At 43.2% G+C, this 115019-nt stretch carries 125 protein-coding genes and 1 pseudogene (2 of these 126 running past the window's edge); 20 read left to right on the top strand and 106 right to left on the bottom strand.

The genetic code is table 11. The features are described 5' to 3' along the window. The 29 genes from IGI82_RS01430 to thiD all read right to left on the bottom strand — a co-directional run. Positions 1-414 carry the start of a DNA-directed RNA polymerase subunit alpha gene (locus IGI82_RS01430; protein ID WP_008376367.1) on the bottom strand. Its footprint begins 525 nt before the window's first position, so only the first 414 of its 939 coding nucleotides appear in the window; the start codon lies at positions 412-414; its stop codon lies off the left edge, out of view. A gap of 79 nt (positions 415-493) precedes the next feature. Then, positions 494-883, bottom strand: coding sequence for a 30S ribosomal protein S11 (gene rpsK, locus IGI82_RS01425; protein ID WP_005227104.1), 390 nt, complete (start codon positions 881-883; stop codon positions 494-496). A 27-nt stretch (positions 884-910) separates the two neighbouring features. Further along, on the bottom strand, positions 911-1276 hold the full coding sequence (gene rpsM, locus IGI82_RS01420) for a 30S ribosomal protein S13 (protein WP_005227102.1): 366 nt from the start codon (positions 1274-1276) through the stop codon (positions 911-913). Positions 1277-1293: 17 nt separating this feature from the next. Continuing rightward, positions 1294-1410 (bottom strand): 50S ribosomal protein L36, encoded by a 117-nt coding sequence (gene rpmJ / locus IGI82_RS01415; RefSeq protein ID WP_002288710.1) that lies wholly within the window; start codon positions 1408-1410, stop codon positions 1294-1296. Positions 1411-1442: 32 nt separating this feature from the next. Next, entirely contained in the window at positions 1443-1661 is a 219-nt protein-coding gene (infA, locus tag IGI82_RS01410) for a translation initiation factor IF-1 (RefSeq protein ID WP_002288695.1), read from the bottom strand. A gap of 188 nt (positions 1662-1849) precedes the next feature. After that, positions 1850-2494: an adenylate kinase gene (locus IGI82_RS01405; RefSeq protein ID WP_005227100.1), complete on the bottom strand. Its 645-nt coding sequence runs from the start codon at positions 2492-2494 to the stop codon at positions 1850-1852. Between the two features lie 60 nt (positions 2495-2554). Continuing rightward, positions 2555-3850 carry a preprotein translocase subunit SecY gene (gene secY / locus IGI82_RS01400; protein WP_005227099.1) on the bottom strand — a complete coding sequence of 432 codons (1296 nt, stop codon included), beginning with the start codon at positions 3848-3850 and terminating at the stop codon, positions 2555-2557. Beyond that, on the bottom strand, positions 3850-4290 hold the full coding sequence (gene rplO, locus IGI82_RS01395; RefSeq protein ID WP_003128016.1) for a 50S ribosomal protein L15: 441 nt from the start codon (positions 4288-4290) through the stop codon (positions 3850-3852). Before rplO ends, secY begins: the two co-directional genes overlap by 1 nt. Positions 4291-4330: 40 nt before the next feature. Continuing rightward, positions 4331-4510: a 50S ribosomal protein L30 gene (gene rpmD, locus IGI82_RS01390; RefSeq protein WP_003128015.1), complete on the bottom strand. Its 180-nt coding sequence runs from the start codon at positions 4508-4510 to the stop codon at positions 4331-4333. Positions 4511-4523: 13 nt separating this feature from the next. After that, positions 4524-5024: a 30S ribosomal protein S5 gene (rpsE, locus tag IGI82_RS01385; RefSeq protein ID WP_003128014.1), complete on the bottom strand. Its 501-nt coding sequence runs from the start codon at positions 5022-5024 to the stop codon at positions 4524-4526. A gap of 20 nt (positions 5025-5044) precedes the next feature. Continuing rightward, positions 5045-5401, bottom strand: a complete 357-nt coding sequence (gene rplR / locus IGI82_RS01380; RefSeq protein WP_005227097.1) for a 50S ribosomal protein L18 — start codon at positions 5399-5401, stop codon at positions 5045-5047. A gap of 57 nt (positions 5402-5458) precedes the next feature. Next, complete coding sequence (rplF, locus tag IGI82_RS01375) at positions 5459-5995, bottom strand: 50S ribosomal protein L6 (protein WP_005227095.1); 537 nt, start codon at positions 5993-5995, stop codon at positions 5459-5461. Between the two features lie 31 nt (positions 5996-6026). Further along, positions 6027-6425, bottom strand: coding sequence for a 30S ribosomal protein S8 (gene rpsH / locus IGI82_RS01370; RefSeq protein ID WP_005227093.1), 399 nt, complete (start codon positions 6423-6425; stop codon positions 6027-6029). Between the two features lie 32 nt (positions 6426-6457). After that, entirely contained in the window at positions 6458-6643 is a 186-nt protein-coding gene (locus IGI82_RS01365; RefSeq protein ID WP_003128010.1) for a type Z 30S ribosomal protein S14, read from the bottom strand. An 18-nt stretch (positions 6644-6661) separates the two neighbouring features. Next, positions 6662-7201 (bottom strand): 50S ribosomal protein L5, encoded by a 540-nt coding sequence (rplE, locus tag IGI82_RS01360; RefSeq protein WP_005227088.1) that lies wholly within the window; start codon positions 7199-7201, stop codon positions 6662-6664. Positions 7202-7228: 27 nt separating this feature from the next. After that, entirely contained in the window at positions 7229-7540 is a 312-nt protein-coding gene (rplX, locus tag IGI82_RS01355; RefSeq protein WP_003128007.1) for a 50S ribosomal protein L24, read from the bottom strand. A gap of 35 nt (positions 7541-7575) precedes the next feature. Continuing rightward, on the bottom strand, positions 7576-7944 hold the full coding sequence (gene rplN / locus IGI82_RS01350) for a 50S ribosomal protein L14 (RefSeq protein ID WP_003128006.1): 369 nt from the start codon (positions 7942-7944) through the stop codon (positions 7576-7578). A 60-nt stretch (positions 7945-8004) separates the two neighbouring features. Next, positions 8005-8271, bottom strand: a complete 267-nt coding sequence (gene rpsQ, locus IGI82_RS01345; protein ID WP_003128005.1) for a 30S ribosomal protein S17 — start codon at positions 8269-8271, stop codon at positions 8005-8007. A 24-nt stretch (positions 8272-8295) separates the two neighbouring features. Further along, the gene (rpmC, locus tag IGI82_RS01340; RefSeq protein ID WP_002288664.1) at positions 8296-8484 is read right to left on the bottom strand and encodes a 50S ribosomal protein L29; all 189 of its coding nucleotides are present in this window, start codon (positions 8482-8484) and stop codon (positions 8296-8298) included. Beyond that, entirely contained in the window at positions 8474-8908 is a 435-nt protein-coding gene (gene rplP / locus IGI82_RS01335) for a 50S ribosomal protein L16 (RefSeq protein ID WP_005226918.1), read from the bottom strand. Before rplP ends, rpmC begins: the two co-directional genes overlap by 11 nt. A gap of 2 nt (positions 8909-8910) precedes the next feature. Continuing rightward, the gene (gene rpsC, locus IGI82_RS01330; protein ID WP_005226916.1) at positions 8911-9567 is read right to left on the bottom strand and encodes a 30S ribosomal protein S3; all 657 of its coding nucleotides are present in this window, start codon (positions 9565-9567) and stop codon (positions 8911-8913) included. Between the two features lie 13 nt (positions 9568-9580). After that, entirely contained in the window at positions 9581-9928 is a 348-nt protein-coding gene (rplV, locus tag IGI82_RS01325; protein WP_003127973.1) for a 50S ribosomal protein L22, read from the bottom strand. A gap of 23 nt (positions 9929-9951) precedes the next feature. Next, on the bottom strand, positions 9952-10230 hold the full coding sequence (rpsS, locus tag IGI82_RS01320; RefSeq protein WP_005226914.1) for a 30S ribosomal protein S19: 279 nt from the start codon (positions 10228-10230) through the stop codon (positions 9952-9954). Positions 10231-10272: 42 nt separating this feature from the next. Then, positions 10273-11106: a 50S ribosomal protein L2 gene (gene rplB / locus IGI82_RS01315; protein ID WP_005226912.1), complete on the bottom strand. Its 834-nt coding sequence runs from the start codon at positions 11104-11106 to the stop codon at positions 10273-10275. A 39-nt stretch (positions 11107-11145) separates the two neighbouring features. Then, the gene (locus IGI82_RS01310; protein ID WP_005226911.1) at positions 11146-11439 is read right to left on the bottom strand and encodes a 50S ribosomal protein L23; all 294 of its coding nucleotides are present in this window, start codon (positions 11437-11439) and stop codon (positions 11146-11148) included. Then, positions 11439-12062: a 50S ribosomal protein L4 gene (gene rplD / locus IGI82_RS01305; RefSeq protein ID WP_005226910.1), complete on the bottom strand. Its 624-nt coding sequence runs from the start codon at positions 12060-12062 to the stop codon at positions 11439-11441. The genes IGI82_RS01310 and rplD overlap by 1 nt, the downstream gene beginning before the upstream one ends. Before the next feature lie 29 nt (positions 12063-12091). Continuing rightward, the gene (gene rplC / locus IGI82_RS01300; protein WP_003127967.1) at positions 12092-12721 is read right to left on the bottom strand and encodes a 50S ribosomal protein L3; all 630 of its coding nucleotides are present in this window, start codon (positions 12719-12721) and stop codon (positions 12092-12094) included. A 22-nt stretch (positions 12722-12743) separates the two neighbouring features. Beyond that, positions 12744-13052 carry a 30S ribosomal protein S10 gene (gene rpsJ / locus IGI82_RS01295; protein WP_003127966.1) on the bottom strand — a complete coding sequence of 103 codons (309 nt, stop codon included), beginning with the start codon at positions 13050-13052 and terminating at the stop codon, positions 12744-12746. Between the two features lie 341 nt (positions 13053-13393). After that, a complete protein-coding gene (gene thiD / locus IGI82_RS01290) occupies positions 13394-14224 on the bottom strand; it encodes a bifunctional hydroxymethylpyrimidine kinase/phosphomethylpyrimidine kinase (RefSeq protein ID WP_438841726.1) in 831 nt (276 codons plus the stop codon). Positions 14225-14331: 107 nt separating this feature from the next. On the opposite strand from thiD, the gene IGI82_RS01285 reads away from it, so the two are divergent. Next, entirely contained in the window at positions 14332-15777 is a 1446-nt protein-coding gene (locus IGI82_RS01285; protein WP_438841725.1) for a PLP-dependent aminotransferase family protein, read from the top strand. Next, positions 15761-16486 carry a nitroreductase family protein gene (locus tag IGI82_RS01280; protein WP_015508810.1) on the top strand — a complete coding sequence of 242 codons (726 nt, stop codon included), beginning with the start codon at positions 15761-15763 and terminating at the stop codon, positions 16484-16486. Before IGI82_RS01285 ends, IGI82_RS01280 begins: the two co-directional genes overlap by 17 nt. Before the next feature lie 127 nt (positions 16487-16613). Here the strand turns inward: IGI82_RS01280 and tuf are convergent, their stop codons facing one another. The 4 genes from tuf to rpsL all read right to left on the bottom strand — a co-directional run bounded on the left by tuf (position 16614) and on the right by rpsL (position 21069). Next, complete coding sequence (tuf, locus tag IGI82_RS01275) at positions 16614-17801, bottom strand: elongation factor Tu (RefSeq protein ID WP_005226902.1); 1188 nt, start codon at positions 17799-17801, stop codon at positions 16614-16616. 148 nt (positions 17802-17949) lie between these two features. Then, entirely contained in the window at positions 17950-20034 is a 2085-nt protein-coding gene (gene fusA / locus IGI82_RS01270; protein ID WP_005226900.1) for an elongation factor G, read from the bottom strand. Positions 20035-20114: 80 nt separating this feature from the next. Further along, on the bottom strand, positions 20115-20585 hold the full coding sequence (rpsG, locus tag IGI82_RS01265) for a 30S ribosomal protein S7 (protein ID WP_003127957.1): 471 nt from the start codon (positions 20583-20585) through the stop codon (positions 20115-20117). 70 nt (positions 20586-20655) lie between these two features. Next, positions 20656-21069, bottom strand: a complete 414-nt coding sequence (rpsL, locus tag IGI82_RS01260; RefSeq protein WP_003127956.1) for a 30S ribosomal protein S12 — start codon at positions 21067-21069, stop codon at positions 20656-20658. A gap of 304 nt (positions 21070-21373) precedes the next feature. Between rpsL and rpiA the strand changes: the two genes are divergently transcribed. The 4 genes from rpiA to IGI82_RS01240 all read left to right on the top strand — a co-directional run bounded on the left by rpiA (position 21374) and on the right by IGI82_RS01240 (position 24410). Next, positions 21374-22048, top strand: coding sequence for a ribose-5-phosphate isomerase RpiA (gene rpiA, locus IGI82_RS01255; protein ID WP_010748612.1), 675 nt, complete (start codon positions 21374-21376; stop codon positions 22046-22048). A gap of 150 nt (positions 22049-22198) precedes the next feature. After that, positions 22199-22780 carry a recombinase family protein gene (locus IGI82_RS01250; RefSeq protein ID WP_005226873.1) on the top strand — a complete coding sequence of 194 codons (582 nt, stop codon included), beginning with the start codon at positions 22199-22201 and terminating at the stop codon, positions 22778-22780. A 194-nt stretch (positions 22781-22974) separates the two neighbouring features. Continuing rightward, positions 22975-23661, top strand: coding sequence for a 2,3-diphosphoglycerate-dependent phosphoglycerate mutase (gene gpmA / locus IGI82_RS01245; protein ID WP_005226871.1), 687 nt, complete (start codon positions 22975-22977; stop codon positions 23659-23661). Positions 23662-23762: 101 nt separating this feature from the next. Beyond that, positions 23763-24410 carry an SGNH/GDSL hydrolase family protein gene (locus IGI82_RS01240; protein ID WP_438841724.1) on the top strand — a complete coding sequence of 216 codons (648 nt, stop codon included), beginning with the start codon at positions 23763-23765 and terminating at the stop codon, positions 24408-24410. A 52-nt stretch (positions 24411-24462) separates the two neighbouring features. Here IGI82_RS01240 and IGI82_RS01235 read toward each other — a convergent pair whose 3' ends face one another. The 13 genes from IGI82_RS01235 to IGI82_RS01175 form a co-directional block, all read right to left on the bottom strand. Beyond that, positions 24463-25650, bottom strand: a complete 1188-nt coding sequence (locus IGI82_RS01235; RefSeq protein ID WP_438841723.1) for an iron-containing alcohol dehydrogenase — start codon at positions 25648-25650, stop codon at positions 24463-24465. 199 nt (positions 25651-25849) lie between these two features. Then, positions 25850-26554, bottom strand: coding sequence for a purine-nucleoside phosphorylase (gene deoD, locus IGI82_RS01230; protein ID WP_005226852.1), 705 nt, complete (start codon positions 26552-26554; stop codon positions 25850-25852). Between the two features lie 25 nt (positions 26555-26579). Then, positions 26580-27398 carry a purine-nucleoside phosphorylase gene (locus IGI82_RS01225; RefSeq protein ID WP_005226849.1) on the bottom strand — a complete coding sequence of 273 codons (819 nt, stop codon included), beginning with the start codon at positions 27396-27398 and terminating at the stop codon, positions 26580-26582. A 10-nt stretch (positions 27399-27408) separates the two neighbouring features. Then, positions 27409-28575, bottom strand: coding sequence for a phosphopentomutase (deoB, locus tag IGI82_RS01220; protein WP_438841722.1), 1167 nt, complete (start codon positions 28573-28575; stop codon positions 27409-27411). A gap of 194 nt (positions 28576-28769) precedes the next feature. Then, positions 28770-29723 carry an ABC transporter permease gene (locus IGI82_RS01215; protein ID WP_005232556.1) on the bottom strand — a complete coding sequence of 318 codons (954 nt, stop codon included), beginning with the start codon at positions 29721-29723 and terminating at the stop codon, positions 28770-28772. Beyond that, positions 29723-30874 (bottom strand): ABC transporter permease, encoded by a 1152-nt coding sequence (locus IGI82_RS01210; RefSeq protein WP_005226844.1) that lies wholly within the window; start codon positions 30872-30874, stop codon positions 29723-29725. The genes IGI82_RS01215 and IGI82_RS01210 overlap by 1 nt, the downstream gene beginning before the upstream one ends. Next, entirely contained in the window at positions 30867-32477 is a 1611-nt protein-coding gene (locus IGI82_RS01205) for an ABC transporter ATP-binding protein (RefSeq protein WP_005232559.1), read from the bottom strand. The genes IGI82_RS01210 and IGI82_RS01205 overlap by 8 nt, the downstream gene beginning before the upstream one ends. 136 nt (positions 32478-32613) lie before the next feature. After that, the gene (locus tag IGI82_RS01200) at positions 32614-33732 is read right to left on the bottom strand and encodes a BMP family lipoprotein (RefSeq protein WP_015508805.1); all 1119 of its coding nucleotides are present in this window, start codon (positions 33730-33732) and stop codon (positions 32614-32616) included. A gap of 63 nt (positions 33733-33795) precedes the next feature. Beyond that, positions 33796-34194, bottom strand: coding sequence for a cytidine deaminase (locus IGI82_RS01195; RefSeq protein WP_005226837.1), 399 nt, complete (start codon positions 34192-34194; stop codon positions 33796-33798). 54 nt (positions 34195-34248) lie between these two features. Further along, positions 34249-34911, bottom strand: coding sequence for a deoxyribose-phosphate aldolase (gene deoC / locus IGI82_RS01190; RefSeq protein WP_005226835.1), 663 nt, complete (start codon positions 34909-34911; stop codon positions 34249-34251). A 13-nt stretch (positions 34912-34924) separates the two neighbouring features. Then, positions 34925-36226, bottom strand: a complete 1302-nt coding sequence (locus IGI82_RS01185; RefSeq protein ID WP_005226834.1) for a pyrimidine-nucleoside phosphorylase — start codon at positions 36224-36226, stop codon at positions 34925-34927. Positions 36227-36349: 123 nt separating this feature from the next. After that, positions 36350-37369: a LacI family DNA-binding transcriptional regulator gene (locus tag IGI82_RS01180; protein WP_005226832.1), complete on the bottom strand. Its 1020-nt coding sequence runs from the start codon at positions 37367-37369 to the stop codon at positions 36350-36352. A gap of 251 nt (positions 37370-37620) precedes the next feature. Beyond that, positions 37621-38226, bottom strand: a complete 606-nt coding sequence (locus IGI82_RS01175; protein WP_008376416.1) for a class I SAM-dependent methyltransferase — start codon at positions 38224-38226, stop codon at positions 37621-37623. A gap of 346 nt (positions 38227-38572) precedes the next feature. Between IGI82_RS01175 and coaA the strand changes: the two genes are divergently transcribed. Then, a complete protein-coding gene (gene coaA, locus IGI82_RS01170; protein WP_005226828.1) occupies positions 38573-39496 on the top strand; it encodes a type I pantothenate kinase in 924 nt (307 codons plus the stop codon). Between the two features lie 80 nt (positions 39497-39576). Further along, positions 39577-41142 (top strand): glutamine-hydrolyzing GMP synthase, encoded by a 1566-nt coding sequence (gene guaA / locus IGI82_RS01165; RefSeq protein WP_008376418.1) that lies wholly within the window; start codon positions 39577-39579, stop codon positions 41140-41142. Between the two features lie 74 nt (positions 41143-41216). Here the strand turns inward: guaA and IGI82_RS01160 are convergent, their stop codons facing one another. The 14 genes and pseudogenes from IGI82_RS01160 to IGI82_RS01095 all read right to left on the bottom strand — a co-directional run bounded on the left by IGI82_RS01160 (position 41217) and on the right by IGI82_RS01095 (position 52264). Beyond that, entirely contained in the window at positions 41217-41513 is a 297-nt protein-coding gene (locus IGI82_RS01160; RefSeq protein ID WP_121260291.1) for a hypothetical protein, read from the bottom strand. Between the two features lie 115 nt (positions 41514-41628). Further along, a complete protein-coding gene (locus tag IGI82_RS01155) occupies positions 41629-42429 on the bottom strand; it encodes a metallophosphoesterase family protein (protein WP_087626773.1) in 801 nt (266 codons plus the stop codon). Between the two features lie 6 nt (positions 42430-42435). Further along, positions 42436-42876 (bottom strand): GTP pyrophosphokinase, encoded by a 441-nt coding sequence (locus IGI82_RS01150; RefSeq protein ID WP_438841721.1) that lies wholly within the window; start codon positions 42874-42876, stop codon positions 42436-42438. A gap of 366 nt (positions 42877-43242) precedes the next feature. Then, positions 43243-43428 (bottom strand): annotated as a pseudogene (locus IGI82_RS01145) (site-specific integrase); the annotation flags it as partial. Between the two features lie 14 nt (positions 43429-43442). Then, positions 43443-43655, bottom strand: a complete 213-nt coding sequence (locus tag IGI82_RS01140; protein ID WP_236596103.1) for a hypothetical protein — start codon at positions 43653-43655, stop codon at positions 43443-43445. A gap of 518 nt (positions 43656-44173) precedes the next feature. Continuing rightward, positions 44174-44650 carry a hypothetical protein gene (locus tag IGI82_RS01135; protein WP_060791603.1) on the bottom strand — a complete coding sequence of 159 codons (477 nt, stop codon included), beginning with the start codon at positions 44648-44650 and terminating at the stop codon, positions 44174-44176. A gap of 16 nt (positions 44651-44666) precedes the next feature. Then, positions 44667-45554 (bottom strand): hypothetical protein, encoded by an 888-nt coding sequence (locus IGI82_RS01130; protein WP_438841720.1) that lies wholly within the window; start codon positions 45552-45554, stop codon positions 44667-44669. Positions 45555-45573: 19 nt separating this feature from the next. Beyond that, positions 45574-45867, bottom strand: coding sequence for a hypothetical protein (locus tag IGI82_RS01125; protein WP_005226807.1), 294 nt, complete (start codon positions 45865-45867; stop codon positions 45574-45576). Between the two features lie 312 nt (positions 45868-46179). Continuing rightward, positions 46180-47091, bottom strand: coding sequence for an NERD domain-containing protein (locus IGI82_RS01120; RefSeq protein WP_438841719.1), 912 nt, complete (start codon positions 47089-47091; stop codon positions 46180-46182). A gap of 303 nt (positions 47092-47394) precedes the next feature. Next, complete coding sequence (locus IGI82_RS01115) at positions 47395-48183, bottom strand: hypothetical protein (RefSeq protein WP_438841718.1); 789 nt, start codon at positions 48181-48183, stop codon at positions 47395-47397. Positions 48184-48613: 430 nt separating this feature from the next. Further along, on the bottom strand, positions 48614-49225 hold the full coding sequence (locus IGI82_RS01110; RefSeq protein ID WP_438841717.1) for a class I SAM-dependent methyltransferase: 612 nt from the start codon (positions 49223-49225) through the stop codon (positions 48614-48616). A gap of 354 nt (positions 49226-49579) precedes the next feature. Next, positions 49580-50389 carry a PTS system mannose/fructose/sorbose family transporter subunit IID gene (locus IGI82_RS01105; RefSeq protein ID WP_005226799.1) on the bottom strand — a complete coding sequence of 270 codons (810 nt, stop codon included), beginning with the start codon at positions 50387-50389 and terminating at the stop codon, positions 49580-49582. Further along, positions 50373-51161, bottom strand: coding sequence for a PTS mannose/fructose/sorbose/N-acetylgalactosamine transporter subunit IIC (locus IGI82_RS01100; RefSeq protein ID WP_005226797.1), 789 nt, complete (start codon positions 51159-51161; stop codon positions 50373-50375). Before IGI82_RS01100 ends, IGI82_RS01105 begins: the two co-directional genes overlap by 17 nt. Positions 51162-51301: 140 nt before the next feature. Continuing rightward, a complete protein-coding gene (locus IGI82_RS01095) occupies positions 51302-52264 on the bottom strand; it encodes a PTS mannose/fructose/sorbose transporter subunit IIAB (protein ID WP_430601313.1) in 963 nt (320 codons plus the stop codon). Positions 52265-52454: 190 nt separating this feature from the next. Here IGI82_RS01095 and IGI82_RS01090 point away from each other — a divergent pair, with 190 nt between their 5' ends. Beyond that, positions 52455-53162, top strand: coding sequence for a GntR family transcriptional regulator (locus IGI82_RS01090; RefSeq protein ID WP_008376433.1), 708 nt, complete (start codon positions 52455-52457; stop codon positions 53160-53162). 24 nt (positions 53163-53186) lie between these two features. Here the strand turns inward: IGI82_RS01090 and IGI82_RS01085 are convergent, their stop codons facing one another. The 21 genes from IGI82_RS01085 to IGI82_RS00985 form a co-directional block, all read right to left on the bottom strand. Next, entirely contained in the window at positions 53187-54962 is a 1776-nt protein-coding gene (locus tag IGI82_RS01085) for a glycoside hydrolase family 35 protein (protein ID WP_438841716.1), read from the bottom strand. A 13-nt stretch (positions 54963-54975) separates the two neighbouring features. Continuing rightward, a complete protein-coding gene (locus IGI82_RS01080) occupies positions 54976-56139 on the bottom strand; it encodes a glycoside hydrolase family 88 protein (protein ID WP_438841715.1) in 1164 nt (387 codons plus the stop codon). Positions 56140-56288: 149 nt separating this feature from the next. Continuing rightward, a complete protein-coding gene (locus IGI82_RS01075; RefSeq protein WP_438841714.1) occupies positions 56289-57116 on the bottom strand; it encodes a DUF7402 domain-containing protein in 828 nt (275 codons plus the stop codon). Next, positions 57091-58857: a DUF2264 domain-containing protein gene (locus tag IGI82_RS01070; RefSeq protein ID WP_438841713.1), complete on the bottom strand. Its 1767-nt coding sequence runs from the start codon at positions 58855-58857 to the stop codon at positions 57091-57093. The genes IGI82_RS01075 and IGI82_RS01070 overlap by 26 nt, the downstream gene beginning before the upstream one ends. A gap of 417 nt (positions 58858-59274) precedes the next feature. Next, positions 59275-60270, bottom strand: a complete 996-nt coding sequence (gene lacD, locus IGI82_RS01065) for a tagatose-bisphosphate aldolase (RefSeq protein ID WP_438841712.1) — start codon at positions 60268-60270, stop codon at positions 59275-59277. Between the two features lie 185 nt (positions 60271-60455). Further along, complete coding sequence (locus IGI82_RS01060) at positions 60456-61625, bottom strand: SIS domain-containing protein (protein ID WP_271771425.1); 1170 nt, start codon at positions 61623-61625, stop codon at positions 60456-60458. A 179-nt stretch (positions 61626-61804) separates the two neighbouring features. After that, on the bottom strand, positions 61805-62539 hold the full coding sequence (locus IGI82_RS01055) for a GntR family transcriptional regulator (RefSeq protein WP_005226773.1): 735 nt from the start codon (positions 62537-62539) through the stop codon (positions 61805-61807). A 214-nt stretch (positions 62540-62753) separates the two neighbouring features. Further along, complete coding sequence (locus tag IGI82_RS01050; protein ID WP_271771427.1) at positions 62754-63782, bottom strand: PTS system mannose/fructose/sorbose family transporter subunit IID; 1029 nt, start codon at positions 63780-63782, stop codon at positions 62754-62756. Then, complete coding sequence (locus IGI82_RS01045) at positions 63772-64578, bottom strand: PTS mannose/fructose/sorbose/N-acetylgalactosamine transporter subunit IIC (RefSeq protein ID WP_005226770.1); 807 nt, start codon at positions 64576-64578, stop codon at positions 63772-63774. The genes IGI82_RS01050 and IGI82_RS01045 overlap by 11 nt, the downstream gene beginning before the upstream one ends. 26 nt (positions 64579-64604) lie before the next feature. Next, positions 64605-65087: a PTS N-acetylgalactosamine transporter subunit IIB gene (gene agaV, locus IGI82_RS01040; protein WP_438841711.1), complete on the bottom strand. Its 483-nt coding sequence runs from the start codon at positions 65085-65087 to the stop codon at positions 64605-64607. 19 nt (positions 65088-65106) lie between these two features. Beyond that, on the bottom strand, positions 65107-65382 hold the full coding sequence (yajC, locus tag IGI82_RS01035; protein WP_008376459.1) for a preprotein translocase subunit YajC: 276 nt from the start codon (positions 65380-65382) through the stop codon (positions 65107-65109). 2 nt (positions 65383-65384) lie between these two features. Beyond that, a complete protein-coding gene (locus tag IGI82_RS01030) occupies positions 65385-65816 on the bottom strand; it encodes a PTS sugar transporter subunit IIA (protein WP_413153927.1) in 432 nt (143 codons plus the stop codon). A 647-nt stretch (positions 65817-66463) separates the two neighbouring features. Then, positions 66464-67060 carry an alpha/beta hydrolase gene (locus tag IGI82_RS01025; protein ID WP_438841710.1) on the bottom strand — a complete coding sequence of 199 codons (597 nt, stop codon included), beginning with the start codon at positions 67058-67060 and terminating at the stop codon, positions 66464-66466. 13 nt (positions 67061-67073) lie between these two features. Then, complete coding sequence (locus IGI82_RS01020) at positions 67074-67682, bottom strand: flavin reductase family protein (protein WP_438841709.1); 609 nt, start codon at positions 67680-67682, stop codon at positions 67074-67076. 17 nt (positions 67683-67699) lie between these two features. Then, positions 67700-68593, bottom strand: a complete 894-nt coding sequence (locus tag IGI82_RS01015; protein ID WP_438841708.1) for a VOC family protein — start codon at positions 68591-68593, stop codon at positions 67700-67702. A gap of 13 nt (positions 68594-68606) precedes the next feature. Then, the gene (locus IGI82_RS01010; protein WP_015508789.1) at positions 68607-69569 is read right to left on the bottom strand and encodes a ring-cleaving dioxygenase; all 963 of its coding nucleotides are present in this window, start codon (positions 69567-69569) and stop codon (positions 68607-68609) included. Positions 69570-69579: 10 nt separating this feature from the next. Next, positions 69580-70008: a MarR family winged helix-turn-helix transcriptional regulator gene (locus tag IGI82_RS01005; RefSeq protein WP_438841707.1), complete on the bottom strand. Its 429-nt coding sequence runs from the start codon at positions 70006-70008 to the stop codon at positions 69580-69582. A gap of 298 nt (positions 70009-70306) precedes the next feature. Beyond that, complete coding sequence (locus tag IGI82_RS01000; protein WP_034859230.1) at positions 70307-71371, bottom strand: bifunctional transcriptional activator/DNA repair enzyme AdaA; 1065 nt, start codon at positions 71369-71371, stop codon at positions 70307-70309. A gap of 296 nt (positions 71372-71667) precedes the next feature. Continuing rightward, positions 71668-72180, bottom strand: coding sequence for a glycosyl-4,4'-diaponeurosporenoate acyltransferase (locus IGI82_RS00995; RefSeq protein ID WP_438841706.1), 513 nt, complete (start codon positions 72178-72180; stop codon positions 71668-71670). A 12-nt stretch (positions 72181-72192) separates the two neighbouring features. After that, complete coding sequence (locus IGI82_RS00990) at positions 72193-73299, bottom strand: glycosyltransferase (RefSeq protein ID WP_438841705.1); 1107 nt, start codon at positions 73297-73299, stop codon at positions 72193-72195. Positions 73300-73310: 11 nt separating this feature from the next. Beyond that, positions 73311-74798, bottom strand: a complete 1488-nt coding sequence (locus IGI82_RS00985; protein ID WP_438841704.1) for a phytoene desaturase family protein — start codon at positions 74796-74798, stop codon at positions 73311-73313. Positions 74799-75352: 554 nt separating this feature from the next. Between IGI82_RS00985 and IGI82_RS00980 the strand changes: the two genes are divergently transcribed. Next, complete coding sequence (locus IGI82_RS00980; protein ID WP_115231562.1) at positions 75353-75730, top strand: DUF7006 family protein; 378 nt, start codon at positions 75353-75355, stop codon at positions 75728-75730. A gap of 232 nt (positions 75731-75962) precedes the next feature. On the opposite strand, the gene IGI82_RS00975 is transcribed toward IGI82_RS00980, so the two are convergent. From IGI82_RS00975 to IGI82_RS00965, 3 genes are all read right to left on the bottom strand, one after another. Continuing rightward, on the bottom strand, positions 75963-77456 hold the full coding sequence (locus IGI82_RS00975; RefSeq protein ID WP_271771447.1) for a helix-turn-helix domain-containing protein: 1494 nt from the start codon (positions 77454-77456) through the stop codon (positions 75963-75965). A 290-nt stretch (positions 77457-77746) separates the two neighbouring features. Then, positions 77747-78151 (bottom strand): hypothetical protein, encoded by a 405-nt coding sequence (locus tag IGI82_RS00970; RefSeq protein WP_271771448.1) that lies wholly within the window; start codon positions 78149-78151, stop codon positions 77747-77749. 420 nt (positions 78152-78571) lie between these two features. Further along, positions 78572-80080: a peptidoglycan DD-metalloendopeptidase family protein gene (locus IGI82_RS00965; protein WP_438841703.1), complete on the bottom strand. Its 1509-nt coding sequence runs from the start codon at positions 80078-80080 to the stop codon at positions 78572-78574. Positions 80081-80673: 593 nt separating this feature from the next. Between IGI82_RS00965 and IGI82_RS00960 the strand changes: the two genes are divergently transcribed. Continuing rightward, entirely contained in the window at positions 80674-82167 is a 1494-nt protein-coding gene (locus tag IGI82_RS00960; protein WP_438841702.1) for a helix-turn-helix domain-containing protein, read from the top strand. A 183-nt stretch (positions 82168-82350) separates the two neighbouring features. Here the strand turns inward: IGI82_RS00960 and IGI82_RS00955 are convergent, their stop codons facing one another. From IGI82_RS00955 to IGI82_RS00935, 5 genes are all read right to left on the bottom strand, one after another. Beyond that, complete coding sequence (locus tag IGI82_RS00955) at positions 82351-82614, bottom strand: hypothetical protein (protein ID WP_005232670.1); 264 nt, start codon at positions 82612-82614, stop codon at positions 82351-82353. A 16-nt stretch (positions 82615-82630) separates the two neighbouring features. Then, positions 82631-84061, bottom strand: a complete 1431-nt coding sequence (locus IGI82_RS00950; protein WP_325844818.1) for a catalase — start codon at positions 84059-84061, stop codon at positions 82631-82633. 301 nt (positions 84062-84362) lie between these two features. Then, complete coding sequence (budA, locus tag IGI82_RS00945; protein WP_218212444.1) at positions 84363-85079, bottom strand: acetolactate decarboxylase; 717 nt, start codon at positions 85077-85079, stop codon at positions 84363-84365. Positions 85080-85097: 18 nt separating this feature from the next. Beyond that, positions 85098-86750 (bottom strand): acetolactate synthase AlsS, encoded by a 1653-nt coding sequence (alsS, locus tag IGI82_RS00940; protein WP_115231555.1) that lies wholly within the window; start codon positions 86748-86750, stop codon positions 85098-85100. Between the two features lie 254 nt (positions 86751-87004). After that, entirely contained in the window at positions 87005-87964 is a 960-nt protein-coding gene (locus IGI82_RS00935) for an alpha/beta hydrolase (protein WP_015508776.1), read from the bottom strand. A gap of 218 nt (positions 87965-88182) precedes the next feature. On the opposite strand from IGI82_RS00935, the gene IGI82_RS00930 reads away from it, so the two are divergent. Then, complete coding sequence (locus IGI82_RS00930) at positions 88183-89109, top strand: methyl-accepting chemotaxis protein (protein WP_081116133.1); 927 nt, start codon at positions 88183-88185, stop codon at positions 89107-89109. 100 nt (positions 89110-89209) lie between these two features. Here the strand turns inward: IGI82_RS00930 and IGI82_RS00925 are convergent, their stop codons facing one another. The 12 genes from IGI82_RS00925 to IGI82_RS00870 all read right to left on the bottom strand — a co-directional run bounded on the left by IGI82_RS00925 (position 89210) and on the right by IGI82_RS00870 (position 100699). Continuing rightward, positions 89210-89983, bottom strand: a complete 774-nt coding sequence (locus IGI82_RS00925; protein WP_413153938.1) for a hypothetical protein — start codon at positions 89981-89983, stop codon at positions 89210-89212. Positions 89984-89987: 4 nt separating this feature from the next. Then, positions 89988-91373 (bottom strand): hypothetical protein, encoded by a 1386-nt coding sequence (locus IGI82_RS00920; protein WP_438841701.1) that lies wholly within the window; start codon positions 91371-91373, stop codon positions 89988-89990. Between the two features lie 49 nt (positions 91374-91422). Further along, entirely contained in the window at positions 91423-92727 is a 1305-nt protein-coding gene (locus IGI82_RS00915) for a hypothetical protein (protein ID WP_438841700.1), read from the bottom strand. Positions 92728-93170: 443 nt separating this feature from the next. Continuing rightward, positions 93171-93671 (bottom strand): hypothetical protein, encoded by a 501-nt coding sequence (locus IGI82_RS00910; protein WP_438841699.1) that lies wholly within the window; start codon positions 93669-93671, stop codon positions 93171-93173. A 240-nt stretch (positions 93672-93911) separates the two neighbouring features. Then, positions 93912-94340, bottom strand: a complete 429-nt coding sequence (locus IGI82_RS00905) for a DUF1761 domain-containing protein (RefSeq protein WP_438841698.1) — start codon at positions 94338-94340, stop codon at positions 93912-93914. Between the two features lie 107 nt (positions 94341-94447). Further along, entirely contained in the window at positions 94448-95794 is a 1347-nt protein-coding gene (locus IGI82_RS00900) for an amino acid permease (RefSeq protein ID WP_271771474.1), read from the bottom strand. 292 nt (positions 95795-96086) lie between these two features. Further along, complete coding sequence (locus tag IGI82_RS00895) at positions 96087-96455, bottom strand: YxeA family protein (RefSeq protein ID WP_334202400.1); 369 nt, start codon at positions 96453-96455, stop codon at positions 96087-96089. Positions 96456-96644: 189 nt separating this feature from the next. Continuing rightward, complete coding sequence (locus IGI82_RS00890) at positions 96645-97361, bottom strand: tyrosine-protein phosphatase (protein ID WP_438841697.1); 717 nt, start codon at positions 97359-97361, stop codon at positions 96645-96647. A gap of 14 nt (positions 97362-97375) precedes the next feature. After that, entirely contained in the window at positions 97376-98161 is a 786-nt protein-coding gene (locus tag IGI82_RS00885; RefSeq protein ID WP_034859161.1) for a PhnE/PtxC family ABC transporter permease, read from the bottom strand. Between the two features lie 15 nt (positions 98162-98176). After that, entirely contained in the window at positions 98177-98971 is a 795-nt protein-coding gene (gene phnE, locus IGI82_RS00880) for a phosphonate ABC transporter, permease protein PhnE (RefSeq protein ID WP_086294369.1), read from the bottom strand. Further along, positions 98958-99776: a phosphonate ABC transporter ATP-binding protein gene (gene phnC / locus IGI82_RS00875; RefSeq protein ID WP_015508763.1), complete on the bottom strand. Its 819-nt coding sequence runs from the start codon at positions 99774-99776 to the stop codon at positions 98958-98960. The genes phnE and phnC overlap by 14 nt, the downstream gene beginning before the upstream one ends. A gap of 2 nt (positions 99777-99778) precedes the next feature. After that, on the bottom strand, positions 99779-100699 hold the full coding sequence (locus IGI82_RS00870) for a phosphate/phosphite/phosphonate ABC transporter substrate-binding protein (RefSeq protein WP_438841696.1): 921 nt from the start codon (positions 100697-100699) through the stop codon (positions 99779-99781). A gap of 142 nt (positions 100700-100841) precedes the next feature. Here IGI82_RS00870 and IGI82_RS00865 point away from each other — a divergent pair, with 142 nt between their 5' ends. Beyond that, positions 100842-101495, top strand: coding sequence for a GntR family transcriptional regulator (locus IGI82_RS00865; protein ID WP_271771489.1), 654 nt, complete (start codon positions 100842-100844; stop codon positions 101493-101495). Between the two features lie 312 nt (positions 101496-101807). Here IGI82_RS00865 and IGI82_RS00860 read toward each other — a convergent pair whose 3' ends face one another. Beyond that, on the bottom strand, positions 101808-104606 hold the full coding sequence (locus tag IGI82_RS00860) for an alpha-L-rhamnosidase (RefSeq protein ID WP_271771491.1): 2799 nt from the start codon (positions 104604-104606) through the stop codon (positions 101808-101810). A 38-nt stretch (positions 104607-104644) separates the two neighbouring features. Between IGI82_RS00860 and IGI82_RS00855 the strand changes: the two genes are divergently transcribed. Beyond that, complete coding sequence (locus IGI82_RS00855) at positions 104645-105691, top strand: AraC family transcriptional regulator (protein ID WP_375819218.1); 1047 nt, start codon at positions 104645-104647, stop codon at positions 105689-105691. A gap of 43 nt (positions 105692-105734) precedes the next feature. On the opposite strand, the gene IGI82_RS00850 is transcribed toward IGI82_RS00855, so the two are convergent. Further along, positions 105735-107015, bottom strand: coding sequence for a PTS sugar transporter subunit IIC (locus IGI82_RS00850; RefSeq protein WP_271771497.1), 1281 nt, complete (start codon positions 107013-107015; stop codon positions 105735-105737). Between the two features lie 335 nt (positions 107016-107350). Between IGI82_RS00850 and IGI82_RS00845 the strand changes: the two genes are divergently transcribed. The 6 genes from IGI82_RS00845 to IGI82_RS00820 all read left to right on the top strand — a co-directional run bounded on the left by IGI82_RS00845 (position 107351) and on the right by IGI82_RS00820 (position 113371). After that, a complete protein-coding gene (locus IGI82_RS00845) occupies positions 107351-107902 on the top strand; it encodes a GNAT family N-acetyltransferase (protein WP_438841695.1) in 552 nt (183 codons plus the stop codon). Between the two features lie 75 nt (positions 107903-107977). Further along, positions 107978-108904, top strand: coding sequence for an ROK family protein (locus IGI82_RS00840; RefSeq protein ID WP_115231543.1), 927 nt, complete (start codon positions 107978-107980; stop codon positions 108902-108904). Positions 108905-108961: 57 nt separating this feature from the next. Beyond that, positions 108962-109720, top strand: a complete 759-nt coding sequence (locus tag IGI82_RS00835) for a MurR/RpiR family transcriptional regulator (RefSeq protein WP_010748570.1) — start codon at positions 108962-108964, stop codon at positions 109718-109720. A gap of 159 nt (positions 109721-109879) precedes the next feature. Then, on the top strand, positions 109880-111190 hold the full coding sequence (locus IGI82_RS00830; protein ID WP_008376519.1) for a PTS sugar transporter subunit IIC: 1311 nt from the start codon (positions 109880-109882) through the stop codon (positions 111188-111190). Between the two features lie 32 nt (positions 111191-111222). Beyond that, positions 111223-112662, top strand: coding sequence for a 6-phospho-beta-glucosidase (locus IGI82_RS00825; RefSeq protein ID WP_311776540.1), 1440 nt, complete (start codon positions 111223-111225; stop codon positions 112660-112662). A 205-nt stretch (positions 112663-112867) separates the two neighbouring features. After that, on the top strand, positions 112868-113371 hold the full coding sequence (locus IGI82_RS00820; protein ID WP_010748567.1) for a GNAT family N-acetyltransferase: 504 nt from the start codon (positions 112868-112870) through the stop codon (positions 113369-113371). 43 nt (positions 113372-113414) lie between these two features. Here the strand turns inward: IGI82_RS00820 and araD are convergent, their stop codons facing one another. The 3 genes in view from araD to IGI82_RS00805 are tightly spaced (at most 6 nt apart) and all read right to left on the bottom strand, a layout consistent with a single transcriptional unit that may run on beyond the window. Continuing rightward, positions 113415-114101: an L-ribulose-5-phosphate 4-epimerase AraD gene (gene araD / locus IGI82_RS00815; RefSeq protein ID WP_016609058.1), complete on the bottom strand. Its 687-nt coding sequence runs from the start codon at positions 114099-114101 to the stop codon at positions 113415-113417. Further along, complete coding sequence (locus tag IGI82_RS00810) at positions 114073-114972, bottom strand: L-ribulose-5-phosphate 3-epimerase (RefSeq protein ID WP_010748565.1); 900 nt, start codon at positions 114970-114972, stop codon at positions 114073-114075. Before IGI82_RS00810 ends, araD begins: the two co-directional genes overlap by 29 nt. 6 nt (positions 114973-114978) lie before the next feature. Next, positions 114979-115019 carry the end of a 3-keto-L-gulonate-6-phosphate decarboxylase UlaD gene (locus IGI82_RS00805; RefSeq protein ID WP_010748564.1) on the bottom strand. Its footprint extends 598 nt past the window's final position, so 41 of the gene's 639 nt are visible here — the last part of the coding sequence; the start codon falls outside the window, past its right edge — the gene reads right to left on this strand; its stop codon occupies positions 114979-114981.

Below are 115019 nucleotides of genomic sequence, written 5' to 3'. Positions count from 1 at the left end.
TAAGCGAGCATGGAACGTAGCACCTTCAGAAACGGTACAGATATACATATCTTTGTTAAGGATTTCTACATCACTATCAACGATGATATCGCCAGCAGTTACTGTAGCAGGTCCTGAAATATCAATTTCAAGGGTCTTTTCTTCATCCCCGTACATTTTCAATGCAAGACCTTTAATATTCAAGATGATTTGAGCAACGTCTTCCCGAACACCCTTAACAGTTGAGAATTCGTGTAAAACTCCATCGATTTGAATATTGGTGATTGCCGCACCAGGTAAAGAAGATAATAAAATACGACGTAGGGAATTTCCTAGTGTAGTTCCGTAGCCTCTTTCAAGAGGTTCCACGATGAACTTGCCATAATCTTTGTCTTCATCAATCTTTGCGATTCTTGGTTTTTCGAATTCAATCATTCTTATCTATTACCCCTTTCAAAACGAAAAGTGTCTTGTTCAATGACGTATTTGTTACACTCAAAATGAGCAGCACTCATTAAACACGACGGCGTTTTGGAGGGCGGCATCCATTATGAGGGACTGGAGTCACGTCACGGATCGCACTCACTTCCAAACCTGCTGCTTGTAATGAACGAATTGCTGCTTCACGTCCAGAACCAGGTCCTTTAACTGTTACTTCAACAGTTCTTAATCCGTGTTCCATTGCTGCTTTGGTAGCTGTTTCTGCTGCCATTTGAGCGGCAAAAGGAGTAGATTTTTTGCTTCCTTTGAAACCTAATGAACCAGCTGATGACCATGCTAATGCATTACCATGAGTATCAGTGATCATTACGATTGTATTATTGAATGTTGAGTGAATATGTGCAATACCCGCTTCAATATTCTTTTTCACACGGCGTTTACGACTCACTTTTTTTGCTGCCATGAAGTTTTAACCTCCTTCACTTAGGAATTATTTTTTCTTGCCTGCGACTGTTTTAGACGGGCCTTTACGAGTACGTGCATTGTTTTTCGTGTTTTGTCCACGAACTGGCAATCCACGGCGATGACGGATTCCACGGTAAGAACCGATTTCCATCAATCGTTTGATGTTTAAGTTCACTTCACGACGAAGGTCACCTTCAACTTTTAATTTATCAACTTCCGCACGGATAGCATCTGTTTGTTCATTCGTTAAATCACGAACGCGAACTTCTTCAGACACGCCAGCGTCAGCTAAAATTTGTTTTGCAGTCGTGTTACCAATACCATAGATATAAGTAAGTGAAACGACCACACGTTTATCACGAGGAATATCTACTCCTGCAATACGAGCCATATTTGTTACACCTCCGATTATCCTTGACGTTGTTTATGTTTTGGATTTGCTGGGCAAATCACCATAACGCGTCCTTTACGACGAATTACTTTACAATGTTCGCACATTGGTTTTACTGATGGTCTTACTTTCATGATAATACCTCCTGTGGTTTTACGGAGTACAATTATTTAAAGCGATAAGTAATGCGGCCACGGTTCAGATCATACGGGGATAATTCCACCGTCACTTTGTCTCCAGGTAAAATACGAATGTAGTGCATCCGGATCTTACCAGAAACGGTCGCTAGAACTTGGTGTCCGTTTTCCAATTCTACTTTAAACATTGCATTCGGCAAAGTTTCGACGACTGTACCTTCGACTTCAATCATATCTTCTTTTGCCACGCACAGTACCTCCTTGTACTTGTGATTTTCACACGATAAAATGGCGGAAACTCGGTTCCCACCTGATATTCTCAAACTATGCTCCTACTTAATAAAAAGTAGAAGTCGGACTGACATATTCTATCATATCCTGTCAAAGATTTCAAGAGAAAGTTTTAAGCTGCAAGTTGGACTCGGGCAATCTATGATTAGTCAATGATCTTTTGAACATCTTCGAATACAGCGTCGATGTCGCGATCCCCATCAATCGATTGCAATAACCCTTTGTCTTTGTAATAAGTCAAAATTGGTTCACTGCTTTTGATATTGACAGCTAGACGATTTTTGACCGTCTCAGGCTTATCATCTTCACGTTGGTAGAAGTCATGACTTCCACAACGATCACATGTTCCTTCCTCTTTTGGAGGATTGAACAATTTATGATAAGTTGCCCCACAATTGCGGCACATGAAGCGGCCGGCTAAACGTTCTACAAGAACTTCTTCAGGAACATGAATATCAATAACGGCATCAAGTTTTTTGTTAAGGTCAGCTAGCATCTCATCTAACGCTTTTGCTTGATCCAATGTACGAGGAAAACCATCTAATAAGAAACCTTTCTCGGTATCAGGTTCAGCTAAACGTTCTTTAACGATCCCATTTGTAACCTCATCAGGAACTAATGCGCCTTGATCCATGTATGATTTTGCTTTAAGGCCTAGTTCTGTTTCGTTCGCCATCGCAGCCCGAAACATATCGCCTGTTGAAATATGAGGAAGACCGTATTCAGCAACGATACGTTCTGCCTGAGTACCTTTTCCAGCACCAGGTAATCCCATTAAAATGAAGTTCATTCTAATTCCTCCTGTAAGTTTTTGAATAGTGTTGAGGAAATCCTCAACACTTCAATAACTTTAATTGATGAAACCAGTATATTTCCGTTTCAGCATAAGCCCTTCTAACTGCTTGGCAGTATCAAGTGCCACACCGATAATGATCAATAGACTCGTTCCACCTAGACCGATCGATTGCGGTAGATTCCAAGCCATCTGAGCGATGATTGGAAGTAAAGCAACCAATCCTAAAAAGATCGATCCAACCGTGCTTAATCGCATCAACAAACGTGATACATATTCTTCGGTTCCTTTACCAGGACGCACACTCGGAATGTAACTTCCTTGTTTTTGCAAGTTTTCCGCTAATTTCTCAGGGTTTACTTGAACAAATGCGTAGAAGAAAGTAAACGCAACGATCAAGACAGTATAGATGATCGCACCCGGTACAGTGTTGTAACTAAAGATCGTTTGCACCACTTCGTACCAAGTTTCTCCTCTATATGAACTACCTAATGCTTGAATGATCGCATTTGGTGTTGTAATAAAAGAACTGGCAAAGATAACTGGGATAACCCCGGCAGCATTTACTTTCAAAGGAAGGTAACTGCTGGTAGGCGCTCCTGCTACCCGTTTTGTATATTGGATCGGAATCTTGCGTTCTGCTTGTTGAACATACGTTACTAAAGTAATGACGATCAACACAGCGATCACAAGCAGCGCCATAAAGATAGCATTTAGCCAGATATCCGATTGATCCACGTTAATGAAGTAATCTTCAATCAATTCTTTGATGCTTGCTGGTAAGCGTGAAATGATCCCTGCAAAGATGATCATTGACACACCGTTTCCGATACCACGCTCGGTGATCTGCTCTCCTAACCAAGTGACTAACATCGTTCCGGCTGTTAAAATCAGACCGATCACGATATAGGTTGCCATATTAGGATTGTTTACAAACCCGAGTTGAGTGTAATAGTTAAATCCAGCCGTTAATGTCATGGATTGGACAAAGCCCAATACCAACGTCAAGTAACGTGTTGCCTGATTTAGTTTCTTACGACCCACTTCACCTTGTTTCGACCATTCAACAAATTTAGGGACGATATCCATCTGCAACAACTGAATAACAATTGAGGCAGTGATGTAAGGCGAAACCCCCATCGAGAAAATCGAAAATTGTTGCATGGCGCCACCACTTACCAAGTTTAACATGTTTAAAAATGGTAGATCCGCGATGGTATTTAGGCGACTTGCGTCTACGCCTGGCACAGTAATATGTGTTCCCAGACGAAAGACAAACAAGATTAAGACGGTGAACAATATTCTGGATCTAATATCCTTAACCTTAAAGGCATCCTTCAATAGTCTGATCATTAGATCACCTCGATTGATCCACCAGCAGCAACGATTGCTTCTTCAGCTGCTTTTGAGAATTTAGCTGCTTTCACAGTCAATTTCTTCGTTAATTCTCCGTTAGCTAATACTTTGATTCCAGCTTTTTCGTCTTTGACGATTCCAGCTTCGTGTAAAGCAACAGGTGTTACTTCAGCACCGTCTTCAAAGCGGTTCAAGACATCAAGATTGATGACTGCATATTCTTTGCGGTTCACATTTGTAAAGCCACGTTTTGGTAAACGACGGAACAATGGTGTTTGTCCACCTTCGAATCCTAGACGTACTCCGCCGCCTGAACGAGCTTTTTGACCTTTTTGTCCACGTCCAGCTGTTTTACCGTTACCAGATGAAGTTCCTCGACCGACACGGTTACGTACTTGGCGTGAGCCTTCTGATGGTTTTAATTCATGAAGTTTCATAGGTTTGGCACCTCCTTAATCAAACTAGATCTGCTGATCCTTAGACCTCTTCAACGTCCACTAAGTGAGAAACAGTGTTAACCATGCCTTTGATTGCATCATTAGCAGGTTTTACAACTGTTGAATTCAACTTTGTAAGACCTAACGCTTTTACAGTATCACGTTGGTTTTGGGGACGTCCGATAATACTGCGTTTTAAAGTAATTTTCAATTCAGCCATTATAGTGTCCTCCTTAACCGATTAATTCTTCTACTGATTTGCCGCGAAGTGCTGCCACTTCTTCAGCGCGTTTTAATTGTTTTAAACCTTCAACTGTTGCGCGAACAACGTTGATTGGTGTGTTAGAACCTAAAGATTTAGATGTGATATCAGCTACCCCAGCTAATTCCAATACGGCACGAACTGGTCCACCAGCAGCTACCCCAGAACCTTCTACAGCAGGTTTCATAAGGATGCGTCCGCCGCCGAATACACCGATAACTTCGTGAGGGATTGTAGAACCAACCATTGGTACTTCCACCAAGTTTTTCTTCGCGTCTTCGATTGCTTTACGGATTGCTTCTGGTACTTCTTGTGCTTTACCAGTACCGAAACCTACGTGTCCGTTTTTGTCACCGACAACAACTAATGCAGCAAAACGTAGACGACGTCCACCTTTAACAACTTTAGTTACACGGTTGATCGCAACAACGCGGTCTTCTAATTCCAAATGTTTTGGATCAATATAAACCATGAATGGTGTTCCTCCTTCTCTTAAAATTCCAGTCCATTTTCGCGAGCTGCTTCAGCTAAAGCTGCTACACGGCCATGGTAAAGGTATCCACCACGGTCAAAGACTACTACTTTAATACCTTTTGCTGCTGCACGTTCTGCGACTAATTTACCGACAGCTTGTGCTTGTTCAGTTTTTGTTGCACCTGAAACTTCTTTGTCTAAGGCAGAGGCACTTGCTAGCGTCACACCCGCTACGTCATCAATTACTTGTGCGTAGATGTTTTTGTTCGAACGGAACACGTTTAAGCGTGGGCACTCAGCAGTACCAGAGATTTTGTTACGTACACGACGATGTCTTTTCTGACGTGTCTTGTTTTTATCTGGTTTTGTAATCACAATTTGTCACCTCTTTTAATTTTGCTAGCCTAAGCTGCTAGTCGTAAAGAATTACGACTATTTACCAGTTTTACCTTCTTTACGGCGTACAAATTCGCCAACATAACGAATTCCTTTGCCTTTATAAGGTTCTGGAGGACGAACGCCACGGATATTGGCAGCCAATTCGCCAACGACTTCTTTATCTGATCCTTTAACGATCACAGAAGTGTTTGAAGGAACTTCGATTTCGATTCCAGCTGGCGCTTCGATTTCAACTGGATGAGAGTAACCAACGTTCAATACAAGTTTTTTCCCTTGTAATTGAGCACGGTACCCAACCCCGATTAATTCTAACGCTTTTTGGAAACCTTCAGAAACACCAACAACCATGTTGTTGAAGTTTGCACGGGTAGTTCCGTGGATAGTTTTCATTTCTTTACTATCATTTGGACGAGTGAATGTTACTTCGTTTCCTTCGATATTCATTGTGATATCAGAAGAGAAAGTACGTGTTAATTCACCTTTAGGTCCTTTAACTGTAATGTCGTTTCCGTTTTGCTTGATTTCAACACCAGCAGGAAGAACGACGATCTTATTACCGATACGACTCACTTAGAGGCACCTCCTTGTGGAATATTTTAAATTACCATACATAAGCGACTACTTCGCCGCCAACATTTTTTGCTCTAGCTTCTTTGTCAGTGATTACACCGTCAGAAGTTGAGATAATCGCGATTCCTAGACCATTCAATACTTTTGGTACTTCGTCAGCTTTGACATAAGCACGCAAGCCTGGTTTAGAGATACGTTTTAAGTTTGTGATAACACGTTCACCGTTTTTACCGTATTTAAGAAATACGCGGATCACGCCTTGTTTGTCATCTTCAATGTATTCAACATCGCGGACGAAACCTTCACGTTTCAAGATTTCAGCGATATCACGTTTGATTTTTGAAGCAGGTACTTCTAGGCTTTCGTGTTTAACCATGTTTGCGTTACGCACGCGCGTTAGAAAATCTGCAATTGGATCTGTCATGACCATGGGATAATTTACCTCCTTTATGCGAGTATAGTTTACCAGCTAGCTTTCTTCACGCCGGGAATTTGTCCTTTATAGGCAAGTTCGCGGAAGCAAATACGGCAAAGATGAAATTTACGATAAACTGAATGTGGACGTCCGCAACGTTCACAACGAGTGTATTCTTGCGTTGAGAATTTAGCAGGGCGTTTGTTTTTAGCAATCATTGATTTTTTAGCCACGTAGTTCGCCTCCTTTTTTTATTTTTGGAATGGCATGCCTAATTGTGTCAACAATTCACGAGATTCTTCATCTGTGTTTGCTGTTGTTACAATCACGATATCCATACCACGTACTTTGTCGATCAAATCATAATCTACTTCAGGGAAAATCAATTGTTCTTTGATACCTAAAGTGTAGTTTCCGCGTCCGTCGAACGCTTTTTTGCTCACACCGTGGAAGTCACGGACACGTGGCAATGACACACTTACTAGTTTATCTAAGAATTCATACATTCTTTCGCCGCGTAGTGTTACTTTCGCACCGATTGGCATTCCTTCACGTAAACGGAATCCTGCGATAGATTTTTTCGCTTTTGTGATCAATGGTTTTTGACCTGAGATCAATTGTAATTCTTCAACAGCTTTGTCTAAGTTTTTAGCATTAGAAACAGCGTCACCGACACCCATGTTGATAACGATTTTATCAACTTTTGGTGCTTCCATGATTGAGCTGTAGTTAAATTTGTCCATTAATGATGGGACAACTTCTTTTGAATATTTTTCTTTAAGGCGGTTCATCTGTTAGCCCCTCCTTCCTTCATCAGATTATTTATCAAGAACTTCTCCGGTTTTCTTAGAAACGCGGACTTTTTTGCCGTCAACTTCTTTGTAACCGACACGCGTAGCTTCACCGTTCGATGGATCAACCACCATCACGTTAGAAACATGAATTGGTGCTTCCATTTCAACGATTCCGCCTTGAGGAGCAGTTTGAGAAGGTTTTTGGTGTTTTTTGACAACATTGACACCTTCAACAACGACTTTGTCTTTTTTAGGAAACGCTGCTAGCACAACGCCTTCTTTGTTTTTGTCTTTACCAGTGATAACTTTAACTTTATCGCCTTTTTTAACAAACATGTTTGTTTCGCACCTCCTTTAGATAAGAATCACTATTACAATACTTCTGGTGCTAGGGAAACGATCTTCATAAAGTTGCCTTCACGCAATTCGCGGGCAACTGGGCCAAAGATACGAGTTCCACGAGGGCTCTTATCGTCACGGATAATAACCGCAGCATTTTCATCGAATTTGATGTATGAACCGTCTGTACGACGAGCTCCTGATTTAGTACGAACGATAACGGCTTTAACGACGTCACCTTTTTTGACAACCCCACCTGGCGTTGCTTGTTTAACCGTAGCAACAATCACGTCACCAATATTGGCAGTTTTACGACCAGATCCGCCAAGGACTTTGATCGTTAGAATTTCACGGGCACCTGAGTTGTCCGCCACTCTTAATCGGCTTTCTGCTTGGATCACGATGTGTATCCTCCTTTCAGATTTTGCAATTCACAATCTATATAGGAAAATCTCGTGTGATTAGATAATCACTGCCTTTTCAACAATCTCTACTAGACGGAAACGTTTCGTAGCTGATAATGGACGAGTTTCCATAATTTTCACGATATCGCCAACTTTTGCTTCGTTGTTTTCATCGTGTGCTTTGTATTTCTTAGAATAGTTCAGACGTTTGCCGTAGATAGGGTGGTTTTTCTTTGTTTCAACGACAACAGTGATAGTTTTATCCATTTTGTCTGATACCACGCGACCTTGGTAAACTTTGCGTTGATTTCTTTCTTCAGTCATACGCTAAATGGCCTCCTTCCACTATTACTTAGCTTGTTCACGCAATACTGTTTTAATGCGTGCAATCGATTTACGTACTTCTTTGATACGTGCAGTGTTTTCTAATTGACCTGTTGCTAATTGGAATCTAAGATTGAACAATTCTTCTTTCAATTGTTTTTCTTGATCTAGCATTTCGGCAGTGGTTAATTCTCTGATTTCTTTAACCTTCATTCGATTCACCACCCATTTCCTCACGTTTTACGATCTTCGTTTTCACTGGTAATTTGTGAGAAGCAAGACGTAGCGCTTCGCGCGCAACTTCTTCAGGTACACCGGCAATTTCAAACATGATTTTACCACGTTTAACTGGTGATACCCATCCTTCAGGAGCCCCTTTACCAGAACCCATACGTACCCCGATAGCTTTGGCAGTATAAGATTTGTGAGGGAAAATTTTGATCCATACTTTCCCGCCACGTTTCATATAACGAGTCATTGCGATACGGGCAGCTTCGATTTGACGGTTTGTGATCCAGTGTGATTCAACAGCTTGTAAGCCGTATTCACCGAATGCTACTTCTTTTCCGCCTTTCGCTTCGCCACGCATTTTTCCGCGGAACTCACGACGGTGTTTTACACGTTTAGGTACTAACATGTTTATTTCCCTCCTTTCTCAGTGTTCTTTTTAGTTGGAAGAACTTCTCCACGATAAATCCACACTTTAACTCCTAGTTTTCCGTATGTTGTATCTGCTTCTTCCCATGCATAATCAATGTCCGCACGTAATGTATGAAGTGGAACGGTTCCTTCTGAGTAACCTTCTGAACGAGCGATATCCGCACCATTTAGACGGCCAGAAACTTGTGTTTTGATTCCTTTAGCGCCAGAACGCATTGTGCGTTGGATCGCTTGTTTTTGAGCACGACGGAAAGCAACACGGTTTTCTAATTGACGTGCGATTCCTTCGCCTACTAATTTAGCATCTAAATCTGGTTTTTTGATTTCAACGATGTTGATGTGAACTCGTTTGCCAGTTAGGCTATTTAATTCTTTTCTTAGGTTTTCGACTTCAGATCCGCCTTTACCGATAACCATACCTGGTTTAGCTGTGTGGATTGAAATATTCACGCGGTTTGCTGCACGCTCGATCTCAACTGTAGACACAGCGGCATCAGCAAGTTTAGATGCGATAAATTTACGGATTTTCAAATCTTCATGTAGAAATTCAGCATACTCTTTTTCAGCATACCATTTAGCATCCCAGTCACGGATGATGCCTACACGCATTCCAATTGGATGTACTTTTTGACCCACTGATTGTCCCTCCTTATTTTTCTGATACGACTACAGTAATATGACTTGTACGTTTGTTGATCGGTGAAGCTGAACCTTTCGCACGTGGACGGAAACGTTTCATCGTTGGTCCTTCGTTTACGAATGCTTCAGAAACAATCAAGTTTTCAACATCTAAGTCAAAATTATTTTCTGCATTGGCAATAGCTGACATCAAGACTTTCTCGATGATTCCAGCTGCTTTGTTTGGTGTGAACTTTAAGATCGCGATTGCTTCAGCAACGCTTTTCCCTCTGATTAAGTCAATAACTAGACGAGATTTACGAGGAGAAACGCGGACTGTTTTAGCAGTTGCTTTCGCTGATGTGATTTGTTCTGCCATTTTTGGATATCCTCCCCTCAAAATTAGCGTCTTGTTTTCTTATCATCGGCAGCATGTCCGCGATAAGTTCTAGTTGGTGCAAATTCACCTAATTTGTGTCCTACCATGTCTTCTTGGATGTAAACTGGTACATGTTTCCGTCCATCATACACAGCAATTGTAAATCCGATAAAATTAGGGAAAATTGTAGAACGACGTGACCAAGTTTTGATCACTTTTTTCTTTTCAGCGCCTTCTTGTGCTTCGACCTTTTTCATCAAATGGTCATCGACAAAAGGTCCTTTTTTCAAACTACGACCCATGGTGTACCTCCTCTCAAAATGTGCGACACACGGTCAAGTATATTACTTAGTTTTACGACGACGAACGATAAGTTTGTCTGATTTTGCTTTTTTGTTACGTGTTTTGTAACCAAGTGCAGGTTGTCCCCAAGGAGAAACTGGTGCTTTACGTCCGATTGGTGCTTTACCTTCACCACCACCGTGTGGGTGATCATTAGGGTTCATTACGCTACCACGTACAGTTGGGCGTTTGCGCATCCAACGAGAACGACCGGCTTTACCGATGTTGATCAATTCGTGTTGTTCATTACCAACAGAACCGATTGTTGCACGACATGATGCTAAGATCATTCGTACTTCACCAGAGTTCAAGCGGATCAATACGTATTTGCCTTCTTTACCAAGTACTTGAGCACTTGTTCCAGCTGAACGAATCAATTGTCCACCTTTACCAGGTTTCATTTCGATGTTGTGGATAACAGTACCGACTGGAATGTTTTCTAGTGGTAATGCATTCCCTACTTTAATATCTGCATCTGGACCAGAAACGACAGTCATGCCAACTTCTAATCCTTTAGGTGCTAAGATGTATGCTTTTACTCCATCCTCGTAATGTACTAACGCAATGTTAGCAGAACGGTTTGGATCATATTCAATCGTTTTAACCGTAGCAACGACGTTGTCTTTGTTACGTTTGAAATCGATCAAACGGTATTGACGTTTGTGACCGCCACCTTGATGACGAACCGTGATACGTCCGTTGTTGTTACGACCAGCATTGTTTTTCAAAGGAGCTAACAATGTTTTTTCTGGTGTAGAAGTTGTGATTTCAGCGAAATCAGAACTTGTCATATTACGACGGCCGTTCGTGGTAGGTTTGTACTTTTTAATCGCCACGTCTTTTTCCCTCCCATGTAAAGTTTATGCGTGAGTTGCTTATTCAGCAGCTTCGAAAATTTGGATTTCTTTAGAATCTTCAGTTAAAGTCACAACAGCTTTGCGACGTTTTTTTGTATATCCTGCATATTTACCCATGCGTTTGAATTTCGGACGAACGTTGATGATGTTCACGTTTGCCACTTTCACTCCGTCAAAGGCAGCTTCTACAGCTTGTTTTACTAAAGTTTTGTTAGCTTTTGTGTCCACTTCAAAAGTGTATTTCTTGTCATCCATGGCAAGCATTGATTTTTCAGTGATCACTGGGCGTTTAATAACGTCTAGTAAGTTCATTATGCAAGCACCTCCTCGATCTGAGTAAGAGCAGTTTGTGTCACTAACATTTTGTCGTTAGAAACGATGTCTAAAACACTAATGTTATCAGCAGTAACTACAGAAACTTTTGGCAAGTTGCGCGCAGATAAAGCGGCAAAGTCGTTTTCAGATTCTAAAACTACCAATACTTTAGAGTCAATTGTCAAGTTAGCTAAAACTTGTTTGAATTCTTTTGTTTTTGGAGCATCAAAGCTTAATCCTTCTACTGCTACCAAGTTATTTGAAGCAACTTTTTCTGACAATACAGATTTCATTGCTAAGCGACGAACTTTTTTAGGAAGTTTGTAGCTGTATGAACGTGGTGTTGGTCCGAAGACTACGCCACCTCCACGCCATTGTGGTGAACGGATTGAACCTTGACGGGCACGTCCAGTTCCTTTTTGGCGCCATGGTTTACGGCCACCGCCACGAACGGCACTGCGGTTTTTCACAGCGTGTGTTCCTTGTCTTAATGAAGCGCGTTGCATGATGATTGCATCATAGACAACTGATTCATTTGGTTCGATTCCGAAGATTTCTTCGTTCAATGTAATTTCGCCATTTTGGCTTCCATCTTGTTTGAATAATGCTACATTCGGCATTCCTTAGTTCCTCCTTTCTTCCTATCTACTTATTTAGCTTTCACAGCTGATTTGATTGTAATCAATGATTTTTTCGCGCCAGGTACATTACCTTTGATCAAGATAACGTTGCGTTCTGCGTCTACGCGTACGATTTCCAAGTTTTGGATCGTGATGCGATTTCCGCCCATACGTCCAGCAAGACGTTTGTTTTTGAATACACGGTTAGGTGCAACTGGACCCATTGATCCAGGACGACGGTGGTAACGAGAACCGTGAGCCATTGGTCCGCGGCTTTGTCCGTGACGTTTGATAACGCCTTGGAATCCTTTACCTTTCGAAGTGCCGGTTACATCGATGATGTCTCCTGCTTCAAAAATATCAACTTTGATTTCTGATCCTACTTCTAAGCCCTCTAGCTCTACATTCTTGAATTCGCGAATGAAGCGCTTAGGAGCCGTGTTTGCTTTTGCAACATGACCTTTCGCAGGTTTGTTAGACAAAACTTCACGCATATCTTGGTAGCCGACTTGAATTGCTTCGTAGCCGTCATTTTCGATTGTTTTCACTTGTAGCACTACGTTTGGTGTAGCTTCTACTACAGTTACTGGAATCAATTCGCCAGATTCAGTGAAGATTTGAGTCATTCCCACTTTTTTCCCTAAGATTCCTTTGGTCATGATTACACCTCCATCTTAATTATTATAGTTTGATTTCGATATTAACACCGCTTGGCAAGTCTAGCTTCATTAAAGCATCAACAGTTTTTGGTGTTGGATTCACAATGTCGATTAGACGTTTGTGTGTACGCATTTCGAATTGTTCGCGTGAATCTTTGTATTTGTGCGTCGCACGGATGATCGTGTACAAGCTGCGTTCAGTTGGTAATGGAATTGGACCAGATACGCCAGCTCCAGTTCTCTTTGCAGTTTCTACGATTTTATCCGCTGATTGATCTAAAATACGATGTTCATACGCTTTTAAACGGATACGAATTTTTTGTTTTGCCATTGTTTTCCCTCCTTCGCCTATTTTGAAAAGTAGACATAGCTCCACGAAAATTTTCCGTCACGCTCGTCCATGGCAAAGCGTCCGGGCGTGTCGCAACCTCTCGTTTCGTAGCCGGCAGAAAATTTCTTTGCTGCCAGTGTGACTTACGTATTTACGTAAACAGCACCTTTATGATTATATTACGGATAAACATTGATTGCAAGCTTTTTTTATGGAAAAACCGGGATTCTTTTGCATTTCTTTCAGAAAATTTTCTTTTGGTTTCGTAACACAAAAAAAGAAGCGTTGACCGCTTCTTTTAAGCACTTCTTCATTTCCTATTTATTATAGAAGAAAACCTGCTATTGCGGCGCTTCCTCCTCCATACGGTCTCGGGCGTGGGTATAGGCACCATGCCACACATGACCCACATAAGGATTGATCACCACTCCTTCTTTGATTGCCGCTGTGACAAAGGCTTTCGCTAACCGAACGCTTTCCACGACGGGTTTGCCTTTTGCAAGACCCGCAGTGATCGCAGCTGAAAAGGTGCAGCCTGCCCCGTGATTGAAATCGGTAGCGATTTTTTCACTTTCTAACAAGAGGAAGGATTGCCCATCATAAACGAGGTCAATGGCTTTTGCTCCTGGCAAGCGATGCCCCCCTTTGATCACGACGTATTTAGCACCTAATTCATGGATTTTTTCAGCAGCTTGCTTCATGGCCTCCACACTCGTCAAATCACCCAAACCTGAAAGAATCCCCGCTTCTACTAAATTGGGGGTGACAACATCTGCTAACGGCAACAAATGCGTGATGATGGCATCGACGCTTTTTGGCTGTAAGATTTCTGCAGTCCCTTTGCAAGCAATGACAGGATCGATCACCACATTTTTGACTTGCTGCTGTTGGATCATCTGCGCAGCTTGGACAATATTGTCTTCATTGCCTAACATGCCCGTTTTTAGAGCATCCATCGGATCACCTGCAAAAGCAGAGATCATTTGTTTTTCGACAAGCGCTGTTTCCATCGCCGTTACTTCATGGCTCCAACCTGCTTGTGGGTCCATCGTGACGATCGAAGCGATCGTGGCAAAACCAAAGACACCATATTCCTGAAATGTTTTTAAATCTGCTTCGATACCGGCACCTCCGGTTGAATCCGACCCAGCAATTGATAGGACTTTTTCCATCTTCCTCATCTCCTTGTGCTTTTTGCTAAGTATAGTCAATCTTCCCCTTGACGAAAAGAGCCATTTGGCTTATTTTTAAACCATCCAATTGAAAAAGGTGGTGCAGGATGGCTTCATCAAGTATCGACAAACAGAAGAAACAACCGATTTACCAGCAGATCGTGACTCATTTTATCGAAGAGATCCAAGCGGGAACCTATGGACCTGGGGATCGTTTGCCGCCAGAGCGCAGCCTCGCCCAGACTTTTGGCGTCAATCGTTCCACCGTCGTCAAAGCGTTAGATGAATTGAAAAGCTTAGGATGGATCGAACGAAAACAAGGCAGCGGCTCTCGTGTATTGGAAGGGCGTTGGGGGAACCGCCAAACGCCACTTTCTTATTTGCGCTCGTCTTTAAGCAGCCCTTATCTGCAGCAAGACCCTTACGTTCAACAGATTCAGCATTTGCGCACTGAGAAGGATGTGCTGGATCTGTACACAGGTGATCTACCTGCCGATCTGATCCCCGATTTCACGTTTCCTGCCTTTACCTGGGAAGAGATTCGCAAAGAAAGCACCAAAGTATTACCGACGGGTTATGAACCTTTGCAAGAAATCTTATTGCAGCACCTTGCTGATTCCTTCAATTTGCCCACCAACGGACAAAAACTAGTGATCACTGCTGGATCGACACAAGGAATCACCTTGCTAATGCAAGTCTTATTGCATGCGGGGGATTGTATCGCGACAGAGGACCCTTCTTTCTTGTTCTCTCTCCCCTTGTTTTCCACGATGAATGTCCAGCTGATCGGGATCAAGCAAGATAGCGAAGGGATGCGGCCTGCGGCATTGGAAAAAGTGTTGAAGGAAAAGAAGATCAAATTCGTCTATCTGAATCCCACCTTCCAAAATCCAACGGGTCATACTATGAGTGACCATCGGCGCCAAGCGATCATCCGCCTTTGCCAGACCTACCAAGTACCGATCATAGAAGACGATGTTTTTAGCGAGTTGGCTTTTGATAAAGTACCGCCCAAGCTAAAATCCATGGCTCCCGAAACCGTCATTTATTTAGGCTCGCTTTCAAAATTACTAGGATCATCCATCAAAATCGGCTGGCTTTTGGTGCCAGAAGCGTTAGCCGACCAATTTGCCCAAGCGAAAAAACGGATGGCGATCGATACCACGATCTTCCCGCAAGTCCTTGCCAACATCGCCTTACGCTCCTCTGATTACCACCAGCAGCAGCGGACACTGCTTGCAGAAATGGCCCAGCGTCAGCAAGACTTACTCCAACTCTTGCAGGCATTTCAGGAGGATTGGCAGTGGCAGCCGACGAAAGGTGGTCTTTACCTGTGGTTGACTTGGCGTCACCGCACATTGACTCGCAAAGATTGGTCACTCTTTTTGGCGAACGATTGCTTAGTAGCACCTGCGTTTCTTTTCAGTAACGATACGAATGGCTTGCGTTTGAACTATACCCGCTTAGCCAAAGATGATTTACCGCTATTTCAAGAACGATTCACAAAAATCACCCAACAGTTAAAGGAGCAAACCTATGAACGAAACCATTGAGCTTTTGCACAATCACCGCACTTACCGACAATTTGACCCTGACTACCGCTTGAGCCAAGAGCAAGTAACCGCGATTTTGACTGCGGCTCGTCAAGCACCTAGCTGGATGAACGGGCAAGCCTATTCGATCTTAGTGATCGACGACCCGCAGATTCGCCAACAAATGGTCGAATGGAATCCTGGCAATCCTCATATCGCAGCAAGTTCACTCTTTCTGCTATTTTTAGCTGATTTAAATCGAACCAAAAAAGTTGCTGACGAAAAACAGACTCCCTATCCAATCGATGAGGGCTATCAGCCACTATTGATCGCCACCACTGATGCCAGCATCGCTTTGCAATCTGGTGCGATCGCTGCTGAATCACTGGGCTTAGGCACCGTCATTTCTGGCAGTGTCCGCAAAGACAGCGCCAAAATCGCTGAATTGTTGCACTTACCAGAATATGTCTATCCTGTGGCTGGCTTGAGCATCGGTAAACCAATCGTAGAAATGAAGGTCAAACCTCGCTTGCCAGAAGAAGCGGTCATTCATTACAACCATTATCAGGACTATTCTTATGAGGCGATCGAAGCGTACGATCAAACGATGACTGCTTTTGGAGAAGCCCGCGAGACCAAACCATGGTCAGAAAAATTCGCTGGCTTTTACAGCAATCGTCCTGACCAAGGATTTGACGCCTTCTTGAAGAAGCAAAATCTAATAAAATAAAAAGCACCGCTCTCTTTAGCTTCGATGAACCGTAACGGATTCATCCACGCTAGAGAGAGCGGCTTTTTTCTACAAAAGTCAAAAAAAGAGCAAAAGCGCGTACGCTTTTGCTCTTCGATCAATCAAATTAAGCTTGGATTGAAGTTACAACGCCTGAACCAACAGTACGTCCGCCTTCACGAATTGAGAAACGAGTTCCGTCTTCGATAGCGATTGGGTGGATCAATTCAACGTCGATTGTTACGTTATCACCAGGCATAACCATTTCAGTTCCTTCTGGTAATTCAACAACACCAGTTACGTCAGTTGTACGGAAGTAGAACTGAGGACGGTAGTTAGTGAAGAATGGAGTGTGACGTCCACCTTCTTCTTTTGTTAAAACGTAAACTTCAGCTTTAAATTTTGTATGAGGTGTGATTGTACCAGCTTTAGCCAATACTTGTCCACGTTGGATGTCTTCACGAGCAACACCACGTAGCAATGCACCAATGTTATCCCCTGCTTCAGCATAGTCTAACAATTTACGGAACATTTCAACACCAGTTACAGTTGTTTTAGCAGTTTCTTCAGCAATACCAACGATTTCAACTTCGTCACCAACGCGAACTTGTCCACGTTCAACACGGCCTGTAGCAACAGTACCACGTCCAGTGATTGAGAATACGTCTTCGACTGGCATCATGAATGGTTTGTCAGTGTCACGCTCTGGAGTTGGAACGTATTCGTCAACTGCAGCCATTAATTCCATGATTTTTTCTTCGTATGAAGCATCGCCTTCAAGAGCTTTCAAAGCAGAACCAGCGATTACAGGAACATCGTCGCCTGGGAAGTCATATTCTGACAATAAGTCACGAACTTCCATTTCAACTAATTCTAGTAATTCTTCGTCATCAACCATATCCATTTTGTTTAAGAAAACAACGATGTATGGTACACCAACGTTACGTGATAACAAGATGTGTTCACGTGTTTGAGGCATAGGACCATCAGCAGCAGATACTACTAAGATCGCGCCGTCCATTTGAGCAGCACCAGTGATCATGTTTTTAACGTAGTCCGCGTGTCCTGGGCAGTCAACGTGAGCATAGTGACGTGCTTCAGTTTCGTACTCAACGTGAGCAGTTGAGATAGTGATTCCGCGTTCGCGTTCTTCTGGAGCGCCATCGATTTGGTCGTAAGCTGAAGCTTGAGCCAAACCTTTTTTAGATAATACAGTTGTGATAGCAGCTGTAAGTGTAGTTTTACCATGGTCAACGTGTCCGATCGTACCAATGTTTACGTGGGGTTTAGAACGGTCAAATTTTTCTTTTGCCATTTTAAAATGTTCCTCCTAAAAATGCAGTTTATTTTTTATATTTGATAGGTAGGGAGCCGCAGCTCCCCATCCCTTATCATCGATAATATTGTACACGAAACTCAGAAAAAAATATAGCTTTTTACTTAATTTCCTATACTTCCATCAATTATTCAGCTTTGCCGCCGTTTTTCTTGATGATTTCTTCTTGAACAGATTTAGGTACATCTTCATAGTGATCAAATGTCATCATGAACGTACCGCGACCTTGTGTTGATGAACGAAGTGTTGTTGCGTAACCGAACATTTCAGCTAATGGCACGATTGCGTTCACGATTTGTGAGTTACCGTGTGCTTCCATTCCTTCTACGCGTCCACGACGAGCAGTTACGTGACCCATAACATCACCTAAGTAATCTTCTGGTACAGTGATAACTACTTTCATCATTGGTTCAAGAATTACTGGGTTTGCTTTCTTCGCTGCAGCACGTAAAGCCATAGAAGCTGCAACACGGAAGGCAGTTTCACTTGAATCGACATCATGGTATGAACCATCATAAAGTTTTGCTTTGATGTCTACTAATGGGTAACCGGCTAAGACACCGTTCGCCATTGAGTCTTCAAGTCCTTTTTCAACTGCTGGGATGTATTCACGAGGAACCACACCACCGACAATCGCGTTTTCGAATTCGAAGCCTTTACCTTCTTCGTTTGGTGTAAATTCGACCCATACGTGACCGTATTGACCTTTACCACCAGACTGACGTACAAATTTACCTTCCGCTTGTGTTGCTGCACGGAATGTTTCACGATAAGAAACTTGAGGCGCACCTACGTTTGCTTCAACTTTAAATTCGCGACGCATACGGTCAACTAAGACGTCCAAGTGAAGTTCTCCCATACCAGCGATAACAGTTTCGCCTGTTTCAGCGTTTGTTTCCACACGGAATGATGGATCTTCTTCAGCAAGTTTTTGTAAAGCAACCCCCATTTTATCTTGGTCAGCTTTTGATTTAGGCTCAACAGCGACTTCGATAACTGGTTCTGGGAATTCGATTGATTCAAGGATTACTGGTGATTTTTCATCACATAGTGTATCCCCAGTTGTTGTGTCTTTCAAACCAACAGCAGCGGCGATATCGCCTGAGTATACTGTTTGGATTTCAGCACGAGTGTTGGCGTGCATTTGTAGGATACGACCGATACGTTCGCGCTTGCCTTTTGAAGCATTCAATACGTATGATCCAGAGTTCAAGATACCTGAATACACACGGAAGAATGTCAAACGACCTACGAATGGGTCAGTCATTACTTTAAATGCTAATGAAGCAAATGGTGCTTCATCGTCAGCCGGACGATCAGTTTCTTCGTCTGTTTTAGGATTGATCCCTTTAATCGCAGGAACATCAAGTGGTGAAGGCAAGTAGTCGATGACTGCATCCAACATCAATTGAACCCCTTTGTTTTTAAAGGCAGATCCGCAAAGAACAGGGAAAAAGTCAACAGTCAAAGTTGCTTGACGAATACCAGCTTTCAATTCTTCTTCAGTGATTTCTTCACCTTCCAAGAATTTCATCATTAGTTCTTCATCAGTATCAGCAACAGCTTCGATTAATTTTTCGCGCCATTCTTCAGCTAATTCTACGTATTCTTCAGGAATTTCAGTCTCTTGGATTTCAGTTCCTAAGTCATTTGTGTAGATTTCAGCTTTCATTTTTACTAAGTCGATAATACCAGTAAAGTCATCTTCCGCACCAATTGGTAATTGGATTGGGTGAGCATTTGCTTGTAAACGATCATGTAAAGTTGATACAGAGTATAAGAAGTCTGCACCAATTTTGTCCATTTTGTTACAGAATACAACACGTGGTACGCGGTAATCTGTCGCTTGACGCCAAACTGTTTCTGTTTGAGGTTCTACACCTGATTGTGAGTCCAACACAGTTACAGCACCATCAAGTACACGCAATGAACGTTGCACTTCGATTGTAAAGTCCACGTGTCCTGGTGTGTCGATGATATTTACGCGGTTTTCTTTCCATTGCGCAGTTGTCGCAGCAGAAGTGATTGTGATCCCACGTTCTTGTTCTTGTTCCATCCAGTCCATTTGAGAAGCACCTTCATGTGTTTCACCAATTTTATGGATTTTACCTGTGTAATAAAGGATACGTTCAGTTGTCGTTGTTTTACCAGCGTCAACGTGGGCCATGATCCCGATATTACGAGTTTTTTCTAGCGAAAATTCTCTTGCCATTCTAGGTTGTTCCCCTCTCATTCTTACTTAACTTAAGCTAAGGTTGTCTCAGTACCTTCCAATAAAAAGCAGTGAGGATCTTACCAACGATAGTGAGCAAATGCGCGGTTGGCTTCCGCCATTTTGTGTGTGTCTTCGCGTTTTTTCACAGAAGCACCAGTGTTGTTTGCTGCATCCATGATTTCTTTTGCAAGACGTTCTTCCATTGTGTGTTCGCCACGCAAACGAGCGTAGTTTACCACCCAACGAAGACCTAGAGTTGTACGACGTTCAGGACGTACTTCTACTGGTACTTGGTAGTTAGAACCACCGACACGGCGAGCTTTAACTTCCAATACAGGCATAATGTTTTTCATTGCTTGTTCGAAAACTTCCAATGGATCATTTCCTGTAGATTCTTTGATAATGCCAAAAGCATTGTAGATAATATTTGCAGCAACACCGCGTTTACCATCAACCATTACACGGTTGATCAAACGAGTTACTAATTTTGAGTTATAAATAGGATCTGGTAAAACATCACGTTTTGCAACAGGACCTTTACGAGGCATCCGTAACTCCTCCTTCCGAGATATCAGTTCTGATTTAAATAAGATTCATTTGATCTGTTTGTCTTAAAGATTAAGCTTTAGGACGTTTTGTACCATATTTAGAACGAGATTGTTTACGATCGTTAACACCGGCAGTATCCAATGCACCACGAACGATATGGTAACGTACCCCTGGTAAGTCTTTTACACGTCCACCACGTAACAAGACCACGCTGTGTTCTTGTAAGTTGTGTCCGATACCTGGAATATAAGCTGTCACTTCAATCAAGTTTGACAAACGAACACGCGCATATTTACGTAGAGCTGAGTTCGGTTTTTTCGGTGTCATAGTTCCCACACGAGTAGCTACCCCACGCTTTTGAGGTGAGTTAACATTCGTTTGAGCTTTCTTGAAACTGTTATATCCTTTGTTCAATGCTGGTGAATTTGATTTTTCAACCTTGGATTTACGAGGTTTACGTACTAATTGATTAATTGTAGGCATCCCTAGTTGTCCTCCTTCCTTGATTCGCTTTATAGTCCCACACATCCAGGTGGTTCTTTTTTTGCGATAAAAAATAATGCATTCTCTGCATTCATATCAACTATGCTTTGATAGACAGTCAGCACGTCTCCAACGAGAGACCTGTAGATAAAGCACCTTTGATAGAATATCATGCTTATTCTTACCTGTCAAGTATCCACCTAAGCTTTTTTCAAAAGAAATCTGTTACGAAAAAATCCGCAAATTTTGCGCTTCTTCCTATATAATAGAGACAAAGCATTTATTTAAAAAAGGCGGGAAGAAAATGAACCTAAAAGAAATGGTCGGCATTGAAGCGGCTAGTTATGTAAAAGATGGCATGGTCGTTGGCTTGGGCACTGGCTCAACAGCCTACTACATGATTGAAGAACTGGGTCGACGGGTAAAAGAAGAAGGTCTATCGATCACGGGTGTCCCAACTTCTTGGGCATCGAAAAAACAAGCAGAAGGATTAGGTATCCCGATTCGCACCATCGATGAAGTGGACGCTGTGGATCTTACGATCGACGGTGCAGATGAGATCAGCCAGGATTATCATGGCATCAAAGGCGGCGGTGCAGCCCTTTTATTCGAAAAAATCGTGGCGTCTAACTCCAAAAAAGTCTTATGGATCGTTGATGAATCGAAAATGGTCGAAACACTTGGTGCCTTCCCGTTGCCAGTGGAAGTGATCCCTTATGGCAGCCAACAGCTGCTGCGTCTGTTCGAGAAGAAAAACTACCATCCAAAACTGCGTCTGAATGAAGAAGGTGAACCGTTAAAAACCGATTGTAGCAATTACATCATCGATCTTCATCTAGAAACGATCACCGCTCCTACTGAGTTGGCACAGGAATTAGATGCTACAGTAGGCGTGGTTGAACACGGTCTGTTTTTGGATATGGTCCATACGATCATTGTCGGATTGCCTGAAGGCCCGAGTACCAAGCACGTTAGATAAAGGAAACAAAAAAGAGGAGCAATAATGCTTCTCTTTTTTTCGTTATTTTTCTTCAATCGACTTAATTTTTATTATTTTTTGTGCAAATTACCCTATCATTTAAGAAATAATTATGATACATTCAATAAAAAGGGAAAGGTAGGAGGGTTTATGAAAATCATAGGCTATGCTCGTTCAACGATCACCGACAACTCAACAAGTGAACAATTAAACAAGCTCGAAGAATTTGGGTGTCATGAATTTTTCCATGAGACATTTAGCGTGGAAGAAAGTGAAGAAAATCATTCATTGGAGTCAGTGGTGGCACAAATGCAGCCCGGCGACACCTTAGTCGTTACGGAACTGCATCGTTTAGGGAAAACCACCAGACAGCTGACCGATCTCACTGATCTATTAAAACAGCGAGAGCTTCATCTGGTTTCACTGGCAGAACAAATCGATACCCGCGGTCCGATGGGACAGGTTTACTTCAATTTAATGGAAGGACTTGCGATCATGGAACGCTCACTCATCAAAGAGCGCACGCTGGTCGGTTTAAATAAAGCCCGCAAAAAAGGCAAAATTGGCGGTCGTCCAAAAATCGATCCGAAAACGATCAAAAAAATCCGTCAATTGTACTACGAGAAAAAAGAAACGATTCAATATATTTCTGAAAAATGCGGTGTTTCTGTAGGTACATGCTATAAATACATAAAATTATCCGAAGAAGAATGGAACAAGTTACGTTCATAGTTGTCGACTCCCCCTAGAACAGCATGAAACAAAAGCGGTCCTCTTTTTAATGATCCCCTTTTGTTTTTCCTTAAGAATGGCGTTTTCCCCCAGCTTTTCCTCCAAAACCATGGAAATTCTTTGAGAAAGAGTGTACAATAAATACGGAATTGAAAATTTCAGAAAAATATCGAATATCTAAAGGAGAGTTTTACATGCCAAAATTAGTATTTTCTCGTCATGGACTAAGCGAATGGAACAAATTAAACCAGTTTACCGGTTGGGCTGATGTTGATCTAGCGCCAGAAGGTGTCGAAGAAGCAATCGAAGGCGGACGTAAAATCAAAGAAGCAGGCATCGAATTTGACGTTGCTTACACCTCTGTTTTAACTCGTGCCATCAAAACTTGTAATTACATTTTAGAATATTCTGATCAACTTTGGGTACCAACGATCAAATCATGGCGCTTAAACGAACGTCATTACGGTAAATTACAAGGTTTAAATAAAAAAGAAACTGCTGAAAAATACGGTGACGAACAAGTACACATCTGGCGTCGTTCTTACGATGTTTTACCTCCATTGATGGAAGCTTCAGATGAAGGTTCTGCTGCAAACGACCGTCGTTATGCAATGCTTGACCCTCGCGACGTACCTGGTGGAGAAAACTTAAAAGTTACTTTAGAACGTGCATTGCCTTTCTGGCAAGATGAAATCGCCCCAGCATTAAAAGACGACAAAACTGTCTTAGTTGCGGCTCACGGAAACTCTCTACGTGCATTAGCAAAACATATCGAAGGTATTTCTGACGAAGATATCATGGATCTTGAGATCCCAACTGGTCAACCACTTGTTTATGAATTGAACGATGATTTGACTGTTGCGAAAAAATACTACTTATAAGCCTCGCTTATCGCTGCCCTTTTTTAAAAAAGGGCAGTTTTTTTATTGGCATTTCCTCCCCCCTCTTTTATAATTGAGGGCGTACTCGAAAGGAGCTTACTATGAAACTAGTCAAAAATGATACCGTTTTATTTTTAGGTGACAGCATCACAGATTGCGATCGTGATCGCCAAGATCCCCACGATTTAGGACATGGGTTTGCCCGTCTCGTTGCCGATCAGCTGGCAGAAACATTCCCCACTGCAGGATTTACCTTTTATAATCGGGGGATCGGCGGCAACAAAGCTGCCGACGTCTTAGCCCGTCTCCAAGAAGATTGCCTTCAATTAACACCTGACGTCTTGGTCTTTATGATTGGGATCAACGACACGTGGCACAATGCCGGTGGTCCCGATTTTGGTTCAGAAGCTGCGGCAACGTCCTTTGAGGCAACCTACCGTCAAATTCTGGAACAAGTGACCCAACAGGGGATCACGCGCATTTTCTTGCTGGAACCTTTTGTTTTGCCATATCCTGAGAATCGCCAAACCTGGCGGATCGATCTTGATCCGAAAATCCAAATCGTTCGTCACTTAGCTGCCGCCTTTCATTGTCAACTGCTGCCGCTGGATGGCTTGTTTGCCGAAGCAGCCGTTGCTAGCTCCCCGCAGACACTGACAGGCGATGACGGTGTGCACCCCACTCCTGCTGGACACGCCTTGATTGCAGATCAGCTAATGGCCCGTTTGGCTTTTTCTTCTGAAGGGTAAATAAAAAGACCGCTCCGCGACAACCAAGTCGCAGGAACGGTCTTTTTTATGATTAAAGATAGGTTGAAGGAGTCAAGGAATCTTGGTAGATTGCAATCACGTCTTCTTCTTGCAGCGGTACATACGCATTTGTTGCAATAGAGCTGAATTGAACTGCTTGAGCCGCCATTTCAGCAAAATGGGTGTCATCGGCGATCCCTACTTCTGGCAAAGTCATCGGAATATCGCAAGAAGCAAAAAAGTCATACAGTTTTTGAATCCCCATTCGGGCAGCTAATTCTGGCACTGCTTCTTGGACACCAAAGACTTCTCTAGCAAACCGCGCAAATTTCGGCGCCGTTTCTTCATTCAACACATGAAGCATCCAGCGTGGGGTCAGGATCGCTAAGCCGATGCCATGGGTAATGTCATAAAACGCACTCAACTCATGCTCCATCGCATGACAAGACCAAGCACCACCCTTGCCGCTTCCAGTCAAACCATTTAAGGCTAAGGTGCTCGCCCACATCAAATTCGCCCGTGCATCATAGTCTGTGGGGTCATTTAATACGATGGGCAGATTTTTAATAACTGCTTTTAGCAATCCTTCTGCTACACCGTCTTGGACATCTGTTCCTTCTGTTTTACTGAAATAATTTTCAATCAGATGGCTCATGATATCCGCTGAACCGGCAGCCGTTTGATAGCGACTGACACTAAAGGTCGTTGTTGGATCTAAAAAAGATACTTTCGGTAAAAATTCGGGTCCGTGAACACCAAGTTTTTGTTTCGTTTCTAGATTAGAGATCACCGCGCCGCGATTCATTTCACTGCCAGTAGCCGCAAGGGTCAAGATCGTTACTAATGGAATCGCTGGTCCTTGATAGCTTCTGGAAAGAACTAAGTCCCAAGGCTCTTGCTCACTGCAAGCCGCCCCAGCGATCACTTTGCTGCAATCAATTACAGAACCGCCGCCAACAGCTAAAATGACGTCGATCTTTTCTGAACGACAAAGAGCGGCTCCTTGACGAACGGTTTCGATTCGTGGATTTGGATCGACACCAGTCAATTCAGTGACTTGATTGCCGTTGGCAGTCAATTGCGCCATGACTGCATCGTACAAGCCGTTTTTCTTGATACTGCCGCCACCATAGACTAGCAAGACGTTTTTTCCAAATGTATTCAGTACTTCTGGCAGCTCGTTCAGACGGTCTTTCCCAAAACGAATGTCCGTCGTTACATGAAACGTAAAATTATTCATTGTCTCGTCTCCTTTTTACACCTTTTCTTTTCATTAAACCATTTTCTGGCAAAAGTGCAACGCTTCTTCGTGGCTTTTTGCCAACAAAAAAAGATAACACATTCTCGGTTGCATGCAAACCAATACGATTTGGCTGCTTGCTCTATCAAAAGCAAGCAGCCTTCGCATCGTTCATGCACCGATCCTGCGGTATCTTTTTTTACGCGATCGCTGTTTCTAAGCCAACTTTGATCATGTCGTTAAATGTCGTTTGTCTTTCTTCTGGCGTTGTTTCTTCTCCAGTGATGATGTGGTCGCTGACGGTACAGATCGCTAAGGTTTGAACGTGGAATTTCGCCCCTAAATAGTATAAGGCTGCGGCTTCCATCTCAACACCCATCACCCCAAGGTCTGCCAACTGTAACGTTTCCGTCATGTCATCTTTGTAGAAGGTATCTTCAGATAAGATATTGCCGACGTGAGTCGTAAATCCTGATTCAATCGCTGTATCATAGGCTTTACGCAACAGTGCAAAGTCAGCGATTGGTGGGAAATGGAAACTTTGGAAGTTTTTTGCCACCATCGATGAACTTGTTGCTGCCGCTTGGGCAATCACAAGATCACGCACGTGGACATCTTTTGAGATGGCACCACACGTACCGACCCGAATCAATTTCTTCACGCCGTAAGAGTTGATCAATTCATGGGCATAGATACTCGCTGAAGGCATGCCCATGCCGGTTCCTTGGACAGAGACCCGCTCGCCCTTATAAACGCCTGTATAACCCAACATCCCCCGAACGTTGTTGTAACAGATCGGGTCTTCTAAAAATGTTTCAGCAATATATTTTGCCCGCAGTGGATCACCTGGTAACAAGATTTTGTCTGCGATCTCGCCTGCTTTTGCTTCGATATGAACGCTCATTCGTTTTTCTCCTTTGGTCTGCTTTTTATAGTACTGCTAACGTTTCTTTGATCAACGCTTTAAATTCTGCCTTGACCCGTTCCGTCGTTTCCACGACTTCTTCATGATTCAAGCTCGCTTGCATACCAGCAGCCAAGTTTGTGATACAAGAAACACCTAAGACTTTCAAGCCACTGTGAACAGCAACGATCACTTCCGGGACAGTCGACATACCGACAGCATCGGCGCCGATCGTCCGAGCAAAGCGGATCTCTGCTGGCGTTTCATACGTAGGACCTGAGAAGCCCATATAGACGCCTTCTTTTAAGTGCAATCCTTTTGATGCACCAACTTTTTGTGCCGCTTCCCGATAAGGCAAATGGTAGGCTTGGCTCATATCTGGGAAACGTGGACCCATTTCTTCTTCGTTTTCACCAATCAGTGGGTTGTCCCCCATAAAGTTGATTTGATCGGTGATCAACATCAAGTCTCCCGGCTGGAAGCTTTCGTTTACGCCGCCACAGGCATTGGTCACGACTAAAGAGTGAGCTTTCAATGCCGCCATCACACGGACGGGGTAAGTAACCGTCTGCATCGAATGGCCTTCATAATAATGGAATCGTCCTTGCATCGCTAAGACTTTTTTCCCAGCTAATGTTCCATAGACCAATTGTCCTGCATGACCAACCACTGTCGAAACAGGAAAATGCGGGATATCGTTGTATGGCAACACGATTGGGTTTTCGATCTCATCGGCTAATTCACCTAAGCCAGATCCTAAAATCAACCCAAATTCCACTTCACCGACGCCGCTTTCTTGGATAAATGCCGTTGTTTCTTGTAATTTCTCATGTAACGTTGTCATTTCATCACCTCTAGTTTAAATGTTGTAAAAAGCTTGTTCCGTTTTCTGTAGCTGAAACACCAAAGTTTTCAGCGATCGTTGCGGAAATATCCGCATAGTAGCCTTGTGGCAATTTGCCTTGGCCTTGGAATTTCTTGCTGTACGCTAATAATGGCACATATTCTCTCGTGTGATCCGTTCCCGTAAAGGTTGGGTCATTGCCGTGGTCAGCTGTGATCAACAACAGATCCTCGTCTCCCATTGCTTCTAAAAGTTCTGGAATACGCAAATCAAAATCTTCAATGGCATGGGCATATCCTACGACATCGCGACGGTGACCATAAAGCGCATCGAAGTCGACCAAGTTCGTAAAGCTTAGACCCGTAAAGTCTTGTTTCATCACCTTCAGTAATTGATCCACACCGTCCATATTGCTCTTCGTCCGTACAGAATCGGTGATTCCTTGCCCGTTGAAGATATCATTGATTTTCCCAACGGCGATCACGTCTTTTCCAGCTTCTTTCAATGAATCTAACACTGTATGGCCAAATGGATCGAGTGCGTAGTCATGACGATTGCTCGTACGAGTAAAGTTTCCAGGCTCACCGACATAAGGACGCGCGATGATGCGGCCGATCATATACGGCTCATCTTTCGTGATGTCCCGAACGTACTGACAAATACGATACAATTCTCCTAATGGAATGATTTCCTCATGAGCGGCGATCTGCAACACTGGGTCAGCCGAAGTGTAAACGATCAGATCCCCGGTCTTCATTTGATGTTCGCCAAAGTCATCAATGACTGCTGTCCCAGAATATGGCGCATTGCAGACGATTTTGCGTCCAGAGAACTCTTCGATCTGTTGCAATAATTCATCGGGAAACCCATCTGGAAATACGCGGAAAGGCTTTTGGATATTCAAGCCCATGATCTCCCAGTGCCCCGTCATCGTATCTTTCCCAACAGAAACTTCTTCCAATTTGGTTGCATACCCATCATGGTCAGCTACCGCCTTTACGCCTTCTAAAGGACGAATCGTACCTAGGCCTAATTGTTCCAAGTGAGGGATCGTTAAGCCTGCTTCTTTTGCAATATGGCCTAATGTATCTGAACCGACATCACCAAAAGCTGCCGCATCAGGTGCTTCACCAATTCCGACTGAATCCATCACGATCAAGTGTACACGTTTAAACATTCTATTCCCTACTTTCTTTATTTTATGCTTTTTCAAGCGGATCTACTACCTCTATCATACTAAACTTAAGCAAAAATTGCGCTGGGTTGCTTTGGAAATTTCCTGACGCTTTCCTTTCACCCAGAGGATAGAAAAAGGGCAGGACACAGCAACACATTCATGTCCCATAGCCCCACCCTTTCATACTGAAAAAATTATTTAGATTTAATGTAGTTCTTCCCGTTAGCTTTCGGACCAGCGGCTTTTCCAAGGAAAAGAACGAGCACGATGATCGTCAAGGCATAAGGCGCAGCTTGTAAGTAAACCGCTGGAATGGAAGAGATGATTGGCAGTTGGCCACCTACGATACTGATGTTTTGCGCAAAACCGAAGAAAATCGCTGCGCCCATCGCACCAAGTGGATTCCATTTACCAAAGATCATCGCAGCCATCGAGATAAACCCTTGACCGGCGATCGTTGTCACGGCAAAGCGACCCGCGATCGATTGAGCAAACAAGGCACCGCCCATCCCGCCAAGGAAACCAGAGATCAAGACACCTGAGTAGCGCATCACGTAAACATTGATCCCTAAGGTATCCGCTGCTTGTGGATGCTCACCGACAGAACGAAGACGCAACCCAAAGCGTGTTTTGAAAATCACGAACCACGCGATCACTGAGATCAAAATAGCGAAGTACGCCGGTAAGAATGTTTGATTAAAGAAAATCGGGCCAATGATAGGAATATCTTTAAGAATCGGGAAATTGAAATACCCCAATGTCCGTTGGATGTTATCCGTTTGCCCTTTGTTGTAGATCGCTTTGACTAAGAACACGGCCAAAGCTGGTGCCATCAAGTTCATCACCGTACCACTGATGATGTGGTCGGCACGGAAGTTGATGGTTGCCACCGCATGCAGCAAGGAGAAAACCACACCGACAAGTCCGCCGACGAGCATCCCTAACCACGGTGTCCACGCACCAAATTGTGACGCAAATTCAATATTGAAAACAATCGAGCTAAAAGCACCCATAACCATGATTCCTTCAAGACCCACGTTAACGATCCCGCTTCGCTCTGAGAACACGCCACCTAGCGCCGTCAAAATCAGAGGAGACGCATAAATCAATGTTTGAGTGACGATCGAAGAAATTAAACTAATATCCATTAGATGGTTCCTCCTTCCTGATCTTGATCGTTTGGTTGGGCTTCAATCTCCTGTACGACCAGCGCTTCTTTTTTGCCGTCAAAGATTTTTGCCAACAAGAAACGAATCACAAAACTGATCGCTACGAAGAAAATAATAATTGCGATATTAACATCAACTAATTCAGATGGAATACCTGCAAACTGCATGCCTTGTCCACCTAATTTCAAAATACTGAACAAGAGGGCTGAAAGCAAGATTCCGATCGATGAGCCGCTTCCTAACAAGGATACAGCCATACCGTCAAACCCGATGCTTAATGATGACCCTTGAACGAAGAAGTTTTCAAACGTTCCTAGTCCTTGAACGACTCCACCTAATCCGGCAAGTGTTCCAGAGATGATCATGGAGATAATGATCGTCCGTTTGCTACTCATCCCAGCATATTCAGAAGCGCTTGGGTTCAAGCCCACCGCGCGGATTTCATAACCAAGAGTGGTTTTTTTCATCAAGAACCAAACCAAAACTAAGAAGATCAAGGCTAAGAAGATCCCTAAGTTCAAGCGAGAGTTGCTCGTGATGCTTGCTAGAAACGGCGTCTGCATGGAGGCATTTTCCCCCACCATTTTTGTGACCCCTTTTGTCGTGATCATGGATTCGCTCATCACATTATTGACTAAATGGTTCCCCGTATAAAGCAAAATATAGTTCATCATGATCGTCACGATGACTTCACTTGTTCCAAAGAATGCCCGTAGGAAACCAGGAATCGCAGCTGCGATCGCCCCGCATAAAGCCCCTACGATCACGGCTAATGGCAAGACCACCAACCGAGGCGCATCTGGCATCGCTAGTGCGACCCAGATACTGGCAACCCAACCTGCTAGCGCTTGACCAGAAAGACCGATATTGAAGAATCCGGCTGAGTTTGCAACGGCAAACCCCAGAGCGGTAAAGATCAATGGTCCTGCTGTAACAAAAATCTCACCAATGTTGCGGGCATTTAACCCACCTGTTTGTCCGTTGATAAAAACGGTCCGAAACATTTGTGTATACCCTGTGATCGGGCTGTAGCCGAAGGCCGCCATGATGATTCCGCCAAGGACGAATCCCAACAAGACAGCGATGATCGGCACTAATATATTGCGGATCTTTTCTTTGCGGTTATTCAACCGAACCACCTACTTCCTCCATTTGCAGCTCTCGTCTTGCTTCCTCCAAGGAGTACCCTGCCATCAACAAGCCAAGCTCTTTCTCTGATGTTTCTTTCGGATCAACGACCCCAACGATCTCACCAGCATGAATAACAGCAATGCGGTCTGATACATTCAAAATTTCATCTAATTCAAAGCTGACTAATAAAACAGCTTTGAACTTATCCCGTTGTTCAATCAAGCGTTTGTGGATAAATTCGATCGCTCCGACATCCAACCCACGGGTCGGATTGGCAACGATCAATAGATCAGGATCGCGGCTGATTTCTCGTGCGATAATCGCTTTTTGTTGATTCCCGCCGGACAATGCTCGTGCCGGTACGATCTCATTGACTGTTCGTACATCAAATTCTTGAATCAAGTCACGAGCAAACTCGTTGATCTCTCCATAATCCAAGACACCTGCATTACTCAAAGGTTTTTTGTAGTAGGTTTGCAAGGCGATGTTTTCTGATAACATCATATCCAAGACAAGCCCGTATTTATGGCGGTCTTCTGGCACATGACCAACGCCGGCTTCGGTGACTTTCCGAGGCTTGAAGTTGGTGATGTCATCGCCATTCAGCAAGACCTTGCCGCTTTCGACTTTCCGTAAACCAGTGATGGCTTGTAACAGCTCTGATTGCCCATTGCCATCGATCCCAGCAATCCCCAATACTTCACCTGCACGTACTTCTAAGCTTAAGTTTTTGACTGCTTCTAAGCCACGGTTTTCTTTTACAACTAAGTTTTCAACAGAAAGCACGACTTCTTTTGGTGACGCCTCTTTCTTCGGTGTCTTGAAGGACACAGAACGACCAACCATCATATCGGCCAACTGTTGGGAGCTGACGTCTTTGACATTGACAGTGCCGATCCCTTGCCCCCGACGGATAACTGTACAGCGGTCTGCCACCGCTTTGATCTCATCCAGTTTGTGGGTGATCAAGATGATCGATTTGCCTTCACGTACCAATCCGCGCATGATCTCGATCAGCTCTTCGATTTCTTGCGGTGTCAAAACTGCCGTTGGTTCATCAAAAATCAGTACATCTGCGCCGCGGTAAAGAGTCTTCAAGATCTCTACCCGTTGCTCCATCCCAACAGAGATGTCACGCACATAAGCATCTGGATCAACCGATAAACCATATTGTTCAGAAACTTTTTTGATTTCTTTGCGGGCTTTCTTGCGATCTAACACACCGAGATGATGTGGTTCGCTCCCCAAAATGATATTTTCTGTTACAGTAAAGGCGTCTACCAGCATGAAATGCTGATGCACCATACCGATCCCCAATTTGTTTGCTGCGGTCGGACTCGTGATATTCACTTTTTCACCATTCATCCAGATTTCACCAGATGTTGGTTCCAATAATCCTGACAGCATATTCATCAAGGTCGACTTGCCCGCTCCATTTTCACCAAGCAATGCGTGGATTTCTCCTGGCCTTACTTGCAAGTTGACATCGTCATTGGCTTTGAACGTTCCAAACTCTTTGGTGATATGACGCATTTCTACAACATATTTTTCCTCAGCCAAATTACTCACATCCTTACTTTCTAATTCGCTTATACAAACCATTCGTCATGTCAAAAAAATAATTGCTATTGCTTAGGATGATTACTATCCTCATGAAAACCCGTAGCTTTCATCAACATAGTAATCCAACAACGATCATCTTGCCCTAAACTAGGGCAAGATAACCGAAAAAACAACTTTATTTTTCAGGTGTTTCTGGTACTTCTACTTTGCCGTCGATCACGTCTTGTTTCGCTGTTTCGATCGCTGCTTTGGCATCATCTGAAAGGAACCCTTCAGTAATGTCTACACCGCCATCTTTCAAGCCGTAAACAATGTGTTCGCCGCCAGGGAAGTTGTCTTCTAACGCACGAGTTGAGATATCTTGTACCGCTGCGCCAACACCTTTCAATGTTGAAGCCAATGTGAAGTTATCTTCTTTGCCGTCAGCAGTTGTGTATTTTCCTTCGTCTTGTTGATCGCTATCCACACCGATGACCCAAACTTTTTTGTCTTCTAGGTCTGCTTCGTTCAATTGTTCATTGATTGCTTTTGCTTCTTGGAAGACACCTGCACCAGTACCACCAGATGCGTGGAAGATTACGTCAACGCCACTTTGGTACATTGAAGCTGCCAATGCTTTCCCTTTAGCAGGATCACCAAATGATGCTGCATATTGAGGATCAACCGTGATTTCTTTGCCTAATTTTTCAGCTGCGTCTTGAACGCCCTTCATGAAACCAGCTTCGAAACGGTCGATAACGACGCCTTCTTCACCACCGATGAAGCCGACTTTGTTTGTTTTGGTTGTATACGCTGCGGCAAAACCAGCTAAGTAAGCTGCTTCGTTATCTTTAAATGTTGCTGAAACAACGTTGTCTTTGCCTTCGATCACATCATCGATGATTCCGAATTGTGTATCAGGGTTTTGGTCAGCTGCTGCTGCGATTGAATCTTTCAATAAGTAACCCACACCGAAAACTGTTTTGAAACCATTTTGAACGGCACCATTTACGTTGGTTGTGTATTCTGAAGCTTCATTTGATTGCACGTAGTCATAACCACCAGCACCGCGAGCGATCCCGTGTTCCTCACCCCATGCTTCTAAGCCTTCCCACGCTGATTGGTTGAATGAACGGTCATCCACCCCACCGATATCGGTAACGATTGCGACACTATGCGCTGCATCAGTCGTACCGTCTGCAGAACCTCCGCCAGTTGAATCAGTTGAACCTGAATTTCCTCCGCCACAAGCACCAAGTAAAGTCAACCCAGCTACTGCAACAATACCTAAACTAAATAATTTTGCTTTTTTCATTGCTGTAAAGCCCCCTAAAAATATAGTTTTTTTCAACAGCCGCATCGACTGAATGAACATGGTTTATAAATCTTTGTTCGTGAAGTAATAAGGCAATAGGCCTTCTACCGTGGTTTCTTTGATGACACCATCATCGCCGACTAAGGTCACCGGCATATCTGGCGCACAAAATTCCACCATGACCTGGCGGCAAGCACCGCAAGGAGAGATCGGTTCTGGCGTATGACCCGCCACAACCAAATGTTGAAACTCTTTTTCGCCTTCAGAAACGGCTTTGAAAAAAGCGGTTCGTTCTGCGCAATTTGTTAAGCCATATGAGGCATTTTCAATGTTGATCCCTTGATATATCGTACCATTTTTGGCAACGAGACAAGCACCGACCGGAAACTTAGAGTACGGCACATACGCTTTATCTAAGGCGGAAACGGCGGTGTCGATCCACTCTTTTTTCGCTATTGTCATTGTCTTCCCCGCTCTTATTTTTATTTTTTGCTACTTTACTTAATAATGCTAAGCTTAGTAGCCAGCACCTGTTGAGCCAGTCACGATAGCAACACTTGCGCTTGTTCCTAAGCGGTTTGCGCCCGCTTCGACCATAGCTGCAGCTTCTGCTTCGTTGTGGATACCACCAGAAGCTTTGACACCCATTTCTGGTCCTACTGTTTCACGCATCAAGCGAACATCTTCAACGACTGCCCCACCAGTTGAAAAGCCAGTTGAGGTTTTCACGAAATCTGCACCAGCTGCTTTGGCTAATTCACAGGCTTTGACGATTTCTTCGTTGTCTAATAACGCTGTTTCAATGATTACTTTGACAAGCGCTTTGTCTTTGGCTGCTTCAACGACTGCTTCGATGTCTGCTTGAACTTTTTTGTATTGTTTTGATTTCAAGGCACCTACGTTGATTACCATATCGACTTCATCTGCGCCGTTTTTGATCGCATCTGTTGTTTCATAAGCTTTGACCTCAGATGTGTTTGCCCCTAAAGGAAAACCGATCACGGTACAAACAGCCGTTGGTTCGCCTTGTAATTTTTCTGCTGCTAATGAAACCCACGTTGGATTGATGCAGACAGAATAGAAGTGATAGGTTTTTGCCTCTTCGATGATTCGTAAAACATCTTCCTCCGTTGCGTCTGCTTTCAAAATCGTGTGGTCGATCATGCGATTCAATTCCATTTTTATTCGCTCCTTATTCTGTAATAATGTCATGGATCAATGGCGGTTCTGCGCCATCTTCCCCAATTTCAATATTTTGGTCGATCAATGCTTTGACATCCTCGATTGCTTCGGTGTTGCTATAGATCGTCAATAGCGATTCTCCTTTGCTTACGGATTCGCCAACTTTCTTATGCAATTTGATGCCCACGGCATGGTCGATGTCTTCGTCTTTGGTCTTACGACCTGCCCCTAACATCATCGCCGCGATCCCTAGCTCATTGGCAACTAATTTCGTCACCACGCCGCTCGTTTTCGCTGGGACTTCCACTTCATATTTCGCTGTCAAAATCTTGCTCGGGTCATCGATCACTGTAGCGTCTCCGCCTTGGTCTGTGATCATCTGTCTGAATTTTTCTAACGCTTTGCCTGAATGCAGGGCTTCTTCCAACAGTTGGCGTGCTTCTTCCAATGAATCAGCTTTTTTCGCTAAAACGACCATTTGGCTGCCCAGTGCATAGCACATTTCTTCCAAGTCTTTCGGTCCTTTTCCTTGCAGTGTCTCAATGGCTTCCACCACTTCCAAACTGTTGCCGATCGCTTCCCCTAAAGGCTGTGACATATCAGAAATGACTGCCATCGTTTGGCGATTTGCCAATTTTCCGATGCGGACCATCGTTTGGGCTAAGCGTTTGGCATCCTCCAAGTTTTTCATAAAGGCGCCATCGCCTGTGGTTACATCTAACACGATCGCATCGGCACCTGCCGCGATTTTTTTACTCATGATCGAGCTGGCGATCAATGGGATCGAACTAACCGTTGCCGTCACATCTCGTAAGGCATACAGTTTTTTGTCTGCAGGAGCTAAATCTCCTGATTGACCGATCACGGCCACTTTGCTTTCGTTGACTAATCGGATAAAGTCGGCTTCAGAAAGCTCGATTTTAAATCCAGGGATCGCTTCAAGCTTGTCTAACGTCCCACCAGTATAGCCTAAGCCGCGCCCAGACATTTTCGCAACTGGTACGCCAACACTAGCCACTAAGGGCGCTAAGATCAATGTGGTCGTATCACCAACACCGCCAGTCGAATGCTTATCGACTTTGATTCCTTCAATTGAGGATAGGTCGATCACTTCACCAGAATTTGCCATTGCTAGCGTTAAGTTCGTGATCTCTTCATCTGTCATATCTACATAAAAAATAGCCATCAACAAGGCACTCATTTGATAATCTGGAATACTTCCTTCAGTATACGCAGTTACAATGTAGTCAATTTCTTCCTTCGTCAATGACTTGCCGTCACGTTTCTTTTCAATTAAATCCACCATTCGCATCGAAATGACCCTCGCTTCCTTTAACATTATACAATAATTTTTCGTAGGGTAAACCACTTTAGTAAAACAGTTTACTAAATATCGCAAAACTATGAAAACACTTACAAGAAGAAATATACCGCATTATTTCTCGCTTGTCAATGTCTTCACGCTCTCACGAATAATTAATTTTGTATCAAAAATCTTATTTGGAATTCGCCGTGTCGGAAACTCAATGGCGTCCACTAAAAACTTCGCTGCGGTAAACCCGATCTCAAAAGTCGGCTGCATGACCGTGGTAAGCGGTGGTGTGATGTATTCCGATAATTTCAAGGCATCAAAGCCGATCACCGAGTAGTCTTCTGGTACTTTTTTGCCCGCCTCATAAATCGCTTGATAACAGCCGATCGCCATGGCATCGTTGCCACAGAAGAACGCTGTGATCTCTTTGTACTTCAATAATTCCTTCGTTGCTTCGTACCCGCCAGTAACCGTTAATTCAGCATTTTCTACATATCGGCCTTTAAAAGGGATCTGATGATCCTTTAAGGCATGGCGATAGCCATTGAACCGTTCCTCTAATTGATAGTAGCCGGTGATTTCTTTGAGCATCGCAATGTTGCGGTGACCATTTTTGATCAAATAGCTGACGGCTTGGTAGGCGCCTTCGTATTCTTTCACGATCAAACGACCATTGTCCCGTTGATTGATCCCACGATCGACTAAAATAATTGGTCGGTCATCAAAGAACCCGCTCTTCAAGGAATAATCCTCTGGCAGCAAATGCGGCGTCGCTAATAAGATGCCATCTACCGAACGATGAGACAGTTCATTCAAATATTGAACCTCTTTTTCTTGGCTGTGGCGCGAATTGCATAACACTAGCATGTAACCTAGTGGATTGAAATAACTTTCCGCCCCTTCAATGACTTTAGAGAAAAAGAAATCCGTCACATCAGGCACGATCATTCCGATCGTTTTTGAATGGCGGTTGATAAGATTCGAAGCAAAAAAATCCGGCTTATAGTGATATTTATTTACGATATCTAAGACCCGCTTTCGGGTTTCTTCACTAAAACGGCTGCCTTTATTGTTTAGGATCTGCGACACGGTCGTGACAGAGACGCCAGCCATTTCAGCAATCTGTTTAATCGTCAATTTCATCTGCTTCTCTCCTCTCTTGCCTAAAGTGTAGCAAATTTTTCTCAAAAAAAATAGCACACTTTCAACAAGTGTGCGACTTTCTTTTTCGTTGATCAAAAGTGGCCCGCTGATACAGACAGCTCTTTTAGCGGAGCTGCGATTGCCCCAAAGGCTGATGACAAAAGGCTTTTTTGAGAAACCAACTGGTCCAGTTGCCGCTAACCAGTGCTTGTCTTGGCGATGCCTTTGATCTGTTGAGAATCAAGGAGCAGCTACGCTTCTTTTACGCTTTGAATGATGTAATAGCCTTTGTCTTTTTTGATGATTTCGGCATTGCCAAAGGTCTCTTGCATTTTCTTTTGAGCACTCGGCGCCCCTTGTTTCTTTTGGATCACGATCGTTAAAGTCCCGCCTGCTTTAAGCAAAGGAAACGCCCCCGTCAAAATCTCATGAACGACTTCTTTTCCTGCCCGAATCGGCGGATTGCTGAGGATCGCCGCATAAGCAGGTTGATTTAATTGGGCATAGATATTGGATTGATGGATATCTACCTGTTCAATGCCGTTACGCTGGGCATTGCCTTTTGCCAAATCCACTGCCCGCTGATTGATATCGATCATCTCGACAGGTCGTTGACTCGCATAAGCTAACGCTAAGCCAACAGGTCCGTAGCCGCACCCAACGTCCAGCAGACTTCCTTCTGGCAGCTCCCCCCACTCAAACGCATCGATCAGCACCCGCGAGCCATAGTCCACCGTGTCACGGGAAAACACCCCGCTATCTGTCACAAAATGAAACTTCTTTCCTCTTAATTCAAACGACCACTGTTCAAAATCATGGGCCGTATCAGGATTTTCTGTATAGTAATGATTACTCATGGTTATGCTCCTTTCTTCTATTTCCTCTTCGCTTGTTTTTTCTACTGGTTTCTACTGGTTTCTACTAGTTTTTCCTTGTTTCTTCTATTCGAACAAGTGAACATAGTGAAATCACCAGTAAAAAAGCCCTGCAAGATTTGTCTGCTGCTTCTTTCTAATCATACCGAAAAACAGCCAGAAGTAAACGCTCAGCAAAAAAAACAACGAAAAAACAGTTTTTTGTTGTTTCTGCAAAGGAAATCATGTCTTTTTTCCAAGTTCCGCAAGTTTCTATGGTAAAATACTTTCGAACAGTGGCCCGTCGCTTCTAATAGAAACCGATGATGCCGCAAAAAAGGAGCCTACTATGCAAGAAACCATGAATTTTTATCAAATTCCTCGTGAGCAATGGCAAGGGTTTTATACGAACGGCATGATGCCTTTCACTCAAGAAGAATTGGATAATATTAAAAGTTTGAACGACCGGATCTCGGTCCAAGATGTGGAAGATGTTTACGTGCCTTTGTGCCATCTGATTCATCTTTATATGAAAGAGTTTGAATCCTTGACCCTCAGCAAGGGACTCTTTTTACACCGCTACGTCAAAATGCCGCCTTTTATCATCGGCATCGCTGGAAGTGTCGCCGTCGGCAAAAGCACCACCGCACGGCTCGTCCAAAATTTGTTGGCCCGTTTGTTTCCCCGTAGAACCGTCCAACTGATCACCACTGACGGTTTTTTGTACCCGAACGAAGTCTTGGAGGAACGCGGCAGCTTGAATCGCAAAGGATTTCCAGAAAGTTATGACATGGAAGCCTTGATCAACTTTTTGAATGCAGTCAAATCAGGAGAACCAGACATTCAGATCCCCGTCTACTCCCATGAAGTCTACAATATTATTCCTGATACGTATGAAACGATCAGTCAACCAGATATCTTGATCGTGGAAGGCATCAATACCCTGCAACTGCCTGCCAACCAACAAATCTATATCAGTGACTTTTTTGATTTTTCAATTTTCGTTGATGCCCAACCAGCACTGATCGAAAAATGGTATTTGGAACGATTTGAATCATTACTAGACACGGCCTTTCAAGATCCCAGCAATTATTATTACCAATATGCGATCGGGGATCGCAAGGAAGCGATTAAAATGGCAAAAGAAGTATGGAAAAATGTGAATTTAAAGAATTTACACGAGTATATCTTGCCTACACGCAGCAGAGCCGATATAATTCTTCATAAAACAAAGCACCATTTGATCGATGAAGTGTTCTTGCGCAAGTATTGACCGCTTCATTTTTATGATTATGCTGTTGAAAAGGCCCAGCCTTTTTTCAATAAAAACTAAAAGAATTGAGGTAATTTATTGTGACAAACGTTGACACTTTGCCAAACGTCGAAAAAATTATCGTACTTGATTACGGTAGTCAGTACAACCAGCTGATTACACGCCGTATTCGTGAGTTCGGTGTTTTCTCAGAATTATTGAGCCACCGCATTACCGCTGAAGAAGTAAAAGCGATGAACCCAAAAGGGATCATCTTATCTGGCGGACCAAACAGCGTCTACGACGAGAACTCTTTCGGCATCGACGAGAAAATTTTTGAGTTAGGCATCCCAGTTTTAGGGATCTGTTACGGCATGCAGTTGATTACTTATAAATTAGGCGGAAAAGTTGAACCTGCCAAAAACCGTGAATACGGCAAAGCAGAATTGGAAGTCACTTCTGATGCAGCGGCCCTTTTCCAAAACACGCCCGCAACCCAAACCGTGTGGATGAGCCACGGGGACTTGGTCACTCAAGCACCTGCAGGCTTTGATGTCGTGGCAACGAGCAAAGATTGCCCGATTGCTTCTATCCAAGATGCCGAGCGCAAAATGTACGGTATCCAATTCCACGCAGAAGTTCGCCATTCAGAATACGGCAACGACTTATTGCGTCACTTTGCCATTGACGTTTGTCAATGTACAGGTGATTGGACAATGGACAACTTCATCGATATGGAAATCGCAAAAATCCGCGAACAAGTGGGCGACAAAAAAGTCTTGCTTGGTCTTTCAGGCGGGGTCGATTCTTCTGTCGTTGGTGTTCTTTTACAAAAAGCGATCGGCGATCAGCTGACTTGTATTTTTGTTGACCACGGCCTCTTGCGTAAAGGCGAAGCCGAGCAAGTAATGGAAAGCTTAGGCGGCAAATTCGGCTTGAACATCATCAAAGTTGATGCCAAAGAACGTTTCCTATCAAAACTTGCTGGGGTTTCTGATCCTGAAGAAAAACGCAAGATCATCGGAAATGAATTCGTGTACGTCTTCGATGATGAAGCAACCAAACTAGCTGGCGAAGAAGGCGTTTCTTTCCTTGCCCAAGGAACCCTTTATACCGACGTCATCGAATCAGGGACCGAGACTGCTCAAACCATCAAATCACACCACAATGTGGGTGGTTTACCTGAAGACATGCAATTCAAATTGATCGAACCATTGAACACCTTGTTCAAAGACGAAGTCCGTGAATTAGGAACTCAACTTGGTATGCCAGACAGCATCGTATGGCGCCAACCATTCCCTGGACCAGGTCTAGGCATTCGTGTCCTTGGCGAATTAACAGAAGAAAAACTAACGATCGTCCGCGACTCGGACGCCATCTTGCGGGAAGAAATCGCAAATGCCGGCTTAGACCGCGACATTTGGCAATACTTCACCGTCTTACCAGGCATCCGCTCCGTCGGTGTCATGGGTGATGGCCGGACCTACGATTATACCGTCGGCATCCGTGCAGTCACTTCAATCGATGGCATGACCGCTGACTTTGCCCGCATCCCATGGGAAGTCCTACAAAAAATCAGCGTCCGCATCGTCAACGAAGTCGCACACGTCAATCGGATCGTGTATGATATTACGAGCAAACCACCTGCTACTGTGGAGTGGGAATAAGAAAAAAGAGCTTAGAACCCTTTATTTATAGGGTGTCTAGGCTCTTTTTCTCGAGGTTACTCAACCATTAGCTTTTACTCTTCTTTTGAGTTAGAATCAGAAAAATCATGTTTTATTTTTCTACATAATTTTAACCCCTTAACTTTTCTTTGTGTAAGTTCTAAAGAATCATAACTTTCTCTACATCCGAAATTATTATGTTCATATTTAGCAACTTCATTTAAGGCTAACTGAAAAGCTCCACATAATGTTTCATATAAATCATTTCCATCAGCATAAACAGACATGACTTGCATATTCAATTCTTTAAACTCATCTGGTATATCTTTGCCAAATCTTTCAATTTTTATAGATACTTGATTTTTCCGCATACAACAACCTCCTAATTATGTTCTAAAGATATTTTCTATTCAAAAAGATTTCTTTATCATCAACAGTCATCGACCATTTTTAAAATCTAATAAAATGCCATATAACTTAGCAATACTATGAATTTTTTTCAAATATTTCGTTCAACTTATTAAACACTTCATCACTTTGCCAATCCACTTGAATTGGTATTAGTGTGCCATTATCATAAAGTAAAATTTCTCCACTACCAATTTCTTTGAAAAAAGGTTTTCTTTTAATTGGAATAATCGTAAATGTATCAATTCCCACAAGTTCAGACTCTCCCTTATGAACAGTCGTGATTTTCGTTTGCGGTGTATGCCCTACAATTTGTTTTTGATACTTTGGATTTGGCAAACAGCTTAATTCATGGTCAAAGTCAGCCCATAATGGACTACCTAAAAAGTATTTCCCACCTCTTGCTTTGCCGACATGGTCTTCTAAATCATCTAAATTGTCGATTAAATTTTCAGTTATTGTTTCAAAATGCCAATCTTCTAAATTAAAGTCTTGGGTGTAACCAGCATGACTAATCAAATAATCATCTAACTGAAAGGCAATTTGCAGATTTAACTTCAACAGCTTTCGACCGACTGAAAGAAATCCATCTGCACTTTGCAGTGAATACCTTCTAGGTGTAACCGTCAAATAAGACACGTCATGATTTCCTAAGAGATTTATCACTTCGACACCGAAAACTTTCATCTTTGATTTCCATATGAACAAATAGTCTAATTCATTCATGTAAAGATCAACGTTTTTTTCTTGCTCGTATGCGTCTGTATAATCTCCTAGCAAAATCACTTGTTTAATGCCTAATTCTTTAACTTTCTGCTCAACCATTGGCAAGATTATTTGTGCTGTTAAGTGTAAATCGCCCACTAAAAGTGTTCTCATTTTGAATCACTCTCCCTCTAACTCTAATATTTTAAACGCCTTTTGATATTTCTTAACTCTTTCAAAATCTTTTTCAGTTGGGGAAGTAATTCTTGAAAGATTCATATTATCTTTTAAGTCTGCAAGTTTTACCATAGTGGCTAGTTTATTTTTCTTAATTTCTACAATATAGCCAAAATAGGGTTGATAACGTTCATGCGTCAAACCCTGTACTGCCGAAACAATCGTGTATGGAAAACCTAACTCTTTCAGTTTTTCAATAGTAATATCTGTGTCTTCAACAGTATCATGAAGATAGGCAACAACTTTAGAATTTTTATCTGTTAATGAATTTGCCACTCGCTGAACATGAAAAAAGTAAGGTTCACCACCTTTGTCAGTTGGACGAACGTGAGCTTTTTTCGCTACCTCGATAGCCATATTTTTAAATTTATCATATTCTGTCATGTTGGCAATCCCGACTTTCTTTTAAAATTTTGGTCTGAATGTCATTGAGAAAATTTATTTCTTGCTGAGAATAATCTTTCTCAAATCCGACAATTGAAAAATGGGTGACATTCTTGAGTAAAGCTGAAACGACACAATCAAAAGAATGTGCATGGTCTCGCCGTACATCTCCGGCTATTAAGGTATTAAAACTATAATGTAACCCGTCCTCAATAAATTCCGATAAAACATAATACATATCGCCAAATTCAACACGATTACCTGTATCAACAGCCCAAACACCAGATTTAGAATCATATTTCGGTATTTTTTACCCTTTAAATTTGTCTGAATCAAAAACAGTATTTTCCATATTGATACACCTCGTCATTCTTTATGCTTCACATACTGATTGCCTGTAAGTTTCCGTTGCGCATTTTCCTTAGGCATTTCAATAGTATTCGTTAATTTTTTAGCGACTTCTTTGTTAGCGTTCTCGTATAAATGTCCGTAAGTTCCCAAAGTTGTTTGAATATCTTCATGACCTAAGCGATCACGAACGACCAACGCATTTCTTCATAATGTTGTTATTTTCGCTTTAAGCTATCATATTTCTCAATAGTTGGTAGCTCATCATAAGTTCGACGTGTATTACTATCAATTAACCAATCTAATTGACGTGAACCATTTTCATTTTCAACAGAATAACTATAGAAAATAGGTTCATCATACTGATACACCTCAATATAGGTGGAAGTTTCAATAATTTTAGTATTATACGCACGAGTTTCTTTAGACATCACACACCTCTCAGCGCGCGCTCAAACGAGCAGATGTTGTTTTATATATCAAGTTAAGTGTCAGGCAAAAACCGCCCGACTGGCCCCCACAAAGTGAGTGAAAAGACTCGGACACTCCGTTTAGTCGCTGGGGCGACTACCTCCCTATTTCACTCACTTCGAGGGGGTTAATTTGTTGTTGAGGGAACTGACTACGGCTAGTAAACCAAACATTAAGCCAGTCACCTTTGTTATGGCTAGCCCTATACCTAGAGCTAAGAAAAAGTAGAAACGAAAATTATCAGCGTTCATTTTTTTCAATCCTTTCAATTTTTGATAATGCTTTGAGTATGCTTTTTCGGCGTATTCACGTTATAGGGTATCGAATTGTAAGTAGTATTCGATTTCTTTTAGAATAAGGCTTGCTTGTTCCACTTTTTCATAATAACACCCTCTATTAGATATCGTGGTACAACATGTAAACATTTATTTGAAATAAAATTCTAAATAGCGACTAAACTATTTAGAAAAATAACTTTCTAGTCGATTTGACTATAAAAGGCAAAAATAATTAATTTAATGATATAACTTAATCGCGGTAGACGTTTACTAGGCTCATCACTTTTAAAATGGTAACGATATTCCTCTAAGCCATCTAATACATTTTCATCTAAATAAAGTCGGGGCGTAACGGAAGATTTATCTTTATAATTTTCTTTTACAATTGTTCTATCCATGCGATTTTGAATTTTTTCCCAATCGTCATCAGTGAAATTTTGTTTTTTACAATATCTGTAAGCTTGTTCTATAACACTACCAGCTGATACTTTTAACACCACATTGAATGATATCCCATCCAGCAAATCACTGTAATGTTCTTGCATGTCTGTTTCTAGTTTATTAATCAAGCCATTTTTTAGTTCATTTTTTAGTTCTCGTTCTCTATGAATAATTAGTTTGTCTATCCAAATTTTAGCCTCATAAGCCAATCTGACTGCTTTATATACCCTTGCCATTTGTCATACTCCCTATTTACAATTTATCAGAGCTATCTGTTGGGATATTGCTAAGTAAAATCCATAATTGTTCGGCGTATTCTGATTTCGATAACAGTTCCGCTCTATTTTTAATTGCAGTAATCATTCCTGAAACAATGCTAACAGCATCTTTTTCATTCAGTGAACCGAAGTTTTCAGTTTCATCTTTTGGAGATTCTAAATAGTCCGTTTCAATAATAAAATGCTTTTCTATAAATTCGCTGTAATCTTCAAAATTTTTAAAATAGAAATTGTATAATCCTTGTTTTTTCAATCTGTTCCAATTATTCCTAATTTCACTCAAAAACCTTCCCATATAATCTTGTGTTCTAAATTCAAAATTATCTATAGAAATTGTTTTAGAACTCTTTCTTCCCATCTCTATAGGTATTATCCAAAAATTAGCTAAACTATGATACAGTTTATAAAATTCATAAAATATCTTTTGAGTATACTCATCAGCATCACTGTCAAATATCAATCTCATTCGTCCTTTTGAATCATTGGGCATATAGTATTGCTTATTTATTTTTTCTCCATCTATTGATAACTCTTTAATCAATTTCCCAGAAATTGTTTTAAAAGAGTTCATTGTATCACCAGCAAAAGAAACATTGGCAAAATCATTAATATAAATATTTCCTTTATCATCAGATTTTCCAAATACATTAAATTCGCCTTGTTTATTTTTGGGAATAGTATTTTTATAGATGATTTCGTAAAAAGCAATTGATACATCAGACATGTCGGGGTCTTCCACACCTCTATATACTTGAGCGCTTTTTATTGTGTCGCCTTCTTTTTGAATTGTATTGGTAAGTTTATCAACCACAATAGGTGTTAGCAGCATTTGTTTTAATTTTTCTTGTTTTTCAGATAACATTTTTTTTCCTCTCAAATTCTCAAATCAAATCTTTTGCGTTTGCACTTGCAAGTAAGAAAAACTGCACATCATCAATGAAATATTTGGCATCAAAATCATAAAAAACAAAGTTCTCTTTTTCCACAACCTTTTTATTCGCTTCGATTAAAGCATATTTTATACCCCTGCATAATTCTTTTAGTTCATCTCTACTTAAGTATTCATTTAATTGAAGCTTTCCCCAGTTATCAATTAATATTTTAAATTCTGGATCAATTAGAATTCTTAGGTCACTACTTTTAAAAACTCTATCTAGATTTTCTTTGAACAACATAAAACCCCACCTCTTTTGTTTATTTGAATTACTACAACTTACAATAACATAAATTCAATCATTTTCAAGCATTTCATTCAAAAAAATTTTATTACTGCAACCAATTTGCAACCAACACAAGAAGAACATTACAATTTCTATCACTCCCAAACGATACAAAACTGCATAAACTCAACAAATCAATCCTTATAAATCATCAAGCGCATGGAATGGGAATAGTATAAAAAGCTTTGGAGTTCCTATAAAAAGGCCTACCAAGGCTTTTTTGTGTCTGATATCAATTGGTTTTTTATATTTTTTCATAGTAGAAAATCATTCTGATAAATTTTTCTCATAAATAGCAAAGACTCTATCTAATGCTATCTTTATTTTCACATCATTTTCTATATAGGAGTCTTCAATGTCTTTTTTACAGTATTTATATTCCACTTTCCTATCTGAATCGTGTGTTTTCACTATAAAGCTTTGCATAATTTTAACTGAGAGCTGTCTTCTTAAAAATACCAACAATTTTTCTGCTGTAATTTTACCTGAATAAATATTTTCTGTATCTAAACATATTCTTTCTTTAATAGCTCCATCAATATGAGAAACCGTTGGAGGATTCCTTAACAAAAATGCGTTAAATGAAGCTTCATCAACTACCAACACATTCTCTTGTTTCCCAGCTTCACCAAGAATAGTAGAGGTAAGTAATACCCGCTGGACTTTTTCTATTGATATTTCTTCACTCAATCCCAATTGCTTTAGAGTTATAGAAATATTCTCCTCAAAATAGTCAGCATTTTTATTTAATTGTTTAATTGCCTCTTTTATTTTCTTATTAGTTTTAGCATGCTCTCTTACCGTATACGGTTGATTGAATGACTTACATTCAAATAAGAAGAGCGTTTTATCTAAAACAAATGCTAAATCAATCTCTCTTTCCAAGTCTTTTTCCTTTGTAATCTTAATATGTAATCGTTTAGCATCTATTTGACTACAAACTTGTAATAAGTGTTTGGTACGTTGTTCAAACATAGCTCCTTTGAACCCTAATGCAATGTCTTCCCTATTTTTTTGGGTCTCTTCTTCATCTCTTGAAAACATAGATAAAATGACAGACAGTGGTCGAATTTCTTTAGCTAACGTTGGTAACAGTATTAATTTATCTTGAATCTTTATTAATGGAGCATCTATTAAGTCTTTTGATTTGCCAGTAAAAATGAACTTTTCTAAAATCATTTTTGCTTCTTTTTTGATATATTTTGAGAAAACTTAGACAATTTTTTGATCCAATCATACTTTGTTTTTACAACACATAAATTCTGAACAGAGTAAATATTTCTATTCTTCTTTTTATTGGAATATAGAATAGATTCATGTTGCAAAAAATAAATTCCCTCTATCCACTTTCTAATTTCAATGCCATGAACTTTTTTATCTAAGTTTTCTTGTCCAATATATCTTCGACAAAGTTCTTCTGATAAAAAAGTTGTTAGTTCTTCGTCGATTGCTCCATCAATCCTTCGTCTGTCTTTTTCTAATTTATAATTTATAATTTAAAATGTCTAATTCAATGCTAGTCATAAATCTTTTATATCTAAAATTAGATACTAAAACAGCTCTATTAAAATCCTCATCTAAAAAATCGATAATTACTTTCTCATAAATTTCTTCAATTCGTATATCTGAATACTTCCAATACTCAAAAGCATCCATTAAATTATCTCTTTCTTGATATTTCGAATATACATTTATATTCCATAATAAATTTTTTTCTGAAAATATTCGATTAATTCCACATTGTTTTTCCAGAGAAATGTTATGAAGTAAATACTTTAAGATATTTCCTGAACTAAATACATAAGTATCATAAGTATCAACCCTCTGTTCAAGACTAATATCCAAATTATTTTGTTCTCTTAACAATCTCAATTGTCTCTCCAAAAAAATTATAAATATAGCCAAAATATGGTTGGGGTCGATAATAGATTCATCAAGCTCTTTGTTGATAGATTTATTAGATTCTACGAACAAATTTTGTAGCTGGTCAACTTGTTTTAAATGTCTATCTAAAACTTTATTCATTCTTGTATCTGTGTTTTTTTTTAGTAAATTATTGTATTTTTCTAAATATGGATTTGGTTTATAGGAACACAGATACTCATTAATTTCTAAGCCAAGTGATTTGATTCTAAGCAGAAAAAGATAAATATCTTCAGGCGCTTCTTTAAATAATTTTTCAATATATTTCTTTTTACTTAGTTTTTTCATTTCATCCATATAATCCAAATAGTCAAACTGTTGGTTTTTGGTGTAAAAGTCATTTCCCATTTCTATGCTCTCCTCGTAAATTTAAAATTTGTCTAACGATTTTTTAAAGTTATCTTTAAAAGCAAAAAAAATTGAACAAGATATTCCTAACGTAATTTATTTCGTTATGGTGTGATTTCTCAGAGTAAAATAGATACATGAGAAGGAGCCAACGGGAATTTATCACTTCCTCCTGGAGGTTTATCTACCTCTATAAGTTTGTTATTCGAACCAATGTATTCGCTAACAATACGTTAAGTAACTTACCAGAATTAGCAACACTTTTTAGAAAATCTAACTTACAAGTGAAATAATTGGGGTCAGGAAATGGGCGTCCTATCAACGAGCTTATGTAGCTTTACTGCCATTTTCCTTGTGACTGTAGTGCCTATGCTAGGTGAATTTCAGAACTTTCTTTTGTATAATTTTTCCTCATCAATCTTTTAACATATCATCCTTTCCTCTTCCCATATTTCCGTTGCAGCTTCTTTGACATCTTTTTTTCTTTCTTTTTTACTAACAGCTTTTTCGCCCGCTTTTCTGCGTAAAATACGTAATAGTCGTCAACTTCTGTGACTTTCACGTAACCGAAAACGGAGCGAATCTTGTTCTCATACCATTTTCGGCGCTTGGTCACCATGTATAGCTTTCCGTTGAGTGCCAGTTGACGATAGGCTTGCTCGATAAATTCCTTTGGCACAGAAAAATCTACATGGTACGGCGGATTAGACAGAATAACATCAAACGTTTTGTCGCTGATTTCTCTAAAGCCTTCACTTATGACGATCTCTGGTGCTACTTCATTTCGTTGAGCATTTTTCGTAGTCAAGTCGATGGCATTTGCTGAAATGTCTGTCATTGTAACTGTTGTGTCAGGATACTTTTTTGCCAGATAAATCCCTACAAACCCATAACCGCATCCCAGATCCAAAATTCTATCCTGGTCATTGATAACTGCTTCTTTTAACATCGCTTTCGTTCCTGCATCTAACCCTTTTGGGGAAAATACGCTTTCATTTGTTTCAAACTCTAATGATAGTTCATCATATCTGACTGCAAGCAAATCATACCCACTCCTTTGGCTGTTTTATGAATTGCTTGGTGGCAGCTTTATCACTAATAGTAGATTATCACCATAATCACCGTAAGACCCTTGTGAATTGGTTAATTAATTACCAAGCCAAAGATCCTCATTTTTCTAGTCCACTGCCCAAACAAAAAACAACTTTTCAATCATTATATAATAAAAATAATTAAAATATTTGATTTATAGGAGTAAATATAACGGTTTTTCGTTAAAATCAAATCATTTATGAGTACAAATAAGAAAATTATTTTATAAAAAAAGAGTGCGGAAAAATATTCCACACTCTTTTTCTATTTACATATTCTTATCTATCAGTTGTTACTGCTAATCTTAACCCAAAATACCAAACGCACTCAAAACGATCGATAAGATCAAGATGATCCAAATCACTCGAGTGGAATTTAGTTTCTTTTGGCCTAACATCCAGTAGGTCAGCAAGACGAGCAAGATAGGTACAAGGGATGGCAAGATGGCATCCAACGTGTCTTGGATCACTAATTCGACGCCGTCTTTTTTATAGACAAAAGGAACGGTCGCTTTAACGACAGAGGGAATCAAAGCACCAATCACTGTGACCCCTAAAACGGTTGCGGCATTGGTGAAGGCAGATAATTTGTCTTTCAAGGTCGTCACTAATTTGACCCCTTGTTTGTAACCTAGAGGTAGCAACGCTGCCCGACCGAAAAGTAACGCGATGTTGGCGATGATCCAGATGACACAGCCAACGACGGAACCATTTTGCGCCAATGTGCCAGCAACAGAGCCAAAGATCGTTCCCCAAATCACGTGGAACAAGGAGTCACCAACACCGGCTAAGGAACCCATCAAGGCCGTTTTCAAGGCGATGATCGTTTCTTTGGCTTTGTGTCCGTCTTGTTCTTCAATCGCGACATCGATCCCCATGATCAAGTTCCCAAAGATCGCATTGGTATTAAAAAATTGATTGTGGGTCCGCAGCATATCTTGCAGCTGGGTTTCATCATGTCCATAGAATTTTTTCAAGACGGGCAGGATGCCGTAAAGGTAGCCTGAACTCATCATTCGCTCATAGTTCCAGTTTAATTGGCTTGCCAAAATATAGCGCCAGCTAATGGTATTCAACTCTTTTTTTGTCAGTTTTTGATCACTCATCGCCATCATATCCTCCTTCAAAATCTCCGGCAGCTGCCGTTGCAACCGTGCCTTTTTCGCTATCACGTTTAAAGACTAACATTGCTGCTACAAGTCCGATGATGGAAACGCCGAGCATTGGTACTTGCAGATACGCAGCTAAAAAGAAGCCTAATAACAAATAAGGAATGTAGTGCTTTGTTGGCAAGTAGCGCAATAAGATCGCTACCCCGACGACTGGCAAGACGCCACCAGCGGTTTTTAGTCCGGTCATCAGCCATTCTGGCGTGTTATCGGTAATCGTCGTAACGACTGCATCTCCAGCTAAAAGCATCAATAAAATCGGAATCGCCCGTGACAATCCCCACAAGAAAGAACCCGATAAAACTAACCGTGGGATTCGTTTGACTTGCATGTTGTCGATGGCTCTATCGATCCGGTGTAGTAGAAATACGTTACAAAAACGAGCTACGACATCCAGTTGCAGCATCAGCAAGGACACTGGAACTGCTAAGCCGATGCCATATTCCGCGCCGTTTCCTGAGATCACGGCAAACGCTGTTCCCAGTACTGCGCCGGTAAAATAATCCGGGACGGATGCACCACCAAATGCGGCGATCCCCAAACGCATCAACTGTAAGGTCCCACCGACCATCAAACCGGTCTTTAAGTCCCCCATGATCATTCCAGAAATCATTCCGGCGATCGCTGGTTGGGTCAACGTATTGGAAATAAGTGAATCATTAATAGCAATAAAAGCATAAACAGTAATAAGAATGATTTGATACGCTGCTAAATGCATGAATTTTCCTCCTAATTGTATGAACGAGTCTTAACTGGCTAGTTATCGATCGTTATGTCGCCTCAGATAAATCGTGAAAAACACTCGTTTTTTGACAAATCTTCCGCTACATATTCTCCTCGATTCAATCCCTGCCTGGTTTATCCTCGTAATTTCTTCATAAAGTCGATCGATGGTTCATTGGGTACAAGCTGTGCCGTGACGGTGATGCCTTTTGCGGCGATCGCTTCAAAGATCGGCTCTTCTTCTGGCAGTACTTGAATGCTTTTGGTCACTTCCCGTGCGCCTTCTTTGTAGCTCATGTTGCCGACGTTGATCGCTTTGATCGGTCCATCTGCTTCAATATAACGCAAAACATCTTGGGGATTTTTGAAAAGCAAAAACAACCGTTGTTTTCCATAACGACCGGCGCGAATATTTTTGGCTGCCGTTGCCACCGGAAGGACCGAAAGTCGCATCGAAGTTGGCGCTGCCATTCGTAAAGAAGATTTTTGTAATGGGTCTACGGCGGCTTCATCATTGGCTACGATGATCCGTTGCGTGTTTAAACTGGTGGACCAGATACCGGCGACTTGTCCATGGATCAAGCGCTCATCGATTCGACTATTGACGATATTTTCTTGCCCAGCATACGCACTGTAATCCCCTAATTCCTCTTGCTTTTCTTCTAACATCTCTTGTTCTGCTTGGTTCATCCCTGCTTTGACATCAACGATGTTTTCTTTGGCTAAGCAAAGCAGCTCTTTGATCGTCGCTCGTTGATTGACGACTGCCTCGATCACTACGGACAATGTCATTCCAGCGAAAATCGCCACTTCGTCATCCTCTAAATAATTCTTGACTGCAACGTTGCACGGGGTTCCTCCTAATAAATCCGCAATAATCAATGTTGAACCGTTAAGGGCTTTCATTTTCTCGTTCAATTCTTTCTCAAATTGCAGATTGTCACTATCTGGTCGTAATGAAACGGTGTGAACGTTTGCTTGCTGGCCTACGATCATCTCGAGACTACTTTTGACCCCTTCTGCCATGCCGCCATGACTGATCAATACAATGTTTTCCACTAATTTCCCTCCTACTCCGCAGGTCGCCCTACTTAACATGTTATGTTCCTTGTAAGCATACTATACCACATGGCAAGCCATTCGTAAACCTAATATCTTAACATATTGAATTTTATTTTTCAGACCTGTATAGACTGGAAAACAACGAATTTTCTACAATAATTAAGTGGCAGGAAAGGATTTAACATGTTATGCTTGATGTATTCATATGGAATGGAGGGAAACCACTGTGTTGCCAAAGTATGAGCAGATCAAGCAAGATCTTTTACAAGAAATCAAAGACCATAAATTCATTCCCGGTGATAAGTTTTATTCAGAGGCAGATATCAAGCGGATGTATTCTGTTAGTTCGATCACGGCAGTCAAAGCGTTGAATGAATTGACGAGTGCTGGCTATCTGTATCGCATCCAAGGCAAAGGGACCTTTGTTTCAAAAGCAAAAGTATCTCAGAGTGTGAAGTTTTCCGACATTGAGCTGCATTCACTGGACCAAGAAAAGGTCAAGGTCCTTGCGGTGGAAGAAGGAAATGCCCCCGAGATTTTGAAAGAATTAGGATTGGCTGCCAGTGCTTCCTACTACCGAATCAAACGAGTCCGCTATTTTGGCGACGTTCCTTTCTTGGTTCACATCACTCATTTGCCGAAGAAGCTGATGAAAGAACCGATCGCCAAAAACCTCAACCAATATGCTAGTGTTTATGAGCGGGTCCGAAAAGACTTTGCGATCGACCTTTTCTCATTGGCTTCTGTTGAAACCAACGAAATCGTCTTTCCTGATGACGCTGAATTGTTGAACTTATTGCAACTGAGCTTCCGAGAGCCTGCGGTCAAACAAGTCAAGCACTCCTATTTGGCAGATGGAAGTGTCGCTGAATACATCGTCAGCTACAAGCATTGGAAATATTTCAAAACAAAAATAGAAGTAGAGCCCGCGTAAATTTGGGTCTCTACTTCTATTTTTTTATTCTACGACAGGTTGATCACAGAAAACGAGTTCCTTGATCTCAACGCCATCGGTTTCAAATACCACGACTTCGTTGCTGCCTTTTTTCAAAAATTCTTTCGGACAGTATAAGGAATGCACGGGGCCACGTTGCCAATAGCGACCAAGATTGATGCCATTGACGATAACGACGCCTTTCCCATACCCACGGCAATCGATAAACGTATCTCCTACCTCTGTCAGCGTGAAGGTCGTTTGATAAAAGGAGGGGTGTGTCGGATTTTTTCCTGCTTGATAATCGATGGCTTGTAGCTGCTCTGCGGAAAGCGTCAATGGGTAATGACGATAGCCTTGATGGAAATGAATATCTTGCATGATGCCCCCACGGATGCCTTTGGCTTGTGTAGGCCCATTCAATTTAAACCCGTAGTTCACGCGCCCTAAGTTTTCTACTAAGACATCTAGCTCGATGGTTTCTTTATCTGGTGTCCCTTGGATCAACAGCTCCTCACCTAGCGTTTCTTGGTATTGGATCGCCTGTAATTGGCCGTCGGTAAAAATATGCAACCGATCGCTAGCTTCTACCACTTTTAATTTGTTTTCTCGATGATAGTTTTTTAACTGAACCGAATAGAGCAAATAGCCGTAGCCTGTGCTGGCAGCTTCCATTGTTAGAGGATACATGCTTTCTTGTGGTGCCATCAGCTGATCTTTGATAGCCAATAATGAGACACTGTTTTCGATGGGAAAGGCTCCTAATGCCGCTAATTGCTTGGTCCGTGGTTTGGCTTGCCACACTTCGGGACAGGCTTCTTTTATGGCTTTTTGTACCTGATAGTATTTGTCGGTAGGTTCTCCTGCTTCTGTCAGTAAAGCATCGTAATCATAGCTGGACACTTGTGGTAGATCCAGCGCTCCCCGAGCGGAACAGCCATTGTAAAAGCCAAAGTTCGTGCCTCCATGGAACATGTAGAGATTCAAGGAGCCGACCGCTAACATCTCTTTGACTTCATTAGCTAAGTCTTGACCGTCTCGCTTGATGATCGGCTCGCCCCAGCGGTTGAACCAGCCATCCCAATATTCCATGCACATGATGGGCCAATTTTTGCCATGTTTTGCCATAAACTCTTTCATCACAGCCGCATTTTCCTTGGAACGACTGCCGAAATTGCCTGTGACAAAGATGTCGTCTTCAATCAATGTCCCAGCGTCCAGTACTTCTTCCCATGCCCCATCTGAGGTAAACAAGGGTACATCGATGCCGTATTCTTCCATCAACTCCTTGGTCTGGCGCAAATACGCTTTTTCCATTCCATAAGAGCCGTACTCATTTTCCACCTGCATCATGATCACTGGTCCCCCATGGGTGATCTGCAACGGCACAAGCTTTGGCAACAAGACCTGGAAATAGTTGCGCACCTTTGCCATGAAGCGTGGGTCGGTTGAGCGCAACCGCATCGGTTCATTTAACAGCCAAGCTGGCAACCCACCAAATTCCCATTCAGCACAAATGTAGACGGAAGGTCGCAAAATGACCATCAAGCCAAGCGTTTGGGCTTGCTTTACAAAAGCACAGATGTCTTTCATCCCCTCAAAGTCGTAGACTCCTTCACGAGGTTCGTGGAGATTCCAAGGAATGTAGGTCTCAACTGTGTTGGCTCCCAGTGCTTTTAGATTGTAGAGGCTATCTGTCCATTGCACCGGTGTCATGCGGAAATAGTGGATCGCTCCGCTGATCAATTTGATTGGTTTTCCATCTAACAAAAAATCTTCTTTTATCTCAAACGTTCGCATGTCGTCTTCCCCTTTACCAGTATCTTTGCCAATCAGGCAATGCCAATCGGATCAATCCTTCTAAATAGAAATAATCACCCCAAAGATTGGGTTCATCGATGCCTTTGCCTTCCGCATGAGCATACACACCATGCAGCAATAATCCTTCATTTTCTGGCACTTGGCTCGCTGCATACTGCTCGCCTAATTGGTAAAGCATTCCTTTAGCGATTTTTTGGGCATCGGGATATGCCCCCATTTTCTCTGCTTCCAACAAGCCACAAGCCGCAATCGCTAAAGCAGAGCTGTCTTTTTCAACAGGATGTTGGTCGTTAAAATCAAAGTCCCAATACGGCACCAAATCTGCTGGCAAATGAGCCAAAAACACCTCCACGATCTGCGGATAATTTTCTGGAAAAGGCTGACTATGCAGGTAGCTTTCATTCAAAGGAAGCCCTAAAATCGCCCAGCTCTGCCCTCGTGCCCAAATCGATTGGTCGCTGTTTCCTTGATGCGTCGCACCGTGACTTGGCTGCCCCGTCTCAGGATCGAAATAATACGTATGAAAGGTGGTGGCGTCATTCTTGATGACGGTCTTTCGGACTGTCTGATAATGCTTACTCGCAGCCTCTGCGTAGCGAGGCGCTCCCGACAATTGAGTTGCTGCAAATAAAAGCGGCAAGTTCAGTAGCGAATCAATAATCAAGCGGTATTCTTGTGGGTCGCCATAAGTGCCCCATGCTTGAATAAATTCCCCCTTTTCTTGAAACCGTGCCAGCAAAACATCTGCTGCTTGAATGACTTCTTGCTTGCAGTGTTCATCGCCAGTGATCTTGTAGCCCGCACCGGCAGATAAGCTATATAAAAAACCAATATCATGATGATCTAATACAAAATGGTCGTCTAAACGCGTTTGAAAACTGTCGATATTTTCCATAGCTCGAGTCAAAAAGTTCTTTTCTTTGGTCCACTCATAGGCGAGCCACAACATCCCGGTCCAAAAGCCATTGGTCCAATCATCGTTGCCTTTCAGCCGATATTTGCCATTGGTGGCACAGGCTGAAGGAAATTGTGTGCCAAAGCGCTGACTATTTTTTTCGATCTGTTGGATGCACGCGGTGATTTTATCCGCTACCCACACATCGGTCACTTTTTCTCCTAACAGGATCAAGCGTTGTTTGTTCTCTTGCAGACGCATGTTTACCCTCTCCTTAACTTGTTAACATATTAACTGAAATCATTATAACGTAAACACAAAAAAAAAGCGACCTTCCTTCCTTGATTCCTAAAAAAGAGCATGACAACTGCCCACAAATGCAGACCTGTCATGCTCTTGTCCTCTTTTTTTTAACAGTTCCAACCAAATACTTCGATTTGTGTAAGAGCTGGAAACGGGGAATCATCCTCTGCTTTTTGCAGCTCTTTATAGGTCAGCTTAGTCGTTTCTTTTTTCGGAAAACGAACTTCTTGAAAAGACGCCGTATTTGTCGTTTCCACCACCAGCTCTTCTCCATCAGCAAAGACCAAGGTCCCTTTGGTCCAATAGCTATCATGGGGATAATCTGCCCGTAATAGGAAGCGAACCCGATCGATCAAGACAGGACGACCAAAATCAATGGTCAATGCAGCATCGGCTTGCTGATTGATGCCCCAAGAAGCAAACGGATACGAACCGTGGGATCGGTTGCCATATTTTCCATCGATCGCATTCTTGGCAAAAAAGACGGAATCATCTCGCGTCTCCACATTCGCTGAAGCATGAGGATACGCCCCTGTCGCTGACTTTTGATCATGGGCATTGAAAGATAAATTTTGATAATTCGTGATCTCAAACGCCTGGGCTTTGCGCACCATCAGGTGATGGCGCTGCGAGGCAAAGGCCGTTTCCACCGAGGACTTTCGATGAGATTCCGTCCAAGGGATCTGATATTCCCAAGTGGATTGGGAAAGATAGATCAGTGATGGTGCTAAGGTTTCATCAAGCTGAAGGACATAATACGGATTTTCCCCTGTCACCTCAACGACGATTTTATCTCCTTCCTCATAGAGATAGTTTTTAATGGCTAATACGGCCAAATCATCACCAGAAACTTGAAACGGCGCGGGATCTTTTTCATGGTCGATGCGACCAACAATCACCTGGTCCTGCTTATTTTTTATTGCTAGCGTAATCATTTGGATCGATCCTTTCTTTTTCTACGATACCACCGACTAAACAAATCAAACGGTGCTTCCCTGGCAGGATATGCTGTGCTAAGTATGGAAAACTAGTTCTTGGAAAAAAGACGGAGGTATTGGCTTCTGGCTGAACAATACTGGCTTGTTGATAGCCTTCGATGTTGATGATTTGAGAACAAAAGCCTTCTTCACTGACTCGACTCCAGGTCGGTCCTGTTTGGGCCTGAGGCAACCGTCCGATTAGCGGTACACTAAACCCGCCCTCACGGAGGTCCAACGAAATCGTCGTCGTCAACTCGTGCACGCGCACATGCCACTGACCAAAGGGATAAATCTCAGTTTCAATCACTACCTCCTCAAAGGGTGCCCATTGGTAAAAGACCCCTTTTTCCGTCACCCGATAATCCCTGACTGCGCCCTTCGTGCGAAAATAGCTGCCATCTCGAGCAATAGCTAATGTGCTATCGAAGGCGCCTTCGGCATACGTGACGCCAGCTTTCGGCACACTGAAACCAAGTTTGCTCGAATAGACGAATTTGCTGTATTTTGCATGAGCATGGGCTTGCTGTTCAAGCATCAAGCCTGCAGGATACCCCAACAGATGATGGCTTTTTTCATTGTGCACCAGCAACATATTGCCTTTTTCAATCCGTTTTTGCGGCTCTCTTTTGATTGGCTCAGGTTCAGCCCGCCAAAAAGGATGCGTTTCTGCGACCGCTAAAAGCAAAAAGGTCTTCAGCCCCCAATAAGGCGAGCCTGGTGCATTATACCCTTCTGCCATTACATGATTTTCATAGTGGTACCCGATGGACAAGCGACCATCGAAAGTGAAAATTTCTTGTGCCATCCAATTGCGCAAGTGCTTCGCCAGTAGTCCTCGCACCTGTCCCCATGGGATCGCTTCGACGTCTGCGAAAACCAGTGCCGAGAAAAACGCCCCTTGCGCAAACCGATAAGTCAGGCTGCGGCCATAGGGCAAGGCTTCGCCATCTTCATCAAAATAATAGACGAAGTCTTGCGCAAATAGCGTGGCTCGCTCTTTAAAACGCTGCGCCCATTCTGGATCTTCGTCTTGCATAAATGTAGCGTAAATCAAGCCGTAATAATGAAAGGCAAAAGGAATGTAGTAATCTCGCTGCGTCGTTTTCCCGTCTACGTACCAACCATCGCCAACGTACATGGAATCGATCAATGCCAACTCTTGGGACAATTCTTCTTTTGCCAACGGTTCCCCACAGTGAAACAAGGCCACGCGTATCAACACTTTGAAGAATGTCCAGTTGTTCTTAGGAATCTTGCACTCAAGTGCTTGGGAAAGCCAAGCCACTAGCTTTCGCTGGTTCTTCTGCGGCAACGCTGTCCAAAAAGCGTCCTTTTGCAACAATAGGGTCAATGACAATGCGGCTGTTTCCACGATGTATTGATCATAATCCGTGATCCTTCCCCAGTAAAATGCGTGTTCAGGATCTGTCCCCGCTATCACTTTTTCCACATAAGCTGCTCGTAACGGATCATCTGGGCAAACCCTCCAATAAGGCGCCATCCCCCACAAAGGACGCACAAGCGCTTCCATCTCAGCCCGTGTTCGGTCATACACGGCCCCACTGCTACCTAGATTCAATCCTGGATAGTCATCTGCCAAGATCGCTGCTTGCAAAGGAGCGATCATGTCTTCCAATGCCCGCTGATAATCCAGACGCGTCAAAAACGGATTCTCTTTGATTGCCATTTGCTTCATACGCCATCTCCTTCTGTCAATTTACAGAACAGAATAGCAAGCAACGGCTTTTTTATCAAGCGATCTTCTACTGGCAATACTGCTGAAAAATGAGAAAAGATTTCGAGGGATTTTTGACTTAACCTGTTAACAAATCTTTTAGGATTGATTTTCTTCCCTTCTTTTTCTTTTAACTAGCAAAGTTAACTTAATCTATATGAAAAAATTATGATAAATCATCCATAGTGCTCTGACTTTTTTTCATAATTTTTTGCTAACCCTTTTTTGTCTAGATGAGGGCAGCGTCCGTTATACTATCAACCTTTTTTCACTAGAAAAAAACACCCTAGAGCCTTAAGTCAGAAGCCTGCCACTTCTTCTCAAAAGCCCTTAAGATGTCTGATTATTGGCCATTTCTCTTGTCAAACAGTGAAAAAACTATTCCTTGACTGCGACTTTGTCCCACCAAGAAGTGGCGGTCTTTTGGATCACTTCATTCAAGTCTTCGATGTGCTGTTTTCCAGTACTTGCTAGCCATTCTTTGGCTGCTTCTGTTCCTTGTTTTACAAAGGGTTCAACACCATCTTTCCACGTTGCCCGGCCGCACAAGACGCCATTGAAGGTGGAGCCAGCTTCTTTGGCAAAAACCAGCGTTTCTTGGAATAAGCTGGCTGATACGCCTGCACTGAGAAAAATAAACGGCAGATGTGTCGCGTCGCTTTGCGCTTTGAAATACGCGGCAGCTTCTTCCTTGGTATGCACGGCTTCTCCCTTAGCAAAACCTGCCACATAATTCATGTTGACTGGTACTTCCACTTTTAACACATCGACTTTGTACTGCGGTTTTGAAAATTCCTTCATCAATCCAATGACTTTTTCTGGTTTGCGTTGCGCATATGCTTTTGAGTCGACTTCAGGCAGCTTAGCATCATAGGAAAGGACTTCTAAAAAGAAGGGCAGATCAGCCGCTTGGCATTCACTGCCGAGTCGTTCCACAAAGACATGTTTCAACTGATTGATCTGGGCATCTTCATCTACATCATAGTAAAGCAAAAATTTGATAGCATCTGCGCCAGCTACTTTTAATCGCTCAACCGACCATTCCCCTAATAAATCAGGCAAACGTCCCGGCGTAGTCGCATCATAGCCGGTTTTTTCATACGCCAGCAAAAGCCCCGCCTCTGGATCACGGCTTTGCGCAGCTGCCAACCCATATTCTGGATCTAATAAAATAGAAGACGCGTAAGGGGTCAATTCTTGTGAGACTAGCGTTTTAAACTGGCTGATTTTCTCTGCATCAGCCTCCACGCCAAGTGCTGCCATCATTTTTTTCAAGGCACCTCGTTGGTCGATCGCTAAAGCTGCGATCACTCCTTCTTTCGTTGACAGGCGATCCATCGCTGCTTTTTTGGCTTTCGTTACGGTTGCTTTCATTAAAATTCCTCCTTTTTTGTCCATGCCAAAGAATCAACCGCTTTCACTTTTTTCAGCGTTGGCGAAACGGTTGTCAGCACGTATAAAAATGTCTATTGATGAAGCCGTTCGACTGATTGACCACCGCACGTATCGACTTCGTACACGAAAAGATACGTGCTCGTGGTGGGCTTTCTCAGTCATCGTTAGTTGTTATACGGATGAATCGTCACGCCTTTGACCACCCGATTGACGGTACGCGTTGGCGAAGGTGTGTCGGGTGTATTCCCGACTTTGATCGATGCCAGCAGTGCGATCGTTTGTGCAAAGACAATGTCTGCTAAGGCAAGATAACCGTCTGGCAATGAAGTGTCATCTGGAAAGAAAAAGTTTGTTCCTGAGAAATTCACAGCTGTCGGCTGTCCGATAGCAGTCACTGCGGCGGCGATGCCGTCGCTCTTTAATTCTTCCAACATATCAAGATCATACTGCCGCGTGTAGGACGTATTGCTGACAAAGACAAAGACGAGGGTTTGGTCATCTACGAATGATTTCGGTCCATGACGGAAGCCCATCGAAGAATCGAACACGGTGGCGATTTTTCCCGCAGTCAGTTCCAATACTTTTAGCTGTGCTTCCCTGGTCAACCCCGACAACGTGCCTGACCCAAGGTAAACGATCCGCTTAAAGGAACGGTCCGTCAGTACTTGGAGTTCTGTTTCTCTGTCGATCACTTCTTGCCCCAATCGGCTAAGGGTTTCAACATAATGCCTCTTTTCTGTCAGAGGCGTCTGGTCAAAAATCAGCAGTGCGGAAAGAGCCATGCAAGAAAAACTTCCCGTCATTGCAAAGCCAGCATCATTTGACCGCTCAGGCATCAATAACAGATAGCTCGTTTCATCAGCGACAGCTTGTTGTGCCAAAGATCCGTCGGCTGCACAAGTGATCGTCAAATGATAACTGTCGGCAACGAATTGATCGACGATTTTGACCGCTGCTAAACTTTCTGGTGAATTGCCGCTTCTAGCAAAAGAAACGAGCAGTGTTGGTTCATCCGCAAATAAAACTTGTTCTGGAGCTGCGACAATATCCGTCGTAGCAATACTTTCAAAAAGATAATCCGCAGTTGCGCCCGTCTTATTCAAGTAAGGAACGATCGTATCTCCAACATATTGCGACGTCCCCGCTCCCGTGAAGACCACCCGAATGCGTTTATCCGTCTTTTGCTTGATGGTACGTAAGAAAGTCGCGATCGCCTCTTGCTTTTCTTGATAGATCGTCAAGGTTTCTTGCCAAAGTTCTGGCTGTTGTTTGATTTCTCTTGTTGTAATCTCCGCACCTAATTCTGCTAATTCCTTTGTTGACAGTTGAAACATCTTTCTTCCTCCTAGCTACTGTTTTTCCAGTATGTATTCCCAGTGACGGTGCGAGGAGCGCTTGTCTTGGATGAATGCTTAGCGATCACCCAAAGGGCAAACTTCCCCGACCTCACTGGTTTTGAATACACGCCTTTTCTTTGCTCGAGTGGATCATTTCAGACTGTCTAGGAAATGCGCTACTCGTCGTTACGCAAGTGGCGGACTTTGTATCTAAATTGGTCTGCTCGGGCAACACTCAAGGTGTATTCGATCACTTCATTTTCAATATTGAACGTGCTGCGTACCAGGTTCAACACTGGCGCACCTTCGTGGATTTTCAGCAATGCCGCATCTTTCGCACTGGCAATGCTGGCAAAAAATTCTTCGTCCGCGAGGCGGATCACTTGATGAAAGTCTTCATGGAATATATCGTACAATGGTTTTTGCTCGATCATCTCACTCGTTAAATGCATGAAGCGTTTGACCGGCAGATAAGAACGCTCGATCATCATCGGTTGGCCATCAGCAAGACGCAATCGTTTTAACTTATAGATCGGCTCGCCGATGGAAACTTGCAACTGAGTGGCAAAATATTTTGTCGCTTCCATTTTTTTGAATGCCAATACTCTAGTTTCTGGTTGTTTCCCTAGTGCTTTCATCTGTTCGGTAAAACTATACGAACCTGATAAATTGGTTGCCTGCTTGCGGATATCCGAGACAAAGGTGCCTTTGCCATGTTGGCGATAAATATAGCCTAATTTTTCTAACTCCTGTAGAGCCAAGCGAACGGTGGTCCGACTTAATCCGTAGCGCTTTGACAGCTCTCTTTCTGAGGGAAGCATTGTGTCTGCTTCCATTTCATTTTCGATTTTTTCAATCAGTAAATTTAACAATTGATCGTATAATGGTTGTCGATTTTTATTGATATTCATAAGCCCCTCCAAACTGGTTACTACCACATAACGAGTGTACTATTTCCCGATAGGCGTGTCAAACAATCGTCTACAGGGGCTCTGTTTCCTGAATTTGTGTCTTTTCACGCAGGAAAATGAACCAATTGCCAGCACGAGCTAAGCTGAAAAGTCAGCTGTTGCTTGCTTAGCAAAACTCCTCCTACGTGTTGCGCCGTTTCTTCTGCTAGCTTGCTTATTGCGGCCAAATGGATGGATACAGACCAAAGCCAGAACCGATCAAGCCGATCACTAGCAGCAAAGCGATACATTTCAACGGCGTCCAGCCGCGTTTTGATAAGAAGAAATACAGCATCAATGTGATGGTCAATGGAATCACTTGCGGCAAGATCCCATCGAGGATTTTTTGAATATCGATCGTCACAGGCACTTCGTTGACTTTGTTAAACGTCAATTCATATTTGCCGTTAGCCAGTTCGTTGACCGCCGCATTTTCTTGCAATGTGTCAGTCAAATGACCATTCTCATCCGTGGTATACAACATGTCTTCGTAAGCGGCAATGGCTACTTGATCATCCACGATCGTCGTCGCTTGCGTCACTTCATTGGTAGTGCCGTTAGGGATCTGAATATCCAAAGACGTCGCTCCATACACGCAGGTCAAGGAACCGACAACAAAAATCCCTAAAATACTCGCTGCTCGGGTAAACTCTTTGGCATTTTCCGTTAAGATGCCAATTGCATCTGTCCCTAAACGATAGGACCAGTGCATCAAGAAGTACCGCAAACCAAATTGGGCCGCATTGAATACCAGTAAGAATATAAACGGTGCAGCGATATTGCCGCTGATCGCCATATTGGCTGTGATACCCGCCGTGATTGGTACCAAGGTAAACCAGAACAACGCATCACCGATCCCGCCTAACGGTCCCATCGCGGCGACTCGCACTGCCCGAATCATGGGAATATCGGCTTTGTTTTGTTCCATCGATAAAATGATCCCCATCACAAAGTTCACCAAAAATGGATGAGTATTGAAAAACTCTAAGTTATGGCTCATTGAAGCAGCCAAATCCTTTTCATTTTTATGGATCTTTTTCAATCCCGGTAAAATACTGAATAACCAGCCTCCTGCCTGCATTCGCTCATAGTTGAAAGAGGCTTGTAGAAATAAGGAACGCCAGACCATATTGTTCAAGGTCTTTTTATCCAGTTGTTCTGCGGGCGCTTGTTCGCTATAAGAATCGGGAATATTATATGCCATCTTCATCGCCTCCGAAATCATAGGTATTGGCTGCTGCTACTTTAAATTTGGACTGGATTTGATAATCCCAAAAGGCTAATGCAAAACCGATAAAGGCTAGAATGATCAAGGCTGGTCCTTGCAAGGAAGGTGCCGCCATTACGATCGTGGCTAAACCAAACCCCATAAAGAAGAAGCCCCACATTTCTTTGGAAACCATCACTTTTAGTAAAATCGCAAAACCGACATACCGCATCATGCCCCCAGCTGCGCCGAGCCCACCCATCAACCATTGAGGGATCGCTGCGACCGCCTGATTCCCGAAAGCAGCACCGCCGATAAAGAATAAGACCACGATCAAGCCGAAGATCGTACCAAGACCCGCCATCGCTAAATAATTGATTCGATCAATCCCCTTCGTATTGGCATCATGGGCGTAGCTGTCGGCTTTTGACATCACTGGCGACATTAGTGAGAAGATAATCGTCACCCCATATTGCCCCAGCAAAGAAAACGGAATCGCCGTAGCAACCGCTACTGTGGGTTCCAGCTGCAGCGTGATCGCTAAGATTGCTGCCATAATTCCGCCAATCACCGCATTTGGCGGTTGCGCGCCGCCCACCGGCATATTGCCGATCGTCATTAACTGATACGTTCCGCCAACGATCAAGCCGGTTTGAAGATCTCCAAGAATAAGTCCGATAACCATCCCAGTAACAATGGGTTGGTACAATGATTCTAAAAAACTAAATTGATCGATCGCGGCAATGAATGTGACTATGAAGACTAAAATGATTTGAAAAATCGTGTAATCCATTTTCTTTCTCCTTCCTTACCTCTGCATTACTGAAACAATTTCTTTTCATCTTCAGCAGGTGTCGTTGGAACCCGCTGGATCACTAATTGCACCCCCATTTCCTTCAGTTTTTTAAAGGCATCGACATCTGCTTCATCGACGGCAACTGTCGTAGCAACCTGTCTTTTCCCTTCTGACATATGCATATTCCCAATGTTCAATTTCTTGATCGGCACCCCACCTTCAGCTAATTTCAACGCATCTTGCGGATTTTCAACCACCATGAAAATTTTTTGTTTTGGCGATGCTTTATGAATGATCTCGATGGTTTTTTGAAGCGAGAAATACCTCGTTTGGACGCCAGCTGGCGCCGCCATATCCATCAACCCTTGTCTGACTTTGTCTTTGGCGACCTTATCATTTGCCACTAAAATTAGATTTGCCCCCAACGTACCGTTCCACTGTGTGGCAACTTGCCCATGAATCAACCGATTGTCGATTCGCGTCAATAAAATATTTGGTTCTCCCATAAATATGTCCTCCTTCTATTTACTGCATGATTTCTGCAACCGCACTACGTTCTACTTCAATCACCGTTCCCGATTTCACCCTTAGATCCACTGTCTCTTTCCCAAGTGCTTGAATCTCCCCAATAATGCCGCCGTATAATTTGATTTTCTGCCCCTTTTTCAAGGACTGCTGCAATTCAGCGAAATAGCCTTTTTGCTTTTTCAGATGTTTCCCATTCAAGAAAGATGAGACCGCCAAAAAGAGAAAGAGAAAAACAAGCACCACGATTGAGGCTGCTAAGATCATTTCCCACATGTTTAAATTCCTTCTTCCTCATTGATTTCCTCATGGCCTTTGATCTTTCCGTGAAAAATACCGGTCTTGCCAATCTCTGCCAGTTCTTGGCAAAAACGCTCTGGATCAGCTGCTGTATATCTAGTCAACGAACCTTCCACTAGCATCAGCAGATTGCTGCCGCCGATGACCTCGACTTGCGGGTCCTCATTGGCAGCGGTCATCGCAACATTAAAAGGGGTCCCGCCCACAAGGTCTGCACAAATCACGACCCCATCACAGGTTTCCTTTAATTGATCGATTGCTCCTTGCAACTCTTTTTCAAAGCCAGCTAACGGATTTTCCTCTAAAAACGGCACTGCTAGAAAATGTTCTTGCGGCCCTGCAATCATCGCAAGCGCATTTTCCATCCCTTGCGCAAATCCTCCATGACCTGTTAAAACCAAACCAAGCATCTTATGTCCTCCCTTTATTCCCAACTGGTAGTAACCACATATCCAATATAAACGCTTTCATTTAGTCTGTCAACAAAATTTTTGTTTTTATATAAAAATGTCTTTGTTATCTTTAAATACGAAAAAGAGCGCCAAAACAATGATTGTAAAACAATAAACTACTTGAAAAAGGTATTGAAATTCATCAATAACACGACAATAACGTTATTTTTAACTAATAAATCCACTGGTTTTTGCGTCCTGGTATCTAAAGAACCAGGAGTCACTCCACCATTCATCGATACAACAATCAACGTTGTTAAATAAAGGAACTATCAGCAAATTTGCTGCCTTAATAAAAAAACCAGTTAGGTATAATCCCTAACTGGTTTTGATCATCGCCAAACTCATTTTCCATTATGCGTTTTATTAAATTGTATTGCCATTTTTTTAAGAATAATTCATGTTATTAACTTAAACAGGTTAGAAATAACATGTTGCCTTATAATCCTGAAACTTTAAGAATATAAAAACCACCCATACTAACAGATCTCATATAAAGCGTATCTTGGTGGAGCCGATTTACTCTAAATACACTGTTTTCACGTGAAACAAAAAACCCTAACCAACCAGCAGGATCGCTGTTTGATTAGGAAAGAGGTACTGCTTTATTGTTCGGTCAACCACGTGCGCGAGTGTTCGACTTCTTCATACGTTAACTGATGACTTGGGGTCCAAACGGTTGAAAGGACTGCTCCCCGTGAGGTGAAGATCTCTTGGACGTAAGCACTGTCAGCTAGGGAAACGATCGGGTCGTTTCTGCCAAAACTCAGAAACACATGAGTGTCAGGCAAGGAATTCGTCGGTAAATTCTCGACTGGATACATGGCGTGGTAGAGGATCGCTTTTTTGAAGTGGTCGCTATCATTTAGTAATAAGCGAATGGCAATGTTGGCGCCATTGGAATAACCCACCAGTACCACTTGGGCTAATGAAAAGTTGTATTCTTTGGCGGCTTGCCGAATGAAATCGGCTAAATCGTCGCCGCGAAGTGCTAAGTCGGTTTCATCATACACCCCTTCAGCTAGACGTTTGAAGTAACGAGGCATGCCGTTTTCTAAAACGTTCCCGCGAATACCTAATAGTGATGCTTGGGGATCAAGGGCTTTGCCTACTTCCAGCAACGACTGTTCGTCGCCACCAGTGCCGTGGAGCAGCACCAAAACTGGTGCATCGGCTGCTCCTTGTTGGTAGATTGCTTTCATCGAAGTTCCTCCTTTAACTTGGTCGTTTGATATCGAAAATCTCCCCAATCGTTGCGTAAGAATTTCCCGCTAGCCGGCTGACTGCTTGTAAGGCACGGGGATCGATCTTGCCGTCTTGATAGACATCCTCTGCAACCTGGTAGCCGACGACTTCCAACAACAAGAGATCGGCAGTGATCTGCTGGTCTTTTTTGATGGGTACGTGCTGATGCAGAATCGTTTCTAAGCGGACACTGGCTTCGTTCAAGCCAGGAACGGCAATTGTTTTCGACGCCGTTGTAGTAAACCCAGAAACCGTCAACTCGCTTTGGTCTGCGGGCAATAATGCCGCGGTTTTATTGGCCTCTTGGACATTTGTTTGATCCAAAATATGCACGACGGCTTCTTTCGTCGCTAACAGATTGCGGGCGGTGTCTTTCAGTTCCCCCTCTTTGCGCTGGATAGCCAACGAGAGGATCACGGGTTCTGAGCTGACGATGTTAAAAAAACTGAATGGGGCGATGTTGACGATACCATCGGCTGATTGCGTACTGACCACTGCCACTGGCCGTGGAATGATGGAGCCAATCAGTAGTTTATAATTTTCTCGTTGGGTCAAATCCTTGGGATCTAAATAGTGCATACAGCGTCTCCTTTTTTCTAAACCGATAAGTCTGGCAAGCGATCCTCGATCTCTGCACGGCGGCTTTCAAATTGGGCTGGCAGCATCAACTGCTGTCCTAACGTTTCTAATGGTTCATCAACTAAAAAGCCTGGGGTTTCTGTTGCGATCTCAAAGACGATGTTGCCCCGCTCTTGGAAATAGACGGCTTTGAAATAGTTGCGGTCCTTGATTTCAGTGACTCCGTATCTTTGATTGTACAAGTACTCTTGCCACTCTTTTTGTACTGCTTCCGTTGGCACTGACCACGCGATGTGATGGACGGTGCCGACACCCCAGCGCCCTGCTGGCTTTGCTTCATGGGGCACGACGATCTCATGAGCGAGGGTGCCTGCGGTATGAAGATGGGTGCTTTTCTCTGTTTTGTTAAAAATGTTTAGTCCTAGATCATCTGCCAACGTTTGAATGGTCGCTTCTGGTTGTGCCGAAAGCAAGACGGCCCCATGAAAGCCTACAATCGCTGGTGTTTCCGCCGATTCTTCGGCTTCGACTAACGCCAAAGACAGGTCATGCTGATCATGAAGTTCTAAAGTTGGCCGATCAAACAATGTACTTTCTTGGACAGTTACTTGATGTTTCGCCAAATGTTCTTGCCAATAGGCACTGCTGCCTTTAGGAATACGAAAGGCGATCGTGCCGACTTGTCCGCTTCCTACTCGTCCAGGATGGGCATTTGCCCAAGGGAAGAAAGTGATGATGGTCCCATTTTCTAACGCTTGATTGCTGTAATAAAGATGATACGTGTAGGGATCATCAAAATTGACGGTTTGTTTGACGAGGCGCAACCCCAACACGTCACGGTAAAAGGCAACGTTCGTTTGCGGATCGCCTACGATGGCTGAAATATGGTGGATCTGTTGAATGGGTTGCATACTATGTGCCTCCTTAGGCGCGTTTTGTATTGAAGGGTTTGATGACTCCTTCGATGTATTCACGGCGATTTTCTAAAAATGGTGCCAATGATAAGGATTCACCCAATGTTTCATACGGCTCATCCCCCATAAACCCTGGTTCATCTGTCGCTAGTTCAAAAAGAATATGGCCGATGCGCACATACAACGACTCAAAATAGTAGCGATCGACATAGCCAGAGTTGGCCAATCCCAAGTTATCAAAGACTTCTTGCCAGACTGCTAATGAGTCATGGTGGGCTAAACGAAAAGCGACATGATGCACTTCGCCGTCCCCTTGTTGTGCTTGCGGGCTCGTGGTATCTTCCACTAAAACGATTTGGGCGCCATTGCCGCCTTCACCGACTTCTAGCAAATAGCGATTGTCTACTTGATCAATGGTTTTGAAATCAAAGACGGATTCCAGCAGCCCTTTGAAATCTGCCAAATAAGAAACAGACATTTCAACAGGACCTAAGCCATAAATCGCAAACTCAGTAGGAACGGGTCCTTTTTCCCAAGGAGTACCAGCTTTCACGCCAGTATTGTGTTCATCAGAGATCAGTTGATAGGCTTGCGTATCAAAATCCCAAAAGCGCAACACTTTTTTCCCAAATTCGGTGGTGATTGCCTCGTGTTTTACCTCAAATTCATCAAAGCGTGCGGCATAATAATCAAGGGCTGCGTCACTGGGCACTCGGAAACTGGTACGGGTGATCGAGTTGGTTCCTTTGCTACCACGAGCGGTATTGGGAAAATCAAAGAACGTCATGGTCGTTCCCGGTGTCCCTAAATCATCCGCAAAGTAAGTATGATACGTATAAATGTCATCTTGATTGACGGTTTTTTTCACTAAACGCATCCCTAACACATCTGTAAAGAAATGGTAATTCCGTTCCACATCACTTGTCATAGCCGTCACATGGTGTACCCCTAATAATTGGTCTTGTTTTCTCATTTTCTTTTCCTCATTTCTGATCGTAAGTTATTTTTCGTAAAATTGTTTTTAATTGTTGCAATTCTTCACTGCTGAGTTCGGAAAAACTCGCCGCAATCTTTTGTGCATGACTGGGAAAAATTTTCTCCATCAACGCCCTGCCTGCTTCCGTAATACTGACGTATGTTACCCGTTGATCTTCTTGGCTAGGTTCCCGTTGCACGCAGCCTTTTTTGACTAATTGATCGACCACGTAGGTTGTGGAGCTGCTGGCGATCAAGATTTTTTCCTTGATGGCTTGCGTCGTAAGGGTGCCTTTATGGTAAAGCAACTCCAGTACGGAAAACTCTGTGATATTTAAGCCATAACAACGGACATCTTTTTTTGCCACTTGTTCCAAACGACTCGCCGTACGCAGCAAACCGATGTACGCTTTGAGCGCTTCTTCTTGATGCGCCATTTTACTCACCTCTTTATTTCGAATTCGAGATAATCATAACTTACTTTTTGTAAGTTGTAAAAGGATATGCTTTGGGTATTTAAGAAAATCATTCAATGCTTTTTTTTGTAGAGATAAAGAACACTTAGACACTAACGACGGTCCCGCCTTTTCTCTATGAACCCGCCAAATCTAAAAAAAAAGCGGAACTTATGAAAGGTTCCATAAGTTCCGCTAAATATATATTTCAATGAAAAGGATTCGATCCATTCCATGTACCGATCAATGAAGCGCTGATTCCGACGCATACTTGTCTTTTTTAGATCATTGTGGTCGGCTGCACCTGTTTTTCCAAAGCCAGCAGCCACTTTTTGCGTTCGACACCGCCGCCATAGCCGCCGATGCTGCCATCGCTATTGATGACGCGGTGGCATGGAACGATCAACGCCAATTGGTTTTTTCCGTTGGCATTGGCAACAGCTCGGGTGGCTTTTTCATTGCCGATTCGCTGTGCCAATTGTTTGTAAGAGTATGTTTCTCCGATCTTCATCGCCAACAGCTGCTGCCAGACGGCTTTCTGAAAATCAGAGCCGATCAATGCGATGGGTACCGTGAAGACAGTTCGATTCCCTGCAAAATATTCCGTCAGTTCTTGCTTGAGTTGCTGAATGATTGCTGTTTGCTGCGGAATGATCACTGCATTCAAGCGGCTTCTCAAAACAGCAATCTCCGTTTCTAGCCCTCTGCGATCCACGAACTCTAACAAGTAAAGCTGCTGCTGGTCGCTGATCGCCAACATTGATCCCAGCTTGGTCTCAAGCCAAGCAGAAGAAAGAATCGTTTTTTCGCGGCTGTTGGAAGGCAACTCCCCCATAATCCGAGAAAACGCATCTCGAAAGCCGTTGCCAGAATCGAAACCGGCTTCTAATTGCGCTTGGATCAACGGTTCTCCTTCACGAATCTGCTTAAACGCTAATCCTAAGCGGCGTGCACGGGAGTATTCGATAAAGGTCATGCCAAAATATTTTTTGAATTGTCGTCGTGCGGTATTGGGATGGATCGCTAGTGCTTCAAAATCTTTGTCGGTCCACTTTTTCTCTGGGTTACTCTCCACGGCTTCCACCAGGCTTTTCACGTCAGGGGATAAGTGGCTAGGCGAGCTGAGCGGGCGACATCGTTTGCAGGGACGATACGCCGCCAGCAGCGCTTCTTGTGCCGTCTGAAAAAACTCGCAATTTTTTTTGAGCGGTTTTTTCGCTGGGCAGGTGGGACGGCAAAAGACGCCGGTGGTTTTTACCCCAACGTAAAAAATCCCTTCATATTGGGAATTTTTTTCAATCAGCATGTCGTAATAGTGGTCCCGTTGACGGCTATCTTCAATCATCTTGCGCACCCCTCCTTCTTTTCTATACTTACAAAAATACTTTGTGCTTGTCCAAACACACGACCAACCAATGCAGCAGCCTGCAAAGGCAGGTCGAAAATTTGCCCACATCCTTCTGATGACATACGATCACCCTTTCCTCTGAATGACCTTAGTGTACAAAGAATGGTCTTGACGCATCCCATAAAAATTAACACCAATTTTTTAAAAAGGATCGAAGGCAGTTATCCTCCGATCCTTTTGATTTCCCGTTTGCCTATTTTTCGGCGAATCTTAAAAGCAACGCCTACAGGAACCTAGACCGTCGCCTTCTGCTTGACTTGCAGGGCACTTTTTTTCAGCAAGACTCGCTCCAAACGGGGGCGATTATAGCGTTGGATCATGATGAATGGGCAGTTGGCCAATAACGCATAGGCGATCATCACCCAGCCCGCCCACGTAGGATTCCAGAGGAAAAAGAACGGTGCTGGAACAATCAGCAGCCAATGGGTCAGCTCTGCTCGGCGTGTCTCGATGACGAATTTTTCCAGATAGTCCTTTTGTTGCTGAGCCAAGCGAGATTTGTCAAAGCCTTTTTTGGCAATCACAGTGCCGTCGGGCAATTTGTCTTTCCACTGACGAATACGAAACACCTCCGACCAGATCCTACCGCCTTTTTCAAAGGCAAAAGAACGGAACCAGTTGGCATGACGTTCAAAAAAGGCATCGCTGACTTTGCGCAAGCCAAAGGAGATGCCCAGATGTAACAGCAGCCAAGCCAAGCTGTCTGTAATGAGCAAGAGCAGTGGAGATAAGGTGATCAGCGGCATGTGCATCGCCTCCTATAAATTGATTTTGCGTCCTTTCCAGGTCACGGATTTCAACAAATGGGTTTGGATCCACGACCAACCAAATAAGCCTAGGAAAAAAAGAAAGTAACATGGGAAAAAAAGCAGCAGGATTCGGTTGAAGTTGCCGACACGGCGGGCAAAGCACAGAGTTTGTCCAAAATAAGCAGCATAAAAAAGCAGTCCTAGCCAAAGCGGTTCCATCAGAAATGGTGCCGCCAGTACCCCAATGCCGCCGCTGATCCACAAGATGACGCCCGCCATAATCAAAGGGTGAGTGGATTGCGAAGCAGTAGCAAAGTCCTTCGTCCAGCCTTGAACAAGTTGACGAACACCAGCTGGATACATCCGAAAGGCCACCAAGTCTTTTCCACCATACAAGGCGATCGGCAAGCGTTTTTTCTTAAAGCGTCTCGCTAATGCTAGATCATCTAAGATTCCTTGTGGCATGTCCTGATGTCCATTGGCTTGAAGGTACGCAGTTTTGCTGCACAAAATACACGGACCAAAGGCGCCGCCAGCTGAGAGTTTTTCGCCTACGATAGAAAAGCGGTTCAACCCGACAGGTAAGACGACATTAAAGACGGCAGACAGTTGTTCATACAGGCGCTTCGTTTGATGATAGGGCTGCACCGAGAGCAGTCCTTGTCCCGATCGCTCCTCATACGCAGCGAAAAGACGCTCTAAGCCATCTTCTGCTAGAAAGAAGGTATCGGCATCCAAAAATAATAGATACTTGCCCACCGCTTGTGAGGCGCCTAACCAACAAGCCGCCGCTTTCCCAGCAGAATCAGCAGTGGTTTGCAAGACCGTCGCACCGAAGCCCTTAGCACAGGCGATCGTCTCGTCTTCCGATCCGTCATCAACCACCAAAATCTCCACAGGATGAAGGGTTTGCTGCTGCAAGGACGCCAACAATTGCGGCAAATTTTCTGCTTCATTGCGGGCGGGGATGATGATCGACAGTTCTCCCCTCTCCGTCAAGTCTTTGGATGCGGCTGTCTCCTTGCGGGTGGGTATCGTCGGCAGGCGGAAAAAAAACAGCCAGCCTGCCAGCCAAGCAGCGCAAATACCAGCGAGCAGCAGGTACACAGTCATCATCCTTTCTTGTCTTAGTGTTCTCTTTTGGTGATCATCTCACTGACTTGCTGGCCACTGAGGGTCACCATCGGCATACCGGCACCTGGATTGACCGTACCGCCAACGAAGTATAGATTGTCGTAGCGTTCGCTGTGTTTCGGGTGTTTAAATCCATGATTTTTCTTGCGGTTAGAGACCGTGCCGTAGATGGCACCGCGATGTGACAAATAATTCTTTTGGATGTCTTCGGGTGTCCAGCGGTCTTCATACACGATGTGCTTACGTAGATCCGTTAAGCCCATGTTTTCCAGCTTGATCAAGATCCGTTCACGAAAGGCATCGTATTCCGCTTCCGTAAAGGGTTTATCCTGCAAATAAGGGATATGAGGCAAGATTTTGATGTTCTCATGCCCTGCCACTGTTTGCGAAGGATCGGTTTTGTTGGCATTGACCAAATAGATTGTTGGATCTTCTGGCAGCTGATGCTGATGGAAATTTTGATCAAAGTTTTCTTTTGAGGCATTTGAAAAGAAAAAGTTGTGATGCGCCAATTGCGGATAGGAGGTTTTGACCCCTAAGTGCAAGACAAAACCAGAACTTGCTGGTTCAAATTTTTCTTCCAGTTTTTGAGTAAAGGTCGGCGCTTCTTCTAACAGCTCTTCATAAGCCGGGATCACTTCCATGTTGGAAACAAAATAGTCGGCTTCGATCAACGTGCCATCATCCAAACGAGCGGCACGGATTTGTTCCTGTTCAACGATCAATTTTTCTACTTTGTGTCCCGTGTGGAAGGTCACACCAATCTCTTTTGCTAAGCGAACGATGCCTTCGGCTAAACGGTGCATCCCGCCTGGCACGTACCAGACACCTTGGGCATGCTGCATGTAGATCATCATGTTCAAGACGGCTGGGGCGTCATAAGGAGACGAGCCGACATACTTGATAAAATAGCTCAGCATGTCTTGCAGCTGCGGATTGCTGACACGTTTTTGAATGGCATCATGCATGGAAGAGAAATAATCAAAGCCTTTCAGCGCTTTGATCACGCCGTGATACTTCAAGATTTCTTTCGTGGTATCTAAGCCTTTCTCGAAATAGCCTTTTTCCGTGATATCATAAATCTTTTGCGCATAGTCCAAAAAGTTTTGGTACTCTGCCATGTCTTTTTCCGACAAGTGGGGGTTTTCCTTTGCCATGCGGGCAAGATCGCCATAGAGATCAATCTTGGTGCCGTCGGGGAAAAAGGAGCGCCATTCCAATGGCAATCGGCGAATCGCAACATAATCCGCCATATCGCGATTGCTGCCAGTAAATAATTTTTCAAAAATCTGCGGCATCGTCAAAATCGAAGGACCTAAGTCAAAGCCGAAGCCGTTTGTTTCCAGTCGGTTCAACTTGCCGCCTAAGTGGTGATTTTTTTCATATAATGATACATCAAAGCCATTTTGGGCTAATGAGACCGCCGCTGATAGACCACCAAGTCCGCCGCCGATCACTACAACTGTTTTTTTCTCTTTCATTGAATTGCTCCTCGTTTGCTTTAATGAACGTCCCTATTTAGCCAAACCTTCTCGTCAAAACAGATGGTTGCGTCTCACTGCAACTGCGTGTCTTGGCACTGTTTTGGCATTGACCACTTGAATCAAAGGATCGTTTTTCTAGATAATTCTATAGTATCACACCTTTGAAAAAATGACGGGGATGAGCCTATCGGTCAACTGATGCTGTTTTTTCTCAACCATGATTTCAGCGAATGAAAAAACAACCTGCTGGAAAAGAAAGGAAACCCAGTCATTTCGCCCATTCCGAAAATATTCTTTTTATAACAACAATTATCAGAATAGTTGAACATTTTTGACGTTAATACCAGCGAAAAACAAATCTTCGTATGGTTACGAAAAAACGCGTTTGAGCCAATTTGGAATATCCTGTACATTGAATGTAGCGAAAGTCCTTCCCCCAATCATTTTTAAAAAACAAACGGACCTTCTCAGTAAGACATTGCTTAACAGTGACTGTTTTTGATAATGACACGTATTGTCGCTTTTTCCTAACACTAATAAGGAGTATTGATATGAACTTAAAAACGATCCAATCAGCCGAAGAATATGTAAACTTTTTTGACGAAGAATTTATCCACTCGCCCTGTTCTTATACTCATCCGAAAATCTTTAATTTTTATCTCTCTTTGCGCCAACGATTTTTGACGATCTATGAACAAGAAGAGGGTACTTTTTTCGAAAAAATGTCGTTGCTACTAGATATCGACGCACAGCTGCAAATACTAAAAGAACTTTATGTTTTAAAAATTTCTTCTCTAAATGAGTATGCGGAAGAAGAGATCATTCAGCTGACGGTCAAAGACAAAACCTGTTTCTATCGGGAATTGACCGGTCTTCAGCTAAACCAAAAGGCGCCTTGGAGTTTGATTTACTTAAGTGAAGCCCAATGAGTTCGCCCACATCGATCGATTGAATTGAAAACCGCTGGTTCCAAAGGCTTGCATCCGTACCTGATGCACTCCCCACTTCCCCTCCCCACACTCCTGCACAGCTGCGGAGAGTCAAGCCATTAAAAAAGAAAGCATCTTTCCTTCTCACTGTTTAAGCAGTGAAGGAAAAATGCTTTCTTTTCATGTAAAAGGCCCTTTCTAGCAGCTCTTTAGGTCAAAACATAATGGGAAACTAGAAGAGGTCTTTTAAGGCAAATTGGCGGGTGACGTTAGGATTGATCCGTTCAAGCAGTCGATTCCAGTCAGAAGAAGAAGGAATCGTTTTGAAGACGATGCACTCAACGATATCTCGAAATTCGGTCGCATGCTCGGCATAGTTCGTCACTAGCAGATCGATGGTGTTTTGTTCTAAATACTGAGCATTGACTTCCCCTGAGTCAGGATAAAAGACTCGATGGGATCGGCTAAAATAGCGGTTAGACCAGCCTTCAATGTACTGAACGATATTGTTATTTCCTTCGAAGATAAAGGCGATATTTTTTCGGGGAAACCAATGACGTTCTCGAACAGACTCGATATAAATCACTAAGTTTGCACAAAAATCCGTCAGATACTCCTCAGAATAAAGGTTGTGGTACTCGCGACTATTTTCTAAAAACTCTCGGTAAGCAGCAAACTCCTTAGGAAAGGTTTTCTTAATAAACGCATTCACATCATAGATATTGCGATTGGCAGACGTGGATAAGCACTCCTTCAATTTAGCAGAGGTAAAAAAGGATTCAATCAGAATCTGATCCTCTTTGGGCTTTTTCGACGATACATTCAACATCTGATAAAACTCGTTGGTCAACGTGCGGATCTCTGTCCAATGATTATACGAAAGACAAAACTTTTGTTCGACGATCACATTTTGCAGTTTTTTCTTTGTGATAATACTAACAAATAAGAAGATAAGTTCATCGTTCGTCAATCGACATTGAAAGTACTTTTCAATGACCCCATTGATTCGTTGAAAATGCATCAACTGAATACTGTGTCGCAAGGCGTGGTACAATTCGGCGTTGATTTGCACAGTCTTGCCTTGCATAAATCGCTCAAGCGAAATATAGAGCAGATACGTGTATTGTGAAAACGAAACGGTGTGGTAACTATTTTTGTCAAACATCCTGCCGATTTCCGTTACTGCCTGTTGGACCGCAGCTGGCGGAAATACAGTGTGGGGGGTGCTGTCCGTTTCATAAAAAAAGGTACAAAAGAAATTGCGGATATCTGCTTCTTCCCCAACGATATTCACAGGATCTAATGCTAGCTGGAGATCAAAACGTGCCAGTTGTTCATGAATGCGCTGCAAGTACTTCGATAAGGTACTCTTAGATAAAAACAAGCAGTCCGCCCACTCATCGATCGTCTTTAACTCTCCAATAAAAATATTTTCCAATAAAATAAAGAGCGGTTCATTCGCTAAAAGCGAGGCTTTTTTCTTTTCATACTGTGAATAATCAAATAGTTCAAACGAATAGCCTTGATTGGTGGAAGTGATCAGGATCAGCCCACAGAAATACTCGTTGATCTGACTGATGTCTTTGCCAATCGTCCTCGTGGTACTAGTTGTTACTTCAGCCAATTGACTGGCACTGCAAATTTCATTTTTTTCAAATTCACTTAGAATCTGCAGCCATCGAACGGTCGATTTGCTTGTGACAAAACTCAATTGAAAATTTTTCAAACATAAGCTCCTTACTAAAAAATTTCTTTTTTGCGGCTAAATTACGCATGAAAGGCGCCTAAGCAGTCTCATTATATCGGTTTTCATCCTACATAAAAAATCGGTTTTTTCATAGCTTGATGAAAAAAAGCGTGGATTCCAGACTACTGTTGTATAACAATTATTTTATCGGCTATTGGAAATAGTGCAAGGATTTCGCTTTTGCTTTCATCAGATTCTGCTTAAGGAACAAGAAAATTCTTTGTATCATTTGCTTCATTTTGAAAAAAAACTGCTATGTTGAAAATCACCTATGTTTTCTTTATTTGTCTAAACGTGTCTGACATGATGTTTAAAAGCTGCTCATATTGAGATTCTTGACTTGTTTTTTTCACTTGTACGTTAAAGTCCTGTTCAATAAATTGTTTGGGTATCAACTGATCCATTTCTATTTTTGAAAGCCGCTCAATACATTCCGCTAACAGTTGGTAATCCTTTGCGAGTGTTTGCGGCAGCTTGTATGTTTGGGTAAAAAAAGAATAGCTTGCAGTCTTTTGGATCGTTAGTGCCACCTGTTTTTGAATCAAATAGTGCAATTTTTCTAATTGCTTATCCGTGACGGATCGTTCATCATTTCGTTCAAATAATTGACAATAATAGTCTAAAAATTCACTATTAGCCATCACTGTCTCAAAATCCGTTTTATTTATTCTCATAAAATGTTCTCCTCTTTTTCTATTTTATGCATCACTGTTTACGACGTTCTTTTCAACGATCAATACTGATAGAAAAAAGGAATAGACTTATAATTAATGCACTTCCTGATTATTCGCTCCCCTACTTCGTTAGCAAGTTTTTATTCGTAGGGGTAACAACTGTAACAATTTTGCTTCTCCGCTCGTCACCAAGAGCATGCGAATCGACCACTTGTGCTGCTTGCTGACCGATCTGCTCACGCCAGTTTATGGATTAGCAACGGTTACGGTTAGGTGAAAATTATAAAGAATCTATGTACGATTTTTTTAAACATTTTTTTGGTTTTCATGAAAAAAAATTAAAATCGTGCTCTCGAAAAAATGACTAGAAAAAAACAAAAAAAAAGAAAGCATCCATGATACTCTCTTTTTTGTCTATTCTTATTTTGTTAAAAAAGCGATTGGATCGATCAATTGCGCTTGACTCAAGCTTGGCGATGCACTGACTTCAAAGTGCAGGTGTGCGCCTGTGCTATTGCCCGTACTACCCATGAGGGCAATCGTTTCTCCTCGTTCCACTTGTTGACCAACCTTCACAAGGTTCTGTTGATTGTGGGCATAGAGTGTCGTCATCCCGTCCTCATGGAGAATCGCTACATAATTCCCCCAAGAAGGATGAACCTCTGAACGGATGACCGTTCCAGATTGACTCGCCAGGATTGGGGTCCCAAACGCTGCGGCAAAGTCAACGCCCCGATGAAAGCTTCCCCAACGTGGGCCAAAAGTAGAAGTGACAACGGCTTTTTCAACAGGAAAAAGATACGTCTCACTTGCGGTCACATCAGGTTTTTTCTGATCATAACGGGTCAACGCATAGGCTTCGATCAAAGCTGTCAGCTTTTGATCATACGTCGTATCTGTGGCATACCGACCAGTCAAATAACGGGCAGCCTCTTGATAAGAAGCCGCTTCTGATTTCCATACGCCTTTATAAAAATCAGACTGCTGCCCGACCCCTTCTTTCAACAAGCGAGCATAGTCCATCAATGACTCTTTGTAGCCAGTATATTGGCGGAACGTTGCCGTGATCGTATAGTGATTTCCCGAACCATCATCTTCTTGTGTCCGAAAAGCGACACCCTGTCCTTGATAGGTTCCTTTGATACCAAAGAGATTGAAGTACGGCGCCTGACTCAGTCTGCTTTGCCCGCCACCTGACTCTAAAATAGCCTGTGCAATCATGACAGAAGCGTACAAATCATTTTTCAAGCCGATTTCTCGGGCATCTTCACCAATTTCTTGGATAAAATCCCACACTTCTTTTACTGGTGTGACCGTCAAGGTCGTTTCGCTACCTTGGTGCGGTGTCGGATCGGATTGACTTGGCGCGCTTGGTGCTTGGGTGCTTGGTGGCATGACCGGTGACACAGCCGCAGGTGTTTCTTGACTTGCATCACTGTTTGCTTCTGGTGTCGGTTTTGTTTCTACAGGTTTTGACGGTTTGGGCTTCTCTGGCTGCGTCTCAGGTTTGGGTGCTTCAGGCTGTGTTGGTTTTTCTGGTTTCGGTGCTGGCGTTGGTTCTTCTGGCTGAGAAGGCTCTGGCTTACTCGGTAGCTCTGGCTCTGGCTCTGGTTCTGGCTCTGGGGTCGGTTGGGGAACTGGGGTTGGTTCTTCGGTTTGCTCTGTCCCCTCCGGCACTGTCTCAGATCCTTCTGGTACACTTTCTACAGGTACCGATCCTTGCTCAGAATCGGGCACTTGTCCTTCCACTGCTGGAGCGGTTTCTTCGATCGTCCCAGCTGTGCTGCTGTCACTTGCTTGTGCAGCTGTTTCTGATGTTTGGGTAACGGTCGTACTTTCTGATGCAACAACCGCAGCTGAAACTGGCACACCAGCTAAAAGTTGTCCGCAAACCAAAAGAAGCGCTACCCCTTTTTGCGAATGCTTCATAGGCGAAATCCTTTCTCTTTCTTTTTCCTCTTAACAACCTCTATTGAAAAAACATCTTGCCATCCAATTAGTAAATAAATATCAATTCTCTTTTATTATACTACGCTTCGTTTTTTCGACTCAAGCAAATGACTCCCGCCCTAGCGAAAGAGAACGAGCTTTTGGAGAATGGGTCTACTGGTAAAAGATCACGTTTTGCATCCAACGCATTGTCGATCCTCGGCTTCAGCAGTTTTTTTCTGTTGCCTAAGATCCTCTGGCGTCATCAGAAAAAAACACTGTTGTTCAAATGGGCGGCTGCCCGTTGAACAACAGTGTTTCAATTGTCTCTTCTTGCTCCATTGGCTTTTTATCGAGCGTTGGGAGCCTTTCTATTCGTGCTTCATTTTTCTCAAGTTTATGTATGATTTTTGGCAATTGGTTTCTCAGGTCCTTGCTATACTTACTCTGAAGGGTTGATATTCTTGGAAATTTTCTGCTGGCAGTCAAAGGTTTCAAGAGATTATGACCAAAAACGCCGAACAGTTGAAGGTGCCATTATCTGTGCAAATGATTATGCTATAATTATTTAAACTTATTTTTCGGAGGCTGACATGAAAACATTTCAATTAAAATTCATGCGAAATCGTACGTTGATTCGCTGGCTGCAATTGTTGAATGAATTTGAGAAAAGTCCCTCCCGTACACTGGGAGAACTCGCTGAAGTGACCGAGAGCAGTACGCGTACGTTGATTACTGACATTGCTAGCTTGCGAGAGTATTTTAAAGGGGCTATGGCGATCCACACAGCAAAAATCGGGTATCTTTTTGAAGAAATCGATCATGATAGGTATCGAAAGCAAAAGCAAGAATTGATAAAAGATGAACCGATTTTCCAGATTTTAGAAAGTATTTTTTATAATGAGCAGCAAACCCTCTTTGATTGGAGCTTAACGCTTAATATTTCTGAACAAGCGCTGATCAGCTACTTCCGGAAAATACAGCCATTTTTATCCCCTTTTGGTTTAAAAATCAAAACGGATCCCGTCTCTTTGGCAGGTTCGGAGATCGATATACGAAAATTTTTCTGTCTTTTTTACTACGAGTCTGACATTAATGTCCACACGTTATTTCCCTCGATCCATGTACAAGATGCGGTGATGGAAATCACTGACCTTTTGGAAACGAAGGCCTTACAGAGCTCTTCTTTTTCTTATTTTGCTTATATCCTTTATATTAGCGTGGAGCGCAGCAAACGCGGTTTACTTGCTGCCCCCTCTCCAGAACTAAGCGAGTTAGTTAAAAAAAATGGTTTACTTTCAAATTATGAGGACCTTAAAAAGATTATCCAGCGTTATTTTACCTTTGATTTTCCTCAAGAAGAAGCAATCTATCTTCTGACTTGCATCATTTGTCGTCGCAAACTCAACACCGATCTAGAAACAAGCAAAGCGTTTTGTCTTAACTATAACCACTGGCCCGCGATCAAACAAATCACTGCTGATTTCTATGCCCAAAATCGCGGCAACAGCTTTGATGAACAAAAAGATTTGCTTTGGTTAGAGTCATTCTTTACTATTTTCAAGCTTCGTGAGTTGTTATCGCCAACGATGAACGTCAACATCGATGATTTGAATGCTTTCGTCAAAGAGAAATTTGCGGCTGAATATAAAAAAAATCACCAGTTTTTGCTCTCACATCCTCTTGTGAAAACACTCTATTCTTTCGACCATTTGGATGATTTTTGTGCAAGTCTCACCTTCCACATGGAAGCCATCATTGAAGAGAATTGGGGCACGCGGAGAACTATAGCTGTTATTTTTGAAGGTAACGAGTATGTTTGTGAGTACGCTGAAAGTATTATCCGAAAATATCTTGGCGTTTATCATGAAATGTACTACCCTGATTCAAACGAACTCTCCCACGAGTATTTAAAAGAAAAAAACATTAATTTTCTCATTACTAACTACTCCGAATACGCCACTGAATACTTACTGGATGTTGAAAGTGTCTTATTAAAATCAATACCCGACGCTGCCGATTGGAATTATCTTTTGAATCGAATCAATCCGAGAATTTTGCGGTTGGTCGTTCTTGATAATACGTAGTAATTCCAATCATTCACGCCGCTTCTCCAAAGAAAGAGAATTGATATTTCCTTGTCGCCTTTAAACGAACGCCTGACTAATCCTCCCATATAAAGCTGTTCTTTTTTAGTGGAAGCAGCTTTATATGGGACTTTTCCAATGAATCAAGTACGCTTTTTCCTTCTACGCTGCTACTATCAGCAATCATTGCTCTTTGGATTGATCTGCACTTAAAAATGTCCGTTTCGTAAAAGCCAGTGCGCCTACGAGGGTCATGAGTACGATGATTGGATGAGAAGATGCAGACAAGATCCCCAAAATCGCCGTCAACAGCGTGCCCGTATAACTCAAACCGACTGCCCATTGCTGAAGCCTTGAAAGCTCTCGCAGCTGCCCTTTGAAGGCCACCCCCAGCATCATTGCTCCGACAAAAGATAAAAGGCCAAAAACTACATGTAACAGTAACATTCTTTTTCCTCCATTCTTAAATGTTCACATCGATCGCTTCAGCGATTCGTCTGCCGTAATCTGGGTCCGCACGGTAAAAATGCATGACCTGCCGTTCTTTGATCTGTTGATTTTGAACCTGTCCCAAACTCCCCGCGATCGTTTGAATCAAGCGTGTTCGTTCTTCTTCTGAGAGCAAACGATAAAAATCACCTGCTTGGCTATAATAGTCTTCGTCGTATTCAAAGGAACCGATCTCTCCTTCTAACGAATAGTGGATGCCCTTGGCATGCGGGTTTTCCTTGACGCCATCAAAACTGTTCGGTTCATAATTGATCCCTGAAGAATTCGTTTTGGTATTCATGAAGCCATCTTGTTGGTGATTGTGGACGGGCGCTTTCGGCGCATTGATCGGCAACTGGCTGCTATTGGGGCCAACTCGATAACGATGCGCATCACCATAAGCAAACAGCCGACCTTGCAATAGTTTGTCCGGTGAAAAATCAATCCCTGGAACGATATTGCCCGGTGAAAAAGTGACTTGCTCGACTTCGTTGAAATAGTTCTCTGGATTGCGATTCAAGGTCATGCGTCCCACTTCAATCAGCGGATAGTCTTTTTGTGAGACTGTTTTGGTCACATCAAAAAGATTGACAGCAGCTGACCAGCCTTCTTCAAAGGGAATGATTTGAACATAGAGTGTCCAAGAAGGATACTCTTTTGCCTCGATCGCTTTGTATAGATCTTCAATATGATAATCAGGATTGCTTCCCGCAAGTTCTGTTGCAAGCGCCGCACTCATGTTCATAATGCCTTGATCCGTCCGAAAATGATATTTCACCCAAAAGCGTTCCCCCTCTGCGTTGATCCAAGCAAATGTATGACTCCCATACCCATGCATATGGCGAAATGTTGCCGGTAAGCCGCGATCCCCCATCAACAGGCTGACTTGATGGAGAGATTCTGGTGAATGGGACCAAAAATCCCACACCGCTTCTGGATTTTTCAAGTGCGTTCGCGGGTCTCTTTTTTGGGTATGGATAAAATCAGGAAATTTCAACGGATCACGAATAAAGAAAATCGGGGTATTATTGCCCACGAGGTCATAATTCCCCGCTTCCGTGTAAAATTTAACCGCAAACCCCCGAGGATCGCGCAATGTATCCGCAGACCCCAGTTCTCCGGCAACCGTTGAAAAGCGAATAAACAGGTCCGTTTCTTTACCGATGGCTGAAAGAAAAGCCGCTTTCGTGTACATCGTTACGTCGTTTGTTACTCGGAAGACACCATGAGCCCCCGCACCTTTCGCATGAACGACTCGTTCGGGAATCCGCTCACGATTAAAATGTGCCAGTTTTTCTAGCAAATGGACATCTTGGATCAACACTGGTCCACGGCGCCCCGCCGTCAAAGAATTCTGGTTATCCGCTACACTGGCTCCTTGCGCAGTCGTCAAATCGTTTTTCATATCCTTCCTCTTTTCTCTATAAAATCAGTCAAGTGCAATTACTCTCAACAAAATACTTCTAATTAGTACAAAAATTATCATTATTCTTCAAATATATCAATTAATTTGCTTATAAGTAAGAATTATTTCAGATTTTTGACTATTTTCCAGCTTTTCTATCGAAGCATCCAGGTTTTGCAGCAATCCGCATGAATAGAAGAAAGCACAAAAAAGCAGCGAAGCGTTGGCTTCACTGCTTTTTTGCGTTCCATTCGATTCAAGACCACTCTACTGGCGATCAATTAATTTTGCTGTCTGCTGCTTATTCGGCAGCTTCAATATCTTTGGCGATTTTTGCGACATCGATCTCCCGCTGCAAGTAGTCTTGGTTGTCGATAGGAAAATGCTGACGAAATTCGGCTAGTTCCATCAATTCGACTTCACCAGCTGCCACTTCAAAGTCTAAGACATGTCCAGCAAATGTCCGATCATCACTAATAAAATGCAGATGGAAACCAGCAGCCGCAGCACCGTGAAACAACAGCGGGGTAAAGAATCCGACGATCGTTCCGCTGATATTTTCTGCCTGAAATTCTGGCTGATGCTGGATGATCTCAATGAATTTTGGATATGGTTTTTCTTGCTTTGGGGCAACGCGGACGTGCATCTTGGTAAATACCCCATGGATTTTGACAGCGGAAAACAAATTCGGGCTGACTTCTGTCAGGACGTGGTTTTTCACTTCTTCATCGGTCATTTCTTGGCTGACCTGCAGGTGCTTCGCTGCAGAAAAATCAACAACTGCCGCATAGGGGGTTCCTTCATTTCCTTGGAGCACTTGCACCTTGCCCGATTCGTCTACATGGTAGATTTCACCATCTAAAATAATCACTTCACCATTGGAACCAGCCAACGTACCGATCCCAAAATTTCCATATTCAAGCATTTTGCCGATTTGCTCCGTGCCATCCATTAAATCCTGCATCAACCCACCTAGGGTGCCATGCTGATATAAATAACTTTTGTTTTTCACTTTCATCTTGCTGCTCCTTTGGTCTTAATAAAATTGATCAGGTAGGATCGTTTTGCCAAGATCGGCATTATCTGAATAATCCACAGGGATATCAATGATCACTGGACCATCCGTTGCAAAACCTTCTTCGATGGCTGCCATCAATTCTTGTTTAGTGGTTGCCCGTAAGCCTTTGGCACCAAACGCTTCGGCATATTTCACGAAATCAACGGGTCCAAAATCAACTCCAGAAGCACGATCATATTTCATTTCTTCTTGGAATTTCACCATATTGTAGGTACCGTCATTCCAAATCAAGTGAATGATGTTTTGTTTCAAACGGACAGCTGTTTCTAACTCTTGGGCAGAAAACAAGAAGCCGCCATCGCCAGATACAGAGATCACTTGAGTATTTGGTCGCACGAGCGCTGCAGCGATCGCCCATGGCAAAGCGACTCCTAAGGTCTGCATGCCATTACTAAAGAGCAGATGCCGTGGCTCATAACTGCGGAAATGACGGGCCATCCAAATGTAGTGGCTGCCGACATCCACCGTCACCGTCATGTCATCGGTCACTTCTTGTTGCAAAGCATCGATGATTTCCAAAGGATGCAAGGTATTGTTGCTGCCTTCGACATCCGCTGGTTTTTCATTGAGTTTGGTTTGCAGCGTCGTTAAATAGTTTTGGGCGTCTTCGCTCAAGTGATACTGATCGATGGATTTTGATAGTTGTTCAATAATTTTCGCGATACTGCCCATCAGTTCAACTTCTGGCTGCATAAATGGATCGATCTCCATCGGTACTTCATCGATAACGATCACGCGGGCATCTTTTTCCGCATTCCAGTTGCGGGCTTCGTATTCGATCGGGTCGTACCCTACAGCAATCACTAAGTCGCTGCGTTTCAACAACATATCACCAGGCTGATTGCGGAATAAGCCGACGCGACCAAAGAAATGCTCTTCTAATTCACGAGAAATGATTCCAGCACCTTGGAAGGTCTCTACGACAGGCAACCCAGTTTTTGCAACTAACTGACGAATCGCTTGTGTTTCTTTCACGCCTGAAGCCCGCATCCCTAAGAGTAAGACAGGCAGTTTGGCTTCTTTGATTCGATCGACGAGTGCCTGGATATCTTCTGCATCGGCACTGCCTAATTTAGGCGAAGATAGAGGTTTGATCGCTGCCCCTTGAACGGTTCCGTCTGTCACATCTTGAGGAATGGATAAAAAGCTCGCCCCTTTTTTCGCTGTTTTTGCGATGCGAAAGGCGTTGGCAATACTTTCAGAAAGGGTTTCAGGATCTTGGACTTCACTGCTGAATTTCGTGATCGGCGCAAACAACGCCGCATTATTCATGCTTTGGTGGGTCAATTTTGAAAGGTCAGAACGCTTCACTTGGCCTGCTAGTGCCAAGACGGGATCACCTTCGGCAGTTGCCGTGACCAACCCAGTCGCTAAATTACTGGCTCCTGGTCCACTTGTTGCAATGACGACTCCTGGCTCTCCTGTCAGGCGACCGATTGCTTGTGCCATAAAGGCCGCGTTTTGTTCATGTCGTGCCAAGATCAACTCTGGTCCCCGATCACTCAACACGTCAAACACGCCATCGATTTTTGCACCGGGAATCCCAAAGATATAAGGCACCCGATGATTTTCTAAACTTTCAACAATGATTTCTGATCCTCTTGCACTCACTGTATTACCTCTTTTCAAAAACTGTATTAATCACAATACATATAATAGCACTTTTTATTTATTTATCAACGAAAAACACTTATTAAAATCTGTATTATAAAAGCGTGATTTTTTAGAGAGCGTTTGCATCTGCTTCAGACTGCAGGTGTACGTCTTTCAATTTTTCCGACAAAAAAAGGAGTGGATCGCTCCACTCCATACATCCTTTTCTGTATCAGAACACCGCAAAAAAAGAAGCTGCTTTCGTCGGTTTCTTATTCTGCGGGGACATTTTTTTCCGTCAGCCAACCGACAGCCAGTGTCATGGCCGCTCGTGCGGCTTGGGTCTGATCCATCGCATTGACCATCACAAAATCATGGATGATCCCTTGCATCCGTGCTTGGGTGACTTCCACGCCAGCTGCTCGTAAATGCTGCGCATAGGCTTCCCCTTCATCCCGCAAGACATCTGCTTCGCCTGTAATGATCAACGCTGGCGGCAGATCGGCTAACTCCTCTTTGGTCGCGCGTAGTGGAGAAGCGGTCATTTGATCCCGCTGTGTTTCATCCGTCGTGTATTGATCCCAGAACCATTGCATCCCTTCTTTGGTCAGAAAATAATTTTCACCGAATGCTTCATACGAAGGCGTATCAAAGCGGGCATCTGTCACAGGATAGAACAATAATTGCTGTGCGATCGGAATGCCGCCACGGGCTTTCGTCAACAAGGTCATAACCGTCGCCATGTTCCCACCTACGGAATCGCCAGCCACGGTCAAACGGCTAAGGTCTAAGCCTTTGACATCGACAAATCCCGGTAATTGCTGCAAGACCGCATAATTTTGTTCGATCGCCGTTGGGTATTTTGCTTCTGGTGAACGACTATATTCAGGAAAAATGACGATCGAGTTGGTTCGTACCGCCAATTCACGGATCAATTTATCATGAGTCGCGGCACTGCCGAAGACCCAGCCCGCGCCATGGAGATAATAAATGACAGGGAGAATCGCATGATTTCCTTCAGGACGAACAAAACGAACATTGATGGTCCCCCATTCGCCTGTATCTACGGTCTGATCTTCTATCTCAACCGCCAATTTATTGACGGGTGACTCTTGGACTTGTTCCAATAGTGCGCGCCCTTCTTCTGGCGGTAATTCATAGATCCGTGGGTGCGGTGCATTTGCCTCACTAAATTCAACGGCTGCTTTTTCCAACGAAATTCTATCTGTCATACGATTCTCTCCTTTTGTTTGAAATCGTTCGTGTTGACCTTAAGGGTACCACCAAGTCATTCTGATGCAAAGAATCTTGCTTCCTTCTGCTTCCAGACATTTCGCTCGACAAAAAAGGTGGTTTTTGCACTCTTAACTGCCTTGCCTTCATCACCGATAACTGTAAGACACTCGCTGTGTAAACTTCCCAAAAAACTGAAAGGCGTAGGTAAGTACGTATGAAATTCACATTAGATGAAACACAAAATAACCGTCTGCTCGCTGCTATTTTTCAAGAACTCGCTGTCATAGTCTTTGATCCGCAAAAAGAAGTTGTTTTCGCCAATGCCAACATGACGGATATCCTAGGTTATAGCCAAGAAGAAATCATTGGCTTGCCGCATCGGACCTTTTGTTTTGACCATTATGCTGCCAGTACGGATTACCAAACTTTCTGGAATCAACTTCTTTACTCAAAGCAACGGTTTCAAGACAAAATCATTCGGAAAAACAAACAAGGAGAAAAACTGATTTTAGAAGGGATTTACTTCCCCGTCCTCGATGAGCAGCAAGAAGTCGTTAACGTCGTCAAAATCGCTTTTGACATTACCCAAAGAGAACAAGCCTTAGCGGTCACTATCAAAAAAGTGCAAGAAAGTGCTGCTTCCCTGACACGACTTTCTGCCAACGGACACCAGCAAGTCGATCATTTGTCAGAGAACTTGGCGCAAGTCAAACAGCTGTCTGATCAAAATCAAGCAACGACCCATGCCTTAGAAATGGATAGCCAACAGGTGACAGCGGTGCTGCATGACATCGACCGCATTGCGCAACAAACCAAACTGCTGTCCTTCAATGCTTCCATCGAAACGGCACGGATCGGCGAACAGGCAGCTGGCTTTCGGGTGGTTGCGGATGAAATGCAAAAATTAGCTGAACAGACCAAGCAGTTGACCCAAACCATTGCCGCAACCATGCAAGCCATCAACCAACAAGCCTTAGTCGTGTTAGATAGTGCCGATTCGACGACCATGAAAATCAGTGATTCGCAAAAAAGCCTCGCTGCCGTTTTGCATTCTTACGACACGCTGCGAACGACGGCCAGTCTTTTAAACGATGAAGCCGAGTATTTATCAGAAACCAACGACGCTGAGTTGGAAACCTAGAAACCAAATGAATAAAAAAAGAGCGCCGCTGTTTGCGACGCTCTCTTTGTTTTTTTGACCAATAAATTGATTCCCTATTTGATTTCATCGATACTCAGCACTAGCCAGTCTCCCACTCTTGCAACAACTGCTGTAATTCTTGCAAAAATGATTGGGTCGCAAAGCCCAATGCTTGAAGAGGAACACGGTATTCCTGTTGAATCACCAAAAAGCTACTAAACATTTTATGCTGGACCTCAAAACTGAGGTTTTTCCAAACACTCCAGGAAAAACTGGCTATTCGTTTTTCTTTCTTTTCGTACGTGCACAAATACACTCGTTCAACGCCAAAAAGCAGTCCCGCATTCGCTTTCTTGCCAGTCATCTTTGACGTTAGCAACGCAAGAGGGGTCTCCGTTTCAGGCACTTGAAAACTAGCGAGGACTTGTCTTTGCCATTGCCTTGGTAGCACTTGTCTTTCTCCAGAAAAATAGAATAAAAAATTTTGTTTTTGAAAAAAGGCAGTCAAACGATTTTGTCGCTCCTTGACTGGATCGCGTGGCGCCCGCTGAATCAAAGACGTCTGATTCATTGCCGATTGCTTTGACTGCTTGTGATCACTTGAAACCCCTACCGCTGAGGAGTTTCTCAGGGGAAGAGGATCCATCGTTTGGTTGGCAGCAGCTGATTGACTGATTTTCTTCAACAAAGCAGCAAGATGCGTCAACGCAAGCTGTTTTGCTGTCATAGGATTGGCATGCGGGCTTTTGGTATGATCGAAAGATTGTTTGATGACCATTTTCCCACGACAATACAGACAAATCGCCGTGCCAGCAGCCCAATTTACTTCTAGTTCTCCTAAGCAGAGGGGGCATTGAATCGGAATAATATCCATTGAATCATCCTTTCGTTTCGATACAGGTATCGGAGCTATCCGTGGTAAAGATACGGATCGTATTCCAGCTGACAAACGCCAGCAGCACTAGAAACGATAAGCCATAAAAACTGAAATACCAAGTCAGGATTGCTAAAAAAAGGATCAAGGCAAATTCATACGCCATGTTTTCTAGACTGCTGTAAAATACTGTCTGTCGGGCGAGTTTCTTCCTCCGCGTCTCAAAAGCTTTCTTCGCTGCAGCCGTTGATGCATCCGACTGACTCAATGCCCGGGAAAGTTCTGCTTTGAATTTGCCGTACTCTGAGAAAAACTTGACCTCTGGTACGAGCAAGAAGTACCAAGTCGCAAGACAAGCAATCAGCAAGATGACCGCTGAAGCGAGCAGACTAAAGGCAACAGCCGGTAATAAAAAGCCATCAAATAGAAAACTCGAAGCAATTCCAGAAAATAATCCGACAAAAAAGAAGGTATAGCAGAATTGCCAAAGGACACTACTGGTCTTCGAAAAACTTTTCTTCACTTGCACCAGCTGTTCACATTCAGGAAGCTGGGTTGGAAAGAGACGTTCAGCATCGGTGCCATCAGCCACGAAAGAATAGGTTTGGTTTCCGTATTTGAATTCGCCAATGTAATAAGGAAAATACAGTTTTTCCGTATCACATTGTTTCGGAAAAAGAGTCAGTTGAACCTCATTGGCAACATCTGCTCCCACCAAATGGTCTTTGGCTTTTGCTTCAAAGACTTCCATTAGATGGGTATCAGAGAGTGCCGCTTCTCTGGAAATATCAAAGGGCAGCACCTGAGCGCCTTGGCTAAGTGCCGAAAACTGCTGCATATCCGTGCAATAGGCGGCTCCTTTTTGAAGATGCAGCGGCAGCTTACCATTGATACTGTAATCCGCTTCTTTTTGGGTATACGTAGGGAAATATTCATTGAAAATTGTTGTGTTCCCGCTGTTATGTAAAGAAATATCGGCAGTAATGCGCCCACTCCCCCTCTGCTGTTCCTCGTGGACATAGCTCCCTCTCACTTGAGCATCATAAGCAATTTGAAAGTAATACATCGGGATAAATACACGTTTTAGATGAACCATCTCTAGCTCAAAAAAGATACTTTCCGAGATGGTCTCTTGCCATGCTAGTTTATTTTTTAACGCCGCTTCACATGCCTTTTCATCATAGGCAAACGGATAAAACCCTTCTTTGACAGTCCCTTGAATGTGTGGCAACTCTTTAAGCGAGACGACTTGTTTTGTTTGTTCCTGGTTTTTTTGTTCCGGTTTGATCAACAGCTCATTTAAACAATACTGACAGACTGCTTTCCCTGAGTCCCAATCAACTTCTAGACGTCCCAGACAGCTGGGACATTGGATTTGGGTGATTTTCATTTTTTCTCCTTTTTTATGAATCGTTTTTTCTTTTCAACAAGATGGTTTATCAAAGAAACCGAAGAATGTTCCAAATAAGGGTAACGACCACGACCACATAAGCGAGCGTATCGAGCCATTCATAAAATTTCCTCATTCTTGCAAGATGCTTTCCACGCTTCTCGTAGTTTGCTAAAAAAGCGGTCCCAGCCGTTTTCTTACCTAATAATTCACTTTGGCACTCATCTCTAAATTTTTGGGCTGTTTTGAGGTACTGTTCTTTTAGAAAGTGCAACACTATCCCCGATACTACCCAATAAACTGCAGTTGGCAGGGAACTCATGACAATCCCCCCTATGACAGCTCTGAACACTCTTCCTAGAGGGATCCATTCAGAAATGAATAGCGCCAAGATCATCAGGATCACACCTAACGTAAAAAAGAGTACGGAGGACCAGCCAAAAACCTTACGAGCTTTTGAAAAATTCGCAACCGTTTGATAGGTAGCTTGACACTGTGGGATAATCGGCAGCTTCATTCGGTCAGGATCTTTGCCGTCGATCGCAAATTCAAAGGATTGCTCTTGGTACTTGAAGGTGCCCATATACAGGGGAAAGTAGAGCTCTTCTGTAGCACAGCTGATCAGGGAAAGATTTAGGTGCAGCTCTTTTAGATGATCGGCAGATTCTTTCTTCTGGATCACCGCATTCGCATGGGCTCTCAATTCCGCTTGTTTTTCAGAACCAAAGAGCGCCTGCTCTTGCTCAATATCAAAGGGAAAAACATGAATAGCATGTGCTGAGACTAGCTGTTGAAATTCCTTTTGATCGGTATTAAAGTGCGGTTTTCTTTTCATTTCATCATTGACCTCAAAGCTCTGAGGAATTTCTTGTTCGATCACCTCCGAACTGCCGCATTGATAGAATATAACCGTCTCACCTGAATGGTCACCTCGCTTCTTTTCCCACGTGGTCGTATGCGAGCCTTCCCATGCAATGGAATGGGTATCGTAGCCAAAGGCCCCCTCCCAGTGCATCGTATAGGTCACCTGAAATTCATAAATCGGAATAAAATATCGTTTTACCTCGCTGACTTCAAGATGAACGATAATGTCCTCAGGAACTGATTCCTGTTGGATCAGCCATTTTTTCAAGGCATTTGCTACCTCGTCTTCATTAAAGGCAAACGAATAAAACCCTTCTTTGACTTTTTGAAAAACTACGGGAGCCTGTTCATTCGAAGCTTCTTGCGTTTGTTTTGGCGGCGACTGTAGGACTGACTTAGTTAAGCAATACTGGCAGACTGCTTTTCCTGTCTCCCAGTCAACGGTTAACTGACCCAAGCAGCTGGGACATTGGATTTGTGTGATTTTCATTGCTTCTCCTTTTGCACATACTGATTTTCTTATCAATGAAGTGGCTTGGTTGCAAGTGAGGGGGAATATCTTTTATAAGGTGTTAGTTGGGGGAAGCAGCGAAGGAAAGCTGCTTGTTTGCAGGTAGTTGCTCGCTCTCATCCGTTTGTTCGAAACATTTTTTCCAGTGATGAAGCAAACAAGTGTATTTGTACCAAGAGCTGTTTAGCCAAAAAATAACCACAAACGGAAAACAACTCTTTATATATCATTTTATAATAAAAAATACCTTAAATCTATTTATTGTTGATAAAAACATCTGATTATTTGCTAGTTGCGCAAAATGTTTTCCGTAATAGCCACTAAATTTTGCAACGAAAAAAAGACAAACCTCATTTTTGTCTAAGGTTTGTCTACTGTCTGAAGCGGTTGTCTCGTCGGAGGCAGCCGTTTTTTGTCACTTGCTAGTTTTCCTCATACGAAAACTCGTACTCGTTTTGTTCGTCATCGATCAGACGCTTGTCATTGTTGTCCGCCATTTTGAATACTTTCTCAAAATCATCGCCAGTCATGCGCACTTCCCTTTTCTCTTGATCAATGATCACTTGGGCATTTGTCACTTCAAAGGTGTGCATAGGACCGATGTCTGCCGCGGTCAGTGCTTTGCTTTTGGGAAACTCTGCTTGTAGTGTTTCGTTGATCTGCGCTAATTGCGTCTCTTGTTCTTCTACCAAGTCCGCAGGTTCCTGATTCGGATTGATAAAAAAAGTCAGCGTTTTATTGACAGTGATCCTTCCATCTTCAAATAGATACAAAGCATATTGTTGATGACTGTTGCTATTGGTCAATACTTGATTCGCAGCTGCAGAGTCAACCCCTGAGCTACTGCAGCTTGTCAAGAAAAATAGTGTCACTAAACAAACGGCAGCAAATATTCCTCTACCTAACATGCTTTTCGTTTTCATTTTTTCCTCCTCGTTGCCCCTAATTTTGCTTCTTTGATGATTTTTCCGCAATCCGCGGATTTGGTTTTCTACAGATTAAAGTGCTTTTAGTATAGCACAAATTATTTGCTTTTATAGCCTTTTTTTATAGTAAGGATAATTTTACGCACAAAAAAACCAACCTTGTTGAAACAAGATCGGCTTTCTTTAGGATTGATTCGTTGAGATCTTTGAACGTTCTCGCTGGGGTATGATCGCTGCCTATTGTCCAATTAGTCCGACAACAAGTCCTAAAACGATCACTCCTAGAAACCCATTCACAAGGTGCAGCCCGACTAATTTGCGGGACTGTCCCGAGTAAACAGCCATCACGAAGGTGGCGACCCCATAAACCCCTAGCCACAATAAGCAAGCGACTTGCAAGGAGGTCATCAACCAACCATCATTATCGAATGTTGCAAACCAATAAACGACTTGATAGGTCGCTGCTGATAAGAGGATCCCACCAACGATCGTGCCGCCAAAGGTAAAGAGCATGTCACCGGTCGTCATCTGCTGATCAGCCATCTTCTCTGCCATTCCTGATTCTTTCGCCCAAAACTTGCCCCACTTATGCATCGGATTGTAAAGCAGACTTTCCACCACGACCCAGCTGAGGGTGCCGAAAATCAATGTCCAAAAATTAACCATTTTCGTTTTCTCCTACACTTTATTTTATCGTCACATTCCTGAGAACCGAAGAAACAACCGAACCCGGGGTTCCTTCCCCATCAGTTTATGTCTTAAGGGACGTTTCTTCAACTTTTTTCACTGGTTTCCCCTATTTTTCGATGGTTCCAATAAAAACTAAGAAAAATGATCGTATACAATAGTGCGGTGAAGCCAGTGACCGCCAATGGGTTAGTGATCAAAATACCGGCAAACAGCAAAAGCAACGCAAGGATCGCCCCACCCAAAAAAATCGTATAGCCCATTTTCTTCTGCTTGCGTACCAAAACAAACGCCGCCACACTGATCAACAACCAAATCAGTAATACAGTATACGACAGGGAGCCTGCCAGATAATTGAAGAGTTTGTCGCCTAAAAAGTAAGAAAGAACGACTCCAAGATATAAAGTACCGCTGCAAAACATGATCGCTCGTTGGGGCACGCTGTTTTTATTCAGCATCGTGAAGCGGCTTTTTTTCTGTCCAGTGTTGCTTAACCGGAAAAACAACGTTCTTGAAGAAGCATAGACCCCAGAATTGATTGACGAAAACAAAGCCAAAATAATCACTAAATTGACGATGTCGGAAGCAAAAGGCACATGGATTTTTTGAAACACCATTACAAAGGGACTGACATTTGGATCGGCTAATTGATTCCACGGATAAATGATCAGTAAAAGAAACATGGGAATGATGTAAAAAGCGGCAATCCGAGTCATTACTCCTTTGATTGCTTGAGGGATCGCTTTTTTGGGATTTTCTGCCTCACTAATCGTGATGGCTACTAACTCAGAACCGCCATAAGAATAGATTACGACCAATAAAGAATTGATAAATCCTTTGAGACCGTGAGGGGCAAAACCACCATAGTCTGTCATTTGTCTCATCGTCGGTAAAAAGCCCAGATCAAAGACTTGCGTGGCAACCAGATAGAGACCCACCAAGATCAGCACAATCACCACACTGATTTTGGCCCACGAAAGCCAGTATTCCGTTTCTGCAAACAAGCGGACCGAAAACAAATTGATGATGGTCGTGAGTAGTGCCAAAATCAACACAAAGATCCAAGCTGGAATATTGGGAAACCACAGCTGCAAAAAGCTTGCGGCAGCAACTGCTTCGGCGATGATGTTGATCATCCACATTGACCAGTAGATCCAGTCGATGAAATCGGCTGTATGCACACCGAGATATGGCTGGACTAAGCCCGAAAGGCCATGTTGTTTTTGGTCAGATAAGACCAACTGTCCCAGTCCTGTCATGACGACAAATAAGATCAGCCCGCAAAAAATAAACGCCAGCAAGACCGCAGGCCCCGCTAACTGGATTGCTTCACCGCTGCCTTTGAATAGGCCAGCACCGATGGCGCCACCTAGTGCCAACATAGTGATATGTCTGGTTTTCATCTGCTTTTTTAATTGATTTTTTTCTGTCATAGGTTCCTCCTTGAAAACCGTTGATCCTCCATAAAAGGTGATTCTCTCACTGTTGCTATTTTTAATTATATGAATATTTTTTTAACTACCTCATAGAGAATACCAGACGCTTCTGCTATTGCAACTAAGAATTGAAAAAATTATCTATTTTTTCTGAAAATTCTATCATCCTCTAATCTTTTTCACCTAAATCAAATCTTGGCGAGCTTTTATCTAAGTGAATGCACGAAAAAAGCCATCTCCCAACTTGCGGGAAATGACTTCCTGTCCTTTTTTCAAGCAGGCAGGATGATCAATGAGTCGTAACCAACTCGTCTTTGACGGCGTCAGGGAGATCTTGTTCGGTCACCTCTTGATACGACTCCACATGTTTGCCTTTTGCATCAAGCTCTAGGTAGGCATTTTCTTTTAGCTTTTGTGGTGCCCAAAACGTGATTTTGATCTTTTGCCCATCTTCATTGATCCCTTCTTGTGTATATTCGTAGGAATCGTGTTCTTGCAACACGCCATACTCGTCGGATGTTTTGACATAGACCTTTTTCTCCGGTACGAACGGATTGAAACGATCCACCAGCTGAACCAGTTCGCTGGAATCATCTTTCGTAAAATAAGACCATGTAACCAATGTGACGGTCCCGATCGTTAACACGAGCAGGATCATACTAATTGCTTTCTTCAAGTGATTGTCCTCCGTTTTTTCTATCTACCTTCAGTATAAAAAAACAAGCGATAAATATAATCAAACTTAAGGCGTATTTTTCCGTCGGTCATTGTGACTAAGACAAAAAGGGACCACTTTTTCAAAAGAAGCAGTAGTCCCTCACTTAGATGTTCCGTTTGTTCGTGACCCTTAAACCGTCACTGCCACATCGATCAGCTTGCTTTGCAAATGAACGAGGGTCTCTTGTGCGACACCAATCGTCCGCAAATAATGATACGCATCGGTATAGGTTGCTTCCAGATGCGTTAAGACGGGCAAAAGATACTCCGGTGCTGACAGCCACATCTCATTCGTGATCGTTTGGACTTGCTGAGCTACCAACGGGTTAGCAGCTAAATAGGTGTGCGTCGTTTGATAGTTGGCAATGCTATCGGCTTTTGCTACATCTGCCAGTTGAAGCAGCAGCATAGCGATCACACCCGTCCGGTCTTTGCCCGCCGCACAATGAAACAGCACACAACCTTCGGCAGCCGCCATCGTTTCCATGATCTGCTTGATTTGCTCTTTACGGTCTTCAATCATCTGGATATACAGCTCCGCCATATTGAAAATCAGCGGCTGCTCTAGTTGAGTCACATCCCCCATCGTTTCTGAAATCAAGGAGATCGGCCAGTTCTCCACACCGTCGATCACAGGTGTTGGCTCCTTTTCGATCTCTAAGGTCGTCCGTAGATCAATGATGGTCGTCAGCTGATACCTTTGTAAAAAAGCGATATCTTCTGGATGTAGATTGGCTAGACTGTCGCTTCTTAAGAAACGCTTCCAGGCAGTTGCTCCGTCTTTTGCGGCATAACCGCCTAAATCTCTTGTATTATAGGTTCCTTTTAATGGCAATCGTGTGTACATTCTTGATCGTCTCCTTATCTCATTCGTTTTTTGACTTGTCCGATCCCTAATTCGACACTGATCATCGTGAAAAAGATCAGCAAAATCAGCATCGAAATTTCACCATAATTGTATTGACCGATCGCCCGCGTCAAGAGCATGCCGATCCCACCGGCGCCTACCATTCCAAGTGAGATCGACTCAGCAATGTTGCCTTCCAGACGAATAGACGTCCAGGCTAGAAAGCGGCTGCTCAAGTTAGGCAGCAGGCCTTCTGTAATCATTTGCAGCCAGCCGGCACCGGTGGCTTGCATCGTTTCAATGATCGCCGCGTCTTGTTCTTCGATCGAACTGATAAAGGATTTTGTTAAATACCCCACCGTCGGGAAAACCAGTCCCAAAACCCCCGAGGTATTCCCAAATCCTAAACTAGCCACCACGATCAAGATCCACACTAGGGCTGGAACGGCCCGTACTACCGCTACACTGCCCTTGATAAGCATTGAAAGGAAAAGATGCGGTGTGGTGTTGGCTGCTCCAAGAAAGCTTAATACCAGTGCAATGAGCCACCCGATGAATAAGCCGCAGATCGCCATACACAAGGACACAAACAATTGGCCCAACGCTGGAATGATTTTTGAAAAGTCGAGGGTCATAAATTTTGCCAAAATCGTCCCAGCATCTTGCCAACGGCTTAAAAAGCGCGCGACCTCCAAGTCCAGCAAAGCCACACTTGTGATCAGCAACAAGATGAGGCCACAAATCGTGCCTAAAGTCAGCAGTCGTTCTTTTTTCGTAGATAATGCAATTTTTGTTGTCATCGCTTCCTCCTTCAATCAGGCAATTCGTTTTCTAAGCTGATTGACTGCAAATTCAGTCAATAGCACCAGCAAAACTAAAAGAATAATTAGGGCAAACGCTTCGCGGTATTTAAATAAACGAATATTGGTCTGAATCATGATCCCCATTCCTCCTGCCCCCACCATTCCTAAAATGGAAGACGCACGAATATTGATTTCGAAAGAAAACAAGGTCCAATTGATCCAAGAAGGAATAAATTCAGGAATCAATCCATGAAAAAGAATCTGCCAATAAGAGGCGCCTGCTGCTCGCAGCGCTTCTAATTTACTGCTGCCGATCTCATCGATCGAATCCGCATAAGAACGAGCCAGAAAACCTAATGTAGCAACGGTCAATGCCAATAGCCCCACCATATTCCCGATGCCGAAAATATAAACGAACAGCGATGCCCAAACCAGTACCGGGATATTTCTCAGAAAAGAGATCACCATGCGGACACTCGTCCGCACTAGCGGATACGGATTCGTCTGCTCTGACATCAGCAACCCGCAGACAAAAGCCAAAAAAGCCGAGAGATAAGTGCCAACGATCGCAAACAAGACGGTCTCTGCCACCAAGGGCAAGTAACTACGGATGTTTGTAAAATTTGCTGGGAAAAAGTTTTGCACAAAAAATCCCACAAATGCTGGAAGTGACCGAAAGGCTTCCACCAGATTGATTTGCAAATAGGCAAACGACAATAGAACAGCTACTACTACCAACAAGCCGTTCAAGATTCGTCCTTTGTTTGATTCAACCCTCAACGGAATCACGAATCTAGGCTTCTCCATAGGTCAACTGCTCCTTTCCTACTGGAATCGTTGCTTGCGTTAACCTCTGCTGTTCTTCTTTTCCTTGATAGATATGTGCGATCATCGCTTCTGTCAATTCTTGGGGCTTTCCGTCAAAGACGATCTTCCCTTCTTTGACGCCGATGATCCGAGTGGCATACGCCTTGGCAAAATCAACTTGATGCAGATTGACGATGCAGGTGATCTGGCGCTCTTGGGTGATCTCTTGCAACTGTTTCATGACGACTTTCGCAGCGTTAGGGTCTAAAGAAGCGATCGGTTCATCCGCCAAGATCAGCTTCGGCTGCTGCATGATGGCGCGGCATATACCAACTCGTTGCATCTGTCCCCCGGACAAAGCATTAGCTCGCTGGTACATCTGCTCTTGTAGACCGACTTTTTCTAATAGTTGGACCGCCTCTTGTTTGTCTTTTTCAGGATACAGCCCGAAAGCCGTTTTGCGAAAAGGAATTTTCCCTAAACGCCCATGCAGGACATTCTTAAGCACATTGGTACGGCCAATCAGATTGTAATGTTGAAAAATCATGCCGATTTCTGAACGAATCTGTCGCAGCTGCTTTTTCTTCGCACGGGTGATGTCCGTCCCCGCAAAAATCACTTGCCCCTCAGAAGGTTCGATCATGCGGTTGATTGAGCGGATAAAGGTCGATTTCCCAGCACCCGATGGACCGATCACGACGATAAACTCCCCTTCTGTCACCGTTAAATCAATTTGCGACAACGCGTATTTTTTTCCATCATAGGTTTTGCTCAACTGCTTGATTTCTAATAAGTTATTCGCCATGACTATTCCTCCTCTAAGTTAAGGATCTCGACCATTTCTTGTACCACTTCATAATCTTCATCTTTTGCTTCGGTAAAACGAACCTCTTTGCTGCCATAGAAGGTCTCAAAATACTCTTCGTTTTCATAGGTAAGGTAAAAGTCTTTCAATGCCGCTTTGGTTTCTGCTGGCAAATCGGAGCGAACGACGAAGAGGGCATTCGGGATCGTCTCTGTTTCTCCAATCACTCGGATATCGTCTTCTTGGATCATCCCAGCATCTACTAGTGAGGTGATGACTTGTCCAGCCACTGCTGCGGCATCGTAATCTCCTTTGGCTACCCCCATCAAACTGGAATCGTGCTTGCCTGAATAGGCAACAGTATCAAAAAAATAGTCGGGATTTTCTAATTGATTGGGGTCCAATGACAACTCTTTAACTAATTTCGCCTTGGGGTACATATAGCCAGAAGAAGAAGCAGGATCAACAAAGGCAAAGCTTTTTCCTTTTAAATCAGCCAATGACTGAGTCGTGGTATCGTCTTTTCCAACAACGAAAAGCGTTTTGTATTCTTCTTGGCCCATTGAAGTCGTTGTCACTAGTGGTTCTGCACCAGCGATTTTTTTTGCTTGATAATAACTCATTGGACTAACCAGTAAAACATCCAGCTTCCCTGCTTTCAACGCTTCGATCCCGACTGAATAGTCAGCACCTTCTAATTCTTCCACTTCAATTCCTAACGCCTCTGACATGTCTGAACGGAACTGCTCATTTTTCTGACCAGAGTCTGGATTTGTTTCATCTTGTATTTGAACGATCGTCAGTTTATCAACTGACTGTCCATCCTTAGCATCCGCCGATGCTGCTGATTTCCCGCAGCCTGCCAGCATACCTAGTGCAAAAATGTGAATGAGACCAACCAAAGCCCACTGTTTTTTATTCATAATAAAAAATCCTCACTTTTCGTTTTGTTTAGTAGTATACTACTAACAATATGTAGTATACTTTGATTGAAACAAAGGCGTCATCAAGAACGGGTAAAAACTACGTAAAGGTCTTGTAAACCCACAAATGGAGGAAACGACGTTGGAAGAAACCATCGAAACCATTGTCTATAAAAAAATAAAAAGTGAGATCCTCACAGGAAATATCAAAGTCGGCGAAGCATTTTCGGAAGCTTCTTTGTCCAAATCAACCGGCTATAGCCGCAGCCCGATCCGCTCTGCTTTAAAACAGCTGGAACACGAAAAATTGGTCACTTATAAGAAAAACCGCGGGGTCGTTTTGCGGGAAGCTTCAATCAAAGAACTGGCCGATATCACGCAAATCTGTGTCAATTGGCTGATTTTAACTACTGAGCAGGTTGCTGATGGCTTGGGGAGTTTTGCAATTGACGACATTCAACAGCTGCTGAATGAAGCCAAAACGTACCGACAGCAGATGGATTACGTCAATTATATGAACAAGATGCCAGAAGTCTACATGGCGATCATGGCAGCCAGCCCCAATGATCTTCTGGTCAGCACCTACCAATGGTTGAGCAGCCGTGTCATTAGTGCCTCAATCTATAAAAAAATGGTGAATCCTAAAAATTCGCCAAAAAAAACACTGTCGACGGTTCAATTTTTCCAAACCTACATCGACCATCTCCGAGCAGAAGATTATAGCCAAGCGATTCGCTGCCTAAAAGACTACCAGCAATATGCCAATCATCAGATTCTTTATTATGGGTATTTGTAATCAATGAAATTGACCTTTTTATTCTGCATTAAAGGCACAAAAGAACCTCACCATCAATAGATGATCGTGAGGTTCTTTTTTCATCAGTAGCCATATGGAGAGGTTCTTTTTGTTCTCATAAGAGGCGCTTCATATTTTTCATTTTTACTTGAAATAGTTTTACTCATTGGAATATTTGTCGTGATAACAGACGTTTTATCCCCCTTGTTCATCCCATCAATCAGCCCTTGAAGGAAGATTATCCGTCTGCTTTTTTCTTCAGCGATAGATACCACTTTGACTTGTGACCAGTCAGTTCCCCGAATAACGGGCTCAGTTCTTGTCTCCTTTGATCAATGCCGTCATTTCATCGATAAAACCAGCCAACTGCGTCTCAGAAATCACTTCTTGATTGACAAAATAAGCTAGTGATCGCTTTTGATGGTCCCTTACGTTGCTGCTGGAAAATAATTTTGACTCAGCAAATCGTTGCTTTGCTCGCACATACATCAAGGGGGTTTGTTGGATCTCCCCTAACGTAGTTTCAGCAGAAATGATTGGTTTTTGATAGGCTGTGGCTTTTAAATAAAAATGATTTTGCCCTGCTTTTAAGGGTGTTTCTTCAGACCAGCGGTCAGTCAGCGCTTCATCGGTGTAAATCTCCACTTCCGGTAGATGAAGGATTGCCTGCGTAAGTGTCGGTAAGGTAACGTCTAATTTCACGATATCTTTGGCAACGTAAGCCCAAGCGACCTCAATCCGTCCATTCGGTGTGGCGATGCCGCCGGAGGCATGATTGATACTCCAATGGATCTGGGGCTGTATGTGGACGTGCCGAAAACCGCTGCTGGATGATGCTTGTTGAATGCCTAAAACACCTTCAAAGAACCACTGGCCAATTGCTCCATAAGCATAATGATTGAACGAATTCATGCCTTGAGGATTGATCGATCCATCTGGTAACAGCGAATTCCAGCGTTCCCAAATCGTCGTTGCGCCTAAATCGATCGCATAAAGCCAGCTGGGATAATCATTATTTAACAGGAGCGTGTAGGCTATCTCGTTTAATCCATAATTACTAAGAACTAAATTTAAAAAAGGCGTTCCAACAAAACCTGTTTTCAAATGATAGTCATCTCGTTTTAGTCTCTCTTTTAACTTCTGCACGATCCCCGCAACTTCATGATCGGCAGCCAAATCAAATGCCAGTGTTAACACATAAGCCGTTTGCGTATCGAGTGCAAGGCGCCCATTCGGCGTGAAATATTCTGCTCGCAAGGCTTGTTTGAGCATTCTTTGACGCTGATCGTATTTCTTAGTTTCAGAAGTATACCCTAAAATTGCTGCAGCCTGCGCAACGATTTTCAAGGAATGCCAGTAAAAAATATTCGCAACAAACTTTGCTTCGGTTCCTCCAATCGGAGAAGCTGGATCATCACCATCTAAAGCTAACCAGTCCCCAAATTGAAATTGTTTGTCCCATAAACCGTTGATATGCGTCTTACGGCCAATGTGTTCGACCCACGCTTGCATACTAGAAAATTGTTGCTTGAGAATTTGTGGTTCACCATAATAGCGGTATAAATGCCAAGGAATGATCGTGGCGGCATCTCCCCAAACGCCCACTGCTGCCCCAGACTGCTGGATATCTGTCGGAACATGCGGCACAGTCATTGGTGGCGCACCATCAAAATGTGGTTGTTCGCTAGCTAAATCATGTAAATATTTCCGAAAGAACGCATACGTGTCCATCGTATACATCGCTGTCTGGGAAAAGAGCTGTGCATCTCCTGTCCACCCCATGCGCTCATCGCGTTGAGGACAATCCATCGGCACATCAAAGAAGTTGCCTTTTTGTGACCATAAAATATTCTGGTACAATTGATTCACTTTTTCATTACTCGTGCGAAAATCCCCTGTCGTTTCTAGATCCGAATAGATCACCTGTCCGATAAAGGCGTCTTTAGCAAAGGGACACTCTAACGGCCAGCCACTGATCCGAACATAACGAAACCCAAAGAATGAGAAGTGCGGACGAACCCACTGTCGGTTGCCATTGGAACGATACGTGAATGCTGCTCGGGCGGCTCGTAAATTTTCCCGATAAAACTTGCCATTGACCAATAGCTCGGCATGTTCGAGTTTGATTTGGGCGCCGGGTGGTAACTGATCATAAAACGTGACCCAACCGACCATATTTTGACCAAAGTCCAACACCCAATCCCCCTCTTCTTGCCAACAAGCAATCGCTGGGCGCTCTTCTTTTATTTTTACAGGCAAGCTAAATCGTTCAGTTAGCTTCCCTTGTGGTCCTTGGTGTTCTTTCACCGCTTGAATAGGCAGGTGAGGAATCGTCTCATCGATATCTTCGCCATAATAGATGCTGTTTTTTCCAATCGAACCGGTGCGAACCTGCCATTCCTGATTGGTTCCATGGATCTCTTGTGTGCCATCCACGTATTCTAGATGCAGCTCTGCCCTTAATAAAAAGGCATCGCCATAGATGTTTTCTTTTCCGCCATGAAACCCAAAATTTCCTTGATACCAGCCTTTTCCCACGAGAACCTTTATTGTATACTGTGAATCAACTAGATCATCAGTCACATCATAGGTTTGATATTGGAGCCATTCATGATAATTGGTGTAACCGGGAGTAAAAAACTCGTCTCCAATTTTTTGCTCATTCAAGTATGCTTCGTACAAACCTAGCCCACAAATATACAAACGGGCTTGCTTAATCGGTTTAGCGAAGTCTCCTTGATAAGAAAAGATCGCTGATTCAAGTGGCGTTGTCACAGGCGTGATCCACTTCCCCTGCCACGCTTCTTGCAGCTTCCCTGTTTCAAACCAGCTCGTCTTTTGATAGCGATCACCTGCTGCATCCCAGATCGTGACACGCCAGAAATAGCGCTGTCGAGGTTGCATTGGAAAGGTGCAGGAAAAGCGATACGCAGCGAGCTTTTGTTTCGGTACTTGGCTAACGATTGCTTGAAAATCAGCATCTAGCGCCACTTCTAAGGCATGAAAGACTGCTTTCGATTGGTCCGTTACTTGATACCGAAAGACAGGATCGCTTAGATCATAGCCGAGCGGTTCAGTGTAATAATTGATTGTCATTTGATTGATTTCCATGTTATCATCGCCTTTTACTAAAAATTGGAGTTGTGTGTATGAATATACAGCAGTTGCGCGAATTGCTTTTTTCCATGACGGAAAGTGAATTGAATTATCAACAACAGCCGAAAAAGAGTGCCCCGTTTTTCCAACGCTTTGATGAAGAGATCCCTACGTTTAACTTGATGAATGCCGGTCATAACAATAAATTTTTTGCGAATGACAAGCGCAGCCTTTTTAAAAATAGTACGATCGAGTTTGTTCAACATACGCGCTTTAGTAATCCTCCCCTACATAAGCATGATCATATTGAAATGACTTATGTTTATCGTGGAAGTTGTAAACAAGTCTTTATAGATAAAACGTATGAATTAACGGAGGGAGATTTTTGTCTTTTAGACTCCAACATCGTCCACACGCTTTATGAGGTCGAAGAAGAAGACATCATCATCAATATCGTTTTGCAAAAACAGTTCTTCACTGATTCTTTTTTAAATCGCTTATCGGAGCATAGTATCTTGTCACAATTCATCATTCAAGCGCTATCAGAAAACCAACAGGAAAATTTTTTGCTTTTTCGCTCCATCGTTCCGCAAGAGCTTCACGGCTTGATGGAACAAATGTTGATCGAATATTTTCGAAATGATAGCTATACTGCGGAAATGTTGAAATCGTACCTCTTTTTATTCTTAACTACCTTGATTCGCCGATTAGATCACGTGACCACGAATGAACGTTTTGACCGATCCGATCATACGATCATCTTACCGATCTTAAAATATATCGCCGATCATGCTGCGGACTGTACGCTGCAACGCATTGCAGATCTTTTTGGCTATCATCCAAATTACATCTCTAAATTGCTAAAAGATCACACGGGCAGTAGCTACCAAGAGTTGGTCGTGGCGCAAAAGATCAAAAAAGCCAAGTATCTATTGTCCTATACAGATGAAACGATTCAGAACATCGCTGAAGAAGTTGGCTACCATAATCTCAGTTTTTTTTATAAAAAATTTTATACTCAAACGCAGATGACACCTCGGGATTATCGCTTGGCAAGTCAGCAACGGCTAGAAACGATGTCCCCTCATAGCGATCAATAAGATACCCTCAACCCATGAAAGTGGATTGTGGGTATCTTATGAACTATTTTGGATCGGGATTTTCTAGTTGGTATTCTTTTTGATCCAATATTCTAAAGAACGGATAATAGATCGCAATCGATAACAGGGTCGCTACGATCTGAAAGGCCAATAGACGCCAACCGCCATTAAGAAGTGCATTTAAGAAGATAGGCATCCCCATGGAACCAGCACCGTTTGACGGTGGGAGAATCTCCATGACTGTTAGGGCATAACCGAACAAAATATTGATTACCGGGGTAAAAATAAATGGAATCGCCATCAAGCCATTCAATACCATTGGAAAACCAAAAATGACTGGCTCGTTTATATTAAATAAAGAGGGGACAAACGCAATCTTTCCCATTGATCGATAACGCTGACTTTTGCTGAAAAAGGTCGCTAATACGATTAACCCAATCGTTGCACCTCCGCCTCCTGGTGAAGAAACAATGTTGATCCATGAGAAGGTAATAATATTAGGAGCTGCCTCTCCTGCAGCCAGCGCAGAAATATTCGCTGCATCGGCTGCGATCCAGATTGGCATCACTACCCCAATCACTGCAATCCCATGGATACCAAAGAACCAACACAAACCAGAGAGAAAATAAATAAGCGCCGCTGTCCAAACATTATTTCCGATATTGCCTAGTGGTTCTTGAATCAGTGAATAAATGGTATGATGGACATCATTGTATGGTGTCAATGAAAATAGAAATGCAATCAATCCAAAAAGAATCACCATCAAAAAACCAGGAACAATAGCTGCAAATGCTTTTGATACAAAGGGAGGTACTGATTCAGGCAGTCTGATCGTCCAATTTTTCTTGACACTGAGATCAAATAATCTGGTTGTCAAAATGGCAACGAGCATTGCCGTAAACAGTCCCTTTGCCCCTAACCATTCAATCGGTAGATTCGTTGTTGCAGCAAATCCTTCACCAATAACGATCATGGGTGTCAATAAGAAAAAGTTCATCAAAGCTAATAAGGAACAAATAAATCCATCAGAATTTCCTAAAATTTTACAATAGGTATAACTGATCGCTGCCACCACATAAACCGCTAACATATTCGTGGTCACATTGACGATCGTTGTCAATAATTGACCAAAGTAAGAATCGGAAAGAAAAGATTGATACGCTGCCAAGGGAAAATTTTGAAAAATCGAAGCAATTGCGCCTACCATGATGATAGGCATAGACATCATTAACCCTTTTGAGATGGCTTGGATCACTTTGTTGTTGTTTAGCCAAGAAGCAGCGGGGGAAACGATTTTCTCTATTCGTTCTGTAAATCCATTCATGTTACATCCTCCTTTTTATGATAACGCTAACAACACCATTAAACCCTATTTCATGTCGCGCTCCAATGACCTATGAAAGAAAAAATACTAACCAAATCAAAGAATTAGATGTTATTGATTTTGAATAGAATGTTGCGCATTGATCCGCGTTTTTTAGGAAGCCAAAAACATTCGAGGGTCTTCTCATGAAGAATACCATGAGATGACCAATAAAAATCCATTATTGTGATGACGCAAATGCATCGAATTCAACAGATCGTAGGAAACTAGAAAAAACAATGGCGCTTATCCAGTCATTAATAATTAAGAGAATCTATAGAAAATCGAGGTGTCCCATGCTAGAAATCAAACGGATCGATCAAAAACATCAAGCTGACATTCGCTTGAAAAACGAACCCTTCTCCTTATGGGGGAAAATGTTGCCGTCTTATAATGAGGGCAACTGGCAGTACACAATCTGTAAGTTTGCAACTAAAGACATTCAGACGATGCGTTTCCCAGATGAAAATTATTGCTATGACGAAATGAGCCGAAACAGTCTGTTTATCGGTGCTTATGATGATGGAAAATGCATCGGCTTAGCGATTGTTCAAGACGCTTTTTTCAAGTATCTGTACCTCTATGACTTAAAGGTCAACACAGACTACCGTAAGCAAGGAGTCGGTCAACTGCTGATCCAACAGGCACTGAAAGCGGCCCTTGCCAAAGGCTATCGCGGCATCTACACGCAAGCGCAGGACAACAATCCTTCTGCCTGTCTGTTCTACTTGCAAGCAGGCTTTCGTATCGGAGGTCTGGATACGGAAGTGTACAAAGGAACCAATCAGGAAGGCAAAAGTGACATTTTGTTTTATTTGGATGCAGCGGAAACGGCAGGCAAAAAATAGCTAAAAAAAGAAAAAAATTCCTCCTGCCAGATGGTACACTTAAGGCAACAATGTTTTAGAAGGTGAGGAAGAAGAATGTACGTAGGATTTGATATTGGCGGAACAAGTATTAAATATGGTGTTTTGGATGAAACCGGAGCGATCCTTGAAAAATCTGCGATCCCTACTAGCTATGATCCAGCCCAGTTTTATCAGGATCTACTCACGATCATCGAAGATGCCCAGAGCCGCCACACGATTGATGGCATTGGGATCAGCGCCCCGGGGATCGTTCAAAAAGACGGCTTTATGTTAACTGCGGGTGCCATCAAATCGTTATATGGCGAAAATTTCAAAGCAGTCTTGGAAGCGCGTACAGGGTTGCCTGTGGCGGTGGAAAATGATGCCAATGCAGCAGCGATCGCTGAAAAATGGATCGGCAATGCGCAAGAGGCTGCCAACTATTTGTGTCTAGTCCTAGGCACTGGTGTAGGCGGTGGGATCGTGATCAATAATCAAGTCTACCGAGGTGCTCATGGCATGGCTGGTGAATTTGGCTGGATGGTGATCGATCAGCTGCCAGAAGAAGGCAATATCGAGGAAAGTTCCATCAATAAAAAAACTGCCGTCGTGGGCGGCTTGATTCGTCTCTACAATTTAGCCGGGGCAGCAGTTCCTGGCTTTGAACCCACCCAAGACGCCAAAGAGATTTTTGACCGCGCGCAGCAAGGCGAAGCGTTGGCGCTGAAGCTGACGGACCAATTTCTGACGGATCTGTCTGTAGGGCTGATCAATTTGATCAGCTGCTTTGACCCAGAATTGGTATTGATCGGCGGCGGCATCAGTGCCAATCCTTATTTCTGGGAACGCCTGCAGGCTCGCTTGACGATCACGGAAACACGGCATGAAGCGATCAATTATTTGCGCGGACAAACCATCGCACCTGTTCGTCCAGCGAAGCTGAAAAACGACGCCGGCTTGATCGGCGCAGTCTATCAGATCCACCAACAGCTACACCGTTAAAAGTTCGGATATGCTATACTGGTGTAAATTGATTATCTAGGACAGCGAGGAACCAGCATGGCGCTTTTTGAACAATTAAACTTGAACAAGCTCTCTGCGGTAGAACAAGAAATCTACCGTTTTATCGTCAATCACTTAGAAAAGATCCCGTATATGCGCGTGCGCGACATTGCCGATGATGCCCATGTCTCTTCGACTTCGGTCTTTCGTTTTATTCAAAAAGTCGGCTTTCAGTCGTTTCCAGAATTTCGCTTCTATATCAAAAATCATTTAGAAAAAGCCCATTTTGATGCGCATCCTGAACACTTAGGTTTAGAAGCGCGCATCAAAGGCTTGAATATGCAGATCTTCCACCCTGATGCGGAATACCAAATACGAAAACTCGCCGAAGCGATGCGGGATGCCGATTTGATCTTATTTATGGGCATGGGAGCATCTGGTGCGATCGCGCAATACGTTGCCCGCAAACTAGCCAGCCTCGGTTACTTTAGCATCAGCATTGATGAGCTGACCTACCCGATCAAAAGCTTTTTACGAAAAGATCAAAAGAATGTTTTGGTTTTTTTGAGTGTCTCTGGTGAAACCAAAGAACTGATCGAAGTCATTACCGGTTTAGACAATCAGGCGATCGTGCAGAAGTACTGCATTACCCCAAATCGGGAAAGTACGTTGGCACGCCTGTGCGATTATTCGATCGAGTATGCGATCAAAGAGGAACGCAAAGACATCTTTCTTGATTTGACTAGTCAACTGCCTTCAGTAGCGATTTTAGAAACGCTGATCGGCTATTTGCAAGATTATCGTACCCATTCTTGATGGTTCAGTTTACTGAACCATCTTTTTTTGTAACACTGTGTTCCAGCTGCGGAATTTTTTTCATTTCTTGAGAGATATGTACGGAATCCGTATCCGCTTACTTTTAGTCGTTTTCATTCGCTATAATGATGGCATCAATTAATGAAAGGTGTTATTATTATGCAAAAATTCAATGACCTGTTAGACCGCTCGTTGGTACCAATCGCAACAAAGTTGAACAATCAACGCCACGTAGCAGCGATTCGAGATGCGTTCATGCTGATTTTCCCACTGACCATCGCTTCTTCTCTCGTTATTTTGGTCAACAATATTTTATTTTCCAATGAGAGTTTCATCGTGCAATTATTTCAACTGAATCGACTTTTCCCGAATCTGGAAAGTGCCCAGCAAGTCCTAGCTTCCGTGGCGAACGGGACCATCAACATTATGAGTTTATTTATTGCGTTTCTTGTTGCTCAGCTTTTAGCCAAGCATTTCCAAGCAGATGCTACGCTAGTTGGTTTGACAAGTGTCGCTGCCTTTATGATCTTGTACCCGACCTCCTTTGCAGTAGATGATGTCAATGTGATCTCCACACAATATTTAGGCGCCCAAGGGTTGTTTGTAGCTATGATCGTGGCTTGTTTGGTCGGTGAATTCTTGCCGAAGCTTTTCAAAGTCAAACGACTGCAGATCAAAATGCCTGAAATGGTACCACCAGCAGTTTCTCGTTCCTTTTCTGGCATGATTCCGATCGTGATCATCGTGGCAGTCACTGCTTTGATCAATTTCTTAGTTTTGATGATCGCACCAGAAGGCATCAATGAACTGATTTATAATGGGATCCAAAGTCCATTGCGGGATCTGGGGGGCAATGTCGTCGGTGTCTTGATCTTGGCGTTCTTGCAAACTACGTTGTTTGCGATCGGGATCCATGGACCAAATACTTTGAATGCGGTTCGTTCAGCGATTTTTACCGAACAGGACCTAGCTAACCTAGACTTTATCAACCAAGGCGGCTCCTTGTGGGACGTTCCTTACAAAGAAACTTGGGGCGTTTTAAATGATATGTTCGCAAATATGGGCGGAACTGGTATGACATTGGGCTTGATCATTGCGATCTTCATCGCTTCAAAACGTCCAGAACAACGTGAGATCGCTAAGATGTCTTTAGTTCCAGGGATTTTCCAAATCAATGAGCCGATGATCTTCGGTCTACCGATCGTCTTGAACCCAATCATGATCATTCCGTTTATTTTGACGCCTATGGTCAATATTTTGGTGGGTTATTTTGTCACTGTTGTCTGGCCGATCATGCCGACCCCAGCGATTGGGGTACCATGGACGACCCCAGGAATCATTAATCTCTTTTTAGGAACTGGAGGAAATGCGATCGCTGCGGTTGTCGGTGTCGTCTGTCTTGCGATTTCGGTCTTGATCTATTTGCCATTCGTGATCGCCTCTAACCGTTCCCAAAAAGTGGAATTATAAGCAAACGAATGAGTCGAGGAGGAATGAAATTTATGTCCGCAAAAATGCCAAAAGATTTTTTATGGGGCGGCGCGATCGCTGCCCATCAAGCGGAAGGCGCTTGGAATGTTGCTGGCCGTGGAATGAGTACCGCTGATGTTATGACGGCCGGTGGCAACGGTATTCCCCGTAAAATCACCAAAGGCGTCATTGAAGGAGAGTATTACCCGAACCATGAAGCCATTGACTTTTATCACCGTTACAAAGAAGATATCCAGTTATTCAAAGAGCTGGGCTTGAAATGTCTACGGACATCGATTTCTTGGAGTCGGATCTATCCAACTGGAACAGAAGAAGAACCAAATGAAGCCGGTCTCCAATACTACGATGATCTTTTCGACGAATTGCAGGCAAACGGCATCGAACCCGTGATCACTTTGTCCCACTTTGAAATGCCTTATGCCCTCTATGAAGAATTTGGTGGGTTTGCTAACAAAGCAGTGATTCCCCTCTTTGTCAAATTCGCTAAGACCGTTTTTCAACGGTATCGTGACAAAGTAACGTATTGGATGACCTTCAATGAGATCAATAATCAAGCAGATGGGCAAGAGCCGCTGCACGTTTGGACCAATTCTGCCATGATCATCGAGGATGACAGTCAAAAAGAAGCACTCGTCTTTCAAGCGGGCGTCAATGAGTTGATTGCCAGTGCGGCAGCGGTGATCGAAGGCAAAAAAATCAATCCAGAGTTTCAGATTGGCTGTATGATGGCCTATGTCCCAGTCTACCCCTACTCTTGCGCACCCGCTGATTTGATGGCATCCGTCAAAGCCAATGAACGGCGCTATTTTTACAGCGACGTCCACGTACGAGGCAAGATCCCAACCTATGTGCAAAAATATTGGGCAAAAAAAGACATCACGATAGAGATCACGCCCGAGGAACAAGCGCTATTAAAAGCGGGAACCGTTGATTATATTGGGTTCAGCTATTACATGTCAGGAACGATCTCAACCCTTGATGAGGTGGCTGGCACACCAACTGAGGATATCCCAGGAGCAAAAATCGTGAGTAATCCTTATATCAGTGCTTCTGATTGGGGCTGGCCTATCGATCCAGTCGGGTTGCGTTATGTGTTAAATACGATCTATCAACGCTATGACTTGCCGCTATTTATCGTGGAAAATGGCTTTGGTGCTTACGATCAACTAACTGATGAGCAGCAAGTCCATGATGACTACCGCATCACTTACCTGAAAGAGCACATCGAACAGATGGAAAAAGCGGTAGTTGAAGATGGTGTACCGTTATTAGGCTATACGCCTTGGGGGATCATTGATATCGTCAGCTTCGGCAGCGGCGAAATGGAGAAACGCTATGGCATGATCTATGTCGACAAAGATAATACCGGGAAAGGAACCTTGAATCGTTTGAAAAAAGATTCCTTTGCGTGGTACCAGCAAGTGATCGCCTCCAATGGTGAAACGCTCTAATTACTGCTTCCATGACTAACGTACAAAAACCGCCCCTCGTTGCGCCATACTCCTTTTCACATTAGGAGCCCGGCAACGAGGGGCGGTTTTCTTATTAAAGAGGGGCGCCATTGCGAGGATGGCTTTTCTTATCATCACTAAACACTACCTCAATGCTGTGGTACACTATAGCTATTCATTTACTTTCACTTTAAGGAGGAGCTGCATGAAGCCGATATTTCGTTCGATCCAATCTCAAGATGATGCGCCCTTAGCCGCTATCATTCGCAAAAGCTTGACCGACCACCAGTTGGCGGTTCCAGGGACTGCCTATTTTGATCCCGAGTTAGACCACTTAAGTGAATTTTATGCAGCAGATCCTGCTAGCCGCCATTATTTTGTCGTCACTAATGAATCGGGTACCCTTTTAGGCGGCGGTGGTCTTGCCGCTTATGATTCAGAAGGGAAAATCGCCGAGCTGCAAAAATTTTATCTCAGTGATGCTGCCAAAGGGCAGCGCCTCAGCTATCCCTTGCTGGCGAAGATCGAGGCCAAAGCTGTTGAACTAGGTTATCGGCAACTCTATTTAGAATCCCATCATTCTCTAGAAGCAGCCTTGCATGTCTATCAAAAAGCCGGCTATCGCGCATTGTGCCAGCCACTATTGGCAGCACAGCATACCACGATGGATCGCTTTTATGTGAAAACACTCGCTGAAGAAAACGAATAGAAAAGCAGCCGTTCCTTGATCGCTAGGAATGGCTGCTTTTCCGTTATCCTTGTCCATAATAAGCATGTTCGCCATGCTTGCGGAAATAATGTTTATCCAGCAAATAATCAGCGATCGGTGTTCGATCCAAGGTCAAAGCTTCGGTACCTAATGCCATTTCTGCGACCTCTTCTAAAACAATACTATTGCTGACCGCTTGTTCCGCAGATTGCCCCCAAGTAAAGGGACCGTGTCCCGCTGTGAGGACAGCTGGGCATGCAAGTGGATCTAATCCCCGCTTTTCAAACGTCTCGACAATGACTTTGCCAGTTTCTTTTTCATAGTCTGCCGTTACCTCAGAGGCCCGTAACGGTCGTGTGCAAGGGACACTACCATAAAAAGTATCCGCATGCGTCGTTCCATATGCAGGAATGTCTCGCTGTGCTTGCGCCCATTTTACCGCATTTGTCGAATGCGTATGGACGATCGCCTTGACGCCTTCGAAGTGCTTATACAATAGCGCATGGGTTTTGATATCCGAGGAAGGCTTCAACGCCTTCGCCTCTTTCGGCGTTCCCGCTAAGTCGCAAACTACCATTGAATCAACCGTCATCGTCTGATAATCAACACCGCTGGGTTTAATGACGATGATCCCTAAATCTCGATCGATCTCACTGACATTTCCCCAAGTTAGCTTTACTAGTCCTTCCTCAGGCAGTCTCTTATTGGCTTGATAGACTCGCTCTTTCATCAATTGAAGCTGATTGATCAAGGTAACCGACCTCCTTTAGTTTTGGTAATAAAAATGCTTTGGCTTGTTCGATTTCCGCAATCGGGTCAGCGCTCGTCTCACTCCACATCTCGATGACAAAAGAACCGTTATAATTCAACCGCTTCAGCGTGCGTAAGCAGCCATCAAAATCAACACACCCAGTGCCAAACGGTACTTCTTTAAACTTTCCTCGAAACTTATCTGAAACCGCCAATGTATCTTTCAAATGAATCTGGGTTATCTCGCAAATGCCTTTTTCTAATTCATAACCGACATCATTTTCTGGCCAGGCCGATAGGTTCCCGACATCTGGATAGACTTGTAGATAGGGCGAAGGGATCTGCTCCTTGATCCGTAAATACTTTGAGATAGAATTTAGAAACGGATCATCCATGATCTCTAGTGACAAAACGACACCCTTTTCAGACGCCCTAGCGACCGCTTCTTTTAGATTGGCAATGAACCATTCTCGGCTACAAAGACTTTTTTCCTCATAGTACACATCGTATCCGGCTAATTGGATGCAGCGAATACCCAAATCTGAAGCCAGGTCAATGGCTTTTTCCATCAGATGCATCGCGTGCTTGCGCTTTTTTTCATCGATCGAACCAAAGGGAAACCGCCGATGTCCACTGAGACATAAAGACAAGATTTTGATCCCCGAGGCATAGATTGCCTCGACGATCTCTTTGCGTTGCTCTTGGTCCCACTCTAAGCGTGCCAAGCGTTCATCGGTTTCATCAATGGACATTTCAATGAAATCGAAGCCTCGGTCTTTGACAAACTGCAATCGTTCCGACCAAGAGAGGGTTTTGGGTGTTGCTTTTTCATATAGACCGATCAAACTCATGGAAAACTACCCCCAAATCCGTAAAATCTCTTGCTTGAAATCAACTG

It is taken from the genome of Enterococcus sp. AZ067 (assembly GCF_051715005.1).
Lineage (GTDB): Bacteria > Bacillota > Bacilli > Lactobacillales > Enterococcaceae > Enterococcus_D > Enterococcus_D casseliflavus.
The sequence above is the reverse complement of the archived record's forward strand: the minus strand, read 5'-3'. Positions and strand labels throughout refer to the sequence as shown.

Bases quoted from the DNA above. Each gene is read 5' to 3' on its own strand.
- rpsK (WP_005227104.1), bottom strand. From the start codon at position 883: ATGGCAGCAAAAAAAGTGAGTCGTAAACGCCGTGTGAAAAAGAATATT.
- rpsM (WP_005227102.1), bottom strand. From the start codon at position 1,276: ATGGCTCGTATTGCAGGAGTAGATATTCCTCGTGATAAACGTGTGGTC.
- rpmJ (WP_002288710.1), bottom strand. From the start codon at position 1,410: ATGAAAGTAAGACCATCAGTAAAACCAATGTGCGAACATTGTAAAGTA.
- IGI82_RS01405 (WP_005227100.1), bottom strand. From the start codon at position 2,494: ATGAACTTCATTTTAATGGGATTACCTGGTGCTGGAAAAGGTACTCAG.
- secY (WP_005227099.1), bottom strand. From the start codon at position 3,850: ATGATCAGACTATTGAAGGATGCCTTTAAGGTTAAGGATATTAGATCC.
- rplO (WP_003128016.1), bottom strand. From the start codon at position 4,290: ATGAAACTTCATGAATTAAAACCATCAGAAGGCTCACGCCAAGTACGT.
- rpmD (WP_003128015.1), bottom strand. From the start codon at position 4,510: ATGGCTGAATTGAAAATTACTTTAAAACGCAGTATTATCGGACGTCCC.
- rpsE (WP_003128014.1), bottom strand. From the start codon at position 5,024: ATGGTTTATATTGATCCAAAACATTTGGAATTAGAAGACCGCGTTGTT.
- rpsH (WP_005227093.1), bottom strand. From the start codon at position 6,425: ATGGTCATGACAGATCCAATTGCAGATTTTCTAACGCGCGTGCGTAAC.
- rplE (WP_005227088.1), bottom strand. From the start codon at position 7,201: ATGAACCGCCTTAAAGAAAAATATTCAAAAGAAGTTGTCCCATCATTA.
- rplX (WP_003128007.1), bottom strand. From the start codon at position 7,540: ATGTTTGTTAAAAAAGGCGATAAAGTTAAAGTTATCACTGGTAAAGAC.
- rpsQ (WP_003128005.1), bottom strand. From the start codon at position 8,271: ATGACTGAAGAAAGAAATCAACGCAAAGTTTACCAAGGTCGCGTGGTA.
- rpmC (WP_002288664.1), bottom strand. From the start codon at position 8,484: ATGAAGGTTAAAGAAATCAGAGAATTAACCACTGCCGAAATGCTAGAT.
- rplP (WP_005226918.1), bottom strand. From the start codon at position 8,908: ATGTTAGTACCTAAACGTGTAAAACACCGTCGTGAGTTCCGCGGAAAA.
- rplV (WP_003127973.1), bottom strand. From the start codon at position 9,928: ATGGCAGAACAAATCACATCAGCGAAAGCAACTGCTAAAACAGTCCGC.
- rpsS (WP_005226914.1), bottom strand. From the start codon at position 10,230: ATGGGTCGTAGTTTGAAAAAAGGACCTTTTGTCGATGACCATTTGATG.
- IGI82_RS01310 (WP_005226911.1), bottom strand. From the start codon at position 11,439: ATGAACTTACTAGACGTTATTAAACGCCCAGTGATCACTGAAAAATCA.
- rplD (WP_005226910.1), bottom strand. From the start codon at position 12,062: ATGCCGAATGTAGCATTATTCAAACAAGATGGAAGCCAAAATGGCGAA.
- rplC (WP_003127967.1), bottom strand. From the start codon at position 12,721: ATGACCAAAGGAATCTTAGGGAAAAAAGTGGGAATGACTCAAATCTTC.
- rpsJ (WP_003127966.1), bottom strand. From the start codon at position 13,052: ATGGCAAAACAAAAAATTCGTATCCGTTTAAAAGCGTATGAACATCGT.
- thiD (WP_438841726.1), bottom strand. From the start codon at position 14,224: ATGGAAAAAGTCCTATCAATTGCTGGGTCGGATTCAACCGGAGGTGCC.
- IGI82_RS01285 (WP_438841725.1), top strand. From the start codon at position 14,332: ATGGCTTCATCAAGTATCGACAAACAGAAGAAACAACCGATTTACCAG.
- IGI82_RS01280 (WP_015508810.1), top strand. From the start codon at position 15,761: ATGAACGAAACCATTGAGCTTTTGCACAATCACCGCACTTACCGACAA.
- tuf (WP_005226902.1), bottom strand. From the start codon at position 17,801: ATGGCAAAAGAAAAATTTGACCGTTCTAAACCCCACGTAAACATTGGT.
- fusA (WP_005226900.1), bottom strand. From the start codon at position 20,034: ATGGCAAGAGAATTTTCGCTAGAAAAAACTCGTAATATCGGGATCATG.
- rpsG (WP_003127957.1), bottom strand. From the start codon at position 20,585: ATGCCTCGTAAAGGTCCTGTTGCAAAACGTGATGTTTTACCAGATCCT.
- rpsL (WP_003127956.1), bottom strand. From the start codon at position 21,069: ATGCCTACAATTAATCAATTAGTACGTAAACCTCGTAAATCCAAGGTT.
- rpiA (WP_010748612.1), top strand. From the start codon at position 21,374: ATGAACCTAAAAGAAATGGTCGGCATTGAAGCGGCTAGTTATGTAAAA.
- IGI82_RS01250 (WP_005226873.1), top strand. From the start codon at position 22,199: ATGAAAATCATAGGCTATGCTCGTTCAACGATCACCGACAACTCAACA.
- gpmA (WP_005226871.1), top strand. From the start codon at position 22,975: ATGCCAAAATTAGTATTTTCTCGTCATGGACTAAGCGAATGGAACAAA.
- IGI82_RS01240 (WP_438841724.1), top strand. From the start codon at position 23,763: ATGAAACTAGTCAAAAATGATACCGTTTTATTTTTAGGTGACAGCATC.
- IGI82_RS01235 (WP_438841723.1), bottom strand. From the start codon at position 25,650: ATGAATAATTTTACGTTTCATGTAACGACGGACATTCGTTTTGGGAAA.
- deoD (WP_005226852.1), bottom strand. From the start codon at position 26,554: ATGAGCGTTCATATCGAAGCAAAAGCAGGCGAGATCGCAGACAAAATC.
- IGI82_RS01225 (WP_005226849.1), bottom strand. From the start codon at position 27,398: ATGACAACGTTACATGAGAAATTACAAGAAACAACGGCATTTATCCAA.
- deoB (WP_438841722.1), bottom strand. From the start codon at position 28,575: ATGTTTAAACGTGTACACTTGATCGTGATGGATTCAGTCGGAATTGGT.
- IGI82_RS01215 (WP_005232556.1), bottom strand. From the start codon at position 29,723: ATGGATATTAGTTTAATTTCTTCGATCGTCACTCAAACATTGATTTAT.
- IGI82_RS01205 (WP_005232559.1), bottom strand. From the start codon at position 32,477: ATGGTTTGTATAAGCGAATTAGAAAGTAAGGATGTGAGTAATTTGGCT.
- IGI82_RS01200 (WP_015508805.1), bottom strand. From the start codon at position 33,732: ATGAAAAAAGCAAAATTATTTAGTTTAGGTATTGTTGCAGTAGCTGGG.
- IGI82_RS01195 (WP_005226837.1), bottom strand. From the start codon at position 34,194: ATGACAATAGCGAAAAAAGAGTGGATCGACACCGCCGTTTCCGCCTTA.
- deoC (WP_005226835.1), bottom strand. From the start codon at position 34,911: ATGGAATTGAATCGCATGATCGACCACACGATTTTGAAAGCAGACGCA.
- IGI82_RS01185 (WP_005226834.1), bottom strand. From the start codon at position 36,226: ATGCGAATGGTGGATTTAATTGAAAAGAAACGTGACGGCAAGTCATTG.
- IGI82_RS01180 (WP_005226832.1), bottom strand. From the start codon at position 37,369: ATGAAATTGACGATTAAACAGATTGCTGAAATGGCTGGCGTCTCTGTC.
- IGI82_RS01175 (WP_008376416.1), bottom strand. From the start codon at position 38,226: ATGAGTAATCATTACTATACAGAAAATCCTGATACGGCCCATGATTTT.
- coaA (WP_005226828.1), top strand. From the start codon at position 38,573: ATGCAAGAAACCATGAATTTTTATCAAATTCCTCGTGAGCAATGGCAA.
- IGI82_RS01160 (WP_121260291.1), bottom strand. From the start codon at position 41,513: ATGCGGAAAAATCAAGTATCTATAAAAATTGAAAGATTTGGCAAAGAT.
- IGI82_RS01155 (WP_087626773.1), bottom strand. From the start codon at position 42,429: ATGAGAACACTTTTAGTGGGCGATTTACACTTAACAGCACAAATAATC.
- IGI82_RS01150 (WP_438841721.1), bottom strand. From the start codon at position 42,876: ATGACAGAATATGATAAATTTAAAAATATGGCTATCGAGGTAGCGAAA.
- IGI82_RS01140 (WP_236596103.1), bottom strand. From the start codon at position 43,655: ATGTCTAAAGAAACTCGTGCGTATAATACTAAAATTATTGAAACTTCC.
- IGI82_RS01135 (WP_060791603.1), bottom strand. From the start codon at position 44,650: ATGGCAAGGGTATATAAAGCAGTCAGATTGGCTTATGAGGCTAAAATT.
- IGI82_RS01130 (WP_438841720.1), bottom strand. From the start codon at position 45,554: ATGTTATCTGAAAAACAAGAAAAATTAAAACAAATGCTGCTAACACCT.
- IGI82_RS01125 (WP_005226807.1), bottom strand. From the start codon at position 45,867: ATGTTGTTCAAAGAAAATCTAGATAGAGTTTTTAAAAGTAGTGACCTA.
- IGI82_RS01120 (WP_438841719.1), bottom strand. From the start codon at position 47,091: ATGATTTTAGAAAAGTTCATTTTTACTGGCAAATCAAAAGACTTAATA.
- IGI82_RS01115 (WP_438841718.1), bottom strand. From the start codon at position 48,183: ATGGGAAATGACTTTTACACCAAAAACCAACAGTTTGACTATTTGGAT.
- IGI82_RS01105 (WP_005226799.1), bottom strand. From the start codon at position 50,389: ATGATGGCGATGAGTGATCAAAAACTGACAAAAAAAGAGTTGAATACC.
- IGI82_RS01100 (WP_005226797.1), bottom strand. From the start codon at position 51,161: ATGCATTTAGCAGCGTATCAAATCATTCTTATTACTGTTTATGCTTTT.
- IGI82_RS01095 (WP_430601313.1), bottom strand. From the start codon at position 52,264: ATGTTAAGTAGGGCGACCTGCGGAGTAGGAGGGAAATTAGTGGAAAAC.
- IGI82_RS01085 (WP_438841716.1), bottom strand. From the start codon at position 54,962: ATGCGAACGTTTGAGATAAAAGAAGATTTTTTGTTAGATGGAAAACCA.
- IGI82_RS01080 (WP_438841715.1), bottom strand. From the start codon at position 56,139: ATGCGTCTGCAAGAGAACAAACAACGCTTGATCCTGTTAGGAGAAAAA.
- IGI82_RS01075 (WP_438841714.1), bottom strand. From the start codon at position 57,116: ATGATTACGCTAGCAATAAAAAATAAGCAGGACCAGGTGATTGTTGGT.
- IGI82_RS01070 (WP_438841713.1), bottom strand. From the start codon at position 58,857: ATGAAGCAAATGGCAATCAAAGAGAATCCGTTTTTGACGCGTCTGGAT.
- lacD (WP_438841712.1), bottom strand. From the start codon at position 60,270: ATGAAAGCAACCGTAACGAAAGCCAAAAAAGCAGCGATGGATCGCCTG.
- IGI82_RS01060 (WP_271771425.1), bottom strand. From the start codon at position 61,625: ATGTTTCAACTGTCAACAAAGGAATTAGCAGAATTAGGTGCGGAGATT.
- IGI82_RS01055 (WP_005226773.1), bottom strand. From the start codon at position 62,539: ATGAATATCAATAAAAATCGACAACCATTATACGATCAATTGTTAAAT.
- IGI82_RS01050 (WP_271771427.1), bottom strand. From the start codon at position 63,782: ATGGCATATAATATTCCCGATTCTTATAGCGAACAAGCGCCCGCAGAA.
- IGI82_RS01045 (WP_005226770.1), bottom strand. From the start codon at position 64,578: ATGGATTACACGATTTTTCAAATCATTTTAGTCTTCATAGTCACATTC.
- agaV (WP_438841711.1), bottom strand. From the start codon at position 65,087: ATGGGAGAACCAAATATTTTATTGACGCGAATCGACAATCGGTTGATT.
- yajC (WP_008376459.1), bottom strand. From the start codon at position 65,382: ATGTGGGAAATGATCTTAGCAGCCTCAATCGTGGTGCTTGTTTTTCTC.
- IGI82_RS01030 (WP_413153927.1), bottom strand. From the start codon at position 65,816: ATGCTTGGTTTGGTTTTAACAGGTCATGGAGGATTTGCGCAAGGGATG.
- IGI82_RS01025 (WP_438841710.1), bottom strand. From the start codon at position 67,060: ATGAAAGCAATCTACCAACAAGGAGCAGCCGATGCACCAGTTTTGGTG.
- IGI82_RS01020 (WP_438841709.1), bottom strand. From the start codon at position 67,682: ATGCACTATTTAGATCCCAAGGATTTGACCCAACGAGAAAATTATAAA.
- IGI82_RS01015 (WP_438841708.1), bottom strand. From the start codon at position 68,593: ATGCAACCCATTCAACAGATCCACCATATTTCAGCCATCGTAGGCGAT.
- IGI82_RS01010 (WP_015508789.1), bottom strand. From the start codon at position 69,569: ATGAGAAAACAAGACCAATTATTAGGGGTACACCATGTGACGGCTATG.
- IGI82_RS01005 (WP_438841707.1), bottom strand. From the start codon at position 70,008: ATGGCGCATCAAGAAGAAGCGCTCAAAGCGTACATCGGTTTGCTGCGT.
- IGI82_RS01000 (WP_034859230.1), bottom strand. From the start codon at position 71,371: ATGATTGAAGATAGCCGTCAACGGGACCACTATTACGACATGCTGATT.
- IGI82_RS00995 (WP_438841706.1), bottom strand. From the start codon at position 72,180: ATGCCGCTGATCACCTTATCTCCACTGCTCTTGCTCATTACAGACAGC.
- IGI82_RS00990 (WP_438841705.1), bottom strand. From the start codon at position 73,299: ATGATGACTGTGTACCTGCTGCTCGCTGGTATTTGCGCTGCTTGGCTG.
- IGI82_RS00985 (WP_438841704.1), bottom strand. From the start codon at position 74,798: ATGAAAGAGAAAAAAACAGTTGTAGTGATCGGCGGCGGACTTGGTGGT.
- IGI82_RS00980 (WP_115231562.1), top strand. From the start codon at position 75,353: ATGAACTTAAAAACGATCCAATCAGCCGAAGAATATGTAAACTTTTTT.
- IGI82_RS00970 (WP_271771448.1), bottom strand. From the start codon at position 78,151: ATGAGAATAAATAAAACGGATTTTGAGACAGTGATGGCTAATAGTGAA.
- IGI82_RS00965 (WP_438841703.1), bottom strand. From the start codon at position 80,080: ATGAAGCATTCGCAAAAAGGGGTAGCGCTTCTTTTGGTTTGCGGACAA.
- IGI82_RS00960 (WP_438841702.1), top strand. From the start codon at position 80,674: ATGAAAACATTTCAATTAAAATTCATGCGAAATCGTACGTTGATTCGC.
- IGI82_RS00955 (WP_005232670.1), bottom strand. From the start codon at position 82,614: ATGTTACTGTTACATGTAGTTTTTGGCCTTTTATCTTTTGTCGGAGCA.
- IGI82_RS00950 (WP_325844818.1), bottom strand. From the start codon at position 84,061: ATGAAAAACGATTTGACGACTGCGCAAGGAGCCAGTGTAGCGGATAAC.
- budA (WP_218212444.1), bottom strand. From the start codon at position 85,079: ATGAAAGTGAAAAACAAAAGTTATTTATATCAGCATGGCACCCTAGGT.
- IGI82_RS00935 (WP_015508776.1), bottom strand. From the start codon at position 87,964: ATGACAGATAGAATTTCGTTGGAAAAAGCAGCCGTTGAATTTAGTGAG.
- IGI82_RS00930 (WP_081116133.1), top strand. From the start codon at position 88,183: ATGAAATTCACATTAGATGAAACACAAAATAACCGTCTGCTCGCTGCT.
- IGI82_RS00925 (WP_413153938.1), bottom strand. From the start codon at position 89,983: ATGGATATTATTCCGATTCAATGCCCCCTCTGCTTAGGAGAACTAGAA.
- IGI82_RS00920 (WP_438841701.1), bottom strand. From the start codon at position 91,373: ATGAAAATCACCCAAATCCAATGTCCCAGCTGTCTGGGACGTCTAGAA.
- IGI82_RS00915 (WP_438841700.1), bottom strand. From the start codon at position 92,727: ATGAAAATCACACAAATCCAATGTCCCAGCTGCTTGGGTCAGTTAACC.
- IGI82_RS00910 (WP_438841699.1), bottom strand. From the start codon at position 93,671: ATGAAAACGAAAAGCATGTTAGGTAGAGGAATATTTGCTGCCGTTTGT.
- IGI82_RS00905 (WP_438841698.1), bottom strand. From the start codon at position 94,340: ATGGTTAATTTTTGGACATTGATTTTCGGCACCCTCAGCTGGGTCGTG.
- IGI82_RS00900 (WP_271771474.1), bottom strand. From the start codon at position 95,794: ATGACAGAAAAAAATCAATTAAAAAAGCAGATGAAAACCAGACATATC.
- IGI82_RS00895 (WP_334202400.1), bottom strand. From the start codon at position 96,455: ATGATCCTGCTCGTGTTAACGATCGGGACCGTCACATTGGTTACATGG.
- IGI82_RS00890 (WP_438841697.1), bottom strand. From the start codon at position 97,361: ATGTACACACGATTGCCATTAAAAGGAACCTATAATACAAGAGATTTA.
- IGI82_RS00885 (WP_034859161.1), bottom strand. From the start codon at position 98,161: ATGACAACAAAAATTGCATTATCTACGAAAAAAGAACGACTGCTGACT.
- phnE (WP_086294369.1), bottom strand. From the start codon at position 98,971: ATGGAGAAGCCTAGATTCGTGATTCCGTTGAGGGTTGAATCAAACAAA.
- phnC (WP_015508763.1), bottom strand. From the start codon at position 99,776: ATGGCGAATAACTTATTAGAAATCAAGCAGTTGAGCAAAACCTATGAT.
- IGI82_RS00870 (WP_438841696.1), bottom strand. From the start codon at position 100,699: ATGAATAAAAAACAGTGGGCTTTGGTTGGTCTCATTCACATTTTTGCA.
- IGI82_RS00860 (WP_271771491.1), bottom strand. From the start codon at position 104,606: ATGGAAATCAATCAAATGACAATCAATTATTACACTGAACCGCTCGGC.
- IGI82_RS00855 (WP_375819218.1), top strand. From the start codon at position 104,645: ATGAATATACAGCAGTTGCGCGAATTGCTTTTTTCCATGACGGAAAGT.
- IGI82_RS00850 (WP_271771497.1), bottom strand. From the start codon at position 107,015: ATGAATGGATTTACAGAACGAATAGAGAAAATCGTTTCCCCCGCTGCT.
- IGI82_RS00845 (WP_438841695.1), top strand. From the start codon at position 107,351: ATGCTAGAAATCAAACGGATCGATCAAAAACATCAAGCTGACATTCGC.
- IGI82_RS00840 (WP_115231543.1), top strand. From the start codon at position 107,978: ATGTACGTAGGATTTGATATTGGCGGAACAAGTATTAAATATGGTGTT.
- IGI82_RS00835 (WP_010748570.1), top strand. From the start codon at position 108,962: ATGGCGCTTTTTGAACAATTAAACTTGAACAAGCTCTCTGCGGTAGAA.
- IGI82_RS00830 (WP_008376519.1), top strand. From the start codon at position 109,880: ATGCAAAAATTCAATGACCTGTTAGACCGCTCGTTGGTACCAATCGCA.
- IGI82_RS00825 (WP_311776540.1), top strand. From the start codon at position 111,223: ATGTCCGCAAAAATGCCAAAAGATTTTTTATGGGGCGGCGCGATCGCT.
- IGI82_RS00820 (WP_010748567.1), top strand. From the start codon at position 112,868: ATGAAGCCGATATTTCGTTCGATCCAATCTCAAGATGATGCGCCCTTA.
- araD (WP_016609058.1), bottom strand. From the start codon at position 114,101: ATGAAAGAGCGAGTCTATCAAGCCAATAAGAGACTGCCTGAGGAAGGA.
- IGI82_RS00810 (WP_010748565.1), bottom strand. From the start codon at position 114,972: ATGAGTTTGATCGGTCTATATGAAAAAGCAACACCCAAAACCCTCTCT.